109 protein-coding genes and 2 pseudogenes (2 of these 111 cut by a window edge) are annotated in these 115343 nt (G+C 59.8%); 54 read left to right on the top strand and 57 right to left on the bottom strand.

The window, feature by feature from the left end:
• Positions 1-74 carry the 3' portion of a type IV secretion system protein gene (locus tag VOM14_RS13630; protein WP_327629246.1) on the top strand. The gene continues 955 nt to the left of window position 1, outside the view, so the window shows 74 of its 1029 coding nt (coding positions 956-1029); its start codon lies off the left edge, out of view; the stop codon is at positions 72-74.
• A gap of 2 nt (positions 75-76) precedes the next feature.
• Here VOM14_RS13630 and VOM14_RS13625 read toward each other — a convergent pair whose 3' ends face one another.
• Positions 77-391, bottom strand: a complete 315-nt coding sequence (locus VOM14_RS13625; RefSeq protein WP_327629245.1) for a hypothetical protein — start codon at positions 389-391, stop codon at positions 77-79.
• A 27-nt stretch (positions 392-418) separates the two neighbouring features.
• Here VOM14_RS13625 and VOM14_RS13620 point away from each other — a divergent pair, with 27 nt between their 5' ends.
• From VOM14_RS13620 to VOM14_RS13595, 6 genes are all read left to right on the top strand, one after another.
• The gene (locus VOM14_RS13620) at positions 419-1174 is read left to right on the top strand and encodes a VirB8/TrbF family protein (RefSeq protein WP_327629244.1); all 756 of its coding nucleotides are present in this window, start codon (positions 419-421) and stop codon (positions 1172-1174) included.
• A complete protein-coding gene (locus VOM14_RS13615) occupies positions 1171-2202 on the top strand; it encodes a TrbG/VirB9 family P-type conjugative transfer protein (protein ID WP_327629243.1) in 1032 nt (343 codons plus the stop codon). Before VOM14_RS13620 ends, VOM14_RS13615 begins: the two co-directional genes overlap by 4 nt.
• A gap of 2 nt (positions 2203-2204) precedes the next feature.
• The gene (locus tag VOM14_RS13610; protein ID WP_327629242.1) at positions 2205-3536 is read left to right on the top strand and encodes a TrbI/VirB10 family protein; all 1332 of its coding nucleotides are present in this window, start codon (positions 2205-2207) and stop codon (positions 3534-3536) included.
• Positions 3533-4003 carry a TrbG/VirB9 family P-type conjugative transfer protein gene (locus tag VOM14_RS13605; protein ID WP_327629241.1) on the top strand — a complete coding sequence of 157 codons (471 nt, stop codon included), beginning with the start codon at positions 3533-3535 and terminating at the stop codon, positions 4001-4003. The genes VOM14_RS13610 and VOM14_RS13605 overlap by 4 nt, the downstream gene beginning before the upstream one ends.
• 219 nt (positions 4004-4222) lie before the next feature.
• On the top strand, positions 4223-5245 hold the full coding sequence (locus VOM14_RS13600) for a type IV toxin-antitoxin system AbiEi family antitoxin (RefSeq protein ID WP_327629240.1): 1023 nt from the start codon (positions 4223-4225) through the stop codon (positions 5243-5245).
• Positions 5246-5276: 31 nt separating this feature from the next.
• The gene (locus VOM14_RS13595) at positions 5277-6125 is read left to right on the top strand and encodes a nucleotidyl transferase AbiEii/AbiGii toxin family protein (protein ID WP_327629518.1); all 849 of its coding nucleotides are present in this window, start codon (positions 5277-5279) and stop codon (positions 6123-6125) included.
• 36 nt (positions 6126-6161) lie between these two features.
• On the opposite strand, the gene VOM14_RS13590 is transcribed toward VOM14_RS13595, so the two are convergent.
• Positions 6162-6581 (bottom strand): ACT domain-containing protein, encoded by a 420-nt coding sequence (locus VOM14_RS13590; RefSeq protein WP_327629239.1) that lies wholly within the window; start codon positions 6579-6581, stop codon positions 6162-6164.
• A 191-nt stretch (positions 6582-6772) separates the two neighbouring features.
• On the opposite strand from VOM14_RS13590, the gene VOM14_RS13585 reads away from it, so the two are divergent.
• The 15 genes and pseudogenes from VOM14_RS13585 to VOM14_RS13515 all read left to right on the top strand — a co-directional run bounded on the left by VOM14_RS13585 (position 6773) and on the right by VOM14_RS13515 (position 21297).
• Positions 6773-6997: a helix-turn-helix domain-containing protein gene (locus tag VOM14_RS13585; protein ID WP_041746185.1), complete on the top strand. Its 225-nt coding sequence runs from the start codon at positions 6773-6775 to the stop codon at positions 6995-6997.
• A 395-nt stretch (positions 6998-7392) separates the two neighbouring features.
• Entirely contained in the window at positions 7393-8064 is a 672-nt protein-coding gene (locus VOM14_RS13580) for a DUF3577 domain-containing protein (protein ID WP_327629238.1), read from the top strand.
• A 493-nt stretch (positions 8065-8557) separates the two neighbouring features.
• Positions 8558-8977 (top strand): antirestriction protein, encoded by a 420-nt coding sequence (locus tag VOM14_RS13575; RefSeq protein ID WP_327629237.1) that lies wholly within the window; start codon positions 8558-8560, stop codon positions 8975-8977.
• A gap of 74 nt (positions 8978-9051) precedes the next feature.
• Complete coding sequence (locus VOM14_RS13570) at positions 9052-9639, top strand: hypothetical protein (protein ID WP_327629236.1); 588 nt, start codon at positions 9052-9054, stop codon at positions 9637-9639.
• Between the two features lie 120 nt (positions 9640-9759).
• Entirely contained in the window at positions 9760-10296 is a 537-nt protein-coding gene (locus VOM14_RS13565) for a hypothetical protein (RefSeq protein ID WP_327629235.1), read from the top strand.
• A gap of 264 nt (positions 10297-10560) precedes the next feature.
• Positions 10561-11121, top strand: coding sequence for a DUF3275 family protein (locus tag VOM14_RS13560; RefSeq protein ID WP_327629234.1), 561 nt, complete (start codon positions 10561-10563; stop codon positions 11119-11121).
• A 68-nt stretch (positions 11122-11189) separates the two neighbouring features.
• On the top strand, positions 11190-12296 hold the full coding sequence (locus tag VOM14_RS13555; protein ID WP_442955541.1) for a DUF6094 domain-containing protein: 1107 nt from the start codon (positions 11190-11192) through the stop codon (positions 12294-12296).
• Between the two features lie 76 nt (positions 12297-12372).
• Positions 12373-12828, top strand: coding sequence for a hypothetical protein (locus VOM14_RS13550; RefSeq protein WP_327629233.1), 456 nt, complete (start codon positions 12373-12375; stop codon positions 12826-12828).
• Between the two features lie 277 nt (positions 12829-13105).
• Positions 13106-13717: a hypothetical protein gene (locus VOM14_RS13545; protein ID WP_327629232.1), complete on the top strand. Its 612-nt coding sequence runs from the start codon at positions 13106-13108 to the stop codon at positions 13715-13717.
• A gap of 111 nt (positions 13718-13828) precedes the next feature.
• Entirely contained in the window at positions 13829-14506 is a 678-nt protein-coding gene (locus tag VOM14_RS13540) for a hypothetical protein (protein WP_327629231.1), read from the top strand.
• Between the two features lie 117 nt (positions 14507-14623).
• Positions 14624-16924 (top strand): helicase, encoded by a 2301-nt coding sequence (locus VOM14_RS13535; protein WP_327629230.1) that lies wholly within the window; start codon positions 14624-14626, stop codon positions 16922-16924.
• Between the two features lie 31 nt (positions 16925-16955).
• Positions 16956-17321 (top strand): annotated as a pseudogene (locus tag VOM14_RS13530) (DUF3085 domain-containing protein).
• Between the two features lie 450 nt (positions 17322-17771).
• The gene (locus VOM14_RS13525; RefSeq protein WP_327629229.1) at positions 17772-18806 is read left to right on the top strand and encodes a Gfo/Idh/MocA family protein; all 1035 of its coding nucleotides are present in this window, start codon (positions 17772-17774) and stop codon (positions 18804-18806) included.
• A gap of 16 nt (positions 18807-18822) precedes the next feature.
• Entirely contained in the window at positions 18823-19554 is a 732-nt protein-coding gene (locus VOM14_RS13520; RefSeq protein WP_327629228.1) for an SDR family oxidoreductase, read from the top strand.
• Positions 19555-21297 (top strand): ClcB-like voltage-gated chloride channel protein, encoded by a 1743-nt coding sequence (locus VOM14_RS13515; RefSeq protein WP_327629227.1) that lies wholly within the window; start codon positions 19555-19557, stop codon positions 21295-21297. It begins immediately after the preceding gene.
• 54 nt (positions 21298-21351) lie between these two features.
• Here VOM14_RS13515 and VOM14_RS13510 read toward each other — a convergent pair whose 3' ends face one another.
• The 3 genes from VOM14_RS13510 to VOM14_RS13500 form a co-directional block, all read right to left on the bottom strand.
• A complete protein-coding gene (locus VOM14_RS13510) occupies positions 21352-22323 on the bottom strand; it encodes a LysR substrate-binding domain-containing protein (RefSeq protein WP_327629226.1) in 972 nt (323 codons plus the stop codon).
• Positions 22324-22431: 108 nt separating this feature from the next.
• A complete protein-coding gene (locus VOM14_RS13505; RefSeq protein WP_327629225.1) occupies positions 22432-23637 on the bottom strand; it encodes a porin in 1206 nt (401 codons plus the stop codon).
• Between the two features lie 82 nt (positions 23638-23719).
• The gene (locus VOM14_RS13500; RefSeq protein ID WP_327629224.1) at positions 23720-24967 is read right to left on the bottom strand and encodes an MFS transporter; all 1248 of its coding nucleotides are present in this window, start codon (positions 24965-24967) and stop codon (positions 23720-23722) included.
• A 206-nt stretch (positions 24968-25173) separates the two neighbouring features.
• Here VOM14_RS13500 and VOM14_RS13495 point away from each other — a divergent pair, with 206 nt between their 5' ends.
• Together VOM14_RS13495 and VOM14_RS13490 are read left to right on the top strand one after the other, a co-directional pair.
• Positions 25174-25341, top strand: coding sequence for a hypothetical protein (locus VOM14_RS13495; protein ID WP_327629223.1), 168 nt, complete (start codon positions 25174-25176; stop codon positions 25339-25341).
• 461 nt (positions 25342-25802) lie between these two features.
• A complete protein-coding gene (locus VOM14_RS13490) occupies positions 25803-26855 on the top strand; it encodes a conjugal transfer protein TraB (RefSeq protein WP_327629222.1) in 1053 nt (350 codons plus the stop codon).
• Positions 26856-27045: 190 nt separating this feature from the next.
• Here VOM14_RS13490 and VOM14_RS13485 read toward each other — a convergent pair whose 3' ends face one another.
• The 9 genes from VOM14_RS13485 to VOM14_RS13445 form a co-directional block, all read right to left on the bottom strand.
• The gene (locus tag VOM14_RS13485; RefSeq protein ID WP_327629221.1) at positions 27046-27327 is read right to left on the bottom strand and encodes an HU family DNA-binding protein; all 282 of its coding nucleotides are present in this window, start codon (positions 27325-27327) and stop codon (positions 27046-27048) included.
• Between the two features lie 437 nt (positions 27328-27764).
• The gene (locus VOM14_RS13480) at positions 27765-28340 is read right to left on the bottom strand and encodes a single-stranded DNA-binding protein (protein WP_327629220.1); all 576 of its coding nucleotides are present in this window, start codon (positions 28338-28340) and stop codon (positions 27765-27767) included.
• 130 nt (positions 28341-28470) lie between these two features.
• On the bottom strand, positions 28471-28959 hold the full coding sequence (locus VOM14_RS13475) for a hypothetical protein (protein ID WP_327629219.1): 489 nt from the start codon (positions 28957-28959) through the stop codon (positions 28471-28473).
• A gap of 16 nt (positions 28960-28975) precedes the next feature.
• Positions 28976-30037: a PFL_4669 family integrating conjugative element protein gene (locus VOM14_RS13470; RefSeq protein ID WP_327629218.1), complete on the bottom strand. Its 1062-nt coding sequence runs from the start codon at positions 30035-30037 to the stop codon at positions 28976-28978.
• 179 nt (positions 30038-30216) lie between these two features.
• Complete coding sequence (locus VOM14_RS13465; protein WP_327629217.1) at positions 30217-31806, bottom strand: hypothetical protein; 1590 nt, start codon at positions 31804-31806, stop codon at positions 30217-30219.
• A complete protein-coding gene (locus tag VOM14_RS13460) occupies positions 31803-32294 on the bottom strand; it encodes a hypothetical protein (protein WP_327629216.1) in 492 nt (163 codons plus the stop codon). Before VOM14_RS13460 ends, VOM14_RS13465 begins: the two co-directional genes overlap by 4 nt.
• Entirely contained in the window at positions 32275-32937 is a 663-nt protein-coding gene (locus VOM14_RS13455; RefSeq protein WP_327629215.1) for a hypothetical protein, read from the bottom strand. The genes VOM14_RS13460 and VOM14_RS13455 overlap by 20 nt, the downstream gene beginning before the upstream one ends.
• Positions 32937-34640, bottom strand: a complete 1704-nt coding sequence (locus tag VOM14_RS13450; RefSeq protein ID WP_327629214.1) for a chromosome partitioning protein ParB — start codon at positions 34638-34640, stop codon at positions 32937-32939. The genes VOM14_RS13455 and VOM14_RS13450 overlap by 1 nt, the downstream gene beginning before the upstream one ends.
• Positions 34637-35515 carry a ParA family protein gene (locus tag VOM14_RS13445; RefSeq protein ID WP_327629213.1) on the bottom strand — a complete coding sequence of 293 codons (879 nt, stop codon included), beginning with the start codon at positions 35513-35515 and terminating at the stop codon, positions 34637-34639. The genes VOM14_RS13450 and VOM14_RS13445 overlap by 4 nt, the downstream gene beginning before the upstream one ends.
• A gap of 447 nt (positions 35516-35962) precedes the next feature.
• Between VOM14_RS13445 and VOM14_RS13440 the strand changes: the two genes are divergently transcribed.
• The 4 genes from VOM14_RS13440 (at position 35963) to VOM14_RS13425 (ending at position 39348) form a co-directional block, all read left to right on the top strand.
• Positions 35963-36409: a helix-turn-helix domain-containing protein gene (locus tag VOM14_RS13440; RefSeq protein WP_327629212.1), complete on the top strand. Its 447-nt coding sequence runs from the start codon at positions 35963-35965 to the stop codon at positions 36407-36409.
• 127 nt (positions 36410-36536) lie between these two features.
• Positions 36537-36743: a hypothetical protein gene (locus tag VOM14_RS13435; protein WP_327629211.1), complete on the top strand. Its 207-nt coding sequence runs from the start codon at positions 36537-36539 to the stop codon at positions 36741-36743.
• A gap of 267 nt (positions 36744-37010) precedes the next feature.
• Complete coding sequence (locus VOM14_RS13430) at positions 37011-38123, top strand: fatty acid desaturase family protein (protein WP_327629210.1); 1113 nt, start codon at positions 37011-37013, stop codon at positions 38121-38123.
• Entirely contained in the window at positions 38110-39348 is a 1239-nt protein-coding gene (locus VOM14_RS13425) for a sodium:solute symporter (protein WP_327629209.1), read from the top strand. Before VOM14_RS13430 ends, VOM14_RS13425 begins: the two co-directional genes overlap by 14 nt.
• A gap of 64 nt (positions 39349-39412) precedes the next feature.
• Here the strand turns inward: VOM14_RS13425 and VOM14_RS13420 are convergent, their stop codons facing one another.
• The 12 genes from VOM14_RS13420 to VOM14_RS13365 form a co-directional block, all read right to left on the bottom strand.
• Entirely contained in the window at positions 39413-40333 is a 921-nt protein-coding gene (locus VOM14_RS13420) for an HTH-type transcriptional regulator ArgP (RefSeq protein ID WP_327629516.1), read from the bottom strand.
• 876 nt (positions 40334-41209) lie between these two features.
• Positions 41210-41527: a hypothetical protein gene (locus VOM14_RS13415; RefSeq protein WP_327629208.1), complete on the bottom strand. Its 318-nt coding sequence runs from the start codon at positions 41525-41527 to the stop codon at positions 41210-41212.
• 51 nt (positions 41528-41578) lie between these two features.
• A complete protein-coding gene (locus tag VOM14_RS13410) occupies positions 41579-42442 on the bottom strand; it encodes a 3-hydroxybutyryl-CoA dehydrogenase (RefSeq protein ID WP_327629207.1) in 864 nt (287 codons plus the stop codon).
• Positions 42443-42502: 60 nt separating this feature from the next.
• Entirely contained in the window at positions 42503-42823 is a 321-nt protein-coding gene (locus VOM14_RS13405) for a hypothetical protein (protein ID WP_327629206.1), read from the bottom strand.
• Positions 42808-44532: a methyl-accepting chemotaxis protein gene (locus tag VOM14_RS13400; protein ID WP_327629205.1), complete on the bottom strand. Its 1725-nt coding sequence runs from the start codon at positions 44530-44532 to the stop codon at positions 42808-42810. The genes VOM14_RS13405 and VOM14_RS13400 overlap by 16 nt, the downstream gene beginning before the upstream one ends.
• Before the next feature lie 98 nt (positions 44533-44630).
• A complete protein-coding gene (locus VOM14_RS13395; protein WP_327629204.1) occupies positions 44631-45563 on the bottom strand; it encodes a 3-keto-5-aminohexanoate cleavage protein in 933 nt (310 codons plus the stop codon).
• A 169-nt stretch (positions 45564-45732) separates the two neighbouring features.
• Positions 45733-47295, bottom strand: coding sequence for a methyl-accepting chemotaxis protein (locus VOM14_RS13390; protein ID WP_327629203.1), 1563 nt, complete (start codon positions 47293-47295; stop codon positions 45733-45735).
• Between the two features lie 71 nt (positions 47296-47366).
• Complete coding sequence (locus VOM14_RS13385; RefSeq protein ID WP_327629515.1) at positions 47367-49199, bottom strand: putative bifunctional diguanylate cyclase/phosphodiesterase; 1833 nt, start codon at positions 49197-49199, stop codon at positions 47367-47369.
• 158 nt (positions 49200-49357) lie between these two features.
• Entirely contained in the window at positions 49358-50590 is a 1233-nt protein-coding gene (locus tag VOM14_RS13380) for a CaiB/BaiF CoA transferase family protein (RefSeq protein ID WP_327629202.1), read from the bottom strand.
• Between the two features lie 2 nt (positions 50591-50592).
• Positions 50593-51351 carry an enoyl-CoA hydratase/isomerase family protein gene (locus VOM14_RS13375; protein WP_327629201.1) on the bottom strand — a complete coding sequence of 253 codons (759 nt, stop codon included), beginning with the start codon at positions 51349-51351 and terminating at the stop codon, positions 50593-50595.
• A gap of 71 nt (positions 51352-51422) precedes the next feature.
• On the bottom strand, positions 51423-52442 hold the full coding sequence (locus tag VOM14_RS13370) for a zinc-dependent alcohol dehydrogenase family protein (protein ID WP_327629200.1): 1020 nt from the start codon (positions 52440-52442) through the stop codon (positions 51423-51425).
• A 117-nt stretch (positions 52443-52559) separates the two neighbouring features.
• Positions 52560-52862: a hypothetical protein gene (locus VOM14_RS13365; RefSeq protein WP_327629199.1), complete on the bottom strand. Its 303-nt coding sequence runs from the start codon at positions 52860-52862 to the stop codon at positions 52560-52562.
• Between the two features lie 346 nt (positions 52863-53208).
• On the opposite strand from VOM14_RS13365, the gene VOM14_RS13360 reads away from it, so the two are divergent.
• Positions 53209-54285: an AraC family transcriptional regulator gene (locus VOM14_RS13360; protein ID WP_327629198.1), complete on the top strand. Its 1077-nt coding sequence runs from the start codon at positions 53209-53211 to the stop codon at positions 54283-54285.
• 41 nt (positions 54286-54326) lie between these two features.
• On the opposite strand, the gene VOM14_RS13355 is transcribed toward VOM14_RS13360, so the two are convergent.
• Positions 54327-56069 (bottom strand): AMP-binding protein, encoded by a 1743-nt coding sequence (locus VOM14_RS13355; protein WP_327629197.1) that lies wholly within the window; start codon positions 56067-56069, stop codon positions 54327-54329.
• Positions 56070-56242: 173 nt separating this feature from the next.
• Positions 56243-56392, bottom strand: a complete 150-nt coding sequence (locus tag VOM14_RS13350; protein ID WP_327629196.1) for a hypothetical protein — start codon at positions 56390-56392, stop codon at positions 56243-56245.
• 151 nt (positions 56393-56543) lie between these two features.
• Here VOM14_RS13350 and VOM14_RS13345 point away from each other — a divergent pair, with 151 nt between their 5' ends.
• The gene (locus VOM14_RS13345) at positions 56544-57563 is read left to right on the top strand and encodes an NADP-dependent oxidoreductase (RefSeq protein WP_327629195.1); all 1020 of its coding nucleotides are present in this window, start codon (positions 56544-56546) and stop codon (positions 57561-57563) included.
• Positions 57564-57825: 262 nt separating this feature from the next.
• Here the strand turns inward: VOM14_RS13345 and VOM14_RS13340 are convergent, their stop codons facing one another.
• Positions 57826-59079 (bottom strand): acyl-CoA dehydrogenase family protein, encoded by a 1254-nt coding sequence (locus VOM14_RS13340; protein ID WP_327629194.1) that lies wholly within the window; start codon positions 59077-59079, stop codon positions 57826-57828.
• Between the two features lie 98 nt (positions 59080-59177).
• Here VOM14_RS13340 and VOM14_RS13335 point away from each other — a divergent pair, with 98 nt between their 5' ends.
• The 4 genes from VOM14_RS13335 to VOM14_RS13320 all read left to right on the top strand — a co-directional run bounded on the left by VOM14_RS13335 (position 59178) and on the right by VOM14_RS13320 (position 62757).
• Positions 59178-60257 carry a GlxA family transcriptional regulator gene (locus tag VOM14_RS13335; protein ID WP_327629193.1) on the top strand — a complete coding sequence of 360 codons (1080 nt, stop codon included), beginning with the start codon at positions 59178-59180 and terminating at the stop codon, positions 60255-60257.
• 239 nt (positions 60258-60496) lie between these two features.
• Positions 60497-61222, top strand: coding sequence for an NAD(P)H-dependent oxidoreductase (locus tag VOM14_RS13330; protein ID WP_327629192.1), 726 nt, complete (start codon positions 60497-60499; stop codon positions 61220-61222).
• 52 nt (positions 61223-61274) lie between these two features.
• On the top strand, positions 61275-61520 hold the full coding sequence (locus VOM14_RS13325; RefSeq protein WP_327629191.1) for a hypothetical protein: 246 nt from the start codon (positions 61275-61277) through the stop codon (positions 61518-61520).
• Positions 61521-61572: 52 nt separating this feature from the next.
• A complete protein-coding gene (locus tag VOM14_RS13320; RefSeq protein ID WP_327629190.1) occupies positions 61573-62757 on the top strand; it encodes an acetyl-CoA C-acyltransferase family protein in 1185 nt (394 codons plus the stop codon).
• Positions 62758-63140: 383 nt separating this feature from the next.
• On the opposite strand, the gene VOM14_RS13315 is transcribed toward VOM14_RS13320, so the two are convergent.
• On the bottom strand, positions 63141-64010 hold the full coding sequence (locus tag VOM14_RS13315) for a LysR family transcriptional regulator (protein ID WP_327629189.1): 870 nt from the start codon (positions 64008-64010) through the stop codon (positions 63141-63143).
• Between the two features lie 235 nt (positions 64011-64245).
• Between VOM14_RS13315 and exaC the strand changes: the two genes are divergently transcribed.
• The 3 genes from exaC (at position 64246) to VOM14_RS13300 (ending at position 67869) form a co-directional block, all read left to right on the top strand.
• On the top strand, positions 64246-65766 hold the full coding sequence (gene exaC, locus VOM14_RS13310) for an acetaldehyde dehydrogenase ExaC (RefSeq protein WP_327629188.1): 1521 nt from the start codon (positions 64246-64248) through the stop codon (positions 65764-65766).
• Between the two features lie 103 nt (positions 65767-65869).
• Positions 65870-66259: a DUF779 domain-containing protein gene (locus VOM14_RS13305; RefSeq protein ID WP_327629187.1), complete on the top strand. Its 390-nt coding sequence runs from the start codon at positions 65870-65872 to the stop codon at positions 66257-66259.
• A 533-nt stretch (positions 66260-66792) separates the two neighbouring features.
• Positions 66793-67869 (top strand): porin, encoded by a 1077-nt coding sequence (locus VOM14_RS13300; RefSeq protein WP_327629514.1) that lies wholly within the window; start codon positions 66793-66795, stop codon positions 67867-67869.
• 105 nt (positions 67870-67974) lie between these two features.
• On the opposite strand, the gene VOM14_RS13295 is transcribed toward VOM14_RS13300, so the two are convergent.
• The 11 genes from VOM14_RS13295 to VOM14_RS13245 form a co-directional block, all read right to left on the bottom strand.
• Complete coding sequence (locus VOM14_RS13295; RefSeq protein ID WP_327629186.1) at positions 67975-69513, bottom strand: methyl-accepting chemotaxis protein; 1539 nt, start codon at positions 69511-69513, stop codon at positions 67975-67977.
• A gap of 250 nt (positions 69514-69763) precedes the next feature.
• Positions 69764-69946: a hypothetical protein gene (locus tag VOM14_RS13290; RefSeq protein WP_327629185.1), complete on the bottom strand. Its 183-nt coding sequence runs from the start codon at positions 69944-69946 to the stop codon at positions 69764-69766.
• A 65-nt stretch (positions 69947-70011) separates the two neighbouring features.
• The gene (locus VOM14_RS13285; protein WP_327629184.1) at positions 70012-70791 is read right to left on the bottom strand and encodes an enoyl-CoA hydratase; all 780 of its coding nucleotides are present in this window, start codon (positions 70789-70791) and stop codon (positions 70012-70014) included.
• Positions 70792-70818: 27 nt separating this feature from the next.
• Positions 70819-71520, bottom strand: a complete 702-nt coding sequence (locus VOM14_RS13280; protein WP_327629183.1) for an SDR family NAD(P)-dependent oxidoreductase — start codon at positions 71518-71520, stop codon at positions 70819-70821.
• Entirely contained in the window at positions 71513-72121 is a 609-nt protein-coding gene (locus tag VOM14_RS13275; RefSeq protein WP_327629182.1) for a 2-hydroxychromene-2-carboxylate isomerase, read from the bottom strand. Before VOM14_RS13275 ends, VOM14_RS13280 begins: the two co-directional genes overlap by 8 nt.
• A 38-nt stretch (positions 72122-72159) precedes the next feature.
• Positions 72160-73182, bottom strand: coding sequence for an NADP-dependent oxidoreductase (locus tag VOM14_RS13270; protein ID WP_327629181.1), 1023 nt, complete (start codon positions 73180-73182; stop codon positions 72160-72162).
• 20 nt (positions 73183-73202) lie between these two features.
• Positions 73203-74225 (bottom strand): XdhC family protein, encoded by a 1023-nt coding sequence (locus tag VOM14_RS13265; protein ID WP_327629180.1) that lies wholly within the window; start codon positions 74223-74225, stop codon positions 73203-73205.
• A 3-nt stretch (positions 74226-74228) separates the two neighbouring features.
• Positions 74229-76421: a xanthine dehydrogenase family protein molybdopterin-binding subunit gene (locus tag VOM14_RS13260; RefSeq protein ID WP_327629179.1), complete on the bottom strand. Its 2193-nt coding sequence runs from the start codon at positions 76419-76421 to the stop codon at positions 74229-74231.
• 1 nt (position 76422) lies between these two features.
• A complete protein-coding gene (locus VOM14_RS13255; RefSeq protein WP_327629178.1) occupies positions 76423-76917 on the bottom strand; it encodes a (2Fe-2S)-binding protein in 495 nt (164 codons plus the stop codon).
• A 623-nt stretch (positions 76918-77540) separates the two neighbouring features.
• On the bottom strand, positions 77541-78494 hold the full coding sequence (locus VOM14_RS13250; protein ID WP_327629177.1) for a GlxA family transcriptional regulator: 954 nt from the start codon (positions 78492-78494) through the stop codon (positions 77541-77543).
• A gap of 152 nt (positions 78495-78646) precedes the next feature.
• Complete coding sequence (locus VOM14_RS13245) at positions 78647-78772, bottom strand: hypothetical protein (RefSeq protein WP_327629176.1); 126 nt, start codon at positions 78770-78772, stop codon at positions 78647-78649.
• On the opposite strand from VOM14_RS13245, the gene VOM14_RS13240 reads away from it, so the two are divergent.
• The 4 genes from VOM14_RS13240 (at position 78771) to actP (ending at position 83103) form a co-directional block, all read left to right on the top strand.
• On the top strand, positions 78771-79979 hold the full coding sequence (locus tag VOM14_RS13240) for a CaiB/BaiF CoA transferase family protein (RefSeq protein WP_327629175.1): 1209 nt from the start codon (positions 78771-78773) through the stop codon (positions 79977-79979). The two genes, VOM14_RS13245 and VOM14_RS13240, sit on opposite strands and share 2 nt — an antisense overlap.
• Positions 79980-80010: 31 nt before the next feature.
• Positions 80011-81006, top strand: a complete 996-nt coding sequence (locus VOM14_RS13235) for an NAD(P)H-dependent flavin oxidoreductase (RefSeq protein WP_327629174.1) — start codon at positions 80011-80013, stop codon at positions 81004-81006.
• Positions 81007-81096: 90 nt separating this feature from the next.
• On the top strand, positions 81097-81414 hold the full coding sequence (locus VOM14_RS13230) for a DUF485 domain-containing protein (RefSeq protein ID WP_327629173.1): 318 nt from the start codon (positions 81097-81099) through the stop codon (positions 81412-81414).
• Positions 81415-81417: 3 nt separating this feature from the next.
• Positions 81418-83103: a cation/acetate symporter ActP gene (actP, locus tag VOM14_RS13225; RefSeq protein WP_327629172.1), complete on the top strand. Its 1686-nt coding sequence runs from the start codon at positions 81418-81420 to the stop codon at positions 83101-83103.
• A 309-nt stretch (positions 83104-83412) separates the two neighbouring features.
• Here the strand turns inward: actP and VOM14_RS13220 are convergent.
• The 8 genes and pseudogenes from VOM14_RS13220 to VOM14_RS13185 all read right to left on the bottom strand — a co-directional run.
• Positions 83413-84084 (bottom strand): annotated as a pseudogene (locus VOM14_RS13220) (alpha/beta fold hydrolase); the annotation flags it as partial.
• A 568-nt stretch (positions 84085-84652) separates the two neighbouring features.
• Positions 84653-86026: an NAD-dependent succinate-semialdehyde dehydrogenase gene (locus VOM14_RS13215; RefSeq protein WP_327629171.1), complete on the bottom strand. Its 1374-nt coding sequence runs from the start codon at positions 86024-86026 to the stop codon at positions 84653-84655.
• A gap of 208 nt (positions 86027-86234) precedes the next feature.
• Positions 86235-86885 (bottom strand): NAD(P)-dependent oxidoreductase, encoded by a 651-nt coding sequence (locus VOM14_RS13210; protein WP_327629170.1) that lies wholly within the window; start codon positions 86883-86885, stop codon positions 86235-86237.
• A gap of 82 nt (positions 86886-86967) precedes the next feature.
• The gene (locus VOM14_RS13205) at positions 86968-88077 is read right to left on the bottom strand and encodes an alkene reductase (protein WP_327629169.1); all 1110 of its coding nucleotides are present in this window, start codon (positions 88075-88077) and stop codon (positions 86968-86970) included.
• Positions 88078-88252: 175 nt separating this feature from the next.
• Positions 88253-89455, bottom strand: coding sequence for an MFS transporter (locus tag VOM14_RS13200; protein ID WP_327629168.1), 1203 nt, complete (start codon positions 89453-89455; stop codon positions 88253-88255).
• Complete coding sequence (locus VOM14_RS13195; protein ID WP_327629167.1) at positions 89452-90132, bottom strand: type 1 glutamine amidotransferase domain-containing protein; 681 nt, start codon at positions 90130-90132, stop codon at positions 89452-89454. Before VOM14_RS13195 ends, VOM14_RS13200 begins: the two co-directional genes overlap by 4 nt.
• A gap of 102 nt (positions 90133-90234) precedes the next feature.
• Complete coding sequence (locus VOM14_RS13190) at positions 90235-92166, bottom strand: FUSC family protein (protein WP_327629166.1); 1932 nt, start codon at positions 92164-92166, stop codon at positions 90235-90237.
• Positions 92166-92879, bottom strand: a complete 714-nt coding sequence (locus tag VOM14_RS13185; protein ID WP_327629165.1) for an SDR family oxidoreductase — start codon at positions 92877-92879, stop codon at positions 92166-92168. The genes VOM14_RS13190 and VOM14_RS13185 overlap by 1 nt, the downstream gene beginning before the upstream one ends.
• A 274-nt stretch (positions 92880-93153) precedes the next feature.
• Here VOM14_RS13185 and VOM14_RS13180 point away from each other — a divergent pair, with 274 nt between their 5' ends.
• The 5 genes from VOM14_RS13180 (at position 93154) to VOM14_RS13160 (ending at position 97916) form a co-directional block, all read left to right on the top strand.
• Entirely contained in the window at positions 93154-93771 is a 618-nt protein-coding gene (locus tag VOM14_RS13180; RefSeq protein ID WP_327629164.1) for a TetR/AcrR family transcriptional regulator, read from the top strand.
• A gap of 20 nt (positions 93772-93791) precedes the next feature.
• Positions 93792-94226 carry a PaaI family thioesterase gene (locus VOM14_RS13175; protein ID WP_327629163.1) on the top strand — a complete coding sequence of 145 codons (435 nt, stop codon included), beginning with the start codon at positions 93792-93794 and terminating at the stop codon, positions 94224-94226.
• A 107-nt stretch (positions 94227-94333) separates the two neighbouring features.
• The gene (locus VOM14_RS13170) at positions 94334-95401 is read left to right on the top strand and encodes an alcohol dehydrogenase (protein ID WP_327629162.1); all 1068 of its coding nucleotides are present in this window, start codon (positions 94334-94336) and stop codon (positions 95399-95401) included.
• A gap of 43 nt (positions 95402-95444) precedes the next feature.
• Positions 95445-96890 (top strand): NAD-dependent succinate-semialdehyde dehydrogenase, encoded by a 1446-nt coding sequence (locus VOM14_RS13165; protein ID WP_327629161.1) that lies wholly within the window; start codon positions 95445-95447, stop codon positions 96888-96890.
• A gap of 45 nt (positions 96891-96935) precedes the next feature.
• Positions 96936-97916 carry an alpha/beta hydrolase gene (locus VOM14_RS13160; RefSeq protein WP_327629160.1) on the top strand — a complete coding sequence of 327 codons (981 nt, stop codon included), beginning with the start codon at positions 96936-96938 and terminating at the stop codon, positions 97914-97916.
• On the opposite strand, the gene VOM14_RS13155 is transcribed toward VOM14_RS13160, so the two are convergent.
• Entirely contained in the window at positions 97882-98490 is a 609-nt protein-coding gene (locus tag VOM14_RS13155; protein ID WP_327629159.1) for a TetR/AcrR family transcriptional regulator, read from the bottom strand. The genes VOM14_RS13160 and VOM14_RS13155 overlap by 35 nt on opposite strands.
• A gap of 329 nt (positions 98491-98819) precedes the next feature.
• On the opposite strand from VOM14_RS13155, the gene VOM14_RS13150 reads away from it, so the two are divergent.
• The 6 genes from VOM14_RS13150 to VOM14_RS13125 all read left to right on the top strand — a co-directional run bounded on the left by VOM14_RS13150 (position 98820) and on the right by VOM14_RS13125 (position 106306).
• Positions 98820-99731 (top strand): SMP-30/gluconolactonase/LRE family protein, encoded by a 912-nt coding sequence (locus tag VOM14_RS13150; RefSeq protein WP_327629158.1) that lies wholly within the window; start codon positions 98820-98822, stop codon positions 99729-99731.
• Positions 99732-99871: 140 nt separating this feature from the next.
• Positions 99872-100708, top strand: coding sequence for an acetoacetate decarboxylase family protein (locus VOM14_RS13145; RefSeq protein WP_327629156.1), 837 nt, complete (start codon positions 99872-99874; stop codon positions 100706-100708).
• 97 nt (positions 100709-100805) lie between these two features.
• Entirely contained in the window at positions 100806-103292 is a 2487-nt protein-coding gene (locus VOM14_RS13140) for a CoA transferase (RefSeq protein ID WP_327629155.1), read from the top strand.
• A 151-nt stretch (positions 103293-103443) separates the two neighbouring features.
• The gene (locus VOM14_RS13135) at positions 103444-104760 is read left to right on the top strand and encodes an MFS transporter (protein ID WP_327629154.1); all 1317 of its coding nucleotides are present in this window, start codon (positions 103444-103446) and stop codon (positions 104758-104760) included.
• Positions 104761-104815: 55 nt separating this feature from the next.
• Complete coding sequence (locus VOM14_RS13130; RefSeq protein ID WP_327629153.1) at positions 104816-105130, top strand: YdhR family protein; 315 nt, start codon at positions 104816-104818, stop codon at positions 105128-105130.
• A gap of 252 nt (positions 105131-105382) precedes the next feature.
• On the top strand, positions 105383-106306 hold the full coding sequence (locus VOM14_RS13125) for a LysR substrate-binding domain-containing protein (protein ID WP_327629152.1): 924 nt from the start codon (positions 105383-105385) through the stop codon (positions 106304-106306).
• Positions 106307-106439: 133 nt separating this feature from the next.
• On the opposite strand, the gene VOM14_RS13120 is transcribed toward VOM14_RS13125, so the two are convergent.
• The 7 genes from VOM14_RS13120 to VOM14_RS13090 all read right to left on the bottom strand — a co-directional run bounded on the left by VOM14_RS13120 (position 106440) and on the right by VOM14_RS13090 (position 113375).
• Positions 106440-107156, bottom strand: coding sequence for an ABC transporter ATP-binding protein (locus VOM14_RS13120; protein ID WP_327629151.1), 717 nt, complete (start codon positions 107154-107156; stop codon positions 106440-106442).
• Positions 107156-107932, bottom strand: coding sequence for an ABC transporter ATP-binding protein (locus tag VOM14_RS13115; protein ID WP_327629150.1), 777 nt, complete (start codon positions 107930-107932; stop codon positions 107156-107158). The genes VOM14_RS13120 and VOM14_RS13115 overlap by 1 nt, the downstream gene beginning before the upstream one ends.
• Positions 107933-108073: 141 nt before the next feature.
• Positions 108074-109243, bottom strand: coding sequence for an ABC transporter permease subunit (locus VOM14_RS13110; RefSeq protein WP_327629149.1), 1170 nt, complete (start codon positions 109241-109243; stop codon positions 108074-108076).
• An 18-nt stretch (positions 109244-109261) separates the two neighbouring features.
• A complete protein-coding gene (locus VOM14_RS13105; RefSeq protein WP_327629148.1) occupies positions 109262-110212 on the bottom strand; it encodes a branched-chain amino acid ABC transporter permease in 951 nt (316 codons plus the stop codon).
• 233 nt (positions 110213-110445) lie between these two features.
• Entirely contained in the window at positions 110446-111594 is a 1149-nt protein-coding gene (locus VOM14_RS13100; RefSeq protein ID WP_327629147.1) for a branched-chain amino acid ABC transporter substrate-binding protein, read from the bottom strand.
• Between the two features lie 111 nt (positions 111595-111705).
• Positions 111706-112053, bottom strand: a complete 348-nt coding sequence (locus VOM14_RS13095; RefSeq protein WP_327629146.1) for a RidA family protein — start codon at positions 112051-112053, stop codon at positions 111706-111708.
• A 2-nt stretch (positions 112054-112055) separates the two neighbouring features.
• Positions 112056-113375: an NAD(P)/FAD-dependent oxidoreductase gene (locus tag VOM14_RS13090; protein WP_327629145.1), complete on the bottom strand. Its 1320-nt coding sequence runs from the start codon at positions 113373-113375 to the stop codon at positions 112056-112058.
• A gap of 256 nt (positions 113376-113631) precedes the next feature.
• Between VOM14_RS13090 and purU the strand changes: the two genes are divergently transcribed.
• Positions 113632-114480 (top strand): formyltetrahydrofolate deformylase, encoded by an 849-nt coding sequence (gene purU, locus VOM14_RS13085; protein ID WP_327629144.1) that lies wholly within the window; start codon positions 113632-113634, stop codon positions 114478-114480.
• Positions 114452-115343 carry the 5' portion of a bifunctional 5,10-methylenetetrahydrofolate dehydrogenase/5,10-methenyltetrahydrofolate cyclohydrolase gene (locus VOM14_RS13080; protein ID WP_327629143.1) on the top strand. The gene runs 8 nt beyond the window's last position, so 892 of the gene's 900 nt are visible here — the first part of the coding sequence; its start codon is at positions 114452-114454; the stop codon falls past the right edge of the window. Before purU ends, VOM14_RS13080 begins: the two co-directional genes overlap by 29 nt.

Here is a 115343-nt window from a genome sequence, read left to right as displayed (position 1 = left end):
GCGCTGGTGGTGGTTTGCGGGGCTTTGGCAAGGGCGTCATTGGGAACAAGTTGACGCCCAATGTGTTGAAGTGAGATCAGTGATGTCTGCTTTCGTTTTGATGACTGCTGTAGTACGCGTTCCAAGACGCGTCGGCATCTGCGAGATGTTGCTCGTCCGCCTCCCGAGACTGCTTCCTCTCTCGGGGCGTGCGACTAAGCATCGCCCACGCGAGAAACACAACTGCGCCCGCCAGCAGCATAGCAACGTCGAAATGCTGCGCGCCGACCTGGTACAGGACGAACGCCGCAAACAGGAAAAGCGGCAGCACGAAATACAGCAGGATGATTTTGAGTCTGGCCATGGCTGCACCCTTGCAGCAGGTGAACTGGGTTTCAGTGTAGCACCGCACGCGCGGAACTGCGCGGAGGCATGAACGATGGACGAACGTACACCACCATCGCTTCCACCACGCGCCGTCGCGGCCTCCGTTGCCGGCACAGATCTCTCAGCGCCGCCGAACACGGGAGAAGCTGTGGCCGCATGGTTCGCAGCCTTCCAGCGGCCCGTCTGGGAAAAGCGCCTCGCGATCAAGGTGGCCGCCGCCTTCGCGCTCATTGCCGCCGGTGAATGCGCAGCACTGATCGTGCAGAGTTCGCATAGTGGATCACGCCCCTATTTCGTCGAACATGATGAGAAGACGGGCGCAGTCTGGGTCTCGGACCATTACGCCGAAACGTATTCGGCGACTGCGGCGAACAAACGCTATTTCTTGGTGAAATGGGCCTCGCGGGTGTTCACGATTGAGGCCGACAGCCAGGACACGCTCGCCCGGCAGATACCGGCCGCGTTCGGCTGGACGTCGGGCGCCGCGACGCGGGAACTCGAAACCTATATCACGGTGACCGATCCCGTCGCGCAACGCGTTGTGCAGACGCCCGGGCTCACCCGCGAGTTTGTCGAGAACTCGACTTCATTTTCGCCCGACGGTCAGGTCGCGTACCTCATCTTCACACTGGTCGAGAGCGTAAACGGCAAGCCGTCGCGACCGAAACAGATGCTGCTCACGATCAGCTTCCTACTGGCACCCGAGACCCTGAAACCCGGCGAAGAGAAGGACAACCCGATCGGCCTGCGCATCACCCATTTCAGTCTCACGCCCTACCTCGGCGTCAATCCGGGAGTCACGCAATGAAGTTCATTGCCTCTGTCACATTCGTCGCGACGCTGCTTTGTGGCGGCATCGTGGCCGCCCACGGGCAAACAGCATCGTCGGCCCCGGTAGCGTCCTCGCCGATGCCGCAGGCCCTGCCGTCCCCGGCACAGGAGCGATCAGACAAGGCGACGTCACGTCCAGCCCCTTCGGCGGCGCGGCACCGGAGACAACCATCGCTGCAGGCAGCGATCAATGGTCCCTACCCTGCGCCCGATGACGCGTCGCTCGTCGTGTACGACTATGATCCGGACTACTCGTACCCGGTGCTCGTGCGAACCAGTCAGGAAACGCATCTCGAGTTCGCGCCGGATGAAGAAGTCGTCGGCGTCTATCTGTCCGATACTGGAAAGCGCTGGCTCGAACATACCGCTCTGACGAAGCGGGACGTATTCATCGAAGCACGTCTGCCCGGACTCGAGAATGCTGCCACCATCATCACGTCCCGCCGGCGCTACGAGCTTGAGCTGCGCTCATCGGACGGTGGAAAGGTCTATCACCGTGTCTCGTGGCACTACCTCGATGCCGACGCGCATGAAACAGCAGAAAAGGTCTCTCCGTTCGGCATCGAATACCCCAAGAACGTGCCCGAGAGCAACGCTGCCGGAGGTTCGGACAGCGCGGCGGCCGCCCAAAAAACGCACTCGGGTATCGCGAAATCAGATGGTCCTCACATTTCGCTCGATCACGCGAACTTCGACTACCGCGTCAAAGGGAATGCGCCGTTCTCCCCCGTGATCGTGTTCGACGACGGACGGTTCACTTACCTTCAGCTTCCGCATCAGGCTGAACTGCCGGCCATTCTGCTCATGGATGAAAAAGGCGAAGCGGAAATTGCGAGCTTCATTCCCCTCGGCGACGACTTCTACGAGGTCCAGCAAACCGTTCCGTACGGTCTGCTGCTCAAGCGTGGCAAGGAGGAAGTTCGGATCTTCAATGGCCGGGGCAAAGGTTGCGGGCTGTTCGGCTGCGACTCGGCGCGCGTGAAAAACGTCTATGGGAAGCCCTGAACATGCCCGCTCCGGAAAACAGCGGCTCTCCGCTCACGCCCAATCCCGAGCGCCTGACCCGCGTGCGGCGCGATCTCGCAAAAATGCTGCTGGTCGCGCTGAGCTCCGCACTGGTCGCGATTGTCCTCGTCCACGCACTGTCTCACCCACACGAGACCGCAGCCGAACGACGCGCGCGCGAGCAACTCGATGCAGAGGCCCGGCAGCCCAAGGCGTCACCGGATGCGCTGCGCAAGCGCCTGGAAGACCAGCGCAATCTCGCGATGGCGCGTGCAGGGCGAGAAACGGCCAGCGCTCCGCTCGGGGGCTCGCCGCTTGACGGTATCCCCAAGGGTGTACCCGGCGATGACGCAGGTCCACTTCCTTCCAAGGATCGCGCTTCGAGTCAGTCGGCGGCGAGCCGCGATGCCGATCGTCTTGCCCTTCAACGGCAAATCGAAGCGATGCAAAGCCAGTCGCTCGTCGCGTACGAAGACACAGCGCGCGACACCCATGGGGCATCGGGACAGACATCCAACTTCCAAGACCCCGATCAACTTGCAGGGAATCTCGCAAACGTCCCAGAACCTGCCCTCGCGTCCGGCAGAACGGCCAATAGCGCGCTTGATACAGCGTCGCCTCCATCACAGCAGGTGAGTGTCGCCAGCGCCATCGACCGGCACAACGCCAACTGGCTGAAACAGCAGGGCGATGAGGCCGATGAGGAAAAACCACTGGTACCAACCCCCATCAGGTCGCCGTATATGGTACTGGGTGGCACGCCTATTCCCACGGTCATCTTGCAGGGCGCGAAAAGCGACATGCCCGGTACATTTCGCGCGATGGTCGACCGGGATATCTATGACAGCATCGACGGCAGCTGCAAGCTCATCCCGAAGGGGACGCGCATTCTGGGCCGGACAAACAACAATGTCGCGATCGGCCAGGACCTGATGCTGATGGCCGCCACCCGAATGATCTTCCGCCATGCGACGATGCGGCTCGACGGACTGCCGGGCAACGACCCAGACGGCGAGGCCGGTGTCAGTGCCGACGTCAACAATCATTTCTTCAGGATCTTCGGCTCCACGTTCCTGATCGCCGGCGTCGCCGCGTGGATCGGCCACAGCCAGAACCAGTCGAGCGGCACGACAATCAACGTCAACGGCGGTGTGGCAACGGATCTGTCGTCGGCCGCAGCGCAATCGCTGTCGCAGACAACCCAAACCATCCTCCAGCGCAATATGAACATCCAGCCGACGCTCAGGCTGGACCCGGGTCAACGCATCACGTTCATCACGCAGCGGGACATGATGCTGCCGCCCAGTGTCACTGACGGGAGCTGCCATCGATGAAACATACGACCACCCTGCTTTTCGTGCCCGTGCTGTTCGCGAGTTGCCTGCTTCAGTCGGCCTGCGCCGAACCGCCCGTCTTGACCGGAGCGGTCTACGACTTCGACTGGCGTATGACCGGTTCCGCCGAAGTCGAGCCATACCAGATGTTCGATGACGGACAGAACATCTATCTGCAATTCGCCGATCTGAAACACGTCCCCGCCGTTTTCGCCGACACGCCAGGTGGGCTCATGCTCTTGCGCTGGCATCCCGATCCGCCCTACATCGTTGTCAACCAGATAGAAAGCGCCCTGGTGTTTCGCTCTGCAGCCGGGCAAGCCCGGGCCGTTCGCGTCGAGCGTGGCGGTCCGCCGCGGATGGCACGCTTCGGGGCAGCCAGTCCATCGGAGGAAAGCGCAGTCAGCCCACCCGAGGTCATCGACCGCGTTCGCACTGGCGTCAATCCCGGTTCGCAGCAAAAATAGCTTCCGCTCGGTCCAGTAGCCGCACGCGGCAAGACAGACATGAACAGTCTAGATTCCTCGCGAGATTCATGGATCGTCGGTGAATTCTGTCCAAAAATTACGTCTATCCACGAAACGTGGACAACGTGTTTTTTTGGACAGATGGTTGAATCTGTCCATAATTTCTATCTGTCCACGGAACGTGTACAATGAAAATAACTGGTCAACCATGGACGCGCCATGTCCTCTGCCGATCGCGATCTGCCCTCTCTCGTGCAAGCTGCAGCGACAGCGTTTGGCCAGGCGACCGGCATTCCTGTTCAAGCACGCAAGGCGCCAGCCGGGTCAGGAGCAGACGCTTCCCTGGAATTTCACGTCGGGGCGCGCCGCTTCAAACGTCCGGCGCACGTCAAGCAGACGATCGACCGCTACGGCACAGTCGCCGCATTCCGCGCGCACGCTGCGCCCCGCAACGACGAGAGGCTGTTGCTCGTCACATCTTATCTATCGCCGAACATGATCAATGCGTGCCGCGAGATGCAGGTCGATGCACTTGATCTGGCCGGCAATGCCAGTCTCATGCTCGGCGACAATATCATTCTCGTCTCTGGCCGGCCGCGCCTCGACAGTACGCCCGCGCAGAGATCGTCCTGGACCCGGTCGACGCTGCGGGTCGCCCTCGCGCTGCTCACGGACCCTTCGTTGCTGCTAAAGACCTATCGCGATATCGCACAGGTCGCTGGGGTCAGTCACGGAACAGTCCAGAACGCGATTCGCGCCATGCGGGAACGTCGCGATATCATTGAACGGCACGGTGAGCCGGGCTTGCAGTTCACCGACAAGGACAGGATGATCGATGAATGGACAACGCTGTACCCGTCGCTCCTGCGCAGCTCACTCGAGCTGCGTCGATTCCGCACCGACATGACCGACTGGTGGCGCTACGTTCCAGAAATGCCCGACCGGTGCCGATTTGGCGGAGAGCCCGCGGCGGCCATCGTCACGGAATACCTAAAACCGGCGTTCTTCACCATATACTGCATGGATGAAGTGCCGCGCGAATGGATCGCCAAGGCCCAACTGAGGCCGGATAGCAGCGGAAACGTCGAATTCCTGAAGTCTCCGATCACGTTTGCAGCGCTGCGGGATTGTCCCCCGAACGTTGTACCGCCCCTGCTCGTCTACGCCGATCTCGTCGCGAGCGGTGATTCTCGAAATCTCGAAACCTCCCGGCTACTGCGTGAACAATATCTCCCCGCTTGATGCCCGTCCCCATCGCGCCTTTCCACCGGAAATGATCGCTCTTCTGCGGGAGGTGGCAGTTGCGGCCACAGCCAGGGACATCCCGTGGTTCGTCGGAGGGGCAAGCGCGCGTGACATGCTGCTCACGCATGTACATGACATTGAACCGACACGGGCCACCGCAGATGTCGATATTGGTATTTCGATCGAAAGCTGGGCCGGCCATGAGGCGCTTAGAGCGGAACTGCTTGCGTCGGGCCACTTCGAGCAGCAGGGCAAGGCGACGCACCGCCTGCACTACCGGGTACCGGCCACCGGCGTCAGAACATGGCTCGACGTCGTCCCATTTGGACGCATCGCGGACGACAGCGGCGAAATCGCCTGGCCACCGGATCAGGCGATCCGCATGAACGTGGCTGGCTTTGAAGAAGCGCTGCGCGCGGCGGTGCTCGTGCGCATGGATGCAAATCTCGTCGTGCCCGTCGCATCGCTCCCGGCTCAGGCGATGCTCAAAGTCATTGCCTGGCAGGATCGTCACGGCGTCGATCGCAAGGATGCAAGCGATTTGCTCTTTCTGCTTGCGTGGTACGGCGAGGCGGGGAACCTCGAAAGGCTGTACGCCGACGATGACTTCGATCTGATAGAGCAGCACGACCACGACCCCGACATTGCAGGTGCAGCGCTGCTCGGTCGGGACATGGCAAACATCGTTACGCCGGAAGTGAGCGCGCAGATCCTCACGGTTCTCGCCCCAGACGACCCGTCCCCGCTGATACTCACGCACATGGTGACGAGCCGCATGCGGATTCCCGGTGGCGAGGACACCGAGCGGATCGGTCAGCTATTCGATGCGTTTCGGCAGGAATTTCTCGCGGCGGTTCAGCGCCCCAGCGGCGTGTGACTGCCAGACACTACGACAGACCTCCCCCGTGTACGGCTAACTGGCCGCGCCTTGGGCTGCCCGCGACTGCAGATCCGCTAATTGGGCAAGCGCATCCATCGCGCGCTCGACGGGCACGAAGATATGATCATGAAAGGCAGCTGCAACAACGTTGCAGCTGATGCTGGCCTTCGTCAGCGCCTCAGCTACTGCAGCAGTGAGCCCTACGGCCTGCAGGTCGGAGTGAACGGTCAATGTGATCCACGCCGCCCTGAAAAGAACCGGCAGATTCTCGCGCACGGCCGTCGGCTCATCGATGATGACGGTCAGCCCTTCCCGCTCACGAAACGTAGCCAAGGGCGCGAGTTGCGACACGTCCCTGTCCGCCTCCACGGACGAGAAGACATAGGCCCCTTCATTCAGTTCTGGCTGCATGGACGCAAGCAGCTTTGCGAGGTCTGAAACCGGTTGGCTCACTGAGTTTCCTATCGAAGAGAAATCAATCGGGCAGGACACCGGCAACGACCCATTGCGAACGATGCCCACGTCACTTCACAGCGCCATTGTGACTGACGCGAAAATTGTCACTCATAGTGCGTCCTATCATAGAGCGTGGCCTCAAACAGGTCAAATCCGTACGCTTCGATATCCTTCCGCTCGAGATCTCGATGCAGTACGACCCGCTTGCCTTGTTTGGAAAACGCCTGATTGCGCTTCGCAAGGCGCGCGGCTGGTCGCAAGAGCGGCTGGCGCTCGAAAGTGGCCTCGCCCGGTCGTACATCGGCGGCATCGAGCGGGGCCAGCGCAACATCGCCCTCTATAACATCTGTGTACTGGCCGCCACACTCGGCGTCTCACCCGCTTCAATGCTCGAATTTGACGAGCTTGCGTGACGTTTCGCAGCGGCCACGAAGCCATCGCGACCGATCGTGATGACCGTATATCGGCCACTACGGCTAAGTGCAGACCGTGAGACATCGTGATGGGTCGTGATCTCAACATTAATCCCGTTATACCGGTCTCGCACTAAAAAAATATGGTGCGGTTATCAACTTGATTTTTTGATTTCTCCGCCTATGATTCGCGCTTGAAGTCGCCCGCTGGAGCTCATCCAGCAACCTTCGCAGCATCGTCGCTCTGCGACGCCTTTCGCGGTTGTGCTTCGTCCCACTGTCTGGACCACCGCAGGTCGTTTGACCGGAAGCTTCCTTCCTTGCCTGTCTGGGGAATTGCCATTCCCCGACACGGGCTTTGGCGATTCCCCTTTTTTTCGTTCTGGAGAATCGTCATGAATCAGTCAGTCGAACCTCGCAAGTATTTCGATCTTCATCTGCGCGGCCTCGGGTATCTGTCCCGCGTACGCGACGTGACCGCCAGGGGCAATGGCCGTAGCAAGGCCAAGCCTTTCCTCGCATGTGCTATTTCCGCGTTCCATGGCGATCCGAACGTCGAGAATGGAATCGTCTACCTCCCGCTCGACCTGATCGTCGCTGGCGAAAAAGCCAGGGAAGCGGTCCGCTCTGTGATGGACGACGCCAACGATCCCGATGTGAAAGTCCTCGTTTCGTTCCGCGCCGGTGATCACTACATCCGGACGTTCGAGCGCACTGGCAACCGCGCTGGGGAAACCGGCGCCGTGCTCAAGGGGCGCTTGCTGAAGCTCTTCTGGATCAAGGTCGACGGCCAGGAGGTCTACCGCGATGAGAGCGCAGAACCCGACGACGCGAACGCCGGAAACGATCAGGCTCCGGAGCGTATCAACGGCCAAGTGCCATCGACAGACGGTCATGATCAGCACGCCCCACACAGCGTCGATGAGTCCGACAGCGGTCGAAACGCAGAGGAACCACGCAAAGCTTCGGCATTGACTGAGCGTAATGCCCCGCGTACCAACCGCTATCCGCCATTGCGCCGTCACGGCAACGCCAATTCCCATCGAGCCGCCACCAGCGCCGAGTGAACGGCATCCTCGTCCCCCGCCCCGCGCGGGGGTCTTCTCGCATGACCGGCCCGTCGGTTTTCCCGAGCGATGCATAAAGAAGCGCTCAGGAAAGCCGGTATCAGCCGCCGATTGCGTCTTGGGTTCACGGTGGCCCGACCACGCCGTGGCGTTTGTGCCGGACCGATTGCTCCGGCCCAGACCCGCGCCTGGCAGATTCAACTGCCAGGCGTCATGCGTCATTCGCTTCTCATAGGCAGCCACGGCCAAAAGGCCAATGACGCGTGACGGTTTCACTGCCGGCCTGCCAGCTTGCAGGCCCGTCCGTCGCCACGCGAGGCGACACCTTCACAGCCCACTTCCGGTGCCACTGTCTGCACGGCTGTCCCCGGGTCATATGACGCGGGTTCCGGAATCACCTTCTTTCACGCCTTCGGGCCTCACCTTGTCCAACCCCCGCGGGGATGCGCTTCCCGCCTGGGCAGCCGTTCGCCGCGTCTTTTCGGAGAACGTCATGACTCAAGCCAGCGAAACACCTGCCATCGCGGCCACCATCGTGCCGGATGAGCGCCGCATGGAAATTCTGCCGCGCTATTTCGGCAAACACATGATCCAAGCGGAAGTGGCCGTCTATACGGCGATGTCGACGCTGTGCACAACGTACCACGGTGGAATGTGGGACTACGTTGAGCTGTCCAACGGCGCCTTCTACATGGCTCCCCGCCTCAGTGATCCACTGCCCATCACCTGCGACGGCAACGGATATGACGGCGAGATGAGCAGCGATGCCGCAGGCATTGTTGCCACGCTGTTCGCCTTCAATGCCATGGCGTGGTCGACGGAAGATGCACACTTCACGGACCTGTATCACAAGCTGCTCGCCTTTGTGCCGTCTCACCCGGAAGCCCGCGAGATCTTCGCCGCGATCGACTAACCTTTCCCTTCCTCTTGCCCCATGCGGAACGCAGCCCGCCGGGGCGCGTCTCCGCGAAGCTCACGGAGACAATCATGTCAAGCTCTAGCTGCCTCGACTCCCGGCCACCTGCCAGAAAGTCCAGCGACATCGAAACGTCTTGCTGGCCGGGCGTGCAAACGAAACACTACTCGCGAATTTCAGAAGTGCACGCGCACGCCGCGAACTCACCAGTCGATGAAGACGGTCCGACGCCCCAGATGTTTGAGTGCCGTGACGGGCGAACATTACCGTGCTATGCGAACCATAGCGTCGGTCTTCCCGATGGCCTCTATCTCGGTCTCTTCAACGGGCGCGACGATCCTCTCGGCTCCCCCCTTGTCACCGGGTTTGATGGACCGTTGATCGGCCGGCTGCGTTACTGCCACACAGTCGAGGCCCGCGACCTCGAGCTGGAGTTTCTCGATCCGTACGAGGGGCGGCGCTTCTTCCCGGAAATGGACGTCGTCTTCGGACCTCATGGCGAAGTTCCTGCCGGGAAGATCGCGATGCCGATCCAGATCATGCTCAACTCGGGGGCTATCGTTTTCGATGGCCGGTACTTCGCCGACTGGACCGTGTTCATCATCAGTTCCATTCGTACCGCCATGGGACGCGATCTTCGCGCGCAGCGGCGCGTGTAACCCCGCATCACGATCGCTGTTTTCACTTTTTCCATCACTTGCACCGTATCGACGGTGCTTGCCCGCGGGGCATCGCCCCGCCATGGGGACGCCGCCTCGTCTCACCTTGCGAGGTACATCATGGGATGGCTGTTTGATCATGGACAGACGCGCGCCCAACTCATCGCTCGCCTGACACGCGACGAGACGCATGACGGACTCATACGTCGCTGCCTTCGTCACTGCACGAGTGGCAACGTCCTTTGGACCGTCTGGGAAATCGGTCGCACGGGTGAAGCGCCAAGGCGTTTTATCGGCTGCGACTTGCTCGCCTGGGACAAAGCCTGCGCAGGCTGGGGATACAAGGATATGTGCGAGCAAATGGAACCGCTGTATTACTCCTGCCCCCTCGCCTATCTTGATATGGTCCCGCCCGCGGCGCCGGCGTGGCGCGAGCAGGTTCGCGCATGGCATGCGGCACGCTCTCGCTCACTCGCGCAAGGCGATGTGCTGACTCTCATCGGTCTGTCGATAAAGGAGGCTGTCGTCGTTCGACGACACCATCGCACGTGGATCATCGAGAGCGGCGGCCGTCTGTTCGAGTTTCCCCGGCGTCTGTTCCGTCACATCGTCGAGCAGCGCGGCGCAGGCGAGTGCATCCCGCCTCACCCGGACTGATGCATCCATGCCGTCAGGCGACGCCTCACTCTTCCTAGCCGACATTCCGGAAGCTTCCGTCAATGAACGTCCGGAATGGGATGTGACTGTCGTCCGGCCGTATCGGTCACGCATCGTCATCTGCAAGACCTGCAACTTTCGCGTTCGGCGTATCGGCTTTGCCTGCGCTTACCGCACGGCGGCGGTCTGTCCGCACGCACTTTCCCAACCCGCGGGGCACTCGGCCCGCCAGGGAGGGGTCCCGCCTCACTGAGTGGAGGCATCATGATTTCGCTTTCCGGCACGCTTGACGTGCGCACCATCAAGGGCAGCAACGGGCCCTTCCAGGTCGGTGAACTCACAACGTCCGTTGGCGAGTTCAAGGTTAAGGACAAGGTGCTCGAGCAATTCGAGCCTGGCGCCTACACCGGCACATTCCTGATCGACAAAATCTATCCCCACAGCTACGTGTGGTACGGCAAGGTCACCGTCGAGATCCGGGCGAAGCTCGCTGATGTTCAACTCGACAATGATGAGCCGTTCAGCGAGAACGGACAGGCACCTTCTTCGCCTGAGCCTGATCCGGCCGATGAGGAACGCACATCGAATGCCGCAACCGCTGCGCACGCTGACGCAACGCCGGCGGCCGCGCAAACCGGCAGCGATTCCGGCGAGCTGTATCTGCCAGATCTGTTTGGTACCGAACTGGCTGACACCATCGTCGCCGGCGAGCCGGTAAAACTCGATCCGACTGTCGACCGCGGCGTATTCCGCCAGCAGCGCGATCAGCTTCGCGAATTTGGCTACACCTTCCAAGCCTCCAGCCAGACCTGGCTGAAAGACTAATTCCCATCCGTCGATGGTGTGCCAGGTCTCACAGCCACGGGCACACCCTTGAATCAAAGGAGAGTCGTATGGCCTTGATCTTTCCCCGCCTCGCCAGAAATTTTGTGAAGAACGGCTACTTCCCGACCGACGCCGTCACGCTCGCGCGCATCATGCCCGCGCTCGCGCTGTCCGATCTCGATCGCCCCTCGCGGCTCCTCGATCCCTGCTGTGGCGAAGGCGCAGCATTGCACGAGCTGAAGGCTGCGCTTGCCGAACAGTCCGCGACGCCCGATTCGGTACGCGCATTTGCCATCGAGTACGACCGCGAGCGTGCATGGCGCGCCAAGGAAGTGCTTGATACCGTCGCCCACAGTGACGTTCACGACATGTTCATCACGGCCCGTAGCATGGGTCTGCTGTTCTTGAATCCGCCATACGGCGACGTTGTCTCCGACAAAGCGCAGACGGGCGAACGTCAGCCGGACCGTCTGGAGAAGGTCTTCTACCTCAAGACGGTCCCCTGGCTCGCCTTCGGCGGCGTGCTGGTCCTTATCGTGCCGCACTACGTGATGGACCGCGAATTCGCCACGATGATCGCGCGTAACTTCACACATGTCGCAGTGTTCCTCGCGCCCGACCAGACGTTTAAACAACTCGTTCTTTTCGGCGTCAAGCGCCGGGCGGATGGGGTCGACACCGCACTGGCTGCGCGCCTGTCTCGCATTCACGAGGGCGAAATGCCGCCTGAGCTGCCGGAAAGCTGGAGGGCGGAGCCGTATCGCATCCCTTCGACGACCGGCGACCACGCTTTCATGTCAACACGGATCGATGCACCGCAGCTCGACCGCGAGTTGCAACGCCTGCAACACACGACGCTTTGGCCGCAGTTCGCTTCGATATTCGCATCGAAAGCGGTCACGCCGCGGCGTCCACTACGGGATCTATCCGACTGGCATCTTGCGCTCGCCCTTGCAGCCGGGCAGATCACTGGCGTCGTGACCGGCACTGACGGGACGCGTCTGCTGATCCGCGGCGACACCATCAAGCAGAAGGAGCAGGAAGTCCAGATCGAAGAAACCGATAAGGGTGATATTCGGACCACGATCCTGATGCGCGACCGATTCGTTCCGACGATCGCAGGCATCGACTTTACCCCCGGCCCAAATCTCGGCCGGATCATCACGATTCGCTAGCGCGGATCACTTTCATCAACCCAGCGGGGCCACACCCTGCTGGGACTGGCTTTCGCATTTCCAGGACACCTGTGTCATGAAGAGTGATACGAATCTCGCGCGGCAGCCCCTCCCCGCCTTCATGGTCGGCTACAGCCTTGACCATAGCCACCGCGTCGTCGTCGGTATTCGAGCTCCGAACGCCGACGCAGCCCGTGCCATTGCGCACGCGGCATTCAACGCCGGAACATTGTGGGACGACGTTCCAGACATGCCGCTGCTGTACGACGCCTATGAAGAGCTTGACGGGCAGGTCCTCAACTTCGATGCCACGTCCGTCTCAACCTGGCCGGCCGCCGACGTCTCCGTACGAGCCGTAAGACTGCAGGCAGCCGCGCATCGACTGCTCGCATTCGCGCAACTTGCCGACCGGCGCTTACCACTCGCAGCGTCGATCGATGCATGGCATCCCGATGCCCTGATGGCGATGACGGTCACCGTCCAAGAGGTGCGCGAACTCCGCTCCCTGCTAGGGAAGCTGAATATCTGCTAAAGCAAGGTCTCATTTTTCCGACCTCCCTGTGCGCCCCTTCAGTTGGGGCGCTTTCCCCGAAAGTTCCACGCGACGTTCGAGGAAAGCGTTTCCCGCTGATCTGCCGGCCGCAGATCCGTCGTCGCCCGTCACGCGGCACCTTTGCACCACTCGCGGCTCTCTTCCGGCGCCTTCGTCTGCGCGGCTGCGGCTTCGTTCGCGAAGCCCCGGAATTTTTCTCAACCCGCCCGGGTCCGCACCCGGTGGGTGCGCCGGACATTCAGACTGGAGCACCCCCATGTTGTATCCCATCAAGGAACTGCAGGACATCTTCGTCGACGCCTGCGTGCGAGCCCCCGATGGCGAACTCGTTTTCGTCTCCGTATTCGGACGCGATGGTGCCGTTCAGCAACTGTATGCCTCGTTGCACCTGGGCATCCAGGAAGGCGGCATACGACAGATCACGCTGCTCGATCCCGACAACGGCCAGCCTATTGCAGCTGTCCCAATCGGTGATCCGCGGAGGCTAGACAAGTACAGCGGTCGCCTGCCGAAGGACAACCTGTTCGGCAACCTCATTCACACGTGGATCTATGACGAATCACTTCTCAAACCGTCGAAGGCCGCTGGCTCAGCGTGGCTGCTAGTCGATCGCGGAACCCAAGAGCACGGCCTTGAGTCGCTCGAAGCCCGCACCTGGTTGCTGATCGAACAGCTCAGTCCGCTGCCGCTGCTGCCGCATTGGCGAGGGCGGATCCTCGGCATGCTCGGGGACCATCTGGTTAACAACCTCGAGCAGACACCCCACGCGCCCATCGGGCGTATCCACGCATCACGGATCGTGCTCCCTGACTCATTTAGTGAAGCGATCTCCGGCTTCGTTCGCAATGGCTCGCTCGGGCTCGATTGACTAGCGCGTGTCGAATCCCCGACGCCGTAACTGGTTCACCTTCATTTCCCAACCTGCGGGACGCGCGCACCCGCCCAGGGGATGCGTTGCCTGCACCTTCTGGAGCAAATCATGGCCAATTCGTATTACGACGGCACGGGTGTCCTCGTGCTGGATCATGTCACCCCGGTCATCACAGCACTGTTCGGTGCGTTCCTGCTCGACCCCGACTGGCCGGGTAACGGGCAGGCATATATCGCCCGGATCTCGGAAACGAGCGATCCGAGATGGGGAGACATTCGCGACGGCCTAATGGGGCTCGCCGCTCAGCTCGACCTTCCCTGCCCTGAGGAGGACGTCTCAATTGACGTCCTGCTCCGACTGCTGGTTGGCCATTTCCGCGTTGACAACGAGGATCGCCTGAACCTCCTGGCCAATGCCTATCAACCTGATGACATCGCCGGCCTCGAGATTCTATTCATGCTCGCGCTCTGCTTCGACGATGGGCACGGCTTGCGTGCCATCGAGTTCGAAGGTTGCTGGCACTGCAGCAAGCCCCGCCTCTTCGAGTTTGGCGGCGACGGGGCCTTCATCAGCCGGGAGGTTATCCACTACGGCAACAGCCGCGAGCCCATCGAACTCGGAATCGGCCTTCGCGAGGCACTGGTCGCTGGCAATCTCGACAGCGCCACAACGATGGTCGCAACGATGGTGAGAAAAACACTTGCCGGGATCCGCGACGACGGCGCACGAGAGACCCTCGCCACCCAACTGGCGTCATTGCTTGATCAGACCGGCGACGGCGCCTGACCAGTACCAGTCGCCACCTGCTACGCCCTTCTTTGCTTTCTCAACCTGCGCGGAGAGACGCCATCCCCGCCGGGCTACTGGTGTGTTCCCGCGCCTGTCCTTCTGATGAGGTACCTCATGGAAATCCTTCAATCACCCACTGAAACAGCCGCCGCCCCCACGGAAACCGATGATCTATTATCGGACGGAGAAACATCCATTATTAGGTTGCCGGACTTCATCTCGAACTTCGGTGCCGGCTTGCTCGATGCCGTACGTCGGCAGAATCCATCCATCTATGATGGTCAACGCCCCGCTAGTTGGGACGTCCTTCTCGACAGTCTCTCGCGCCAGCCGTTCCCGGCACAACGCGAGGTCATTCATGCGATCACGACGCTGCTCACGCAACACGCGCCCGGTGGCGTCATCAACGCCGAAATGGGGACGGGCAAAACGCTGATGGGCGTCGGCGTGTCTGTCCTGCTTCATTACTGCGGCTTTCCGCGCACGCTCATCATCGCGCCACCTCACCTCGTCTATAAGTGGAGACGCGAAATCAAAATGACGGTTCCGGGTGCACGCGTGTGGATTCTCAACGGCCCCGACACGCTCCGCAAGCTGCTCCAGTTGCGGATCATGCGTTCGAAGCCAACCGTGCCGGAGTTTTTCATTCTTGGTCGCGTGCGCATGCGCATGGGGTTCGACTGGAAGCCTGCATTCGCACGCCGTGTCGCCACGCTCGACATGGAAACCGATGCAGTCACGCGCGTCTTTGCCTGCTGCCCCTCATGCGGTGAGTTCGTCTGCGATGAGGACGGCAATCCGCTGACGCCCACCCTGGCGCGGCCGGCACTCAACGAAAAGCGTCGTGCGTGCGGGTGCGGTGAGCGACTATGGACCCTTGCGCCGAAAGGCCAAGGGACCCGATCGATGCGCGAATTGGTGAAGGGTGCGCTCTTGCAGATGCCGACTGTTGGCGAAAAGACCGCTGAGCGGCTACTCTCCCGCTTCGGCGAATCGATGCTGGCCGACATGCTGCAGGACAATCTGTACGAGTTCATCAATCTCATGGACGACAGCGGTGATCTTGTCTTCTCGGACCGACAGGCCAAGCGCATGGAGCGCGCGCTCGCCCATACCGAAATCTCGTTCGGACAGGGTGGCTATCAAGCCTCGGAGTTCATCAAGAGATACCTTCCACAAGGCTACTTCGGTTTGCTGATCGCTGACGAAGGCCACGAATACAAAAATGAAAACTCTGCCCAGGGACAGGCCATGGGTGTGCTGGCTCGCAAGGCATCGAAAACGCTGCTGCTCACCGGCACGCTGATGGGCGGCTACGCCGATGACCTTTATCACCTGCTCTATCGGCTGAATCCGTCCATGCTGATCGAGGACGGTTTCAACTACAACAGCAACGGCTCGATGGCAGCCGCAACGATGGCGTTCATGCGCGAGCATGGTGTGCTCATCGACATTCACAAGCAGGTCGACGAAGGTTCACACCGGACCGCGAAGGGCGATCGAAAGAGCGTCTCGACGGTGAAGGGCCCTGGCTTCGGCCCCAAGGGCATCATGCGGTACGTCGTACCGTACACGGCCTTTTTGAAGCTGTCGCAGATCGGCCAGAATGTCTTACCGCCCTACGACGAATCGTTGCTCCCGGTCTCAATGACCGACGATATGGCGGCCGCCTATCGTGCGCTCGAGTCGACGCTGACATCCGAACTGCGCGCCGCCTTGCGCTGCGGCGACAAGAGCCTGCTCGGTGTGGTTCTCAATGCGTTACTTGCATGGCCGGAGTGCTGTTTTAGGCCCGAGCTCGTACGTCATCCGCGCACCAAGCACATCCTCGCCAGCGTGCCTGCACTGCTACGCGACGACCAGCCGGGTCCCAAAGAAGAAGCGTTGCTGCGACTCGTTCGCGGCGAACTGCTGAATCGCCGGCGCACGCTGGTCTACACAACCTATACCGGTACGCGCGATACGTCGGTGCGGCTGAAGAATCTGTTCGACGCGGTGGGCGTCAGGGCCTCCGTACTCCGTGCGAGTGTCCCCGCCGAAAAGCGCGAAGACTGGGTCGCTGACCAACTCGAACGCGGCGCTGAAGTCATCATCACTAACCCGGAACTCGTCAAGACCGGACTCGACCTGCTCGAGTTTCCGACAATCACATTTCTTCAATCGGGCTACAACGTCTACACGTTGCAACAGGCCGCTCGCCGAAGCTGGCGTATCGGACAAACACTCGATGTCACCGTGCGCTTTCTCGGGTACGAAGGCACCGCACAAATGCGGTGTCTGAAATTGATGGGCCAGAAGATCGCCGTCTCGCAATCCACTTCCGGCGACATGCCGGAGTCGGGTCTCGACATCCTCAACCAGGGCGGCGAGAGCATCGAAGTTGCGCTCGCGCGGCAACTGGTGAGTCAGGAATAGTCGGGCACCTCCTCTCCCAACCGACTCCCACATGGAGGGATTCATCATGATTCACTTCCTCGCTTCGGATCTGCTCCCCGTCATCTCAGAAGCCCGCACACAGCAATGTGGAATCGTGCTGGTCAAGGATCACGGCGTGTACATGCTGTCAGAGAAAGGCGAAATGGAAAACGGCCGTCGTAGGATCATCGCTTGAACTGTCGAATGCAATCCTGATACGGTGCCCTTCGACAACTGGTGGGAACGCGCCCGTGCGGAATTTGGCGGCGATGATTTCGTCGAGTATCTCGATGGCGACGCGGCTGTCTTCGATCGCGTGATCGCCGAAGGCGTCGATCTCCAGATCGAAGCTGACGCCGGTTACCTTTATATCAACGCTGTCGCCACGCGCTCCTGAAGGTCTGACCCATTTCGCCCCATTCAAAGTGATGCGCCTGATCCCTCCCCGGGGCGGGCGCTTTTTTTTGGTTACTCGCAGAATTCAATGGGTGCCGCTCATCGACCCCTCCTCGGCCCTTCGACTCGGCGTGACCGACACGGCGGCTTCCAAGGTACTACGGTCGTTCACCCATTAGTGCGGGTCCACGGTTGCCCGGTCATTGCGGACGTTAGTCGGACTCCGGATCAGCGCCCGCTGCAGCAGACGTAGCCGCCGACGCGATTATTTTCGGTTCACGCGCGGCCAGCGAAATATATCCCGGTCGCGCCAGCCTCGGTGAGGGTTGAGCAATCATTCAACCATAGACGCCTTTTGTCGATTTACTCCGCAACCGATGATGCTTACTCTGGTGCAACACTCGAACTGCCGAAATTGGCGACACGAGGAGACACTTAGAGGGCGACAGTTTTGCGTATTGCGTTGATCGGCCCGAGCCACTGGCATTACTCGATGTACCAGCCGGGTCTGGCTTCTGACGGCTTCGAAATAGTCGGCGTTGCCGACTCCATCCTGCCGATCGCTCAATCGGTGGCAGCGCACTGGGCATGCCCGTATTGGACTGACTATCGCCGCATGTTGGATCAAGCCAACCCGGACTTTGTGTTTGCGTTCGGGCAGCATTCGCTCATGCCTGCGATCGCCGTTGAACTGATACAGCGTGCCATCCCGTTTTCGATCGAAAAGCCTTGCGGGACTTCGGTTGACGACGTGCGATCGGTCGCGGAAGCAGCGGAAAAGGCGAAAGCCTTCGTGTCCGTGCCATTCCATTACCGACTAAGTGCGATGCGAGCGGCTCTGTCGTCTGCTGTTGCGCTGCCGTCCTCCGGATTTCGAGAAGTAAGGTTCCGCATCATTGCCGGATCACCGCTGCGTTTCCGTGACTCTTCGGCTTGGCTTGTCGACCCACAGGCTGCCGGCGGAGGTTGCATGATGAACCTCGCGCATCATGCGATCGACTTCCTTGTGGACATCACAGGCGAAGCCATTGAAGAAGTCCAGGCAACAGTGTCGAACGCTTCCCTCAACTTACCGATCGAAGATTTCGCGACGCTAAGCGTGCGGACAAACGGTGGCACGGTTGGCGTGATCGAGACGGGCTACACCCACCCAGCTGATTCCTCGACGTATATGGAATTTGACGTCGAGCTAGTCCATCAGCGTTTCATCGTCAAGAAGGAAGGCGCATCGATGTTGGTAACGGCAGGCGCTGAACGTCGTCAAATTCCCACCAACTGGCAATTCAAGGATTATTTTTCCGACTACGCCGTTGACGCGGTGCGGCGATGCGCTACCGGTAGGTCGCCAATCGCGACTTTGCATGACCTCGAAACCACGATGACCGTCGTGCAGGCCGGCTATCGCTCAGCGCGTGAGAAGCGGCGGATTCGATTAACCGAAGACAGAGTGCAGAAGCACGATACCCTAAAACATATAGTGCCGTAACCATCAGGAGAGTTTCATGTACGAAAACAGGCCCGTCACCGTGGTAACAGGAGGCAGTGGCGCAATCGGCTCCGCGATCACCCAGAGTCTTTTGGCGCAGGGGCACCTGGTCATCGACATTTCGCTCGCGGAACCGAGTACAGAGCATAAAGACGTGCGTTTTTTTGCGGCAGACCTGACTGATAAAGAGTCGACCGGGCAGGCCTTGAAGGCGATCGCCCAGCAATATCAGGTCGATAATTTGGTCAATAACGCCGGATTTACCTACATCACTGCGCTCGGTGAGTTGTCGCTGGAGCGTATGCAGTCAATGGTCGATATTCACCTACGCGCGGCTGCTCAGTGCATTCAGGCGTTTGTTCCGGCGATGGCAGAAAATCGGCGTGGTCGCATCGTCAGCATCGGCAGTCGGATGATGTTGGGTCGGCCGGGCCGTATGGTGTACGGGATGGTTAAGGCCGGGCTCCTCGGAATGTCCCGCAGTCTGGCGCTTGAACTGGCGCCTCAGGGGATCACCGTTAACATGGTGAGTCCAGGTCCGATCGAGACCGCGCTGTTCCGCGAAAACCATCCGCCTGGAGCACCTCAGACCGAGAAGGTTCTTAGCGGTATTCCAGTCGGTCGCATCGGCGTTCCGGACGACGTGGCAAATGCCGTCGAATTCTTCCTTTCCGATAAGTCGAGCTTCGTCACGGGACAGAACCTCTTCGTCTGTGGTGGCGGCAGCGTCGGTAGTACGGTGATGTGAGTGCGCCGATACATTGCATTGATAGTGTCGCGCCTCGCTCCCGGGCGGCGCGCTGCGGAATCAGGCTTCTACTGGTCATTTGCCCTTTCAACGATTGTCGGGATCAGTGGAGCGTTAGCGACGACACTATTCAAATTTGTCATCGAGTACATCGACGCACGAATTGGACAAAGTTCTGCAGCCAGCGATCTGGTCGCGGTAGCGAAAGCATTGGCGTGGTATTGGCGGATCATCTTGCCGACGCTTGGCGGAGCCATCGCAGGCACCTTGCTGATGATCGCGCGCAATTATCGACGCCCTGACATTGCTGACGATTACATGGACGCCGTGACCCTCGGGAACGGACAGCTTGGGTTCCGGCAAAGTGCGCTTACGGCCGGTTCATCTCTTATCTCGATTGCGTCGGGAAGCTCCATCGGTCGAGAAGGACCGATGGTCCAGCTAGCGGCATTATCCGCTTCGCTTGTCAGTAAAGCGTTGAGATTGACCGTCCGAGACGCGCGGATGATCGTCTCCTGCGGTGCCGCGGCTGGTCTTACTGCGGCCTACAACGCGCCGGTCGCCGGCGCATTGTTTGTTTCAGAATTGGTTCTCGGCTCGATCGCGATGAATCGCTTCGGCCCGTTGCTCATTGCAGCGGTGGCATCCAATATGACGATGCGCACGATGGGCGATTACCATCCCACTTACGCAGTCCCAGCTTATCCGAGCACATCACCCGGCGAACTTGCCTTTTTTGCGGTCCTTGGAATCGTGAGCGGTATCGCGGCGCCGTTGTTCCTCTCAGCCGTACGGTCCGCGAAATCCTGTTTTGGCCGACTTCCCTTGCCGGTCGCGGCGAGGCTCGCGCTTGGGGGATTGATCGTTGGGGCGCTGTCCGTCGAGTGTCCGGAAGTATGGGGCAACGGTTTTAGCGTCGTGACGTCGATCCTGCACAATCCGTGGCCCTGGCAAATGCTGCTGCTTATCCTTGCGGCCAAGGTGATGGCTACGGTCGCTTCAGCTGGTTCTGGCGCGGTCGGCGGTGTATTCACACCAACCCTATTCGTAGGTGCGGTTGTCGGTTGCTTATTCGGAGCGGGCGTATCACTGGCCCCGTCTCTTGGACTTGCATCGCAGACCGCTTACGCCATTGCAGGGATGGGAGCGACACTTGCTGCGGCAACTCAAGCGCCGCTTATGGCCATCGTTATGCTGTTCGAGATGACTGGTGACTATCAGTCGGTGCTGCCGCTGATAATGTCAGCCGTCGTCGCATCTGCAGTGGCTCACGCGATCGGCGGACCGGTCATGTACGGCGTAACTGTCCGTCGAAAAATCAAGGACGAAGAGCGAAAGCGCATCGCCGTCGGCACCGTTCAAGAACTCGCTGAGGAGACGGTCACGACCATAACGACGGAAGCGAGTATCGCTGATGCGCTGAAAATGTTCGAGCGCTATCCCGTGCGGTACCTCTATATCGTTTCGCAGGAGGGCAACTTAATGGGCGTGGTCGCGCTTCGTGCGGTCGCAAAAGCGCTCCTGCTCGGCCGTGAAATTTCAAAAACCAAGGCGATCGATCTCTTGTCTGAGGAGGTCGTCACTCTACGCCCCGACGATACATTCGAGACGGCACTAAGGGCGTTCCTTACCTTCCCTGGAGAACGACTGCCCGTCGTGGCGAACTTTCCCGCACCCCGATTCATCGGCGTTGTACGAAAAACCAAATTGCTAGGCGCTTATGCCTCCGTTGCGACAGACTAGTCCGAAACTAAGCGCAACATGTTTCCCGATGCGAGGAACGTCACATCAGCTCGCTTAGCTCTGGCTGGACAGCTGTGCGGCGTGCTTTCGAATCATCGAGAGAAGCACTCTTTGCGCAGACGAGAGATCTTCACCGGGACGGGTTATGATTCCAATGGGAGCCTCCAGCATGAGCGTATCGACCTCAAGCCGGCACAAACGCCCCATCGAGACGTCTTGAGCAATCAACGTGTGCGATGCCGCCCAAACCGCATCAGACGATTCCACCAGCGCACGGCTTAGCGAAAGATAGATTGTCTCTATTCGGTTGGAATTCAGCACTTCACCGCGGGAGACGAATAAGCGATCTATTTCTTTGTACGTGACTGTCTCTCGCGGCGGCATGACCAAGGTGAAGGCTCTAATATCGGCAAGCGACACGGCCTCCTGGCCCGCTAGAGGGTGATCCGGTCGTGTCACGAAAATATACTGGTCGAGGAAAAGCTGTTCAAAGGAAAGACCGGTCATGTCCTCGACCGGCGGTAGACGGCCCAGCACGGCATCGATTGAGCCTTTGCGTAACCGCTCAAGAAGCGTCTCCTTCGAGCCGGCGACGACCTCCACCGAAACATCTGCGCTATGTGCCGTCAGTTCGTTGATGACCTGAGGCAGCAGGACTGTCGCCGGGATCGGCATCGATCCAACGCGAAGCTTGACACTGCCGCCCGACAGATTTCCACGCGCTGCATTCACGCCACTTCTGAGCATTTCAACGGCGTTTGAAGCGTAGGTGATAAAGCGCTTTCCCGCGTCAGTGACGGTCATCCCGCTCTTGGAGCGCTCAAACAGCTTCAACTTAAGTTCGTCTTCGACTTCTTTGAGCGTCTTCGACACGGCGGAATCGGTGACGAACATGGCCTCGGCCGTTCTGCGGACGCTGCCCGTCCGCGCGATTTCAAGCAGACATGTCAGGTGACGCAGTTTGAGTCGGGTGAAGTCCTCGACTCCCTGTAACTTCGCTTTCGACGGGCGCTGTCTATTGCTCATCTCTGTTCTGTTTCCGCCGCACGGTTGTTCGGGGATGATAGCAGCGAAAACGCCCGTGACGTCGGAGTTTCCTCCGAGTGACGGGCGCGCTTGAGGCGAGAGGACGGGTCAGAATCGAACGACCAGCCCGGTCGAGAACACGAACTGGTTGGCGGTTGAAGACGGCGCGGCGTTATACCCATCGCCGACCGTCGCAGTCGCATCGATGATACTCGTCGCGCCAGCCGTACCCAGCGTTTTCCCAGAGGCATGGGTATAGCCTTCGAGCGCGTAGATCGAGGTTCGCTTAGAAAGGCTGTACGACTGCGCCAGAGTAAGTTCGTGGTAACGCGCAGCGTCGTTGATGCCGTTTGCCTTGGATGCCCACGTATAACTGTACCCCGCGCCGACTTGCAGTGCAGGTGTGACCGCCCAGTGGACGACGCCGCCCGCTACGTTAAAGATCGCTGTCGATGGGAATCTAGAACCGATTCCGGGCACGTACTGCACGTTCGCATAAGATGCTGAAACGCCGACAGTCGAGGTGAATTCGTAAGAGGCACCTACAGCCACGCGCTGCTGTGCTGCTGCAGTCTGATAGCCGTTATTGACTGCAGATACACCCGGCAGCCCCGCAGAGTTGACAGTCGAGTCCGCGCCCCATGCACCGCCGCCCAAAGTCGAATTGTCGATGCGTAGAACGCCTGCACCTAACGCAGCCGGACCATTCGCGTACTGGAGCGCGACACTCCAGGTCGAGCCGCGATTGAATGCCCCCGGCACGCCGCCGAGCGCATATGTACCGCCTATCGTGAAACCATAGATGCTAGGCGATGTGTACTGAATTGCGTTGTTCACTCGGTAAGTCGTATCGAGTCCGTCGATGTCCCCCGGATGTGCTCCCACCGCGCCCGTCAGCCATTTGGTGGGCGAGAACGGCAGCATGAGCAGGTAATAGGATGAATATTGGCGGCCGGCGGTGAGGGAACCGTACCGATCGTTCGCAAGCCCTACATACGCCTGCCGGCCGAAGATTCCGCCAAACTGCTGTGCCCCGGTGTTCTCGTTGAAACCACTTTCGAGCCAGAATACCGCCTTCGTGCCGCCGCTGAGATCTTCGTTGCCTTTGAAGCCGAACCGGCTCCCGGCCCAAACGCCTGAAGTAGTCTTTGCGCTCGAATGTCCATTCGTGGTTGATCCCAACGTCGTCTGGCTGTTCTGATACGAAATCCCGCCGTCGACAATACCAAAAAGCGTCACACTGCTTTGGGCCAAAGCGGGAAGAGACATGACAAAGGCGGACACGGCTGCCGCAAGCTTGATCTTCTTCAACATAGTTTTTTATTTGTAAAAAATAGGAATACTTATCGTCTGCGATTTTGGAAAGCGATTGAGCTTTCCTCCAGGCGTCGATGGATTAGAGGCTCTTTGCTTCCCGAGCGCGCGTCATGCAGACCGCACCAATCGCAGGCCCAATGGCAAGCGTTGCGAGCGTCGCAGTGAAAGAGTTTGTTTGCGAGTACACCAACCCCGCGACTGTCGGCGAAATTACGCTGCCCAGTTGCCAGAAGGCGTTCATCGCACCGATCGTCGATCCAGTCGCCGCGGGCCCGACAAGTTCTGCTGCCATTGCCGCCATTAGCGGGGCATACACGAATGCTGCAGCGCCAAGGAACGGAGCAATACAGAGGAACAACGTTTTGCCGCTGATCTGACCGAAGACCAAAAACAAGATTGCGAATGCAGCCAGGGAGATGATGATACCGGGCCGCCTCTTTCCGCCCATCCGGTCGGTGATCCACCCGACTAACGGTTTTGCGCAAACTGCTCCGATTCCAAAGACCATCGAGATTTGGCCCGCGTCGGCCGCGCTCATGTGCTGCCCTTTGATCATCAAAGCGTTCGACCAGAATGCGAACCCCCAAGTAGCCCAGTTAGCACCAAAACCGGCAATCGAGAGTAATCTCAGATCACGGTTCGCCAAGAGCGCCCGGATGCTGGGCCTTTGCGACTTCGATTGAACAGTGACTTCGCGTGGAGCATTACGAAGGAACAGGCAACAAGCCACACCGATACAGATAGTCACGGCGCCAAGCAAGTAATACAGGTCATGCCACTGATGGGTCCGCAGAAAAGCGGGATAGACAGCGTTAGAGACCGCGATCCCGATCGATGGCCCGGTAGTCAAGATGCCTAAGGCCAGGCCTCGGCGGTTCGAATCGAACCAGCTTGCAAGAAGCTTGATGCAAGCGGCGTAGTCCGCGCCCGCAGCCAATCCCATCACACATTGCAAGATCAGCCCAGTCGTGACTGATGTCACGTTCCCGAACAGAAAGGTCGCGACGCCGAGTGGAACGAGCGCGCAAGTTAGCGTCAGTCGAGCGCCTATCCGATCCGTAACGAATCCCATCAAGAAATTCGACGCGACGTAGCCACAATAAAACGAAGTAACGAAGATTCCGAGTTGCGACAACGGCGAGCCCAACTCTTTGCTCACGTCCAAGCCGACGTTGCCCCACGCGAGGCGGTCGAGGAAGCTCATCACCCACGCAGCGAAGGCGACCAGTAAAATGACCCACCGATATCGGTTCGCGGGCGCTGCCTGTGCCGATGTCATGGCGGTTGTCTCACGAGCCGCGTCAATGGCGGCACTTGTAGTTTTCAAGCTCGTCTCCTTGATATAGCCGGGTCTGCTCACTAGGACGGTATCGGCTGTTGCAGGAAGCGTAAGCAACGATTGGGAATGGGTAAATCGACAAATTCCGGTCAAGGTTGACCATTTATTCAACTATAGGGTTTTTGCCTACATCGAAGGCGGACGTCGAGTGCGGCGTCAGAGGCCTGCGACTCGTCCGCGCTTGAAGCTACACGGTGCTGGAGCATCTGCGCAGCGGACGACGCTGGCAAATACTGACCGGCGATGTCGCGCTGGTCGATCGCAATGTTTCGCCAACCGTCCGAGCGTTTGTCGACGGGGTGGGCGATATCTTTCATGAAGCAGGCACCGGCTGGCGAGCGAAAGCTTATGACCAATTTTAGATTGAACCGGCCAGTCAATTGGCCGCTGCCTGGCGTAGTCGAGCGACCGGAATTGGCCGTACACCGGCAGTTCTCTCTGCCTGCCCCGCTATCTCGCGAAAAGCCTTCTTCTTGTTTGTGCCTTTTCCCTCCAGGCTGCTCTCTCGACGTAGCGCGAACGACAAAGCTATCCTATGCTCGACTGTGCAGCGCGCGCAACACTGGGGAAGACCGGCCGGCATCGGCCGTACCTCAAACTTCTGCCTTCCTGCGCACCCATGTTTTCGCGGCCCCCACTTCTTCCGTCCACGCGCGCAACTGTTCGGTATCGTCCACTCAGCCTGGCAAGTGCTGCCCTGATCGCCACCGGTGCGCTCCTGGCGCTGTCCGCCTGGTATCCGGGGCACCTGCAGATTCTCTTGTTGCTCCTGCCCGCCGTATGGTCGCGCGCGCGGGGACGCGCCTCGGCTTTTGCGCTCTGGATGAGCTATTACCTCGTTGGCGCACGCGATATTCCCCTCGTATGCATGCGCTTCTTTTCCGGCTATGGCGAACTGAGTCGGCCAGAAGCGTTCATGCTCGGCTTGCTGTTCTGGAGCGCGCAGGCGTGCGTGCTCGCGACACCATGGGCGCTGCTCAAGCCGCAGTCGAACGCTAGCGCCGCACGCTACGCCTTGTGCGCCGCTAGCGCGACCGTGCTCGTGACCGTACCACCGCTCGGCATCATCGGCTGGCTATCACCGGCATACGTCGCCAGCACCCTATTTCCTAGCTGGAAGGCGCCGGGCTTGATCCTGGGCTTGACCGCTATCGCGTGCGCGGCCGCCTTCTCACATTGTCGCTTTGCCCGGCAGGCCGCAATGCTGCTGCTGATCCTGTCCGCCGTCGCACACAGTGTGGAGAACGCGCGGGTTGTACCGTCCCGGTGGGTCGCGCTTGACACACGCTTCGGCCGGTTCGATCAGTCCAGCTACGCGTTGCTCTACGCCCGAACGCAACTCGTCGAGGCCACTACACAACGCGCGTTCACCGCAGGCGCAACCGTCGTCGTCCTGCCAGAAGAAATCGTAGGGTTGTGGCGCCCGGCGCTGGCCTACTGGTGGCGTAAAGACCTCCAGGCATTAGCAGCAGAGAACCGAACATTGATCATCGGCTTGGACCTGACCGTGTCCGGCAAGCCGTTCCGGTACACTGACAGCGCGCTCATCGTTGGCGCAAACCACGGGCGCCTCGACAGTCGCCAGCCGGTGCCCGCAGCGCTATGGCGCCCCGGCGCGGCCGTTAGTGCGATCCGCGGTAGCCTGATGCAGCCATACCTCACTGTCGACCGCAAGCGCCTGGCCTTCTCAATGTGCTATGAGGACCTGTTGTGGTGGCCACACTGGCGAATGCTGCTGCAATCGCCCGACGTGCTCATCAGCCTATCCAACGGCTGGTTCGATTCCGACCTTGCGCTCGCACATATCCAGCGCCAGAGTATCGCCGCCATCGCGCACCTGTCCGGCACGCCAATGCTGCGTGCGGTGAATCGGTAGCTGCAATTTCCGCGGACAGGCGTGGCATAAGCGTCCATCGTTCCGGCCCGGCCGTCCTGGTGTCGCAAGCGCCCCGCGTGCCCGCGAATTGGCGCGCTGATGCGCTACCGGGATCGAATGGTACGCGTGGTAGCCGAGGCGAGCGGCCAGCGCGCCGCCATCGAGTCGAGCCTCGAAGACGGCTGCCCGCTCAGGCGCCGCCGTTGACCGCGTCCTTAAACGCCTTGCCTGCCGTAAACTTGACGGTCTTTGCCGCGGCGATGCTGATCTCCTGTCCCGTCGCTGGATTGCGACCGATGCGCGCCGCACGCGTGCCCTGAGTGAACGAACCAAACCCAATCAGTTGCACGCTATCGCCTTTCACAACCGCGTTCGTGATCGCACCAATCACAGCATCAATCGCCTCGCCAGTAATGGATTTACTCGAACCGGTAGCCAATGCCACCGCATCAATCAGTTCCTGTTTATTCATTAACACTTTCCTCTTTCGGTGATCGACACTGGCCGACAGCTTTCCTCGTGGGGTTCGTAGACGACAGCCGTCGAAAGCCAGCCCGGCTACCGTATCGCGAAGGCGGTACGTGCGCAAGCCCTTCCGACACCGTCAACACAGATACGGTCGGGAGGTGCCGGTTTCAAGAAGCAAACTGCTGCGCCGTAGCAGTCCTCCATGGCGGCAACGAATTTCCGCGTTAACTCGCATTGTGCGACCGGCGTCGAGGGAGCGCTCACGTGAAACTCGAACGAGCCATCCACGAAAGCACGCAACGTAGGGGTCGCGGTGTGCGAGCGCCATGCCTTCAAGCACGAGAGCCCGTAACATGCGCTCTTCCTCGACGTCCGGCCGAATCGGAGAGTCGCCATCAAGGATTGGCGGCTCGTCCGTTCGCTCGCGAGCACCTTGGCAAGTCATTGGCCTTGCGCCCGCGCCGCCCGACGCGAACGCCGGCTCGAGGCTTGTCCCGGCGATGCCGCGCCACTTGGATCCTCAGCAGGTGACTCTCCCTCCGCGGTCAACTCAGACGGGTCTGATAGGTCCTCGGCCGAACCCTCCTCCTCGCCCCCGCCCTCGCTCTGTGATGAGTTGCCGGGAACGTCGCCTTCGCGCGGTTGGCGCGTCCGATACACCACCTGGTCGATGCGCACGAGGTTCAGCGAGATGGACTCGGCGTCGATATGCGCGCCGGCGTCCGGCTCGTTGTCGCGATTGATCCATGGGCTGACATAGAAGTCGCCGCGCACGACGACGCTTGCCCCGGTCCGGATATGCTGAAGCACGCGCTCGGTGAGGCGCTCATTCCAGATGGTCACGTCGACCGGGAACGTCCGTCCGTCGCGCTGCTCAAGCGTGCCATCCTCAAGGCGCCGGTAGCTGGCGGACATAACCCGCAGCTCGACAATGCGCCGCGCACCGCTGGCAGTATTGACCTGTTTCATCGTCGGCGACGCCAGCACGTTGCCGACCAGTTCTGCGTAGATGCCCATTGAGGACTCCGTTCATCGAGGGATTGCCCCTGTACATCGAACGCGCTGTCCGCTACCTGCTAGCTTGGTTGGCTGGTCTGCGTCAGCCTAATGTCTCATTGCTCACGCCATGACGATCGCCGCGGCTGTCTCAGGTGTCACCGGTCCGCCGAAGTTTCACGGTGCCGTGCTCCAGGTACATCGCGAGCTGACTCGCCGCATACCGGAAGACCGACTCGAGTGCATTGAGTTCCTTGGCGCGAACCTGGCACTGTTGCAAATACGTCCGTAGCGGTGCGGGAATACGATTGAAACAATCCTTCGCGCGCTGCCACGCGACCGCATGCGGCTCACCGCGGATGAACCAGTCGAGACGATGGCGCGTCGCGCCGCTCGCTAGTGCGATCCGTACGCAGCGCAGCGACACGTCGAGCCGGGTAGTCGCGCTTTCCAGCGCCAGCATCTGCATTTCGGTCACAGTCTCTTCCAGCCAGTGCTCATACGAACGCAGCAGCACGCGTATCCCTGCGTCGCCGGAGATTCGTGATACAGGTAGCGTCATGGCTGGCTCATGGCTACCGGCTCCCTTACCCTTAAAAGCCTTTGAACGTCGATCCAGATCGGAAGATCGGTTAGTCATTGCCGCAGTTCTCGCATCATTGGACTAGGGTATCTGTCGCAGCTTGCGTCACCGCGTCGTCCCGGGACAGCGGCACACTGTCGAGCAGCCGCAGTTCCGCATCCGACAGACGGCTCACACGCCGCCGGCTGTGACGCGGCTCACTCGCGCCGGTAAAGACGTCCCGAGGCAATACACCGAGCAGCGATCGCGCCGCTTCAACGCGTTCGTGTGCGGCAGCATCCGCATTCGGCAGGAAGTCGACGCGCGAAAGCGGCAGCAGCTCGGCGCGCGTGAGCACGCGCTGGCAATGCACGGCGAAATGAAACACGGACAGGCATCGATGCTTGGTCGAACCGATGCGCCGAAAGCCTTCGGTTGATGACATCAGGTCGCGCAACACTGCGGAACGCACGAGTCGCACGAGATAGTCCAGCTCGGCGAGCAGCATTACGATCATGTAACCGTATGGCGAGCCAAACTCGAGCGAGACCTGTGCAGGTTCGCGCGATTGCAGCACCGAATACTCCAGTCCTTTTTCGCGCGCGGCATCTAGCAACTGGCGGGTATGCTGCTGTTCGAGCTCGTTAGCGCGCCGAATACCGCCGATCCGATTCGCGATCTCGATGAGCTTCCAGTCCGCGTATGGATTGTCGTTGCCCGACAGCGCCCACAGGGCGCGCAGGGACGCGGCCACACGGCGCCCTCCTGCCATTGGATGACCCGGCTCGCCGGGCGCGATCGATCTCCCCAGAAAAAGGCGCATCGCATCCCGAGTATGCAGCCTCATGCGGTCCGCGCCATCGCTTCCCAACTGGCCGATTCGGCTGATGGCCTGCGCCTCGTGAGGCCGTACCAGCGGATCACTGGCCTGTCGCAACGCGTGCGTCTCGCGCATCCGACTCAGCGCTTCCTCGCGTTCGAGAAACAGCTGATAACGACCGAACAGCGGATCTGCCGGATCAGGATCGCCCTCGGCAATAAGGTGCGCGATGATCACTCGCTCAGCGTCGACGTCATAGCCATCGGCAAACGGCGACGACGCAGAGCGTGCAAAGGCATCAACAGATGGGTCAATAGTGCGAGGCGATATGTCCATGTCTGGCTCCTCAAAGACAAGTTCAGTGGCAACCAACCGCGTGCTCTCGTGTTACCCGGGGTAACACGCGCCTGCTATGCGGGGGAACAGGACAGGTTGCCGTTACCCCGGGGAACAGCCGTTGCAATGACAATCACGAGCTGACATGCGCCTGTGCGCGGCAGTCGCGATCGATTCGGTCACGCGTGGACGCCCACGTGACCTGTCAACTCGCCTAACAATCGACGCGCTGGCCGATGCGCCGCCTGTGTGCGAAGCGCATCGCGGATCGCCGCCAGATGCTGGCGGGCGGTCTCGTGCGTTGACGCCGACAAGTCGCTGGCCTGCTGGGAGCGTGGCGAAGCTGCGTTAGCGTCCTCGTACTGCGGTGCTCGCTTTCGCGCCGCCCGTTCGAGATGCGCCTTGGTGGCAACAAAATCTCCGGCGAGATAGCGACGCACGAGCCCCGCGATGTATGCGACGGGCAGTTGCACCGGCTGATGCCGGTGACCCGCCGCCATCTCGTCAAGAAGCGTCTGCCGATCCGCCGCAGGAATCCGGGCAAGGTGCGAGGAGATCAGGGCGCGGTCATTCTCGACCACCATCGCTGGCCAGACGAGGGCGCCGACTTGCCCCTTGGCGGGCAATTGCGAGAAAGGACAATCGATACCCACTACAACCGCTTTCGGCCGCTCGCCCGGCAAAATCGCTGGGCCGCCGGTCGTTGTAGTCCGGTATGTAATCGTTCCGTATACGCGCGCGTCTGCAACGCACGTTTCCCTCCATCGGTAGTGGATCAAACCCGCCCATCGCAAGTGCACCATGGGCGCATCAACACTCAGTCGGAGACTTCCGGTTGGGGGCTTTGGGCGTTCCGTCGTCCGCGCGTAGAACTTCGGCGCATGAACTGCAATGCCGCTAGGCCAGCCGTTACCCGGCGTTACAGCTGGCAGTGGTGCTGCCGGAGCACGCGCGCATTCATCACGCAGGCTCTGGGCAAGCAGACGCTTGCGCGTCGCCAGCCGATCGAGCATATCGCCGCGCGACACAAGTCGTTCAAGCTGGTGCTTCAGTTCACCCGCATTGAGTTGGGTGAACACTCGCCGGCCGGTGCATTGGCGCGTGAGTTCGCGAATCAGCCCTTGCCGCACAAGCCGCGCTCTCGCGTTCTCGAGCTGGCGCCGATTCAGGCCGAGCGTGCGCTGCCATTCGCCAGCCGTGAGCGTGAACCAGGTACATTGCCGATCGGCCTCACGGCGCTGCAGTTGCACCATACGCGAGAGCAGCAAGGCCGCGTTCACGTTACCGACCAAGTCTACAAAGATGCGCCGGTACGCGACAGCCGGCCCGAGCATAGTGTCACCCGCGAACGGATCTCCTCGCATCGATTCGATCGACGATGGAAGCTGCGCAACCATCGGGCATGTGGATCGAACCGCGTTCGAGATTGCTTCCACTTCCAGCCGGTAATGCATACGCGCGGGTTGGCCACCGCGCCATTCCGTCAGCAGGTTCATAGCCCGCAGGCACCGCCGCGCATTTTCCTGTTCCTCTCGCGACAGACCCGTCTCCAGCATCCAGTGTTCGCGCGTCTTGTGGACCCACCCGCCGTTGACGTCCACATCGCGCCCACGGCGCGTCCAGTACACGAGCTGCGAGAGCAGGAGCGCCTGCTTCGGATGCCCCGTGACGCGGGCGAGCCGTGTTCCAAAAGCAATGGGCCGGTACGGCCTCAGCATCGCCCACAACGATTCGAATTCAGCGATATAGGGATGGCATCCAGGCATCATGATTCAACCTCCTCCAGCCGTTCGGGGTGGTCCGGATGACATGGATGTACGGGCGGCCAGACGATGTGGGCCGTTCTTTCTACCGCCTTGCGCTGAAGTAGCGTGACGACGGCGGGCCAAAGGACGCGGAACTCGTCCGCCTGAAGGGTCTTTCGCCGTCTATGCCCAATCAGACCTTTGGACTCGAGTAAGCGCCGCGCGGCACACTGCTGCGGTTCCGTAAGCGCCAGTCTTCGTTCGAACTCATCGGCCGGGACCCGAAGCCAGGCATGCTGACGCCCTGTCTCGCTTTCAAGCGTCGACAGTTCGGTTAGCATTGCGGCTGCAGCCAGGTCGCCGCAGATTTCGACGAAACAGCGATCGATCGTGATGGGAACATCGAGCATCGATAGAATCATCTCGGCCTCGGCAGGCGGCAGTCCGGGCGAATCGTCCCAGGTCTTGCCGGGTAGCAGATTGCCTTCCGGATCAAGTCGCATGTCGTACATGGTGAGGCTCCTGATGGGAAGAAGATGAGTGGCACGCGCCCATGTCGGCGTTCAGTGCCGCAAAAAGCGTGGCTAGCGACCATTGGCCATCACATCGCCGATGTAGCGCCAGATAGCGCTCGCGCAAATCGACCATGTCGTTGAGCGCGCCCCACACGTCGAACAGCGCGTCCAACTCGGATGGTGAAAGCGCGCGCGGTTTCGTCGGCGCGGGGACGTTCAGTTCAGCCCGCAATTGAGCGATCGTTGCGCGCGTGGCCGTGCGGAAAAACGCGCGGATCATCGGGATGCTTGCCTGCCGTTCGACAAACGCGCGCAACAGATCCTGATCGCGCCACTGCCGCTCGATCAGCTCGCAGCGACGCTGCAACGCGCCCGCATCCACGAAAACACGCAATGCACCGGCTCCCAGCAAATCGCGCGCGATCGCCGACGAGCGCGCATTACCGAGCACACGCAGAATTCCATCTGGCAGTCGGCCTATTGTTGTCCTCGTGCGGATCGCCGCTGTTTCACATGGAACTTCTCGATCATCAACGCCCGTAACGGCGTGCCGATTCGCCACACAAGCGAAGGCGATGAGTTCAAGCAGCACGAAACGTTCGAGCGCCTCGCTCTCGAGACGCAGGAAAGTGGTGTCCATCACGGCCCTCCTCGCTGAAGCCGATCATCAGCACCTGGTTCTGGCCAGTGCGTCGGCGCAAAACGTTCGGGATAGGCCGCACGGAAGGCGCGCGCCGCGCTAATGAGCTCAGCCCACCACTGGCCGATCGGGTGATCCGGGTTGAGCATGACGTCGAACATCACGTCCATGCGGTCAGCCAGTAGCGGTTCGCCGACGCTTGCATCGCACGTGCGGTTCCACGCGTCGTCATCGCGAGCCATCTGGGAAAAAACACTGTCAGTAGGTACGCGCGTGAGGCCCGTTGCGGTGTTTTGCCGCGATAGACAGACGAGCCACCACCAGCCGAGATATCGTGTGAGCGCAGCTTCATCGCACTGGGCGCCAGAGTCGGGCGCGAAGCGCGGGGTGTCAGCCGGTGGCGGCTCAGTCATGAAGCCGTACGGCAATCCGGGCGCATCGCGTACGCAGCTATCGAGACCACAACTGCGTGCGAAAGCGAGCACTGTCTCCCGGAAGCTCTCGCCTTTGTATGCTGGCGGTGCGGTCTGCGGCGCCAGCCTCCCGCTAGCATCGCCAGCGATCAGTTGGGACCCGCTATCCGATGTCGGTAATACACCATCCGGTGCTGGGCCCGCTGTCACCGCCGCGCCCTCGTTTTCACCAGCGCCGCGTTCCGACGAGGCTGATGAACTGCGCGTTGTCGATGCCTCATTCGTCGCTGGAGAAGCGCCGACTGCCGAGGTTTCACGTCGCACGACGTCTATGCCACCCACTGCACGCAACTCGTCGGCTGTGGCTTCCCGCACACGCTCGAGCAGATCGCACATTCGTTCGAGTGCGCCACGGGACACGCCAAGCTCACCCGCCAAGCGCATTCGCAGTTCGTCCACCAACTGGGCAGCGTCGAATGGGGCGCTCTTTTCCGATATGTGCGGCCTCACAATGCCGTGACCGTCAAGATCGCAGCGGGCAGCAATGCCGGCCAGTTGTGGATCGATCACGCGTTCCTGCATCCAGCGGTCATCATGACCGAGTCGTCGCGCCAAGCGCAGCAATATGCCGAGGCCGGGTTGAATGACATCGACGAGTGCACGGCGGCTCAAATAGAGAGTCGCCGGTCCAAGTGCCGATAGCCGGTCGACAGCAAACTGGAAGAGCGCGAGCAGCACGTGGCTCACGGCTGTGCCCTCTTGTTCGAGGTGGCGCGAAAACTCGCGCAACGACAGTGTCTCGCCGCGTTCGGCTTCGAGATGCGCCTTGAGCGCAAGGTAACCATTGGCCTTGTCCCAAAAGCACAGATCGGCGCGTTGCTCGTTTTCGCGCAAGTGAGCGGCCAACAGCTTCGCCTCACCGGGATACGCCACGTAGAAAAAGTCGTAGTAGAGAAAGCGGTCGTCGTGTGTTTCGTCGTAAAGAGCGGTCGCCGCGGTCACGCGCGAATTACCGCCCTTCGCCACCACGTAGGTTGGCGCGCCCGGGCGGCGGGTCACCGTCACAATCTGCTCAATGCCGTTGGTGCGGATCGACTCCTTGAGCTCCACGATGCGTTCATGCGATGCGCGACGTGGATTTCGTTCATAGACCATCACATCGGTGATCTTGAGCCGGATAACCGACGTAAGTTGCGGCTCAGGCGCGCGCGCGCCCGGCGGCGGCACGTCCAGGCGCTGTGCGGCGAGGCGCTCACGTGCTGCCCTGACCGGCTCTCCCGGCGCGCTCATGCGACTGCTCCCTGTCCGCTTTCAACGGGCACCGTGCAGTCGATCGCGGGCCGCGGGGACCCCACATAGACATTCGCAAGCGACGGAAACAGTTCCCATGCGAGGCGATGCATGACGTTCCAGGCCGAGTTGCCGAACTGACGCCGGCGATCGAAGTCATGCACGGGAATACGCGCCGTCGCGGCTGCCGCATACGCGGCGGCAGATGGAATTACCGTCCCGAGTACTCTGACCTTCGGATGGCCTGTGAACCGCTGTCGCAACACAGCTGCAAGTGCTCGCGCATTGGTGGTGCGTTCATGCGCATTGATCAGCGTCAGCAAGTCGCCGGAACGGAATGATTCGCCGAAGTCGGCAAGCCGGTTCAGTTCGTCCAGCATAGCAAGCGTGCCCGTGGCGAACTCGCCAGCGCTCAGCGCATCTGGCTTGACAGGCGACACCATCACATCGGCCGCCATCGCCGCGGACTTCTGCAGTTCGCCGACCGCACCTTGCGTGTCGATCAGCACAACGTCATACGGTTCGATAAGGGGACTGCGCATCGCGCGGCGCAGGATCATCAGGCGATCCTCACGGCGATTGAGCCACGCCTGCAGGGCAGCATCCGGCGTATCGGAATAAACCAGATCGAGATTCGAGAAAATCGTGCGGCTGATACAGTCGGCCGACGGATTACCGCCCGAAGTCACGACAGCAGTTAGACCTTGCGATGAACGGTAATGGACGGGAAAGAACTTGCTTAGACTCGGCTGGACATCTGCATCGATCGCGAGAACCTTCAGGCCGAGGGCTGCGAGCAGGCCGCCCAGATTGGCGGCGACGGTCGTCTTACCGACGCCGCCTTTGGTGGAGACGAAGGAAATAACTACCGGCACGGTGGGATATCCAGGACAGCGTCATCGCTTGAGCGGAATTCAATGAATAATTTGCGTAACTACGTCGCATCGAGAGACGGTCCATGTGCACCACGGGCATCAGCGGCGTCCCCAGCGGCCTCGGCCTCTCCGGAGTGCGTCAATTGCGAGGCGATCCACTTTTCATACTCGGCCACGGGGAATAGACGACGACGTCCCACACGGATCGATGGTGGCATCGGCAGCCCGAGCGTCAGTCGGTTCCGTGCAGTGGCCGGCGCGATATGCAGCTCGCGCGCGATCTCTTCCAGCGTGTAAAACCGCCCGCTCGCCACAGTTCCTCCAACACACTTCAAAGCATCGCCCGTCCAACAACAGCTCTTTTTGTCCAGGCACGTCCAAGCTTGTCCATTACTCGACTGTACCTATAATCAAGGTACGAAATCACTCTAGGAAGGTGAGGCAGACATGTCAAGCACCGCGAATCACGGGGACTATCATCGGCGCGTTGCGCAGGTACGCGAGCGCCTCGACCTCTCGCAGGAAAAGATGGCCCGGCAGCTCGGACTGTCGCTGCGCGCCTATGCGAATTACGAGCGCGGTGAACGCACGATCCCCGTCGAACTGCTACGCGCTCTATACGAACAGTTTTCGGTAGACCCCGTATGGCTGCTCACGGGTGGCGGCCATATGATTCTCGATCGTGACGTGCGGTACCGGCTTGACCAGCAAACGCTAGACAGCGTGATGAACGCGGTCGTGCGAGTGGAGGAACATCTTCCGGTGCCCCTCGACGCAAAGAAAAAGGCGCGGCTAATTGGGCTGCTATACGAGCAGTGTCAGCTACTGGGCGAGAGCGCCGACGAAATTCTCAAGGATTCGCGGATTGGTCGCCTGACGCGGCTGTCTCGCTGACAGCGACAACGCAAAAAAGTGTTGAACAGCGAGCAACGGCTAACCGCCAGGGATTAATCTTCGGACTTACTGATTTGCCGCACGTGCTTATACCGGCAACATCGTGCATTCGTCGTGGAGGTCGGTGATGGCGCGACTGGAAGACCTGCAGGAAGAACTCGAACAGCTGGGCAGGGAGATCGAAGAAGGGATCCCCCGCGCGCGTGCTAACCGTTCGCGCACTTCGGCACCCTCGGACGAAACGGCCGTTAATATCCAACTCACCATTCCGCGGCACGTACGTCGGCTGCAAATCAGCATCTCGATGGAGCAGTTAGACGACCACGCGCAGTGATGACGCTTCGCGGTCCGCTCGCTTTTCTGTGGATATGCGCACCGACGGCATCATTGTTCTTGGCTTCATCCCTCCTCACCGCAGTCTGACAGTCTCATTCGATCCCCGGTCCGCGCAGTATCTGCATCGCATGACGCTTAGACAGCCTCATGCGCAAACCGACTTTCCATCGTCAGCAGGTACACATGGGATTCCCCGAGCACCCGGATGTCGGTCATTTCACGCCTAGACCCCATCTGATTTCAACGCGTCGGAAATCCGTTGTGCATGCTGCTGCGTCCGAGAACGCAACGTTGTGCAAATTTGTGGAACACGGCACTGCGCGACGGATCGTCTCCTAAGATCAAAGCTCCTTTTTGCTTCGCCGCCGGCTTGTCCTTTGCGCCTACGGCCAGGGGCACACGGTCATCACAGATCCGGGGGTCACCCATGAGTCATCGCGCCGTAACGAACGACCAAGATCTCATCCGCTCCTCATATCCCGAATGGAGTGAAGTGCAACAGACCATGACGTCGCCGGACGTCTTCAAGGTCGTGATCGACATTATGTTCGACTGGCTGACCGTCGCCGCGGCCATGCTGACCCTGCATCGTTTTGGATTGTGGCCGGCGCCTGCCGCTGTTGCATGGATCGGCAACCGGCAGCGTGCGCTCGGCAACCTGCTGCACGACGCCGCGCATCGCAACCTCGCACACTCGAACCTCGTCAACGACACACTGGCGCGTCTTTTCGTGGCGCCGGCGCTTTTCAACAGTCTCACCCTCTATCGCGAGCTTCACGCGCGCCATCATGCGTGGCTGGGCGACCCGACGCGCGACCCTGACTACATCGCCGTTCCGCACCATTACGGCGAAGGCTGGTGGCGACCATTCCTCCGAGTACTGCTCACGCAGGCCGCATGGCTTGGCTCAACGTTCGGGCATCTGCAGCGAGTCGGCTGGTTGCAGGGCCTCGGCATTGTCGGATGGTGGGCGGCCATACTAGGCGGCGTGACGCTTGCATGGGGCATCCATACGACGGCGCTGTTCTTCGGCATCTGGATGCTGGCGAAAATGACCGTCTTTCACGCGATTACCACGTTTCGCGAGCTGTGCGATCACTTCGGCTTGCGTCCGGGTGGGATCTTCCATTACACGCGCGACGTCTCTTCCCACAGCCTATGGCGGTGGATCATTCATCCGCGCAACAACGGCTACCACCTTACGCATCATCTGATTCCGTCGATTCCCTATCACCGCCTGGCTCGCGCGCAACGAGCGTTGCTGGCATTGCCCGCGTTCGCTGGCGCAGCCAGAGTCTGCCACGCGTATTTCCGCGGCCCTGACGCGGTCGTCCACGAATGGGTAATCTCCTCAGGAGCAAGCAATGACACAGCGTAAGCTTAGTGCCGTTGGTGTCGGTGCATTACTTGTGTCCGCGAGCTATGGCGTCGCGTTCCTGCTCGGCTCGGGCGAGATGGCCATCCATGCTGGGATGGCAGGCAGTCTCTATGCGATCGTCACCGCGCTGGGGATGCTGGCGCTTGCGCTTGCAGCGCCGGCGCTGTGGCGGACACGGGAACTCATCTGGGACGTGTTCGGCGAGCGCTACGGGGCAGTGGTCCGCAAGCTCGTCGCGCTTCTCTCGCTCGTTTGGATGTCTGGCGTCCTTGCCGCCCAGATCCACGGGGGTATCGCTGTACTTGTCGCGATGGGGCTATCGGCAACGCATGCGCTGACACTCGTTGCTGCTGGCTTGCTCGTAATGTCTTCCATTGAACTAGGCATGGCAGCGACGATTTTCGCAATCTGCCTGCTCGCGACGAATGTCGCCCTCGTGCATGCGCTCATTTCGTCAAACGGCCTCCCTGTGTATATGCATGCGTGGCCATCCTTTGCTAGTGAAATGCGCGTAGCGCCACGAGCTGCTACGCTGGTGACGATCGTCGCAGTCGGGTTTTTGGTCATCACTGGCTCGGACTATCAACAATTCGTCATCGCAGCGCGCCGACCACGAGATGCATGGCTCGGCTGTGTACTTGCTTGCCTCTTCCTCATAGCTACCGGATTTCTTCCGGCCGCAACAGTTGTCGCTGCGCTACATGCTGGAAAGCTGTTCGGCCTGACGGACGCGACGAGCGCGATACCTTGGATCCTCCTTCAGACCGGCGGGCCAATCGGACCGCTGTGTATCGGCCCTATTCTGCTTGCTGCGCTCGGTTCGGGCAGCGCCATCACACGATCGATGGCATGCGCGATGGAAGGATTAACGCGAGGCGATGGTCACCGCGCCCACTGGCGGCGCATCCTAATTATCGCAATTGGATCTTCGATTGCGGCTGACGGGCAGGCGATTGTCCCGACCATCGTTTCACTTAACGTCGTCTACGTCTCGGCCGTCGGGTTGCTGTTCATCCTTCATGAGACCGGGCAGCAGGTCACCCCTCGCTGCGCAGTCATGATGTTGCTCGCCGGTGCCGGGGTATCTCTGCTTGTTGCCGCCCTATATTGGACCGGGATCAGCGATGTCGCGGGTTGGCTGCCGCTGCCGACCGGCCTTTTTGCGTCCGCCTGCATGTTGCTTACACGGCAGATAGCACTCGGTGTCAGGCGCGTACGCTCCTAGATGCAGGACGATGCTGCCTTCCTTAGTCGGTGATCTGTGACGGAAACTGGACGGGCGCTGTGAGTCATGCGGAAGCGTCGGCTGTACTCTCCGTCACCGACGCCTGCACCAAGCTCTTGTGCGCCGCATCGATAACCAATGCACTGATTCTCGCAAGCGGCTCAGGCTCCGACTCCCAGTGATGCCAATAGAGGTCGATCATCAAGTCATGCCTGGGCGCGAGCGCAACCAGTTCTCCAGAATGAATCAGAGGCTCAGCCTGCATCGCGGGCACGAGTCCATATCCCAGGTTGCTACGGATGGCATTGAGCAGTGCCGCCGGAGACGGAAAATAATGCTTCAGGTACTTGCCTACTGACACGCCGAAGCACGACTCGAGAAACGTGTCGTGCAACATATCCTTTCTGTCGAATAAGACTGCCGTGGCCTTCAGCGCACCTGGCAACGTCATGCCGTCAGAAAAGTACTCGGAAGCAAACTGGGGTGTGGCCACGCATTGGTACCGCATCTGTCCGACCGGTTCGGCAAGAAAACCGTCGAGAGGCTTGCGTTGCGTCGATAGGCAACCCTTAACGTCACCACGCGCCAGCGCTTGGACCGTGTGATCCTGATCGTCAACGACGATCTCAAGCGCCACATGGTTGAGTGCGAGTTGCCGCGCGACAGGCTCAAACCATGTTGCAAGCGAATCGGCATTGACAGCGAGAGCAAGGGCGGTCGTCGCCACGCTGCCGGGCATGATCCGCCGAAGCAGCGCGTCCTCCAGAAGCCGTACAGACATGAAATATCGCAGAACGTCTTCGCCTGCCTTTGTCGGAGTGAGAGGCGGCTCGCGGCTCACCAGTAACGCCCCTAGACTCTCTTCAAGGACCTTCACCCGCCGTGAAGCAGCACCGCGTGAAATATTCAAGGCGGCTGCGGCGCGTGTGAAATGTCGATGCTCGACCACGGCGGCAAATGTTTCCAACTGCAGCATGTTCAACATCGTGCCCTCTTCCCGGCAGTGCGACAAGCTCGGCGCTAGCTTGTAGTCGTCGCCGACTGCCCTTCCCATCGATACCTGACGTGGGTTCGCGCAACGTGCGATCGCTTGCAATCCATTGCGGCACGAGGCGTCGCCGCCTTTCGCTCGCTTGGTCACGTTGAAGCCCGAGAGATCGTTGTTCCCGGCGACGAGTTTCTCGAGCAGCGACGCGCCCCCGGAACAGCGCGTCTTCCTTCGCGATTCGCGGATGTCAGTGAGCAACTTCGGAAGGCGCTGCCTGTCAGCCCAGTTCGTTAGGCGGCCGTGTCAGGGCAGAAAGCCGTACGGGACAGGCACGTCACCCCACTACTGGTGCGTACGTCCCACTCGAACAGGATTAGTGAGCCCAAATATCTCCAGTTGACGCCGCGTGGCGAATACAGCGACGGGCAGTTCACGTCGACGGTCGAGAAGTAGCTTTCCAGACGACTTGACCTCAATCACCAATATAATATGACCAGTCGCCTTATAAAGTCAAGGTATCGAGCGCAGGACAACGCGCACTGTACGTCATTACCTTTAGCGCGGCAAATCTCTTCTCTTATCTTTGCCAGGCTATTCAACCCTGGCCTTCACACTCAAGGGCAGTAAGCAGGATATTGATTTGTTCAAGCGACGCTGTTTGATACGTGCGAGGCACCGCGATATCGTCGGTACGCGGCATGACATCGTCGACGTCTTCCCGAAACGACCGGCTAATCTGCTTGCACTGCGCTGCGGAGAGTTGTGGCAACACTGCGCCAACAAACTTGCAAAGCACTATCATGCGGCCCCGATACGCGAAACCGCGTCGCCGCCCTCTTTCACGCGACTTTCGCAGGCGAGAACGCGCGTCGCTTAGTGGTGACGAAGGCGATTCTGTGTCTGATGCTCGTGCTCAGATGAGCCGGAGGGCAACCGCCGGCTCGGCGATGGTTCGTAACACAGCCCGAGTCCGCACAGCTCAGATGCATTCTTTGCCGCTCGTATCGCGTCGTAGAACGTCGGTTCACTGGCCACATGTGCCCGATCGACATGCACGACCCAACTACCGAACATGAAGCGCCAGCGGACGCGGCGCTCTTCGAGAAGTGCTGAAAGCCAACGCCAGACCGACGCGTCTTCCGCGTTGGCCGCAGCTGCGGCATCTAATCGCGCCCGTTGCATGGCGTCCATTTCGTTACTCCGGTTCGGGGCCTACATCTTAGCCAAGTGCAGGCTCCACGCCTATGCGGGGTTCTCGGAATAGGTGTAAAACCCTCGCCCGCTTTTCCGGCCCAGATCCCCGGCCTCGACCATCTCCCTGAGCAATGGCGCCGACCGATACTTCGGATCATTGAAATCTCGACACAGCACATCCATGATCGCTAGCACCGTATCCAAGCCGATCAGATCGGCCAACGCGAGCGGACCGATTGGATGATTCGCACCCAGCTTCATGCCGGCATCGATCTGCTCGGCACTCGCAAGCCCTTCACGCAAAGCGAAAATCGCCTCGTTGATCATCGGCATGAGAATCCGGTTGACCACGAAGCCGGGGGAGTTCTTTACGTCGATCGGAGTCTTGCCTACACGCTTGGCGAGCGCCACCACCGCATCGAACGCTGCATCGCTCGTCCGTAAGCCACGAATGACTTCGACGAGTCCCATAACCGGTACGGGATTAAAGAAGTGTAGCCCCGTGAAGCGCTCCGGGTTAGCCAGTGTCGCGCCGAGTTTCGTCACCGATACCGATGACGTATTGGTCGCGATGATGGCATCGGGACGAACGATGCCATCGAGTGTTTTAAGAATGTCTTGCTTGGTCTGTAGGCGCTCGGTCGCGGCTTCGATGACCAACTCGCATGCCGCGAGATCCCGCACTTCGACGCTTCCCCTCACTCGGGCAAACATCGAATGCGCCTCGCTTTCAGAGAGGTTTCCCTTCGACACCATGCGGTCGAGTCCAGCCCGCACACTGCCCATGCCACGTTGCACGGTCTCGTCGTCGACGTCGTTGAGTATGACGTCCAGTCCGGAAACGGCGCAGACCTGCGCAATACCCCGCCCCATCTGTCCAGCGCCAACAATGCCTATTGTCTGTGTGTTCATATCGCCTGTTTCCCACCTGATGCGTCGGTTTCCACTGATCGTTCCGAGCCGATCCGACGACTAGCGCGGCGGCTCGCGTTCGAGCGCAGTCAGCAGAATGTTGATTTGTTCAAGCAACGTCGTGTGATATGCGCGCGGCACCGCGACATCGTCCGTACGCGACAATGCGTCTTCGATACCCTCCCGGAACGACCGGCCAATCAGCTTGCACTGCGCTTCGGAAAGCTGCGGCAGCACCGCGTCGACGAACTTGCACAGCACCACCAGCCGAGCACCAATGCGCGAAAGCGCGTCACCGCTCGCTCTCAATTGATCTTCGCAAGCGTCTAGAACTTGCTCTACGTCGATAGCGTTCGCTGCCATCATTAGAACTTCTCCCATGCTTCGCTCTCCGGAGTTGAGCGTTGGGCGCGCACGGTTGAGCTCGATGACGTCATGGGTGCCTTGAAGCTTGCGCTGACCGCCGCAGATTTCAGTGCAGCAATGCCTTGTGTGCGTTCCTGCGCATAAGTTTGCAACGCAATACTGCGCGCGTTATCCGTTAGTTTGAATACGGACATTGCATCCTTTAGTTTCGTCGCCTGTTCCTCAAGCGACAGTGCGGCCGCAGCCGATTGTTCAACGAGCGCCGCGTTCTGCTGCGTCACTTCGTCCATTTGCATGACTGCCTGACTGACCTGTGCGACGCCCCTGCTCTGCTCCTCCGACGCATTTGCGATTTCGCCGACAACGTCCGACACCTGCTTGATCGCCCGTTTCACTTCGCCCATGGTCGCGCCAACAGAGCCGGCCTGCTTCGCACCGTCGTCGATCATCGCCACTGACGCATCGATCAGTTCTTTGATTTCACGAGCTGCAGCGGCCGAGCGCTGAGCCAAGCTGCGTACCTCGCTAGCCACAACGGCGAAGCCGCGCCCTTGCTCGCCAGCACGAGCTGCCTCGACCGCCGCATTCAGTGCCAGGATGTTCGTCTGAAAGGCAATGCCTTGTATGACGCCGGTGATCTCTGAAATCTTAGTTGAGCTAGCGCTGATTCGTTCAATTGTGTCCACCATGCCTTGCACGGCGTCGTTGCCCGCGTCTGCAACGTTCGTCGCTTGGACTGCCAGGGTATTGGCCTCACGTGCGTTCTCGGCGTTTTGTTTCACTGTCTCCGTCAACTGCGTCATGCTCGACGCGGTCTGCTCAAGGGACGCGGCCTGTTCTTCAGTACGCGAAGACAGATCGGAGTTTCCCGTCGCAATTTGGTTTGACGTGGCAGCTACGCTTTCGGCATTGCTCCTCACCACGCTGACCACCTCGGCCAGCGAGGCCTTCATTGCGCGAAGTGCGGCGAGCAAGGGGCTAAATTCATCATTGCTCGAATCCTCCTGAATGGCGGCGAGGTTGCCGTCTCGCACCTGTTCCGCAACCTCCTGGGACATCGCGACCCGGCGCCGCAACGTGCGGCCCGTCATCCACGAGCACCCCATAAGCGCGGCCGCGATCACCAGCACGATGCTGATCAGCAACGAGCGGGTTTCCGATGACGCCGATACCACCCGAGACACCTCGTCTGTCAAGTTCTGCTTTTGCCGCTCCTTCGCAGCGTCGAGGATCGCTTGCATGCGGCGAAGCGCGGGGACCGTGGTCGTCGTCATCAGGTTGAGTGCATCGTTCGTCCGCCCCGCCTCGATGAGTTTGAGGGTGTCGTCGACGGTCTGCCATGTCTGCTTTTGAAGCGAGATCCAACCGGGAAACGCATCTCGATCGCGGCTTGGGCCCGGCGGTAGGGCGTTCAGGAATCCGGCGTCGTTTTCAGAGATTCCCCTACGCAGCCGATCGATCTCCATCGCCGCGGCCTCGACATCCTGAGGAGTCTTAGCCAGCATCGCCTCGCCGACTTGAGCCAGAATGGCAGTGGCATATTCTCCACTGCCCGAGATGCGCATCAGTTGCTGAACCCGTACCCGTCCGCTGCTATCGGCGATATTCGCCACATTGGACAATTGCACCCATGAGGCCGCAGCCAGAGCGCCGAGTGCCGCGATCAAAACAATCGAGAACGAATACAGCCGTTTGGTTACGCCAAATCCCGAGAAAAGCCTCATTCCACTCGCCTAGTGTGTGATGTTATTGCGCCGCTTCACGCTGCGACCTGCCCGATTCAATTTCTCGATGCGCGGTCGCGGCCGACTCATCAGCGTTTTCAGAAGGCCACTTGGTCTGCTCCTTTAAGGGCGAGGATACGACGTGCATCGTCAGGTGTCGCTATCTCAAGGCCCATGCCTTCGAGCACCTGGCGGACGAGCGTCACCTGCTCCGCATTGGTTTTTGCGAGTTGCCCCTTGCGTAACCATAGCGAGTCCTCGAGGCCGACCCGGACGTGCGATCCCATCGTCGCGGCCAGCGTTGCAATCGAGATCTGATTGCGCCCCCCGCCAAGGACCGACCATTCGTAGTTCTCGCGCCCCAGCAGCCGATCGGCGGTACGACGCATATGGAGCACGTCTTCCGGATGCGCACCGATGCCGCCCAAAATACCGAACACGGACTGCACGAAAAACGGCGGCTTCACCAACTGACGCTCCGCAAAATGAGCAAGCGTGTAGAGGTGGCCGATGTCGTAACACTCGATCTCGAATCGGGTGCCGTTCTCTTGGCAGGTCTTCAGGATGTATTCGATATCGGCGAAAGTGTTTCGGAAAATTCGGTCCCGAGAGCCCTCGAGGTAGGGCACTTCCCAGTCGTACTTGAGCTTGGGGAAGCGCGTCAGCATCGGGAACAAGCCGAAGTTCATCGACCCCATGTTCAGCGAGGCGACCTCCGGCTTGAACACTGCCACCGGACGAAGGCGCTCATCGATAGACATCGTCGCGGCGCCACCGGTCGTGATATTGACCACGACGTCGCTGCGCCGCTTGATGCCCTTCAGGAATGGCTCGAATGCCTCGGGCGATTGATCCGGCAGCCCTTGGGGCCCGCGCGCGTGCAAATGGACCATGGCGGCGCCGGCCTGTGCCGCGCCAACGGCAGCTTCTTCGATCTGCTCCGCAGTCACCGGCAAATATTCCGACATGCCCGGTGTGTGAATCGATCCGGTGATCGCGCACGTGATAATGACCTTGCTTCCGTTCGACATTGTCTTCTCCTAGTCACGCCAGCGGCTGGCGAGCGATATACGTCTCCGCGCTGGCAACGGCGACGCTAACTTTATTTATGTCAGTTGCCTGTCCGTCCTGGTGCCTGCACCGACTAAGGACAGCGCGCAACATCACTGCATTGCTGGTTTCCGTGACGCGTTCATTTGTCTACCCGTCGACGTCGGCTAGCTTGAAGACGGACACCGCTTCGTTGAGCGATCGCGCCTGCTCCTGCAGCGACAGCGCCGCCGCAGCCGCCTGCTCGACCAGCGCCGCATTTTGTTGCGTCACGTGATCCATCTGCGTCACTGCGAGGTTGATCTGCTCGATCCCGGAGCTCTGCTCCTCGGAAGCCGCGCTGATCTCGCCCATGATGTCCGCTACCCGCTTGACGGCCACGACTACATCCTCGATTACGGTACCGGCTTCTTCAACCAGCACTGATCCGTCATTGACCCGGCCGACGGATTCGCCGATCAATTCTTTGATTTCCTTCGCCGCCGCGGCCGAACGCTGCGCGAGAATCCGAACCTCGCCGGCGACCACGGCAAAGCCCCGGCCTAGTTCGCCGGCGCGCGCTGCTTCTACCGCCGCATTGAGCGCGAGGATATTCGTCTGAAAAGCGATGCCCTCGATTACGCCAAGGATGTCGCCGATTCGGTTGCTGCTCGTCTTGATACCGTCCATCGTTTCGACGACACGGCCGACCACTTCGCCTCCCTTGATCGCGATGTCCGAGGCGTTACCCGCGAGCGTGCTGGCCTGGCGCGCGTTGTCGGCGTTGTGCTTCACGATGCTGGTCAACTCTTCGACACTGGAGGCGGTCTCTTGCAGCGAGGCGGCCTGCTCCTCGGTGCGCTGTGACAGGTCGGTGTTGCCGGCGGCGATCTGCTGCGTTGCGCCGGCAATCGAATCGGCCGAACTCTTGATTTGTCCGATGGTGTCAATCAGCGACTGCTGCATGCGGGCCATCGCGTGGAGCATGCTGCTGCTGTCGCCCTTCCGAGTCTGGACCTGCGTTGCGAGATCCCCACCCGCAATTCGTCCTGCAATATCGACCGCGTACGCCGGCTCGCCACCCAATTGGCCGACGAGGCTACGTGTGACGACCGTCACGGCAATGGACATCAACAAGCCCACAAACACCATCAAACCCAACGATCTCGCCAACGTCGCATGAAAATCAGCATCGATATCGTCGATGTAGGTGCCCGTCGATATACCCCAGTCCCAGGGCTGGTAATACATCTCCAAGCTCTTCTTGACCACCGGCACGTCGCTGCCGGGTTTCGGCCACAGATAGTCGACGAATCCGCTGCTGCGGCCGCTGCTTGCTATGGCGGCAACGCTCTGGAAGACGTGCATCCCGGCCGCGTCGGTGAAGCCGGACATATCCTTTCCGTCGATCTGAGGCTTCAACGGATGCATGACTACGACGGACTTGCTGTTGCTGACTACGAAATACCCGTCCTCGCCATAGCGCATTGCCTTCAATCGCGCCAGCGCTTGCGCGCGTGCTTCGTCAGCGGAAAGCTTGCCCTCTTGCGCGAGTGCCCCGTATTCCTTGACCACGCTGAACGCCGTTTCACTAACATTCTGCAAATCGCGCATACGCTCTTGCACGCGCAAACTACGCATTTCGAATGCGTCGCGCAATGTGATACCGAGCAAACACACCCAGCATAGAACCAGCGGCAACCATAGCTTTTGGCGGAACGTAAATCGATTCATTTCAATGATTCTCCTGGTCTTTTCGGGCTGCGCTCAACTCCGCCAGCCCTTCTTCTATTTATCGACGCGCACTAGGCTGCGTTCTGTCTAAGCTGCTTGAGCAGCGCGGTCATTTCTGGCTTTGGTAATGGCCTGCTGTATAGAAATCCTTGTGCGGTCGTGCAACCATTGGCGCGAAGAAATGCCTCCTGCTCGGGCGTCTCCACGCCCTCCGCGACTACCTCCAGCCCCAGGCAGCGCGCAATTGACAAGATGGCCTTGACCAGCTCTGCGTGACGTTTGTCGGTAATTACCTTATGAATGAACGACTGGTCGATCTTAAGCGTATCGATCGGAAACCGCGTCAAGTAGCTGAGTGCCGAATATCCAGTTCCAAAATCGTCGATGGCGATGGATAGCCCCATGGACTTGAGCGACGAAAGCGCGTCGAGCACGTTGTCGTCCTCTTCCAGAAACAAGCTCTCTGTGAGTTCGAGTTCCAGCCATTCGGGCCGACAGCCAGTTTCACGGAGAATCTCCTCGACCATCGCGACCAAATCGAAAAAGCGAAACTGCCGTGCTGACAAGTTGACGGCCACCTTGTGCAGGACAACACCCGGCGCGTTCCATTCGGCAGCCGCGCGGCAGGCTTCGTGCAACACCCATTTACCGAGGTCGACAATCAATCCGCTTTCTTCCGCGATCGGAATGAAATGCTGCGGTGAGACGAAGCCACCGCCGGTACGCTTCCATCTGAGCAAGGCCTCGGAGCCAATCACCTCGCCGTTCCCGGTCACCTTGGGCTGATAATGCAATGCCAGCTCGCCCCGCTCGATTGCGCGGCGCAGCTCGGAGTCCAGTTGCAGGTGCATGCTCGCATGCACAGTCAGCTCTTTCGAATAAAAGCAGAAATTCCGTCGGCCCGAGCGCTTGACGCGGTACATTGCCAAGTCCGCGTATTGCACGAGGTCTTCCGCTTTCGCGCTGTCGGTCGGATACAGAGCGATGCCGATACTGCACGAAATGAACACTTCTCTGCCCTGCAAAGAGAAGCCCTCGTCAAGTCGGGCGACCATCGCTCTCGCAATGTCCTCCAGAGCCCCTTTGTCATGAACCGCGGGAAGCAGGACCGCGAATTCATCTCCCCCGATACGTGCCACCGTGTCGCGTGACCGGACACAATCTTGTAGGCGCTCGGCTGCCTGGCGCAGCAGTTCGTCGCCGATCGCATGCCCCATCGTATCGTTGACGCTCTTCAACCTATCCAAATCGACCATCATCACGCCGATCAATCCACGTCGAGCGTTCCCTCCAGCAGCGATCGTCTGTTCCAAACGTTCCTTGAACAACGCACGGTTCGGCAAGGCGGTCACCGGGTCGTGAAAAGCCAACCATTGGATCTTCTGACGCGAGGCAGTGAGCTCTCTGATGTCTCGCCCCACCGACATTACGGTTTCCACCGCCCCATCCGCATCGAATTCCGGTACGAGCCTGACCAGGTAACTACACTGGTTGTCGCTCAAATCGCGCCATCCTGGAACTTCGAATTCGAGCCCCATTCCAGTGGCGAAAACTTGAGCCAGTTTCTGTTCGAATGTGGCAGCGTATTGCCAACTGGAGCGCTCTGACGGCTTCTTGCCGATTAAAGACGCCGCCCCACCCTCGGCAAACGCCGCAAAGGCCGGATTGACATAAGTGCGGCGCAAATCCCTGTCGTAGTGGACGACCAGATCCGGCATGCGCTCGACAAGACTCCGAAATTCCGGTTCGCGACTGGCTTCGGGGTGTCCACGCTCAGGTATATCGCGCGAACCGCATACGGCAGTGCCCGAGGCCAGGTCCTCTTTCAAACTTCGGATTTCCTGGGCGAGCGCTTGAAGATGCATTGCGGCGTTTCTCAAACTGCCCAGAGCTTGTAGTTCCATCACGATGCTGTCGATACGATTTACGATGTTCAGACACTGTTCTACTCGCTGCCCAAGGTCACATATCACGAAGCCTCCCGCGATTCGTCCACCCGGCGCTCACGCACGAGCCGCGGATCCGGTGAGCTTTTTGAATCGCTGCGCCTGACCCGCTACCGTCAATCGAACGCACCGACCGGATTGCGTCGGCTCAGCAACACTCGTTGGCGGCGCAATTCCTCCAGTTGCTCAGCGGTCCTGCCAAGCTCAGTTAGCACCTCGCCATTGCATTCGCCTTGGAAATAAGGCACGCCCGGCGCCGGCAAATCTGAGCGGCTGAAGCGCCACGGCGGTCCCGGCATACGCAATGTGCCGCCTTCACGATCGTCGACCTCGACGATTGCGCCCCAGTCCTCGGCCCACTCGGACGACGCAATGCCGTCAATGCTGCGAACGACTCCGATCGCGAGCCCCACCTCGCTCACCTGCGCCTGAAGTTGGTCGAGATCTGTGAACGTCAGCACCCACGAGCGAACTTCACTCATTAAGCTGGCGAGGTTCTCGCGCCGCAGCGTGGCCGATGCATAGCGGGGATCGCGCAGCAGATCGAACCGCCGCATCATTGAACAGTAGCGAGCGAAGATCGGCGAGAAGATCGGACTGCCGGCGATGGTCAAGCGCCGGCCATCTGGGAGCTCGATAATCGGCGATTCGTTCGCGCTCAGCGCATACGGCTCGTCGTTGACGTCCATCCCAGAAAGCAACGCCCCGGCGCGCTCGTTGACCGAGAGCATCGTCGCCGCCATCGAGACGTCTACGTGCTGCCCTTCCCCGGTACGTGAACGGTGCTGCAGCGCGGCCAGCACAGCGATGACCGCTTGCAAGCCGGTATACACGTCCGCGTGGCTGCACGCGTCATTGCGCAATTCGCTCATCGAGCCCGCATAGTGCTGCTCGAGGATGTGCGTCAACCCTGACTCGGCATGGACCGTGGGCGCGAATGCGGGGCGGTTTCGCCAGGGACCGGTTTGTCCGTACCCTGTGATCGACACATAAACCACGGAGGGATTGAACTTGATGACGTCCTCGTACGCAAATCCGAACCGCGCCAATGTTCCGGGGCGGAAGTTTTCGACGATGATGTCGGCGTCGCTACACAGTTCGGCAACGATCTCGCGCGCCTCCGGCCAGTTGAGGTCGAGGCTGACGTTGCGCTTACCGGCGTTGAGCTGCGCATAGTAGAGCGACATCGCGCCGACATGCGGTACGCCTGCGCGCCCGAGGTCGCCTGAAGGCGGCTCGATCTTAATGACGTCGGCGCCAAGGTCACGCAGGGCTTTGGTGCAACCGGGGCCGGCAAGGACGCGAGTAAAGTCAATGACTTTCAGGCCCGCGAGCGGTGCGCTACTCATGATCAGTTCCCCTCGAAGGTGGCGGTGCCTGGCCCGGTTGCGGCGAACGCCGCGAGCCCGCGTGCGCGATCCTGGCTACCCCACATGACGTCATTGACCTGCGCCTGTTGCTCATCGGCAGCCTTGACTCCGGCACGCGCGGAAAGGTTTGCCAGACGCTTAATCCCGCTCAGTGCCACGGTCGCCCCGGCCGCGAGCTGGCGCGCCCATGAAAGCGAGGCATTGCCCAGTTCGCTTTCGTCCACCACGAGGTTGATCACGCCCCAGCGCTCGAGCGCACGCGGATCATGGCGACGTGCGAACATCGCGATCTCCTTGCCTCGCGCCACACCGGCACGCTGCACCACGCGCTGCACGCCGCCCAGAAGCGGCAGCAAGCCGAGGGTCGCTTCCGCCAAACCGAACGATGCCGTATCCGCGGCGACGATCATGTCGCATAACAAGGCGAGTTCGAATCCGCCACCTAGTGCGGCTCCGTGAACCGCTGCCACGGTAGGAATGGTGATGTCCTCCAGCGCGGACCAGAGCTCTTCGAAACGCTGCTGGTCGCCACGCTCTGCGTAGATGACGTTCAAATCGGCGCCGGCACAGAAGTGCCGCATCGAACTGCGCAACAGGATCGCTCTACAGCCCTCTGTCTGCGCGCGCTCGTATGCTGTCATCAGGTCTGACAGCATTGCGTTGTCGATTAAATTGTGCGGTGGTTTGGCAAGCGTCACGACACCGACGTTGCCATCTTTGTGGTACTCCACTGTTGCCATGATTGTCTCCGAGGTAGCGCGAGTGGCAGCCGTTGTGACGACCGCCCTTGTTTTAGTGGTCAGCCGTGCGATCAGGGTTGCGCGAAAGCCAGTAACGGCTTAGCGTCGTGAGCGGTACGTTCCGTATCCGAAAATGCTTCGAAAGCACGATCGAGTGGATAGCGGCGCGCTGCTGAAGGTTTCAATCGGCCGGCAGCCATCTGTTCGAGCAGACTGCGCAGCACTTCCCCGCTTTCAAGCACGGTCTTACGTTGCAGCCAGAAGTAGAGGAACCAGCCGCGCACCTCTGCGCCGGAATAGACAAGCGCCGGAGCAAAAATCGGCATCTCGAACGCAGCCGGATCCGTCTGGCGGTGCGACGACAGCGCCCCGTAGACCAGCATGCGCCCGCCGGGGGCCAACTGACGAGCCAGCGTGGCGCCCGTACGGCCGGCGACGCAGTCGATCGCCTTCTCGATGCCTTCGCCGCCAGCGGCCTTCTTGAGTTGTTCAGGCCAATCCTCTTGTGCCGTGCATATCACGACGTCACCACCCAATTCACGGATCTCGGCGACCTGCTCGGGACGGCGTACGAGATTGATCGTATGGAATCCCTGAGCTTTTGCGATCTGCAGCACGAGGCGCCCGACCGCTGATCCCGCCGCGCTCTGAACTAACCAGTCGCCGCGGGCTAGCGAATGCTCCACCATCGTCATCGTCCATGCCGTCATGGGATTGACGAGCGCTTGAGCGGCGTCTTCGTCAGAGATCGCCGCCGGTACCGGGATCGCACGCTCGGACGGGCAGATGACCTGTTCTCTCCAAGTGCCCTGCACGTTCAGCAAAACGACGCGCTCTCCGAGGCGTGCTTGCGGTACGTCGCTGCCTACGGCATCGATGATTCCAACGCCTTCGGAGCCGGGCGAAGCGGGCAACTCGGGCTGACGCTGGCGGGCGAAGCGCCCTCGGATGACATGCAAATCCGACGGATGCACAGGCGACAGCAGCATCTTCACGCGAACCTCAGTTGGCCCGGGCGTGGGTTCGGGCAAATCGCGCAAGCTGACGACCGCCGATGGCTCGCCGTGTTTTTCGATTATCAGGGCTCTCATGTGCTTCCTCCTTCACTCGCGCTGAATGGATCATGGTCACGACCAGGTCGATTGCCAAGGTCGCTTTCTGCCGTGTTTGGGGTGTTTTCGTGACAGTGCGGTCGGTGCGCGCCCATCCTACGAGTGTCGAGCGACGGCAAGCGCATGCATTGTGATGAACTGCTGAATGGCGAGCTGATCGTCCCACGTCAGTGCATCAGGATGAAATCGAAGAAGCTCGCACAAGGTCGCATGCAGTCGCGTTCTTGCTAAGCGGTCACGCATGTTTATCGGCCATGCATATAACAGATAAATAAGTGGCAAGACCTTCCTTTGCTCGCACCAGCGAGCAAAGATTTGAAGGCACAGTTGCTCCAATTCTTCTACTTGATCGGCGGAATTTGCGTGGGCCGGGGTACCGTCGTGAAATTTGCGATCCATGTGATAACTGGTCCTTTGCGTACTGGGCCTTGATCTACGGAACTCTCGAGATGGGCTGCCCCAGTCGCGTGAATGGTGCAGTGCTCAACGCAACCAGTGTCGCAGGCCCACCCTTGCACAACTAGTTCATTTTCTGCCACTATCAGGTGATTTTGTGCCAATGATGTATCGCCGGTCATTGTATGAACGACTTTGGTTAATGGGCGGCTATGCCCGGTCAGCTTTCATGGGGGGCACGACACGCGCTGCCTGCTGTCCGGTAACGGCGTTCGCCACGGGGTAACCCGCATTTAACAAGGGGTGTTTTTGTGCCAACATAGAGTCATTGAATGACTTGGAGAAACGTATGACGTCCACGTCGAAGGCCGGGAACAACGACGTGTTCGTGGGTCACGCTGGCGGCCCTCATGCGCTGACGATGATGCTCTTCGGCCTGGACGCGCTTTTTGCCGAGTTGGCCGACCAAGGTGTTTCTGCGCGGGACATACTGTCCGGAACCGGGGTCCGAATTAAGCAATTCGACGATCCGCGGACGTTGATTTCGCGCCATCAACGGCTCGCTATCTACCGCAACGCCTATCGGCTAGCCAAGCGCCCCGATACCGGACTGCTCGCGGGTGCGAGGCAACGTATCAGCGACTTCGGCGTGTACGGCTACGCCATTGCCAGCAGCCCAACGTTGGGCGCAGCGCTCGACCTGTGCATGAAGCACCTGCGTCATGCGGGCCCCGTCCTGCCGATCAGTTCGCGTATCGACGGCAATACCGGAATCTTGCGCAGCCATGATCCTTGGTCCATGGGAGACCTGCTTCCGTTCGTGGCGGAATTCTGGCGGGCTTCAATTAATTCGCTGCTTAGTCGCATCCTCGAAGCGCCCTTTCCTTCGACCCGAATGTTGCTCCCCTACCCGGCTCCCGCACATTGGAGAGCCTACACGCGGATGTTTAGGTGTCCCGTGGAGTTCGACGCGGAAGTGATGGAGTGGCATTACGACGCGAGCGCACGCGAGCGCAAATTGCCGAACGCGAACCCGATGACCGCGCTGGTTTGCGAGGACTTCTGCGAACAGGTCCTAGCCGACGTGGAGACCGACTCCGAGCTCGTTTCCGCGATCCACGGCTTTCTGCTCAGGCAGCCTGGCCGGTTCGAGAACGTCGATGTCCTTGCCGAAAGTTTCGGCATGTCGGTGCGCACACTGCACCGCAGACTGGCAGCCGAGGGCACGTCATACCAAGCGATTTTGGATGAGGTGCGGTTGGGACTGGCCCGACAGTATCTCGACCAGACGTCGTTGACGATCGAGCAGATTGCAGAACGGCTGGGATTCTCCGACGCATCCAATTTCCGCAAGGCATTCAAGAAGTGGACGGGCACCGCACCCAGCCAAGAGCGATCCGCGCACCCGGTCACGCCACTGGGGTAGACGTCCGTCGGAGAGGCCCCAAGGCGATAACGAATGGCTTCTCAGGAAACGTTCGGCCTCGATGCTCGCAACTCGTCAATCATCAGTTCCCGCAGGGCGAATTTTTGTACCTTGCCGGTTACTGTCATGGGCATCTCGCTGACGAACCGGATATAGCGCGGGACCTTGTTGTGGGCGATTTGGTTGCGACAGAAATCGCTAATCTCTTCGGGAGTTGCCTGCTCGCCCGGGCGCAGAATGATCCACGCACATACTTCCTCGCCATACTTCTCGTCCGGCACACCGAAGACCTGGACCGACTGCACCTTGGGATGACGGAATAGAAATTCCTCGATTTCTCGCGGGTACACATTCTCACCGCCGCGAATCAGCATGTCCTTGAGTCTTCCGACGATCTTGCAGTACCCGTCAGAATCAATAGTCGCGAGGTCGCCTGTACGGAACCATCCATCGACAATCGATTCACGAGTCTTCGCATCGTCTCCCCAATACCCCTTCATAACGGCGTAGCCTTTCGCGCATAGCTCGCCTGTCTCCCCCACTCGTACCGTATCTCCTGAAGAATCGACGATCTTCACTTCCAGGTGCGGGAGCACACGGCCCACAGTCGATGTTCGCAGTACGAGCGGATCGCTCGGAGGACACTGGAACGATGCTGGGCTGGTCTCGGTCATCCCGTACGCGGTGGTGAGCTCTCGCAGATTCATCTGCGAGACGACGCGTTTCATTGTCTCGACCGGACACGGCGAACCGGCCATGACGCCTGTGCGAAGCTGGCTCAAGTCGTACTTGGACAAGTCGGGATGGTCGAGTTCGGCGATGAACATGGTCGGTACGCCATGGAGCGCCGTACAACGTTCCTCATGAATAGCAGCAAGCGTATCGCCCGCGTCGAAGGCCTCTCCAGGGAACACCATCGTGCTGCCGGATTCCACGCATGCAAGCACGCCAGCCACCATACCAAAGCAGTGGTAAAGCGGCAATGGAATACAGAGCGAATCCCTTTCTGTCAGCCGCAACCCCATCGAAAAAAAGCGAGCGTTGTTCACGATGTTGTGGTGTGTCAGCGTCGCGCCCTTCGGACTGCCGGTTGTTCCGCTCGTGAACTGAATATTGATGGGATCGTCGGAATTGAGCGTCATATTCACTGCCGCTAGCTTCTCGGGATCAAACAGTCGTTGACCATATGACACGACTTCAGGGAAGTTGAGCATTCCCGGGGTCTTTGCATCGCCCATGCGAACGATTATTCGGAGCTCGGGCAACCTCTGCGCGCGCAGTTCATTTGGCTTCGAGCTTTCAAGCTCGGGCGCCAATTCCCGCAGCATCTCGAGGTATCGTGATGCCCTGAATGCCTCCGCCACCACCAGCGCCTTGCACCCAACTTTGCGCAGCGCATACTCCACTTCCGCGAGGCGATAGGCGGGGTTTATATTGACGAGGATCGCTCCGATGCGCGCGGTCGCAAACTGCGTCAGGACCCACTCGAAGCGATTGGGCGACCAGATGCCAACGCGATCTCCCTTGCCGATTCCGAGCGCATGCAGTCCTGAAGCAACCGCGTCAACCTCTTGCGCGAGTTCTCGCCAAGTGCGCCGGATCCCCTGTTCTCGGAACACGACGGCGCACCGATCGGCATACCGATCGGCTGTATCAAGCAGAAATTCCCCGACCGTTGCATTGGACAACGGTACATCCGTCTGCCCGTGAACGTGTGCAAAATCGTCCCGCGGTACAAGTGATGCGCTTGTCAGCAAATCACTAGTCACGACCTGACTGCTCATGCCTGTCTCCTCTCAAACGAAATATTTTCTTGACTCGAAATCCATCTCATAATCCGCCAATGTTATCGTTATCTTTTTGAGGCTTTTTCAGATTATTTTACAGCTCGATAAACTCAAAACTCTTGGCGCATTGCGATGCCACCGGCTTGTAGGGCCTATTGACGTGCGGACGCTTACAGCAATTCCCGCTTCTTTTCTCTAGAGGCGTGCGGTTGCGAGTAGTGTCCCTGCGCGTCAGCGCGCTGTCCATCGTCGAAAGTGACATATTCGATGCGAAATACGACACCGAGAGCCACTACCAATCCGATCGCGATGGCGATCATAGAGTTCCGAGGCAGGCTATGTCCTTGCGTACGGCACGAAATGACCGGCTTTTTGGCAGAAAGTAACCCGAAATAACCGGCGTTGCATCGGCACCATCTCTCTGTGACTATTTAGATCTATCCAATCCCACTCTTGATGAGGCAGCATCCTATGGTCTTAGCAAAGAATCGGCAGGTTGTCCTCATCAGCCGCCCTGATGGAATCCCGCAGGCGGAACACTTCAACATCGTTGAAGCGACGGTGCCGCCCCCAAGTGCGGGTCAGGTGGTGGTCCGAAATGAGTGGCTATCGGTCGAGCCGGCAATGCGCGGTTGGGTCAGTGCCGTCGCTAACTACTCGGAGCCCGTAGCGTTGGGCAGCGTGATGCGCTCATTCGCCGCGGGACGCATCGTGGCATCGCAGCATCCTGACTGGCCGGTCGGCACCGCTGTGACAGGTATGTTCGGGTGGCAGGAGTTCGCACTCGTCGATGCTGCGCAAATTGAGCATCGTATCGACGAGGCCGACCTGCCGCTTTCCACGGCACTCGGCGTGTTGGGCCTCAATGGTGTCACGGCGCACTATGGATTGCTGCAAGTCGGTCAACCTAAACCCGGCGAAACGGTCGTGGTCTCGACGGCTGCTGGTGCAGTCGGTTCGTGCGTCGGACAGATCGCGCGCCTTCACGGATGCCGGACGGTGGGGATCGCCGGTGGTGAGGCGAAGCGAGCGCTGTGCCTCGAGCGCTTTGGTTTTGATGCAGCCGTCGACTACAAAGCCGCGGATTTTCACGAACGCTTGGCCGAAGCGTGTTCCGACGGCGCGGACGTTTACTTCGACAATACCGCCGGCCCGATAAGCGACGCCGTCATGGCGCATCTAAACGTCGGCGCGCGCATCGTTGTCTGCGGTACTGCTTCGGTGCCGAGCTGGAACCCACCGCCGCTAGGGCCCCGCGCTGAGCGTAACATTCTGGTCAAGCGCGCTCGCATGCAAGGATTCGTCATCTTCGATCATCTGGACTGCTACACGCAAGCCCATGCCGACTTGGCCGAATGGGTACGAGGGGGGAAATTGAAGTATATGGAGGATGTGCTTCATGGCATCGAAGCTGCGCCGGATGCAATTGCTGGCCTATACCGAGGTGAGAATCTTGGTAAGCGTCTGATTCGCCTTGATGAAAGCGCCTAAATCTTGAGGTCCTCGGTGCGTCGGTTCAACACTTGTCGACGCCTGAGTTATCGTCGCGGGGGTGGATTCGATAATTCGGCCTTGCCTAGGTGAATGATCTGAGCCGGAACATCCGATCTTCGAAGTCACCACGCTAGCGGGGCCGATGAAGTCTAGGCTTGGTCTTGCCGGCCGTCTGCCGGCAGTGCATCGAGCAGACGGTCCGTATTGCACTAGTTATCGATTGGAATGCCCGAGGCATTGCCGGACTTCACCATCGGGCTCATCCTGTCACGCCTTTGCCGAAGATAGCGCGTGCGATCACCAGCTTCTGAATCTCGTTCGTGCCCTCGTAGATTTCGGAGATCTTGCAATCACGATAGATTTCCTCGACTCGGTAGTGAGAGCGATCCGCTGCGAGTTCTTGCATGAAGCCGTAGCCGCCGAAGATCTGTACGCCATCGCGGGCAAACTCGCCGGCCAACTGTGTCGCATACCACTTGGCCATTGCGGCCTCGGGTTCAGGGAATGCCTGCCCTGAGTCCATCCGCAGAGCGGCCTTCAAGTATAGGTTGCGCGCGTTTTCGATCTCAGTGGCGCGTTCAGCGAGTTTGAATTGCCAGTGTTGGAACTGAGCCAGGTGCTTGCCGAATGCTTTGCGACTATTTAAGCGATCGACGCTGTGGTCGAAAATCGCCTGGGCCATGCCGACGCCACTGGCGGCGATGCCGATACGACCGTAAGTTAGCGTCTGCAGGGCGATTTTCAGCCCCGCTCCGCGCGAGCCGACGACGTTACTGGCCGGGACGCGGACGTTTTCGAAATAGATGTCCGCGGTCAGTTGCCCATGGTTTCCCAGTTTTCGATCAGGGGGCCCCACACGCACGCCCGGCGCATCAAGGTCAACGACAATCTCAGTCATGCGGCCGTTGTCGGTACACAAGAGCACAACGAAGTCGGCCACGGGCGAGTTGGTAATGAAGCGCTTGCGACCGTTGATGACGAAATCAGCATCACCGCCGACCGCATGGGTCTGCATGACATTGATGCTAAGGTCGGTGCTCGCCTCTGGCTCCGTCGTCGCGAAGCTTCCGATGCGTTCGCCTGCCAGCAGCGGCTCGAGATAGCGTTGTTGCAATTCCGGCGTTGCATGCTCGAGCGCATGGCCTGCCAGGATGCAGTGAACATCCACGATCGCCGCTACTGAATTGGAGTAGTAGGCTAGCTCTTCGATCAACACTGCCGTGGCAGTGGCAGGATGCTTGAGCCCGCGACCACCGACCTGCGCGGCAAATGGGATCCGGTACAAGCCGGCATCCGCCATCTTTTTGAACAGGTCGCGCGGGAAGTTCTCGACCAGCTCTTCGCGATGCCCGATCGACCACGCGGCGGGCTGTACGTGCTCGTCGGCAAAGCGTCTCACCTCCTCACGGATCGCCAGCGTCTCCTGCGGCGTGATCAGGTCATGGTAGAGATCCGGTTGACGCCGCTTGACGGCGGCATGCCCGCGGCCGATCGAATCGTGGTTGTCGTTCATGGTGAGCCTCTTAGATTTTCATATGCACGCCCCAGAGGGCGATTGGTCAGGATCTTGATGGGCACCTCCCGTTCCAGGGGGTAGATGTCCACGAAACCATGACCGACAGTTTTCCCGCACTGCGAATTGCTGTACATTGGCCAAACCGACATATCCTGTGCCATTTTCGACATGCCATGCATCGCGCTGCCATCCTCGCTTATGACGATTGCTACGCTCACAGCCTGGGCGGCTTCGCTGACATTCTTCAGGTAGCGAATTCGCACTTGCGGCGACAGTTGGGAGACGGAAATTCCCAGTTCCAGTGGCAATTCGTCTCGCCGACGGGGAAGCCCATCACGACGAGCAACGGGCTGCAACTGAATACACAGCCACTCCGACCACGGGAGAAGTTCGACCTGGTATTTGTCCCTAGCGCGCATTACGCGAGCAGCAAGGCCTTTGACCAGTTGTTGGCGCGGCAGTCTGCTGCATGCGACTGGCTCGTCTCTCAATGGGGCTCGGGGGCCTACCTTGCGGCAAACTGCACCGGCACATTTGTTCTTGCAAAAACCGGCCTCTTGGACTGCCGGCCGGCAACGACTACGTGGTGGCTAGCAGACCAATTTCGCAGTCGATTTCCCCGCGTCGACCTACAGCTTGAACCCGTTATCACTGAGGCAGACCGCCTCATCTGTGCGGGAGCTTCGGCGTCTTATCTTCTACAAACAATCCGGATCATCGAGTGTTTTTCCGGGGCCGTCATCGCTTCGCAGTGCGCCAAGACGATGCTGATCGATGTCAGCCAGACCAAGCAAACACCCTATCTCCCGCTACTAACTATCAAATCGCACGCAGACTCCGTGGTCCACCGCGCTCAACACTGGCTGCACAAACACATGGCGAAGGATGTGAAGATCTCGGCGATGGCGCATGACCTTGGCGTTAGTGAACGTACCCTCATCCGCCGATTTCAGGCAGCGCTGAATCAGCCGCCGCTGCGGTACCTGCAAAGTCTACGCATCGAGGCAGCGCGGGGTTTGCTGGAGGCTGGGGACCTCGGCCTCGAGGCAATCGCGATCCAAGTGGGATATAACGACACAAGTTCATTCTGTCGCCTATTCAAGGATAAGGTCGGCCTCAGCCCCGGTGCGTATCGAACTCGCTTTCGCCCCACCGCAGACTCGCAACAACACTGAATCCCCGCGGATCTGGAATCGTGGGCTTCTAGGTGGGGCGCGAAGCGGTACTTGCGGCGCCCCTCGAGCCAGCGCAGCCACGTTGGCCTGACAGCACCACCGACTATACCGGCGGTGGCGCCAGATCACCTCCGTATTGACCGAAAAAGACCTTTCTAGGGTTGAGCGTTGTCAGCAACATATGGACATGTCTTTTTGTTGCCGCCGATGTCGTATGTTTCTCGGCTGAAACCTCTGCCATGAAAGTCCTGATCATTCACGCTCACCCGGAGCCTCAGTCGTTCAGCTCTGCCTTGAAAACTCTCGCGGTGGACACGTTCACCGAAGATGGACACGAGGTTCAAGTCTCCGATCTCTACGCAATGGGTTTCAACCCAGTCGCGTCTACCGCCGACTTTGGCGAACGAGCGAATCCGGACTACTGCGTTTATGCGCTCGAGCAGCGCCACGGCGTAAAGACCGGGACGATGAGCGCAGACATTCAGCTGGAACTGGAAAAGCTTGTTCAATGCGACCTACTGATCCTCAATTTCCCGCTCTTTTGGTGCTCTACGCCGGCCATTATGAAAGGCTGGATTGACCGCGTGTTCGTATCTGGCGCGGTGTACGGCGGCACGCGCTTCTATGATCGCGGGGGCCTAAAGGGCAAGCGCGCTTTGGTCAGCGTAACGTTAGGCGGTCAGCCACACATGTTCGGAAAGCAGGGGATACACGGCCCGTTCGAATCGATGCTGCGGCATTTGTTGCAGGGAACCCTGGCTTACGCGGGGTTGGAGGTACTCGAGCCGTTCATTGCGTGGCATGTGCCTTATATCCAACACGAGGCCAGAGTCGAGATATTGGACAAGTGGCGTGATCGGATTCGATCGCTGGAAGGGGAAATTCCGCTTTCGTTCCCGAGTCTCGACGACTTTGATGAACGACTTTACCCGCTTGAAAGCACGGTGCGGCAAACAACCGAATGACCGCGTCTGACGCGGGCACGGCAGCCCGGGGCGTTTAGTGGAGGGATGAGCAATGAGTAGTCGCGAAGTAGACTTGTTGCAGGGAACCCTGGCCTACACGGGGCTGGAGGTGCTGGAGCCATTCATCGCGTGGCATGTGCCCTATATCGAGCACGAGGCAAGGGTCGAAATATCGGATAAGTGGCGCGATCCAAGTCAATCGCTGGAAGGGGAAATTCCGCTTTCGTTCCCAAGTCTCGACGACTTTTATGAACGGCTATACGCGCTCAAAAGCGCGGTATGGCAAACAACCGAATGACCGACGCTGACGCGGGCATGGCAGCCCGGGGCGTTTGGTGGAGGGATTAGCAATGAGTATTCGCGAAGTAGTCGTGGTCGGAGCCGCCCGGACGGCGATTGGTGCTTTTGGCGGGGCGTTGAGGGATGTCGCGTTGACCGAACTGGGCACGACGGTCGTGCGAGCCGCGCTGCAGCGCTCCGGCGCGCAAGGAAGCGACATCGGGCAAGTCGTCATGGGCAACGTTATCCCGACGGAGCCGAGGGATGGCTACCTGAGTCGCGTTGCCGCAATGGATGCGGGGATTCCGAAGGAGACTCCCGCATACAACGTCAATCGACTTTGCGGATCGGGCCTGCAGGCGATTATCTGTGCGGCGCAGTCCATTTTGCTGGGCGATGTGGACTTGGCCGTCGGCGGCGGTGCTGAATCCATGAGTCGCGGCCCATACATCGCCGAGGGTATCCGCTGGGGGCGGCGCATGGGCGACACCCAGATGACCGACTACATGAACGGCATTCTTCATGATCCGTGGCAGCGCATTCACATGGGAGTGACCGCCGAAAACGTGGCAGAGCGTTATGGCATTTCCCGCCAAGAGCAGGACGAACTGGCAATGGAAAGCCAGCGTCGTGCTGTTGCCGCAATCGATGACGGCCGCTTTAAGAGTCAGATCGTGCCCGTCACAGTTAAGAGCCGCATGGGTGTCGTCGAATTCGATACGGACGAGCACGTCCGCCGAGGCGTGACGGCCGACGCCCTATCCAAGATGAAGCCAGTATTCAAGGAGTCAGGATCGGTGACGGCGGGCAATTCATCCGGTATCAATGATGGCGCCGCCGCACTCGTTCTCGCCGAAGCCGCCAAAGCAGCCGCGATGGGACTCAAGCCGTTGGCCCGGCTGGTGGGGTATGCGCATGCGGGCGTGGAGCCCGAGTATATGGGAATCGGGCCGGTGCCGGCCACGCGCCTCGTCATGCAGCGAACGGGCCTTCAGATTTCCGACATGGACGTGATTGAGGCGAATGAAGCGTTTGCCGCCCAGACGTGTGCTGTCGCGAAGGAGCTGGGCTTCGATTCCCGTCAGCTCAACCCAAATGGCTCCGGCATTTCACTTGGCCATCCGCTCGGTGCCACCGGCGCCATCCTCTCGGTAAAAGCCATCTATGAACTGCATCGGACTGCAGGGCGCTATGCGCTCGTCACTATGTGCATAGGCGGCGGCCAAGGCGTTGCAGCGATCTACGAGCGCGTCTGACGTCTCGTAGATCGCTGCTCCCCCCGCGACATACGCACCGCGCCCAGGCGGAAATGACGGAGACGGAGATGTCCAGTGCTGGAAAGTCGCTACGGCTGATGGTCGAGCACTGGCTCGCGCCAGAGCCCGATAGCCGCCTGCACGTCACGGCGTTTAGAAACAGGCGGTCCCCACGCGAATGCTATGTATGCATTGAAAAAGTCGCGGCGATGGGATCGCTTTCAATGTACTTCTACCGTCACCATGACGGAATGTGGCGCGTGTTTCCGCCTGCTCGACAACGACTGACTATGCGCGCGGCGTAGATCGGCGCACGGGCAGGCAATCCGCTCGACCTCCATGACGCGCACAGGAACGTTCCGATAGACACCGATCAGCACCGGTCAATATTGCGCCGTCCAGCGGTGACTCCTCGCGAACGAAATGAAAACGTCGGTAGCCGGATCGGGTGAGTCCGCACCCCACCGCACGCCTATGGTCCGCCGACTCGGAAAATCGGCCACGGGCACGGCGACAACGTCTCCGTTGCAGAAATTCGCGGGCATAAGCGTAATGCCGATGCCGGCGGCGACGAGACCGAGCGCGCGATCGTCCTGATCCGTGCGGTACACGACGCGCGATTTGATGTTATGCGACCGCAAGGCCTTCGCGGCGACTTCAAACGTCTCACAGCTCGTGCGCACGACAAAGGGTTCGTCTTGCAGGTCGGCCAGGGTCACTGTCGAGAGCCGGGCGAAGCGATGTGTCTTGCTGACGATCACGACGTACGGTTCGTCGAACAACGCCAAGCTCCGCTCCATTTCCTCACCCTCCCGGAGGATCGTCAAACAGACGTCGAGCTCCTTACGTTTGAGATGACCGGCAAGTTCCGACGCGGGAGCGTCGGTCAGTTCCACCATTACTTCCGGATGTGCCTGCTTGAACGCCTTCAAGAGCTCGCCCAGTTGCGGCGTGGGCAACGTCCTCACGATACCCACGCGCAACACACGCGGTGCTCCGATGGCACGGATGTCGGCTTTGAGGACATTGCAGGTCTGAAGCATTGAAGAGCCGACCTGATAAAGCCGCTTACCGGCGGCGGTCGGTGTCACTGCGTTGCGCTTGCGCTCGAGCAAAGCGACGCCGAGTTCGTCCTCGAGCTTCGCGATGGTCGCCGAGAGTGCCGGCTGCGATACCGCCACCCGCGAGGCGCCCCGCGTGAAGCTCCCTGTGTCCACGACGGCGACGAACTGACTGATCTGATAAAGCTCCATGGCAGCATCACTTATTTTGATTCAATGAATAGCAACAAACGATTTTACTTATGCTACATCACTTCGTATAGTCCATGCAAAGACGATCTTGCAAACGTCACAGGCACACGTCAAAGCGGACGACGGAGTCGCACGGCACGTGTCGAGTGAGTTGGCTATCGCGGTCGTCTCCGAAATGTTCGCGCCGTTCTCCCGAACAGAAGTACCGCTCCCTCAACACCAACCGAGAGATTCCATGATTTATGCAGGCCCAGGCGCCCCAGGCGCCAAGATCGACTACAAACCCCGTTACGACAACTTCATTGGTGGCAAGTGGGTTCCACCGATCAAGGGTCAATATTTCGACGTCGTTACGCCGATCACCGGCGCGGTCTACACGAGCGCGGCGCGCTCAGGCGCGGAAGATATCGAATTCGCGCTGGACGCCGCGCATGCGGCGGCAGACAAGTGGGGCAAGACTTCTGCAGCCGAGCGCGCAGGCGTACTGCTCAAGATTGCGGACCGTCTCGAGGCCAATCTCGAACTGCTCGCCTATGCCGAGTGCGTGGACAAGGGCAAACCTATCCGCGAAGCCCTGATCGCCGATATCCCGCTCGCCATCGACCACTTCCGATATTTTGCGGGAGCTGTGCGTGCTCAAGAGAGCGGCGTGAGCGAAATCGACGAGACCACGGTCGCCTATCACTTCCATGAACCGCTCGGCGTGGTGGGCCAGATCATTCCCTGGAACTACCCCATTCTGATGGCTGCATGGAAGCTGGCGCCCGCCTTGGGCGCAGGCAACTGCGTCGTGCTGAAGCCGGCTGAATCGACGCCCATCAGCATCCTCGTCCTGATGGAATTGATCGCCGATTTGCTGCCCCCGGGCGTGGTCAATATCGTCAACGGTTTTGGCCGTGAAGCGGGCATGCCGTTGGCGACCAGCCGCCGCATCGCGAAAATCGCCTTCACGGGCAGCACCAGCACCGGCCGAGTCATTGCGCAGGCCGCCGCCAACAATCTGATCCCGGCCACGCTCGAGTTGGGTGGGAAGTCGCCGAACATCTTCTTTGCCGACGTCGCGGATAAGGATGACGCATTCTTCGACAAGGCGATCGAAGGTTTGGTGCTGTTCGCATTCAATCAGGGCGAGGTCTGCACGTCTCCGACGCGGGCGCTGATCCATGAATCGATCTACGACAAGTTCATGGGACGGGCGCTCGAGCGAGTCGCCGCTATCAAGCAGGGCAACCCGCTCGACACCGACACCATGATTGGCGCCCAGGCGAGCAAGGAACAATTGGCGAAGATCCTGTCCTACCTCGACATTGGGAAGCAAGAAGGCGCCGAAGTACTGGCTGGCGGCGCACAGGCACATCTGGGCGGCGACTTGGCCGGCGGCTACTACGTGCAGCCGACGCTCTTCAAAGGCCACAACAAGATGCGCATCTTCCAAGAGGAAATCTTTGGCCCGGTATTGGCGGTCACCACTTTCAAGGATGAAGCCGACGCACTGGCGATTGCGAACGACACCCTATACGGTCTGGGCGCCGGAGTCTGGAGCCGCAACGGCAACGTCGCCTATCGCATGGGCCGCGGTATCAAGGCGGGCCGCGTGTGGACCAACTGCTATCACGTTTATCCGGCACATGCGGCATTCGGCGGCTACAAGGAATCGGGCTACGGCCGGGAAAACCATAAGATGATGCTCGCGCACTACCAGCAGACGAAGAACCTGCTTGTGAGTTACAGCGAGAACAAGCTGGGCGTTTTCTGATCCGGCTTGGTCCCATGACTCGATGTGCCCTGCTGTCGTGGCGGCAGGGCACTGACGGATGCTTTCAGACTGCATTCGATTCGTCAATCAGCAAAGGACTTGCATGGTCGAGAAAATTCTGGCGACTTCGGCAGCACTAACGTTGATCGATGAGCTCAAGAAGCAGTATGGTGCGTTCTTCTTTCATCAATCCGGTGGTTGCTGCGACAACAGCGCGATCAACGCATATCTTCCCGGTGAACTCACGATAGGCGCGGGCGATGTCCACCTCGGTGAGATCGGCGGCGTGCCCGTGTACATCAGCCTGAACCAATACCAGTACTGGAAACACACGCAACTCATCATCGACGTTATCGAGGGAACCGGAGGCACCTTCTCTTTAGAAGGCGGAAGCGGCAAAGCCTTTCATACCCGGTCCCGAGTTTTCACCGATGAGGAGGCGAAAGAACTCGGATTGACCGGCACACGCTACCGTTGCGGGCCCGGTTCATAATGCTGACGTTCCATACTCCGCTTGCCTTTTTTGCTGACGCTCGTCTTGGTCCCGACGCACGTCGGGCCAGCGCAAGGGTGCCCAAGAGCGCCCCCCGTCTCTCCCAACAGTTCCCGGCGTGTAAGCGGGACACGCAGCACCGCATCCATCTTGCTGGTCCCCACGTCGATCGCTAGCGGAGTCTCCGTTTTTTTCAACGCATGCCGTCTTTTTTTAGAACGAGCTTCATGAGTCTATGAAGTCGGCATGGGATGTGGGTGATAACCGCATAGATCTCGCTCGGGACTTTCACTAGTTGATCACGTGCGCCTCGCGAGCGGACGTTCGATGCGATGTTCGGAGGAATTCCGGCGGCATCTCTTGTCAGGAATTCACCCTCTCGATGGCAGAAAGAAACCTTGGCTCGTGAACCGTGCTTCGCAATGATCTCTCCGTGGCGTATATGGGCGAATGAGCTTGAAGGACTTGGCTGCCCCCCCCGCCCCTATAAGTCGCGATAACAACTACACTCGGAGACGTCTGCAATGAGTTTGATGACCCAACGTCCTGGCGCCCTTGCGGCGACCATCGGGATCCTCGTAGGATGCACTGGATCCATCGCACATGCACAAAGCAGCGTGACGCTTTACGGAATTATCGATACCGCGGTTCTTTACACTAGCAAGACACTGAACTCGGCCACTGGAAATAACGCTGGTCATCAATACGCGGCGATCACCGGTGGTGCGATACCCTCTTTCTTTGGCCTGCGAGGTACCGAAGACTTAGGCGGTGGAATGAGCGCGATCTTCGACTTGGAAAGTGGCTACAACGCCGTCAATGGTGGGTTTGCCAATTCCAACGGAAACTTCTTTGGGCGCCGGGCATGGGTCGGGGTGTCTGCAGGCATCGGTACGGTCAGGGTCGGCGTGCAGGAGTCGCCGTTTGTGCGTTCGCTCATCATCATCGATCCACGCGGCGCGTCTTATTTTGGCAGCCTCGCGCCAATCACCATCGCCAATGTTCTCGCAACGGGCGTTTTCAACCCCAACGCCATTTCATATACGTCCCCGACAATTGCTGGTCTGCGGGGTAGCGCGATGTTTGCTCTCGGGGGGGCGGCCGGCGACTTTCAGGCCGGCCGGCAGTATTCGGCTAGCCTCGAGTACAAAACGGGGCCGCTCTTGGTCAATGCGTCGATGTACGACGGCAATGGCGGTGGGACGGCGGCGACGCCTGTGCAGAGTAATGTTCCGTTCTTCGGGCGTGAAATCGGTGCAAGCTACCGACTGAACAATCTGACGCTCAAAGTCCTATATTTCGGCATGAAGGTCGCAGGCAAGTTCGACAGCCGGATCTTCGGGGGCGGCTTCAATTATCTGATGGCGCCCGAGACTAACATCAACGCGGGCGTGTATTACACAACGGATGGAAATGATTCCAACAACCATTCCATCATGGTGGCTACGGGGCTCACGTACTTCCTTTCGAAATCCACCTCGCTATACGGTCAGTTCGCGTTCGTCGACAATCACGGGCGGATGAATACCGGGATGTCGATAAACGGTGCGCTCCGCGGCGTTTCCGGCGCGACGTTCGGCGCCGACGTCGGGATACGTCACACGTTCTGAGCAGGGTCCGCTGCCACGCGGTTCATCGGACCGCGTGGCGTCACGATCGTAAAGCTGCGTCCGAAGGCCTGTCGCAGCCCATGTGCCGAACAGACGGCCCAATCTTCATGCCAGCCTGAACAAAGCCACCGACGATCGCAGCTCCCCCGCCTGCTCTTCGAGCGCGCGCGCCGCCGCGGCGGCCTCCTCGACCAACGCTGCGTTTTGCTGTGTCACTTGATCCATCTGGCTGACGGCGGCGTGAACCTGTTCGATGCCTGTCGACTGCTGCCCAGAGGCCGTCGCGATTTCCGCTACTGTCGTTGAGACGTCATCGACTGCCTGCTTGATGCGTTCGACCGTTGCACCCACGTCGCGCGCTTGTCGAGAACTGTCCTCGATCAATCCTACCGATGCTTCGATCAGTTCCTTGATCTCCTTCGCCGCCGCCGCCGATCGTTGCGCGAGCAACCGCACTTCCGCTGCCACCACCGCGAAACCCCGGCCCTGCTCGCCCGCGCGGGCCGCTTCGACCGCCGCGTTCAGCGCGAGGATGTTCGTTTGAAATGCTATGCCCTCGATCAATCCCGTGATTTCCGAAATTTTCGTTGCGCTCTCGTTGACTGAATCGATTGTGCGAAGCATGGTCTGAACGGCTGCGTGACCGCTGACGGCGATATCGCTGGCGTTCGTGGCGAGCAAGCTCGCCTGATGAGCGTGGTCCGTGTTCTGCTTCACGGTTTCGGTCAACTGTGTCATGCTCGCCGCCGTCTGTTCGAGCGAAGCCGCCTGCTCTTCGGTGCGGCCGGCGAGAGCCGTGTTCTCGGACGCGATCTGTTCCGCGGCGGCGCTGATCGCCTCAACGCTATCGCGCACGTAACCAATTACGCGCACGAGGCTTGCGTTCATCGCTTGCAACGCACGCATCAGCTGTCCCATTTCGTCATTCGTTTTTGCTTCGATGTGCGAGGTCAGGTCCCCGTTTGCGACACGATGCGCCGAATCGACCGCCGCTCGCGCCGGAACTGCAACGGAGCGCGTAATCGACCAGGCGCCGACCGCGGCGAGTGCGATCGCCGCTACAGCCAGTGTCGCGATCGTTATGGCTGCAGTGCGCGCGGCCGTCGCGGCCTCTTCACCAGTTCGAGTCATCAGCGAGCCCTGAAAACTGACCATTTTGTCGAGCGCGTCGAAATAGGCGCCCTGATCCGTGGCCAGCTGACCGAACATCGCGTCGCGGGCCTCGTCTTTTCGTCCCTGTTCTATGAGCTCAATCAACTTTGCGCGGGTAGCGACATAGCGAGCCTGCTGTGCTTTGATATCGCCAAGGAGCCGTCGCCCCTCATCATAGCGAATGAGTGCGGTCAGTTTCTCCATGGCGAGCGGATTGTCGCGACGGACTTGCGCGATTGCATCGAGATATCGCTTCGTTTCATCGGCGCCGCCGGCAAGCACGGCATCGCGCAAATTCCGGGCAGACAAATAGGCATTTTCTTTGATCCGGTGGGCGAGTTCAGACTTCTCGTACACCTCGTGGACAAGGTCTTGCGCGCGCCGATTGGCGGCTCCGAACTCGATCACAGCAAGCGCTGAAATTGCAAGCAGCAATACGATCACAAAGCCAAAAGCTGCGCCAAGCCGGCCGCCAATCTTCAGATTCCCCATTTCCCGTTTCAGTCTTAGATCAGTTGTTATTTCGAGTATTTTTTTCGTGCGGCTCGCGTCACGCGCGCCGGTCGATCATGCCAGTGTTACAGCCAAACATTGCGTCCATCTCGACCATCATCGTCAAATCGGCCGGTCGCCCCGCGCGGCACGGTCGGCTGATGCGATCGCGTCACGCGCTGCCCGGCCATCGAGCACATGAGTTCCGCGTTTCGCTGAGCCGGTGCCTCTATTTCCCAGCGTGATGCGGTCAATGTTTTACAGTGATCTCCATGGCCGTGGATTTGAACGCATCAACCCGGCCTGCCCTAACATCCAATATCGATTGCTTGAGCGCACCGATACGCTGGCGAATTTCCGTGCGCGCGGAGTCCGCCTTCACCTCCTCGTACTCCCGCACGAGACGCTCCACCTGAGCAACGAGATAGGTCATGGCGCCCCGTCTAGACGTGAAATGGTGCTCCATTCCGTTTCGTGAAATACTGGTTCCGGCGTTTCTTACTTGCGCTCACGAATCCTGCTGAAATCTGGCTTTCTTTTTTCGCTAAAGGCAGCGAACGCTTCTCTGGCTTCATCGCTTTGAAGCCGCTTTGCGAACACGTCAAGTTCGACGTCGATCTGCGACACGAGCTGCTCGCTATCGCGCATGAGCCGCTTCATAGCGATCATCGCGCCAGAAGGTTTCGACGCGATCCGTTCCGCCGCCCGTCTCGCCTCGCTTTGCACGTCCGCATTTGGTACAACCTTGTTCGCAAGACCCCATGCCAACGCGGTCGCGGCTGGCAGCGGTGCGCCAAATGCAAACATTTCGAAGGCGCGTGCATAGCCGATGCGCAATGGTAGGAGTATGGACGAGGCGGCCTCCGGGACCAACGCGAGATCGATGAAGGGCGTAATCAACTGCGCGTTCTCGGCCAAAATCACGTGATCGCAATGTAAGAGCATGGTCGCCCCTACTCCAATCGCCTTGCCTTGTACGGCTGCTACGAGCGGAATGGAGGTGCTCGCCAGAGCGCGCAGAAACCGATCGACATGGCGCTCTTTCAGTTCATGGCCTGAAGCTCGAGCCGCAAATTCTCCGATGTCGTTCCCCGCCGAGAACAAATCGCCCTCGCTTTGGATAACGATCACACGGGTCTCCGAATCGGACGACGCGCTGTCGATGGCATCCGCCAATGCGCCGTACATCGCATTAGTCAATGCATTTTTCTTGTCCGGTCTAGCAATCGTGAGGATCAATACGCCCGCGCGATGTTCGATTTTGATTTCAGACGTCATTGCTGCTTTCTCCTATCACCTCGCTTCCTACCACGTTTCCTTAAACGGACGAAGCTCGACATTGAACGACCACGCACTTTTTGGCTGGTGGGCGACGTGCCACAACTCGCCCGCGATATCGGCAGGCTGGATGAAGAAGTCGTCAGGTGCGTCCGGACGCGCGGCCCGTGTCCATTCGACATCGATCACCGCGTCGATCACGAGATAGGAGACGTGAATCCCCTTGGGCCCTAGTTCGCGCGCGATCGCCTCCGCGAGTATTCGCTGCGCGGCTTTGGTCGGAGCGAAGCCTGCAAAATTGCTCTTTCCTCTGAGCGACGAAGTGTTGCCCGTGGCTATGATTGCGCCCGCGCCAGCCTCCACCATGGCCGGCGCGACGCGTCGCGCCAGGTTCAGAAACGCCATGACGTTGACATGGAAATTGCGTTCCAAAATAGCCGGATCGATCTGCAGGAAATTCCCGAACGCTCCCCCGACTGCGTTATGGATCACAACATCGGGCGTACCGAAATCATCGAAGATGCGATCCAGCGCTTCGTCGAAGCTAGCGGTGTCCGTTACGTCAGCCGGATACGCCTTCGCGCCGGACATCTCGGCCTCGATTTTCTTCAGGCGTTGTTCGTTCCGAGCAACCATGGCCACGTCGTAGCCGCCGTCGGCGAACCGCCGAACAATCGCTGCCCCCGTGCCGGGGCCTACACCGGTTATCAACAAGCGCTTGTTATTCACCTGGTATCCTCGCCAATTCATTCAACTTGTCTTTGACGAAAGAAAGTCGATCGTTTCCGAAGAACATGTCCTGATCGACAAAGAATGTCGGTACGCCGAACACACCATTTTCAATCGCACGCTCGTTATTTGCGTTCAATTGAGCGACGACTTCAGGCGAGTCCGCAACCTCCCACAGAGCCGCGGGTAGGTGATGGTTCGCCGCAAACTTCAAACGAGCCTCACTCGTGGACAGGTCTTCCGCTCCCGTCCAGACGACGTTGAACAACGCCTCGTTGACCCTATCGAAGACTCCCATTTGCTGAGCAGCAAGACCGGCCCGCGATAGCAGCGCGTTCGGGAGATGTCCCTCCTTCATGGCGTTCAGCAGCGCCTTGTTCGGAGCCAGAGGAAGATCGTATCTCTGCGCCCAACGGCCCGCGTCGATTCGTGAGTACCTAAGTTTCGGCGGACACAGCGGCGACGGCTGGTTATTGACTTCTTTCATCACCGCGACGATGTCAACCAGCTCGTAGTCGATGGTCGCGCCGAGCGTTTTGACTTGCGAATTGGCCAAGTATGAATAGATGCTACGGTAGTCGAGTACAAACTGAACGTGCATGGATGTTGCTCTCCGATTGCTATTTGCGACGGTTGGGGTCAGTCCTCATCGATTTCGACGATCAGCTTTCCGAAATTCCTACCGTCCAGCATGCCAATAAATGCTTCCGGCGCGTTGGCAAAACCTTTAACTATGTCCTCTCGAAAGCGAACGCGGCCATCGGAGATCCAAGCACTGACCTCATCGACAAATGCCGGTCGCTGGTCCCAGAACTCTCTAACGATGAACCCGCGCATAGTTAAGCTGCGCGACAGGACCTCTCGCATGGTTGCGGGGAGCCGATCTGGGCCCTCCGGCTGCCCGGAGTTGTTGTACTGAGCGATGAGACCACATACCGGCACCCTAGCGAACTGGTTCAGGAGCGGCATCACCGCTTGCCAGACCCCGCCGCCGACGAGCTCGAAGTAGACGTCGATGCCGTTCGGACAAGCAGCGGCGAGCTCATCGGCGAAATCAGGGGATCGATGATCGACGACAGCATCGAATCCCAACTCGCCCTTAACAAAAGCACACTTTTGTGCGCCGCCGGCAATACCGACCGCCCTCGCCCCCTTGATCTTCGCAATTTGACCCACCATTGAGCCGACTGGGCCGCTCGCAGCGGCAACCACGACGGTCTGGTTCGGTTGCGGCTTGCCGATCGTCAATAAGCCTGTGTATGCAGTCATGCCCGGCATGCCGAGCACCCCGAGCGCCGTCGTAACCGGGCTGAACCGGCTATCGAGCTTGGTCAGTTCCGTGCCGTCGCAAACTGCATGTGTGCGCCATCCCAGCCGCGCCAACACCCGTTCCCCGATCCCATAGTCGGGATGACGGGAGCGAACGACCTCCGCAACGACCTCCCCTTCCATCACACCGCCCACCGGTGTCGGAGCCGCGTAGGACTTCCGATCGTCCATGCGTCCACGCATGTAAGGATCCAGCGATAAGTATCGGGTTGCCAGCAGAACTTCACCATCGCCAGGCTCAGGTACCGCGACTTCCTCTAAGCGGAAGTCGGTGGACTTGGGTGTGCCTGTTGGCCTGGCGGCCAGGACGATCTGACGTCCGGTCGTGTGCATCGTTTGTCTCCGTCGGGGTATTAAGGACCGGTGCAATAGCTGAGCGCGTCAGGCTCGACCTCGAGAGCATGCTTCGCCGCGCGCACATCGAGCCAAGCGCTCGCCGGTACCGCATTCTTCATCGCTATCAGTTCGGCTGCGATCGATACGGCGATCTCCATCGGCGTACGGCTGCCAATGTAGATGCCAGCCGGGCCCCGCAGCTTCGAGATCTCGGTATCGGTCAAATCGAATTCGCGCAACCGCATACGTCGTACGTCGTTGTTTCGCCGCGAACCCAGCGCCGCAACGTAGAAGGCGGGTGTCTTCAACGCTTCCATCAGCGCGAGATCATCGAGCTTGGGATCATGCGTGAGCGCGATCACGGCCATGCGTGCGTCGGGGTGCATGCCCATGACGACATCGTCGGGCATGTCGCGGGTGAGAACGGTTCCTGGAACAGCCCACTCTTCGCTATGTTCCTCTCGCGGGTCGCACACGGTCACTGCGAAATCGAGTGCGACGGCAATTCGGGCAAGACTTGCGGATAGCTGTCCAGCACCGATTAAAAGTAAGCGGAAGCGCGGCCCAAAGATGCTTGCCAACGTATTTCCGTCGAAAGAAATATCGTCCGCGGGACGCGCAGCGGATAGACGCACGGCGCCAGTTGAGAGCTGGAGTTCGCGCGCGACCAGTTCGCCTCGTGCGATGCGCTCGAGGAGCACATCAACTTGAGAAGCGGGGCTCAACGGCTCGATGACAAGCTCGAGCGTTCCGCCGCATGGCAGGCCAAAGCGGCGCGCGTCCTCGGCACTCACGCCGTAAATCAAGCTGCGAGCGCCGCGCGGCATTCCCTCGCGACGCAGCCGGTCGATCAGGTCATCTTCGATGCAACCGCCCGAGACGGAACCGACGGCCCGGCCGTCCCCACGCAACGCCAACAATGCGCCCGGCGGTCGTGGCGACGAACCCCAAGTCCGCACGACGGTGGCAAGCATGACTTCATGCCCCTGCGCCATCCACTCGCAGGCCTTGTGCAGCACCTCCTGATCGAGCGTGTCCATACGTCACGCTGTTCTAAGTTGCCCGCCCACCGGCAGCTTGCGGATACGCTTGCCCGTTGCAGCGAAGACCGCGTTGGTCAATGCCGGCATCACGCACGAGGTTCCCGGCTCGCCCACCCCGCCCGGCGCCTCGGTGCTGGAAATCAAATGCACGCGGATGAGCGGCGTCTCGTTGATGCGCAGAACACGGTAATCGCCGAAATTGCTCTGCTCCACCCGGCCGTCCTTCAACGTAATTTCGCCGAAGAGCACGCCCGAGAGCCCGAAAATAATTCCGCTCTCCATTTGAGCGCGTATGCCGTCGGGGTTGACGGCCTGACCGCAATCGATGGCGCAGTCGATTCGAATAGGTTTGACTGTCCCGTCCTTGCTCACTTCGACCTCGGCGACCTGGGCGACAAAACTACCGAAGCCAGTACAAAGCGCGATGCCGCGCGCGCGCCCCGATGCAAGCGGCTTGCCCCAGCCGGCCTCATCGGCCGCCCTCTGCAAAACCGCTCGTGCGCGTGGGCTTTTATCAAGAAGGGATAGTCGATACTCGAGCGGATCCTTCTTGGCGGTTTCCGCCAATTCGTCGATAAAGCTTTCGACCACGAAAGTGCTGCGGGTCGCGCCTACCCCACGCCAGAATGCGGTGGGAATTCCTGGCGGTTCCTGTCGCACCCACTCCACCAGCATGTTGGGAAACGAATACGCTGGGTCAGCAGCGCAATCCACTGCATCGATGTCGACACCATTCTTGATCGCAGCGGGCAGGAAGCGCGCCACGATCGATGAGCCTGCAATGCGATGCGACCAGCCGATCGGCCGGCCCGTTGCATCGAGACCCGCGCTGATTCGGTCGTAGTAGTAAGGCCGATACATATCGTGCTGGACATCTTCCTCGCGGGTCCAAATCACCTGTACAGGCCCTTTGACCTGTTTGCCGATTTGCACCGCACGCACGATGCCGTCGACCTCCAGCCGTCGTCCAAAGCCGCCGCCGAGTAGGTGATTGTGGATGCGCACCTGCTCGGGCTTGAAGCCGAGCACTTGGGCGACGACAGGCTGCGCGATACCCATGACCTGCGTACCGACCCAGATGTCACAAGAGTCCGCGGTCACTTCGACGGTGCAGTTCATCGGCTCCATAGCCGCGTGGGCCAGGAACGGCTGTTCATAGACAGCCCCGAGCCTCATCGATGCGTTGGTGATAGCTTTCTGCGCATCGCCCTCTTGGCGCGCAACGGCACCCGGGCTCGCAGATGCAGCCGCCAACTGCATGACTACCTCGGCGGTGGACAGCTTCGCGTTCGGCCCCGCATCCCACTGCGGATCAGCCGCGGCCAGCCCTTGCTTCGCCGCCCAGGTATGCTGGGCAACGATCGCCACTGCGTCGTCCATACGCACCACTTGACTGACGCCCGGCACGCGCTTAGCTCTTTCCTCGTCAAACGAAACGAGCTTCCCGCCGAACGTCGGCGAAATCGCCACGACAGCGAAGCGTTGCCCCGGCTGCCGAGTATCGATGCCGAACTTAGCGCTGCCATTGACCTTGCCGGCGATGTCTAGGCGTCGGTGAGGCTTCCCGATGAGTTTGAAATCGGCCGGCTTCTTGAGCTCGACCTTGTTCGGGACCGGGAGTTTAGCCGCTGCGTCGGCTAGCTCGCCATAGCGTAATGTTCGTCCACTCGTTGCATGCGTAACGACACCACGCTCGGCGCGGCACGTCTCGGGTGCAACCTTCCAGCGTTGCGCCGCCGCGCTCACAAGCATCGAGCGCGCAGCGGCCCCGGCTTGCCGCATTTGGTTAAAGCTTCCGCGAATCGATGTCGACCCGCCCGTCATTTGAACGCCGAATATCGGGTTCGCGTAGAGCTTGTTGTCCGCCGGAGCATGCTCGATCACGACTTGGCCGAGGTCCACCTCAAGCTCCTCGGCGATGAGCATCGGAATCGAAGTGTACGTCCCCTGCCCCATTTCGATGTACGGCATCACAAGCGCGACGTTGCCGCTTCGGTCGATACGCAAGAACGCATTGGGCGCAAAAGACGCACCACTGACGTTGTCATCCCTAATGGCTGCCCCAACCGGCAAGCCGAAGCTCAAGAGCAAGCCGCCGCCGACGGCTGCTGCCGCACTGAACTTGAGAAACTCCCGGCGTGAGGTAACGATTCCGTCAGCAGTGCGTGCTTTCGATGCCTTCGCAAACGTCATCTCAAACCTCCGCGCCGTTGGCGTGCGCCGAGTGTTCGGCCACCTTCTCGCCCGCCGCCTGCTTAATCGCTGCGCGGATTCGAGGATAGGTTCCACATCGACAGATATTGCCGGACATAGCCGCATCGATATCCGCATCGGTCGGGTGAGGATTGCTCGCCAGTAACGCGCTCGCGGACATGATTTGCCCTGATTGGCAATAACCACATTGCGGGACATCGAGCGTTGTCCAGGCCATTTGGACCTTGCGGCCCGTTTCCGTCTGACCGACCGCTTCGATCGTCGTAATCCTCTTGCCCGCCGCTGCGCTCACCGGCGTGACGCACGAGCGTTCGGGCGTACCGTCGATGTGGATCGTGCATGCGCCGCAAAGGGCGGCCCCACAGCCGAACTTGGTGCCCGTCATCCCCAGGACATCACGCAACACCCACAGCAACGGCATATCGTCGGGTACATCCGCGGTGTGCGTCTGTCCGTTCACGTTTAAGGTTTTCATCGTTACCATTCCGCCCAAGCAACCAGAAAATGTAGGCCAACACGCGGTGATGTGCGCAGGCACGCTCGCAGTCCGCGACCAATCAACCAAGACGAGCTTTCACTTAAGCTGCAATCACTTTATAAGACGACCAGTCGTATATTAATCATGCCTTGACCGCTATGCAATCGGGAGATTGCTGAGGCAGAGAGGGGCCGCTCTCCGCAGCTGGACTTGACGACATCCCTTCGAGGTGAGAGCAAACCATCGGCGCTTTCGTCAGGACAGCACACCGCTCGACATCAGGAGAACGCACGCGAAAGCCGCAATTAACGCAGCACCCATCCCACCTGCAACGTACCCGTAGTAGAAGTCCATCACCCTAGCTCCTCCGACGATATGAACTCTTCGTTTGTGGCCGCCTGAATCCACTGTCTCGCTCTTCGTTGACCGTCTTTCGACACGTCGTAACTCCGGTAGCGTCAAGCTTGTCGGCGGTTTTTGATGATACATTCTGCGCTGGACGGGGATGGCGAAAATGACGTAAACCGGACGAATTCCGGACATTTGCACCGCCTGGCCCCCCAGCCAAGTCGACTTCGAGGGCTCGACCGCACCGCCGCATGCCTTTACCGTCCTTGCTCCTAGACGAGCTCTTCGTCGCGCATTTCGCGCCGTACCGCCTGCGGCGTCACGCCAAAGCCCCGTATGAAAGCTCCGCGCATGTGGCGACGGTCGGTGAAGCCGGTCTCTCTAGCGATGACGTCCAGAGGATGCCGCGTTTGCTCGATCATCGAGCGTGCCGCCTCGAGTCGAAGCCCTTCGATGGCTTTCGCTGGCGACCTGCCCGTTTCCTGCGTGAATACCCGGCTAAATTGGCGTGGGCTTAAGTGGACCGTTTCCGCCAGCTCCTCGATGGTCAGCGGCCGGCTCAAATTTTTGCGTGCATAGTTCAGGGCCTTTTGGATGCGGTCTGATTTATCCGCGAGGTCAAGCATTTCGGAGTGCTGCGATTGCCCTCCGGAGCGTCGCTGGTGCATGACGAGCTTACGCGCGACAGACCGGGCCACCGCGGCGCCCAAGTCCATCTGGACCATTGCCAGCGCCATGTCCAAGCCAGCAGTCATACCGGCCGATGTCCAGATAGCACCGTCTACCACATAGATACGGTCCTCTTCCACCAGAATGTCCGGAAAACGCCTCTGCATCTCGCGCGCGAACGCCCAGTGCGTTGTAGCTCGACGCCGCGCAAGCAATCCGGCTTCTGCGAGTAAGAACGCACCAGTGCATACTCCCGCGATGCGTTGTGCGTGCCCGACCTCCTCGCGCAGAAATTCGGGCTCACGGAATGACACTCGTGACGCGAGCGGATCGTTGACGCCCACCACGATCCAAGTGTGAACTTCACCGCACCCTTGCACCGAGCTCGTGCCAACGGTCATACCGAGCGACGTGCGTACCGTGCCGCCTTCGATCGAAAAATTGTCGACATCATAGAAGCAATCGCTTACGACCACATTCGCATACTCGAAGACGCACTGCGAAGCAAGCGTCATGAGCTGGAAGTCATTGCTCAACAGAAACCCGATGCGGCGCATCGCTCGCCCTCCAAACAGCCACTTGTCGAGTCTTAACCATGCACGGCTCGTGCGGTGGAACCCTCGGCTTCCACCGATCGCCGTGAGCCGAGGACGCAGCCGCCGCGTCAGGGTAAGTCCCATTGAAGTATACAAGACGACCAGTCATATTATCAAAATGATCCAACACTCATGCCAACGTTCCCCATAGGGAACTTCACGGATGCGGCCAGCTCCGTCAGGCTGGCATGACAGAACGCTCCTTCAACATAACCACTAGATAACCAGAACTTTTTCATGTCGAATCCGAAAACATCGCTCCCGCTCGCGGGCGTTCGTGTGCTCGATCTTTCCCGTGTCATGGCCGGCCCATGGTGCAGCATGGTGCTTGGCGATCTTGGCGCCGAGATCATCAAGGTCGAGCATCCGCAGCGCGGTGACGACACCCGCGATTGGGGCCTACCCGTCGGCTCAACGGAGACGGCCTACTTCAATAGCGTCAATCGCAACAAGCGTTCGGTGACGATCGATCTGCAAACTCCTGAAGGTCAGCAGCTCGCCCGCGAGCTGGCCCGCACGAGCGACGTCGTCATACAGAACTTCAAGTTCGGCGGTGCAGAGAAACTCGGCCTTGGCTATGAGCAGCTGACACAGGAGCACGAAGATCTGATCTACTGCTCGATATCCGGCTACGATCGCGCGGGGCCGGAAGCGGCGCGTCCCGGATACGACATAGTGGTACAGGGCGAGGCGGGGCTAATGGCAATGAACGGGGAGTCCACGCAACCGCCGTTGAAGTTCGGCGTGGCCGCCGTCGACATCATGACGGGGATGTACTCAGCCCAAGCGATTCTTGCGGCGCTGTTCGAACGTACGAGCACCGGCAACGGACGCCACATCGAGATGGCGCTCTACGATTGCGGCTTGACGATTACCTCCTATTACGGGCTCGAAGCGCTGATCATGGGTGAAGACCCGCCGCGATGCGGCAATGCGCATCCGTCCGTCGTTCCGTACGGCGTGTTTAATGCGGAGGATGGACCGCTTGTCGTGGCAGTCGGTAATAACGCACAGTTTGCGCGCTTGTGCCGCGAGGTGATCGAGCGCCCGGATCTGGCGGATGACGAGCGTTTCAAGACGAACATCAACCGTGCGACTCATCGCGCCGCGCTACTGCCGGAGCTCACTGGCGAACTTGCCCGGCGCAAGCGGCGCGACCTTCTGCAACGCATGACGCAGGCCGGCATTCCGTGCGGGGAAGTGTTGGGCCTTCATGAAGCGTTGAGTTCTACGCGGGCCATCGATGCTGGGATCGTCACTACGCAAACGCACCCCGAAGCAGGCGACATGCATGTGCTGGCGCCGCCATTTCGCTTCGATGGCGCGCGCCTGCCGGTTCGGCACATACCGCCGCAACTCGGCGAAGGCACTCAGCATGTGCTGCAGGGGCTGCTCGGGTTATCCGACGCGCGACTGTCGCAGTTGAAGGCTGCCGGTGTCGTTTGATGCCGCATTGAACCGCACTTCCCCGCTCATCATGGCTTTTCAATCATTTTCCAACCGCGTGACCGATCTCTTTCGCACGCGCTTGCCGATCGTCGCCGGCGGCCTGATGTGGCTTGCGGATGCCGACTATGTCGCGGCCGCGTCACGAGCCGGCATCATCGGATTCATCACCGCGGCGAGCTTTCCCGAGCCGGAAGCGTTGCGAGCGGAAATCAGGCGATGCCGCGAGCTATGCGACGGCGGCCCGTTCGGCGTCAACGTGTCGATGCTGCCCAAACTCTTGCCGGGCGATAAAACGCGTGACGTTTTTCAAATCGTAGTGGATGAGGGCGTGGAGTTCGTTGAAACATCCGGCCGCAATCCCGAGGAGTTTTTGCCGCTTTTGAAGCAAGCCGGCGTGAAGGTATTGCACAAAGTGCCGGCCGTACGTTATGCGGTTAAGGCCGCGGAGATCGGTGTGGACGCGGTCGCGATCGTAGGAGCCGAGTGCGGCGGACATCCAGGACTCGATATGGTCGGTTCGTTTGTCAACGCGGCATGGGCCGAGGCCCACCTGGACATTCCATACCTGATTGGTGGCGGTATAGGTCGCGGCTCACAAATCGCCGCAGCGCTAGCAATGGGCGCGTCGGGCGTGGTGGTCGGGACGCGCTTCACCGTCGCCGAGGAGATCTGGGCTCACGACGACTATAAGCGTCGTCTGATCGAAGCGCAGCCGACCGATACTGAGCTTTGTATGAGTTCCGTGCGCAATACTATCCGCGCACTGCGCAACGAAACGACTGCCGCCGTGAAGGCGATGGAGATGGCGAATCCAGGCGTGACGATCCAAGAGTTGATGCCGATGGTAGCGGGCAAAATCGGCCGCGAGGCTTATCTCAGCGGCGATTGGACGAAAGGATTGCTCTCAGCCGGGCATGCGCTCGCGTTCGTCGACGAAATCGAGCCGCTTGCCAGTATCGTCGCACGCTTCGAAGACGACATGCTGCGCGCGCTTACGCGTCTACGGGCCATCACGGCCGAGTGATCCTGACACTCATCGATTTTCCGGGCCAACTAGACCCAACCCCTTCGCCATCGCAGCGAATCCGACAAGCATCATTAAGGAGACAAGTCCGTGCAACAAACGCTTATCGAATCAATCAAGCGGAGTGACGAGTATAAAACGCTCGTCTCGTCCCGCCGCCGTTTCAGTTTCACCCTCACGGCGCTCATGGTCCTTACCTTCTACGGTTTCATTCTCTTCGTCGCCTTCGCGCCGGGGGCGCTCGCACGGCCGCTTTATGAGGGCGCCACGACTAGTATCGGCATCGTCGCGGGTGTCAGCATCATGTTGATCGGGTTCGGCCTGACGGCCTGGTATGTACGGCGCTCGAACGTAACGTTTGATCCGCTAGTGAGCACACTGCTTGCAAAAGCCCAGCAGGGAGACTGATCGATGAAGCGCGTTTCCACCCTCCTCTGTACGGGTCTCTTTACCGCATCCACGCTCGCGCATGCCACTGCAGCCGAGGGGGCGGCTCCCACGCATACCGCGATCAACCCGGCTGCGATCGGCATGTTCGCACTCTTTGTACTCGTTACACTCGGCATCACGCGTTGGGCGGCAAGCAAGACCCGTACTGCCAAGGACTTTTATAGCGCGGGAGGCGGCATTACCGGCTTGCAGAACGGTTTCGCCATCGCGGGCGACTATATGTCCGCGGCTTCGTTCCTCGGACTTTCCGGCATGGTGTTCGTCTTCGGTTTCGACGGCTTGCTCTATTCGATCGGCTTTCTAATCGCGTGGCCGTTCGTGATGTTTCTGCTCGCCGAGCCGTTGCGCAACCTCGGCAAGTACACATTCGTCGATGTGGTGGCATATCGCTTCGAGCAAGCGCCCATCAGGCTGGTCACCTCGTTCACGTCACTTGTCGTCGTGATCTTCTATCTCGTCATCCAGATGGTTGGCGCGGGGAAGCTGATCCAGTTGCTCTTTGGGCTGCAGTACTGGGTGGCGGAGGTCATCATCGGGGTGTTGATGGTCATCTACGTATTCTTCGGTGGCATGAAGGCAACGACCTGGGTGCAGATCATCAAGGCGGTTCTGCTACTTTTCGGTGCGACGTTCATTGCCATTATCGCGCTTCGGCAATTCAATTTCAGCCCCGAGGAAATGTTCCGGCGTGCTGTTGCGGTTCATCCTGGAACACTGAGCATCATGGGTCCCGGGAAGCTGGTCAAAGATCCAATCAATGCCCTTTCGCTCGGCATCACACTGATGTTCGGTGCGGCTGGCTTGCCGCATGTTTTGATGCGCTTTTTCACCGTGCCCAATGCAAAGGAGGCGCGGAAGTCGGTGCTCGTCGCGACCGGGCTCGTCGGGTATTTCTACCTTCTGACGTTCATCATCGGCTTTTCCGCGATTGCACTGCTCGTGCAACATCCGGAGTTCTTCAAGATCTCGGCCGGGGGACACTTCAATCTCACGCACGACTTGATCGGCGGCTCCAACATGGTCGCGGTGAAGCTCGCACAAGCGACCGGCGGCAATTTGTTCTACGGTTTTATCGCCGCCGTCACTTTCTCGACAATCCTGGCGGTTGTCGCGGGTCTCATTCTGTCCGGTGCGACAACCGTATCGCATGACTTGTACGCTTGCTGGCTTGCTCGCGGGAAGGCGGACGAACGCCGGGAGATGCGCATCTCGCGAGGCTCTACCGTGGTTCTAAGCCTGGTCGCTATCGGGCTCGGCATTCTGTTCGAGCACAGTAACGTTGCGTTTCTCGCAGGATTGGTGGCCGCCATTGCGGCGAGTGCGAATTTCCCGGTACTGGTATCGTCGATTTTTTGGCGCGGAATGACGACGCGCGGCGCAGTGGCGGGTGGAGTCCTCGGTCTGTCTTCGTCGTTACTGCTCACGCTGTTTTCCAAGGCGGTATGGGTCGAGGTACTGGGCCACGCTCATGCGCCGGTGTTCCTCGATAGCCCTTCACTGGTTTCCGTGCCGCTTGCATTCATCGGCATCTACGTTGTTTCAATGCTGGACCGCAGTGCCCGCGCACGGCGAGAGCGGGACGCATTCGGGATGCAGGAGTTCTACGCGCAAACTGGCCTCTTGCCGATCAAGGCAGCGGACCATTGAACCGCTAGGTCGCCGGGAAGCAACGGTGAGGCCACCGTTGCTTCCCGGCGCCGCCTTCTCCTGCCTCCTCCGTACACCGCGCACACCACTTCCGACGATAACTCGACGCAGTCACGTGGGGCCTACAGTGCGCAGGAACGCCACGAGTTTGTCATTGACCACGTCGGGTGATTCGTGATGTACCCAGTGCCCCACATCGTCTAGTTCGAGCCCGCCAATAAGCCCGGGAATGTTCGCGTGAATCTGGTCGAACGTGAGCGGATAAAGTTCTTTGATACCGTCAACCTTGCCCCAGATAAAAAAGGAAGGCTAGGTTACCCTTGCGCCTTTCCACGGTGCGGATAAATGGAAATACGGTTCAGCCGCTCGATAATAATTCAACCCGCCGCGAAAGCCGGTCCGCTGAAATTCCGCAACGTTGTGAGCGACGTAGTCTCGCGCTGCCCATACCGGCAACTGCTCCGGCGCTGCTCGATGAAGGCTCCGTGTGGGATCCATCGGATTCCAGCGCTTCTCCGCCGGAGCGGCCCCCGATGCCCAGTATAGAATTCCCGGGATGGTAACGGCGGCGTCGGCCCAGATTCGCTCAGCATCGGAACGCATATGCTCGAACATGTAGAATTCATCTTGGCGCCCGGCCTCGCGCATCCTATCGAAGACACTCGAATCCCCGCGCGGAACGTAGGGTACGCTGAGATTGAAGACTGCGGTAAACCGATCGGGGCGCATCAGTGCCGCCTGCCACACATGTGACGCTCCCCAGTCATGCCCCACCAGAACGGCCGTGGAGACATTTAACGCATCAAGCAGTCCGATCAGATCGCCGGCTGTGTGCAGAGCCGTGTACGTGGCCGGGTCTGCTGGCGCGGAACTGCGCCCATATCCCCGCATATCAGGAGCAATCGCCCGATATCCGGCTCCCGATACGGCTTGCATCTGTCTGCGCCAGGTATAGGACGTGTCAGCAAAGCCGTGACAGAAAAGAACGACTGGTCCGTTACGTGCATGGAGATGCCGTTGGTGTCGATGTCATACTGTTTCATGGCAGATTCGGTTCGTTTTCGGTGAATCGATTTTGAGTCTGGCGAGAGTCCGATCTGACCCGGCGTAGGCCGATTGCCACGGCTGACATTCCCCTTTGGAGAACTATTCAGCAATGGACCCGAGGTAGGCGGTCGCGCGTTGCGGACTGGGTCCGGGAGATCCCACTAACGCGCCTACTGACGCAAGAGTCTCCCTCCTCGCTCCGTTATTCGATACGACGGTCCATTGGCACGAACGCGCGTTATGATCATCGTGCAATATCGATTTCTGAAGCACTTCATGGATGCGGTCCAACCGCGGCCGATGAACCATGAAGCCCTGGCCTGCCAGCGCGGCCGTATCGATCTGCAGAGACGCGCATATTGACGCTACGGCCGTAGACATACGCGAGGAACGCCGCCCCTCCAAGCGCTGGGAATGACGGGGCGCTGGCCTCCACGGCCCCTGCTGCCCGTTGAGGAGCTCGGACGCGGAAAGGCGCCGAGCGGATCTGTGCTCCGAAGGCTCAGCCCTTGCTCACCACCACGAGCTTCCGGTTAGCAAACTCTTTGAGACCGACGTCTCCGAGTTCTCGGCCGTAGCCCGATCGCTTGATCCCGCCGAAGGGTAGCTCGGCGCGAGAAGTCGTCGGCGTGTTGATGAACACCATCCCGGTTTCGATCCGCGATGCCAGAGAGCGAGCGCGCTTAATGTCGGATGAGAAGATCGATCCCCCCAAGCCGAACGGCGAATCGTTCGCAAGATCCACAACCGCATCATCGTCATCGACGACAAAGATCTGCGCAACGGGGCCGAAGAACTCCTGGTAGTACGCCGGGTTTTCCTTCGTGATACCTGCCAGCACCGTGGGTTCGTAAAAGAAGCCTGTGCGTTCTGCTCGTTTGCCACCGGCCAATACTTGAGCGCCACTCTTCACCGCGGCTTCGACCTGGCGATCGAGATCGATCAGTGCCGCCTCCGACGACATCGGCCCCAACACAGTCTCCGGCGCCATCGGGTCGCCCATTGCCGCGTTCTTCATGCCGCTGACAAACGCGTCGACAAATTTTTCCGCGACTGCGCGCTGCACGACGAAGCGCTTCGCGCCGATACAAACCTGGCCGGCGTTGGCGAGGCGGGCGGAAATGCCCGCCTGCACGGCCTTCGCGATGTCGGCGTCATCCAGCACGACGAACACGTCACTACCACCGAGTTCGAGCGTGGATTTCTTGAGCATTTCCGATGCTCGCGCACCCACTTTGCTACCGGCGCCTTCGGAGCCGGTAAGGGCAACGCCTTGGATGCGCGGGTCCGCCAGCAGTTCGGCGATCTTCGTGGAAGACACGTAGAGGTTGGTGACTGCGCCGCTCGGTGCGCCAGCCTGCCGGACGAGGTTCTCAAACAGCGCCGCACATTGCGGAACGATACTCGCGTGTTTAAAGACAATCGGGTTTCCGATAGCGATCGCCGGCGCAACGACCCGTGTGAGTTGATAGATAGGGAAGTTCCATGGCTCTACTGCGAGCAGGACGCCGATCGGATGATATTCGACCCACGCCTCCCCAACATCGCTGGCAATGAGTTGCGGCTCGAGAAGCTCGGCCGACTTCGCCGCATAGAAGCGCGCAATCGATGCGCAAAGAGCGACTTCCTTCTGGCCTTGAGAGACAGGCTTGCCCATTTCGAGCGCCATTGTTCGCGCAAGCTTGTCGCTATTATTGGTCAAGAGCGACGCCAGCTTGTCTAGCACGGCGAGCCGCGGCGCGATGTCGCCCTTGGACCAACTCAAGTGATAGAGAGCGTTCGCTTTCGCAAGAGCTGCTTCGACCTCACCATCCGTGTGGTCGGCAAACTCTTGGATCGTTTTCTCTGTGTAAGGGTTGAGGGTTCTGTACGCCATAGTCGTTCCTGATCCAGTGCGATCGCGAGCGTGGCCGATCGCCAACAGAAGGTGGTAAAGGGATTTCGGGCACTGTCGAGTGGTTGTCGAGCGATCGAACTGGTCGATGCCAGTTCGCGTTCCACATCAGTGCTTTCGGTAGGGGGAATGCTCTCGTGCTGGCGGCCGGGCAAGAACTTCGCTGCTCCGCCGCCAGCACGCCCATCGATCAGTAGCCGATGGTGAAGCGTGCGCGCTCGTGCGCCGGTTTCTCGAGCTCGTCGACGAGAGCAACCGCGTAGTCCTCGAAGGAAACCCAGCTTTTGCCCTGATCGTCCTTGATCAAATCATCGCCACCGAGGCGGAACTTGCCCGTGCGCACGCCCGGGTCGATCTGCATCGGCGGGCTGAAGTACGTCCAGTTGATATCCGACGCCCTGAGCGCCGCGAAAGCTTTCACGTGAGATGTTGCGATCGGAATCAGCTTCTCCGGCCAGTAACCGGATTCGAGTACCGTGACGCCGGGCGAGTACCAGAGCGAGCCGCATCCGCCTGCCATGATGAGGCGCGGAGCGCCAGCCTTGCGAACGGCGGCGATCGCGCGCTCGATCATTTGAGGCAGTTGGTCCGTGTAGCTCACATCGCTGAAGAATCGCTCATCCTGCTTCGCGGGCCCGAAGGCGCTGACAACGGCATCCGCGCCAGCGATAATCTCCGCAAGGCGATCTGCGCTACTCAGGTCATCGCGCACGGTCGGAATGCTCTTGGGAAGCTTGTCCGGATTGCGCGCAACCGCCGTGACTTGATGCCCGCGGCTGATCAGTTCGCTGAGTAGCGTGCGGCCAACCTGGCCGGTGGCGGCGAGAACGACGACTTTCATATTCAATGTCCCTTTAGAATTGGCACTTCGTTGGGGAATGGCCGAGAAGCTCGCGACGTCAATGCCGCCGCGAACCTCCTCGTCACTCCGTTTGGCCCGCCGTCTCGAGCGCGGGATAATCGACATAGCCAGCTGCTCCGCCGCCATAGAAGGTCGCGCGGTCATGGCGGTTGAGCGGCGCACCGCGCTTGAGTCGAACAGGCAAGTCAGGGTTGGCGATGAACTGCCTGCCGAACGCGATAGCATCGGCTTGGCCCGATCGAATCGCCTCTTCCGCCGATTCGGCCGTGAACCCACCCGCAACGAGCAGTGTGCCGGGCCAGAACGGACGCAGCGCACCGACTTCCTGCGGCGTACCGATCTCCATGCCGCCGCTGGTGCGCGCCTCGATCAGGCTTACGTACGCGATACCGAGTTCGCTCAGCCGCTGCAGCACGTAACCATAAAGGCCAATCGGATCGGAATCGCCCACATCGTTGTAAGTGCCGAACGGCGAGAGGCGAACGCCGACACGATCGGCGCCCCAGATTTCGATCAACGCTTGCGTCACCTCGATCAGCAAGCGTGCGCGGTTCTCGATCGATCCGCCGTAAATGTCCGTGCGCTTGTTCGAGCAATCGTCCAGAAACTGCTGCAGCAGATAGCCATTTGCGCCGTGGATCTCCACACCGTCGAAGCCGGCGGCCATCGCGTTGCGCGCGCCTTCGCGATAGCCCTCGATGATCCCGGGAATCTCGTCCAGCTCGAGCGCACGCGGCGTCTCATAAGGCACCGGCTTCCACTCCGGGGTCAACGCAGTTTGACCGGTAATCGCGATCGCCGATGGCGCAACGGGCAGCTCGCCATTCGGCTGGAAGCTCGAATGCGACGAGCGACCGGTGTGCCACAGCTGCAGAAAAATAATGCCTCCCTTGGCATGCACCGATTCTGTGACCTTTCTCCATCCATCCACCTGTTCGGCTGAATGGATGCCGGGCGTTGCGGGGTACCCTTGCCCGCCGGGCGAGACCTGCGTGGCTTCCGCGATGATCAACCCGCCAGCAGATGCGCGCTGACCGTAATAGTCTGGGGCCAGAGCATTCGGCACATTGCCAGCACCGGCGCGCATGCGGGTCAGCGGCGGCATCACGACCCGATGGGCCAGCTCATAGCGGCCGAGTTGAAGCGGCGAGAAAAGGGAGGTCGAGGACATGGGCGAATCCTTTACACGTGAGTACAGCGCCACTGGCGCGAAAGTTAGGGACCGACTGCCGACAAGCCGAACAGATTTTCGTCAGATCGCTCCGGTCATGAAATTAATTATGACCGGTCGTCTTTAATTAGTCAACATGCCCAGCCCGGGGATCATCAGCCGTTAAGAGGAGCCCTCATGCCGGTCTGTTTGCATACTCCGAGTTCGCCCTTGTGTACGCCAACAGGCCAACCGCGAGCGCCATTGCCGACAGGACTACGCCAACTATCGCGAGCCCCCTCCAGCCGCCTTGATTGGCGCCGTAGCCGCCGAGCGCGGCGCCCGCAGCACCGCCGAGGAAGTAAGACACCATGAAGACGGTATTCAGACGGCTACGCGCGTCCAGGCGCAGCCCGTAGATGCGCGCGAGATTGGCGACAAACCCGGCGCGGTTGCCCAGGTCCAGTAGCACCATGCTGGCTAAGAGGCAGGACAAGTTGCGGGCGCCGGGCGTGACCAGCGCGAAAGACAGAATGACGAGCACAGTGCTGACGGATGCCACCGTCCGTGCACCGGTCCGGTCCACGAGTTCTCCCATGCGCGGAGACAGGACGAGACCCAGTAATCCGACGAGTCCAAATGCTCCGACCGTAGCGGCGCCGAATTCATAGGGTGGGCGCGCCAGCAACGCCGCAAGCGTGGCCCAGAATGCGCTGAAGGCTGCGAACGTCAGGCAGCCCATAGCAGCGGAGATGCGCAGCAGACGCTCTTCGCGGATCAGTGCAACGAGAGAATGCATGAGTTCGCGATAGCGAATCGCCGTCAGGCCACTTGAGGCGGGCAACCGGCTGACGACGGCAAGAAGCACCAGATCGACGCCCGATGCGAGCCCGAACATCCACCGCCATCCGAAGTGCGCACCGATGAGTCCGCTCAACGTACGGGCGAGAAGGACCCCGGTAGAGAGGCCACCGAGCAAGGTACCCACCACTTTTCCCCGGCTTGCCGGCGGCGCCATGCCGGATGCGGCGGGAATGATGATCTGCCCGGTGACCGCCGTCGCCCCAACGAGAAAGCTGGCTGCCCCGAGCAGGGCGAATGTCGGCGCTATTGCGCACGACATCAACGCTGCTGCGTTGGCAATGATGACAAGCGACGCGAGCTTGCGTGGCTGCACGCCATCAGCGAGTGGCACGAAGAGCAGCAAGCCTGCCGCATAGCCGAGTTGTGTCACCGTGGCGATCAGGTTTCCGTGCGTTGGCGTCACACCAAACGTCGCCGCGATTAACGGCAGCAGCGGCTGGTGATAGTAGATGGCCGATACCGCAAGCGCGCAGCATAGTGCCATCAGGAATATCTCGCGCTGCGTGATCACACGCGCTGATTGCGAGGGATTCATGCCACAAGACCAAGCATTGCCCGGGCCGAGGCGTTGGAGGAAGCGGGGTTTTGGCCCGTAACGAGCAGCCCGTCTACCACCACGTGGGATTGCCAATCGATGGCCTTGGTATAGCGCCCCCCGTTGACCTTGAGCATGTCCTCCACCAGAAACGGCACAACATTGGTCAGGCCGATGGCCTCTTCCTCGGTGTTGCTGAATCCCGTGACGGCCTTGGCGGAAACCAGCGGCTTGCCGTCGGTGCCCTTCACATGACGCAATACCGCAGGTGCGTGGCAGACGGCGCCGACGGGCTTGCCCGCCTGGATAGCCTGTTCGATAAGTGCGATCGACACGGGATCTTCAGCCAAGTCCCACAGCGGCCCATGACCGCCGGGGTAGAACACGGCGTCGAAGCCAACCAGTGACACATCCGCGAGGCGCGTCGTGTCGGCCAGTGCTTTCGTCGCGGCCGCATCGGCCGTAAAGCGCCTGGTCGCCTCGGTCTGGAAGCCGGGATCGCTACTTTTCGGGTCCAGCGGCGGCTGGCCACCCTTGGGTGAAGCCAAGGTCACTGCCACGCCAGCATCCAAGAACGCGTAGTACGGAGCGGCCAGTTCCTCGAGCCAGAAACCGGTCCGCTCTCCGGTGTTGCCGAGTTGGTCATGCGAAGTCAGAATCACGAGAATCTTTTTCATGGATAAAGCCATTTTTTGTGAATGGTGGGTAGTACACACTGCCCTGAATCGCTCCGGCGCATCAGTTCGTCGCAACCGACAACGTGACAGGCCAGCCGTCGTTCAGCGCGTATTCGTCAAAAAAACAGCATTGGCGGAAAGCAGTCGCGCCGCACTGGCCAAGTCCCTCGCCTCTTGCATGCCAAGACGGGAGAGCCTCGCCGAAGCGACAGACAGTGCGTCCGAGGCTTTATGAGGTTCGTTGGCCACGCGTCTCAATCGGCCGAGGGCAGCGCGAATGCTGCGCGAGCCTCCAGCACTCAGGCCGCCTTTTGCTAAGAGTTCATGCATCGCAAAGGTCGCGGAACCGACGGCCAGCACCGTCAAACCACCGTCAATGGCGGCATCCGGTACGCTCCCTCCTCTGCCCGCCAGGGAGACCAGTCGCAGGAGCCTGTGGTGAAAGCGGGCTTTCCATTCAAAGCGATGACCAGTCTTTCCGCGCGGGTCCGCCAGCTTTTGGAGTTCACGGACCATCATGCCGACCAACATGCGCAACCTGTTGCCGGCGCCGAGGGGAAACACGACGCGATAGGCGATCATGGCGATCAGCGGGGCGGCGACAAGGAAAACGTAGTCGACAAACATCTCCACAAAAGTCCCTTTCGGCGGAAAGCCCGGGTGCAGAAACAGCAGCGACACGATGGCATAGTCGAACCCGAATATCATCGTGGCCCGATGCGAGTAAAACAGAGCGGCAATCAAGATGACCGGCACGGTCATCAGCACGATGGCCAGTTCGCTCGTAGCGAGCGGCCAGGCGAGGAACTGGCAAGACAGAGCCGCAATTGCTCCGCAGATCTGGCCGGTGAAGATGAAACGCATCATGCCGGCAGGGTTCTCGAACATCGAGATCATCGAGACCATGATTGAAACGCCAAGTAGGAGCAGCGTGGCGGCGCTCCAACCGGTGGCAGCCCAGATGAGGCCGACCGCCAGCATCGTGATGCCCGCGCGGGCGAAAGCTCTCCACGCACCGGCCCAGTCCCGATGCAAGACGACACGATGGCTGGGTGGCCGAACTCTGCCCGCTGCTTGCCTCCGAGCCGACGCAATGTAGGCTTGGCCTGCATGCAACATCACAGAGAAAAGTTCGTGTAGCTGTCGATCGAACTCGGCCGCACGGACGAGCCGTTCCATGGCTGCCACCGTTTTCTCATACCTCATTCCGCCTTCGAGACATGTGGAAACCTCTTCAAGTGGCCCAACGAGATCGCTATCGCTAGGCGTTACCTGCCGGTGCGCAAGAAGAAGCAATGACATTTCGGTCATCATCAGCTTCCTGATGGCATGTACCATGCGGCGCGAGCGAAGGGAGCCGGCGCCGTGCGGCTCAAGCAGTTCCTCTATGGCGGCCATCTCGGCAAGGATCTCGCGCTGCGCTTCCGTAAGAGGCCCAACGCAATCCCGCCCGATCCCAGCAGCCAGATCGCGCAAAATTCGAGCTGTCAGCTGTCTTAAGCGGCCGGTCAGGGCGTCCTCTTGAGCATGCGGCGTGAAGATGAGGCCGACGACGAGCGCAAGCAGCACCCCCACCAGAATGGTCGCGAGTCGGTCAAGACCGACTTCCAGTATTCGATCAGGGTGAGCACTATCGGCCAGCGCAACGATCGATGCGGAATATCCGGCAAGGATGGTGCCGTAGGCGACGAACCCTCGCTGGGCGTTAGCGATCCCGGAGCACAATGCGATCCACACTGACAGCCCGGCTACGAGCAACACTGGCTCGCCCCCGGAGCCGAGCATCAAGAGAATTCCGGCGAGCGTACCGGTTAGCGTTCCGGCGATACGAAACACACTCTTCTCCAATACCTGGCCGCGCGTGGGTTGTGCCGCCACCCAGATTGTCATGGCGGACCATTGCGGATGCTCTAGCCCGAGCAACCACGCGATCACAAACGCCGCGCAGGCTACAACGGCGGTGCGCAGTGAAAAGCGTAATTTCGGCAGGTCGAAGCCGAAGCTCGCGATGGGCTTCGAAATGCTCGACAGCATCAGAGTTGCAGGTCTGGGATGAGATAGATAGGCTCGGCGCTTGAGAGAGACTGTTTGATCTGCCGCGGGCCCTCATCGACAAGAACTTCCTTCTGCTCGGCTTCAATGCCTTGAAGAATCGCGCGTGCAACGTCCTCGGGAGCCGTCTTCACTGCGTCGACGTCGCTGGCCATATCGGTGTCGATGTAGCCCGGATGAACGTTCAAGACGAACGTGCCTTGGCTGTACAGTTCCTGCCGGAGACCGTTTGAAATTCCCCATGCTGCGGACTTCGATGCGCTATAGGCAGATTTGCCGGGCAAGCTGAACCATGTCACACCGGACAGAATGTTGACGATCCCCCCGCCCCCGTTGAGCTTGAGCACGGGCGCGAATGCCTTCGATACGGCGAGCAAGCCCAGCACGTTGACTTCAAGATGACGGCGCAAGACGTCGACGGAATCGCTTGATGTCAACGAACCCGCCACAAGTACGGCTGCATTGTTGATAACCAAATCGACGTCACGGCACTGAGCCGCAGCAATTTCGACCCCTTCGAAATTCGTCACATCGAGTTCGATCCATTGCACACGATGATCGACTTCTTCGGGGCGCCGTCGACTCGCTGCGTACACTTTCTCGACGCCCGCGTCGAGGAGCAATCGCGTCAGCACCTGGCCAAGTCCACGATTGGCCCCGGTCACGAATACCACCTTACCCTTGAGCTGCATCATCCACTCCGTTATCACAGCACGATATGTTCGTGCACTTTCCCATTGTCGGTGTCCGACATCCGAGACATTTCTCGGATTCGTCGTAGGCATCCGGGCCGGACGAACGCTGCCGATCCGATGCGCAGGATCGGTTAGAGACGCGATCCTTAAATATAATATGACCGGTCATACGCAAGGTCAACATGATGAAGCCGGCGTGGGCGCGCTTGACAATTCGCATGTCCTCCCTTAAATTCAATACGACCGGTCATCTATTACAACTGGACCCTGAAAGATGGAATCGCAAGCGACTGTCGCGCGCCGCGGACCGAAGCCGAAGGCAAATACGCGTGACGCACTCCTGCGCGCTGGAGTGCAAATGTTTCACGAGAGAGGCTATACGGCGACTGGCGTCAAGGACATCGTCGAGGCGGCGGAGGTACCCAAAGGGTCGTTCTACACCCACTTCGATAGCAAGGAATCGTTCGGACGGGACGTGGTCGATAGCTATTTCGATAGCGGCCTCGAAGATCTGCATGCGCTTCTAACCAATGAGCGCGTTCCGCCAATCGAACGTTTGCGCGCCTATTTCGAAGACAGAATCCGCGGCTATCGAGCAACAGGCTACGTGCGGGGCTGCTTGATGGGTAACTTGAGCCTCGAAATTGCCGATCACAGCGCGCCCATCCGGAGCCGGATCGCGGTGCATTTCAGGACTTGGAGCGGTTTCTTCGAGAACTGCATTGCCGAGGCGCAACGCTCGGGCGCCATTCGAAATCAGCTGCCTGCTTCAGTGCTCGCAGAGTTCGTGTTGAACTGTTGGGAAGGCGCACTGTTGCGAATGCGCGCTGAAAAGAACGGACGTCCTTTGATTGATTTTACGGAAGTCGTCTTCGGGGCGATTCTAGTGTGAACAGAGTTCAAGAGGAACAAATGGATCGCCTTGAAATGACGGGCCTTGAACTGCTGCGCGCAGTAGCGGCCGGGCACTTGCCGCCCTCGCCGATGGCCTCGACAGTGCCAATGTCGTTTATAGAAGTCGAAGCCGGATACGTCAAGCTGACCGCACGCGCCGGCGGTCAGCATCTGAACCCGCAAGGTGGCGTTCACGGCGGATTTGCCGCAACGGTACTCGATTCCGTGACCGGCTGTGCGGTCCATTCCATGCTAGAGGCCGGCGTCGGTTACGGCACGATCGACCTGCACGTGAAGATGCTGCGGCCGGTACCGCGCGATCAGGAATTGCTCGCCGAGGCCCGCCTGGTGCACCTCTCACGCAATATCGCGACGTCGGAGGGGACGTTGAAATCCGCCGAAGGAAAACTGCTCGCGACTGCAACGGCGACTTGCTTCGTAAAGAGAGGCTAAAGCGGTAGACCCACAAAATTCAGCATCCGCAGCACAAGCATTTGAAAAGCGCATCGACTCCGTAGCGACATACGGCATCCGCTGATACATACACAAGGAGACAACAAATGCTGGGTTATGACGTGGTGGAACATGGTAAGCCGCTGCAGGCTCGCCTGCGCGAAACGCCTGTGCCGAAAGGGCGCGAAGCCGTATTGCGCGTTACGCATGCGGGCTTGTGTCATTCCGACATTCATCTATGGAAGGGCTACTACGATCTCGGCGGGGGCAAGCGCGCGTCGTTGAGTGATCGAGGGCTGTTCCCACCGTTCACACTGGGTCACGAATCGCTTGGGATTGTGGTTGCCGTTGGCGAGGACGTATCGGACGTCACAGTCGGCGAGCGCCGCCTCGTGTTTCCCTGGCTCGCATGCGGTGCATGTTGGGCCTGCGACCGGGGGCGCACCGATTTGTGCGCGAAGCAACGCACGATCGGTCTGGCAACGCCAGGCGGATTCGCTACACATATCCTCGTGCCGGACGCACGCTATCTCGTGGACGTTGAAGGAATCGACGACGCATTTGCCGCTACCCTCGCCTGCTCGGGTGTTTCTTCGTACGCGGCTGTCAATAAACTGCCGGCGCTCGAAGCGACCGACTATGTCGCGGTGATCGGGTGCGGGGGCGTGGGGCTGACTGCAATCTCTATCCTGCGTGCCCGAGGCATCGAGAGAATCATCGCGTGCGACGTCGCTGACGATAAGCTGAAAGCTGCGAGCGCTCAGGGTGCGATGCTGACCTTACGCACCGACCGCGACCATGCCGCCCAGGCATTGAGCGAATTAGCGCAAGGCATGGTCGGAGGCGTGCTCGACTTCGTCGGCATTCCCTCGACGCTCCAGCTGGCATACGGCGCGTTGCGCAAGGGCGGGACCTACGTGTTGTGCGGCCTGCACGGCGGCGAGGCGGCGATCGCGCTTCCACCGATGGTGCAACGTTCGCTATCGCTCGTCGGCTCATTCGTCGGAACGCTGGCTGAACTCGAAGAAACCGTTGCGCTCGCCAAAGCTCGAAAACTGGCCGCATTGCCGATTCGCACGTGCGCAGCCGATCAGATCAACAACGCCTTGACCGACCTCGACGAGGGGCATGTGGTCGGGCGAACCGTGCTCGACTTTACTGGAGTCGCGGCGTGATGAGCCCTGCCCGATCACCCAAATCGCTACAACGAGGTTTTTCATGAATACGACGAAGTATCAAAACACACGCCTTTATATCAACGGCGAGTGGTGCGACGCGCAGAGCGGCGCTACGCTCGATGTAGTCAATCCCGCCACCGGGGATAAGATCGGCACAGTCGCGCGCGCCGGCATCGTCGACTTGGAGCGCGCCGTCGCGGCAGCGCAAGCTGGTTTTTCTGCTTGGCGCAAGATCTCCGCTTTCGACCGCGCGACGTTGATGCGTAAGGCTGCTGCGCTGGTGCGTGAGCGTGCGGACACCATAGCGGCCCTGATGACGCTCGAGCAAGGCAAGCCCCTTGCCGAGGCACGCACCGAGGTCAATTCCGCTGCAGATACCATCGAATGGTTCGCAGATGAGGGGCGTCGCGTCTATGGTCGCATCGTGCCGCCGCGCAATCTCAACGCGCAGCAAACGGTCGTTAAGGAGCCCGTCGGACCGGTTGCCGCCTTTACTCCGTGGAATTTCCCCGTCAATCAGGTCGTGCGTAAGTTGTCGGCCGCACTGACGACTGGCTGCTCGTTCATCGTCAAGGCCCCGGAAGAGACGCCGGCGTCGCCGGCTGAACTGATCCGCGCTTTCGCCGATGCCGGCGTGCCCAACGGCGTGCTCGGGCTCGTGTTCGGCGATCCCCCGGAAATCTCGCGCTTCCTGATCGAGCATCCTGCAATCCGCAAAGTCACGTTCACGGGCTCGACGGCGATCGGCAAACAACTTGCTGCGCTAGCCGGTCAGCACATGAAGCGCGCGACCATGGAATTGGGTGGTCATGCACCGGTGATCGTCGCAGCGGATGCCGATATCGAACTCGCCGTCAAAGCATCGGGAGCCGCGAAATTCCGCAATGCTGGCCAGGTTTGCATTTCGCCGACGCGGTTTCTCGTGCATAACAGCGTCATCGACGAATTCTCCCAAGCGCTCGTCAAACATGCGGAAAATCTTTCGGTAGGCAACGGCCTTGCGCAGGGCACGACGCTTGGGCCCCTTGCCAACGCGCGCCGGGTGACGGCCATGACGAATGTCATCGAGGACGCCCGAAAATCTGGAGCGACCGTAGCGACAGGCGGGGAGCGTATCGGCACCGCAGGCAACTTTTTCGCGCCGACGATATTAACCAACGTACCGCTTCATGCGGACGTGTTCAACAACGAGCCCTTCGGGCCAGTGGCGGCCATTCGCGGGTTCGATTCGCTCGAAGATGCGATCGCCGAGGCCAACCGCTTGCCGTATGGTCTCGCCGGATACGCCTTCACGCGCTCGTTCAAGAACGTTCATCTGCTCACGAACGCCTTGGAAGTCGGCATGCTTTGGATCAACCAACCCGCCACGCCATGGCCGGAGATGCCGTTCGGCGGCGTCAAGGATTCAGGATACGGCTCGGAAGGCGGCCCCGAAGCACTCGAGCCGTATCTCGTCACGAAGGCGGTGGCGGTAACGGCCGTCTAAATCAGCGGAATTCGCTTCCTTTCCCCCAAAAAAATCAAAAACTCCATGCCCCTCGATCCACACCTTGGTGCAGTGCTTGCGCAGATGGCCGCGTCCGGCCGCAAGCCGATGCATGAATGCTCGGTGCAAGAAGGCCGGGACCTATATCTTGCGCTCACCTACGGCTCGCGCACGCCCGAGCAAGTGGTGCCGGTCGGCAGCGTCGAAGATGCTTTCGTCGACGGTGGCGCCGGTCCGCTAAGGGCACGCATCTATCGCCCCAACGGCTCGGGCCCCTTCCCTACGGTCGCATTCTTCCATGGCGGGGGCTTTGTCATCGGCGACCTCGATACGCATGACAACATGTGTCGCGAGCTTTGTCGCGGCAGCCAGGCCGTGGTGGTTTCCGTCGACTACCGGCTGGCGCCTGAGCATCCGTTTCCAGCTGCGGTGGACGACGCGATCGCAGCAACGCGGTGGGTCGTGGCGCATGCAAAACAACTCGGGGGCGAGGACGTCGTCGCTGTCGCCGGTGATAGCGCAGGCGGCAATCTAGCAGCGGTCGTCGCGCAGCAATTGGCCGCTCTCGGAACACTGCTGGCGGCGCAGTTCTTGATCTACCCGGCAGTAGATAACACCTGGGTGGGTTATCCGTCCATAGAAAAGCATGGGCGCGGGTATTTCCTAGAGCAGGAAACCCTCGGGTGGTTCTTCGATCACTACACGGGCGCTTCGATGGATCTGAAGGACGCTCGGCTAGCGCCGATTAAGGCATCCAGCCTCTCGGGTCTTCCACCGGCGGTGATCGTCACCGCCGAATTCGATCCGTTGCGGGACCAGGGTGAAGCATATGGGATCGAGCTCCACGCAGCGGGCAGCAAGGCCGACATGTTCCGTTGCGAAGGCATGATCCACGGCTTCTTCGATATGGGCCGCTGGTCACCGGTGGCTCAACGATTCATTCGGGCGAGCATCGAGCGCTTCGGACTGGTGGTGCACGGCACCTACGGACTCAGACGAGAACTGAGTGGAAAATCACTTCCCTAAACTCTTTGAGCGGCACGTCGCTTTTTTCCACGCGCATGCGTAGAAGCGCGCCTTCCCAGCTGTTCAGAAGAAACTGGGCCAACATCGTTGCAGGCAGCTGATTCCTGATCTCTCCGGTGCTCTGAGCGGCAGCAATGCATTCCTCCAAGAGACCGGTCCACGTCTTGAAGTTGGCGGCGATACGCTCGCGAATCGCCGCGCTGTGGTCGGCGACCTCGAGGCTGAGGTTGCCCATCAGGCATCCCCGCACATAGCCGGCCGCCTTGAGCGAGCGGATTCTCTTATCGAAGTAGGCTTGCAGCCGTTCGAGCGGCGACAGCGTGTTGTCGCGGAACAGCGGCTGTAGCTCGGAGAGGCTGCGGTTGAAATAGCAGTCGACCACCTCCGCCCCGAATGCTTCCTTGCTGTCGAAGTGGTTATAGAAGGACCCTTTAGGAACGCTCGCCTTGTCGACGATCTCCTGAATCCCCGTTGCGGAATACCCTCCCGCGTGGAGCATCCGCAATCCTGCGCTGAGCAATTCGTCCCGCGTGTGCGGATTCGGCTTTGGCCCGCGACGGGCGGCAGTATTCATTTGAACCCCTCAACCAATAAAAAGCGACCGGTCAGCGTCGTACGAATAGTCATCTTACATTCTTTTTGAGAACGGTGAAGTTTGCTGCAACCGGCGGGGATAAAACCGGCAGCTTGCCGACGCTACACGCAGTCGCCCGAGCGCCTCCTCGTACCACGTTGCCCTCAGCCTAAGCATCCAGACGCGGACGCATCGCCCCGTCAGGGTTAGCGCGGATTGATAAATATAAGACGACCAGTCATATTATGGTCATGACGGCAGCGTCTTGGAGGTCCCTGATGGCTGGAACGGAACTGCCGCAATTCAATTTTGCTTAACCGAGGAAAGTGATGCAGTTCGAGCTCGTTGCCGAAGGTTTGCAGTTTCCCGAGGGGCCTGTCGCTCTGAATGACGGCTCCGTCGTGCTGGTAGAAATCGAGGCGAAACGCGTCATCAGAGTGGAGCCTTCGGGCCGTGTCTCGACCGTCGCAGAATTCGATGGCGGCCCCAACGGGGCAGCGCTGGGTCCGGACGGATGGCTTTACGTCTGCAATAACGGTGGATGTTTCACCTTCACAACAGAAGCGGGATTCAATGCGCCCGCTCGCGTGCCCTCCACCCACCGCACCGGCAGTCTGCAGCGGGTGAACCTTGCGACGGGACGTATCGAAACGCTTTACGAGACGGCGGGAGGGCGCCGCCTGGAAGCGCCCAACGATCTCGTCTTCGATCGACATGGCGGAATCTGGTTCACCGACTACGGCTCCGCGACTGAGCTGGGACGCAACTTTGGATCGATCTGCTACGCCTTGCCCGACGGATCGCACATTGAACGCGTGAAGGAAGGTCTCATCTCCCCGAACGGGATCGGCTTGTCGCCGGATGAGAGCGTCGTCTACGTGGCAGACACGGCACTAGGCAGGCTGTGGGCGTTTGACGTTGAGGAGCCGGGGCGCCTCGTGCCAGAGCAGCGGCGCCAGTCCGGACGCGTGATCAGCAATGCCCAGGGGGCGAATCGCGTGGACTCTCTTGCAGTCGAGGCGGACGGCAGGGTTTGCGTCGCGACCATCGGTGACGGCGGAATCACTGTTTTCGAACTCGATGGAACGACCACCCATGTCAAGGTTCCCGATCCGTTCGTGACGAACCTTTGCTTCGGCGGTCAGGACATGCAGGATGCCTGGGTGACCGCATCGGGAACAGGCAAGCTTTACAAGACACGTTGGCCGCGGCCCGGCTTGAAACTGAACTTCGCGCAATGAATTGAAGTTGGCGAATCTTCGGCAGAAATCGCCCTCCCCGCTATGAAGCCACCAACAGTAAACGAGAGACAGAAAATTTGCCTCACGACCTCCATCAAATCGCTTCATCCGAATCATCATTGCCTTGGAGTTCATAGAACATGTCCGATTTGAAGAACGACGGTGTCATGTACCGGATGCCTTATGGTTTTGGCCCAACGGCCGGGCCCCGGCAAGGACCGGATCTGAAGCCGTTCGATTGGAGCACGTCGCCACATCGCCGCAGTGTCACGGTCAGTTTTCTGACCGATGCCGCGCTTCTCGGCGAACTCCTTCCGCCGGGGTTCCGTCTCGCGGGTGAGCCGGTCGTCACGGTCGAGTTGACCGAACTGGCCGAACTCGAATGGTTGGCCGGCCGCGGCTATTCCATGCTCGCGGTGCGCTTTCCCGCGCGCTTCGAGGGCAAGACAGACGATGTCACAGGGAGCTTTCTGAGCGTTCTTTGGGAGAACCTTGCAGACCCGATCCTGAGTGGCCGGGAAGAGCTGGGGTACGCCAAGATCTGGTGCGAATTGCCGCCGGTCCGTGTATTTCGGAACAAGGTTGTCTGCTCGGCCTCCTGGCTCGGCCATCAGTTCGCTCAGATTTCGGTCGACGACCTGACAGATGCCGAACTCGTTGCGCCCGCCTACCCCGGGCTCGGCAGTCAGCGGAGCGATGGAACGTTGCACTACAAGTACTTTCCGGACACCCAGAACTGGGGCAAGGCGGCGCTTGCGCACGCTTGTCTGTCGCCCGCCGGCGGAAGCGCGTCGGTGGAGCGCGTGAGGCGCGGCCGGGGAAGCGTCAGCTTTTTCCCGACCGCTTGGGAAGACATGCCGACTCAGTTCCATATCGTCACGAAGCTGCTGCAACTGCCGCAACTGGAAAGCAGAGGCGCTTGGGTGGCCGAAATGCGCGGTGCGTCGGATTTGTCGAATCAGCGCAAGCTCGCCTAACTCAGTTGGCGTCTCATCAAACGCCGGATGATCGAAACGGCTTTCGCCCCGGTGCCGACTACGCACCGAGAGAGTTGGCCGAAACAAAGGAAGAATGATGAATAAGGTTTATCCGTTGCAAGGTGTGCGCGTTTTGAATCTAGGTGGTGTCTGGGCCGGACGCGTGGCCTCGATGTTGCTTGCCGATCAAGGCGCGGAGGTCATTGAAATTAATCATCCGGATCGAGAAGACAAACTCGAAGACGCCGCGCTGGGCCGAGGAAAGGTTGCGGTGAGCCTCGACCTCAAGACGTCCGACGATCGGCATGCCGCCCTGAGCTTGGCGGATGGCGCCGACATCATCATCGACAACCTCGGGCCTGGGCGTGCCTCCCGCTTCGGATTGGACTACGAGAGCATTCGGCAACGCAACGAGTCGATTGTCTACGTATCGATACCCGGTTTCGCCGAAGGCAGCGAATGGGATGGTGTCCCGGCGTTCGAAGGCACCGTCGCCGCATCGGTGGGCGCGTACACCGATATTCATGCGCTCGGCCCAATCCTGGGCGGTCGCCCCATCTTTTCGTCGCTTCCCATGGCATCGGCCTATGGCGGCGTGCATGCTGCGATCGCCGCGACGATGGCTTACCTAAGGCGCCTGCAAACCGATGCCGGCTGCCGCGTGGAGGTACCGCTGGCCGATGCGCTTATGTCCGCCATGGCGGTGTTGGTCATGAAGGTAGACGGGCAGCCGCAACGGTTCGATTTGCCGCCGATCGACAAAGCAATGAGCGAGGTTGCGTTTCCCATCTTCCGCGAAATGTCGGACGAGATGAGCGATGCCGGTCGCGCTGCCGTCAACGCCTATCTCGCGAAGTTCGGACGCCCCCAATTCGGAAACTATCTGTGCAGCGATGGCAAGATGGTTTTCATCAATGCGGTCGATCACGTCCATCACGCCCAGGCTTGTCTCGAAGTCCTCGGCATTCTTAATGACCTCATTGCAGAGGGCATGATCGTCGGCAGCCCTTACGAGGAAGGGGGAGATGGGAACAACATCAGCTATTCCGCTGGTTTGAGTCCGCATTGGACTCAACGGTTGCGGACCTTGATGAGTCAACGCTTTCTGACGAAGCCGGCTGAAGTTTGGGAGCAGTTGCTACGCGATGCGAGTGTCCCTGTGACCGTGGTCCGAACGACGCAAGAGTGGCTCGACCTCCCCGACGCTCAAGCAGGCGGAAATGTTAGTGAGGTTGAAGATGTGAAGTTCGGTGCAGTTCGGCAGCCCGGGCGCTATATCTCGATCGAGGGTCCCGATGTGCAGTCGCGCGACCTCCAGCCACGTGAAATCGGTCAAACAAAAATTGGATGGAAGTCTGGCCGGCCCACCGTCGGCCCCCTGGTTCCGAATGAGCCGCCGCCGAAAATTCTTTCCGGGGTGCGGGTCCTTGATCTCTCTAACGTGATCGCCGGTCCGGCCGCCTGCCGAATCCTTGCCGAGTTCGGAGCGGATGTCACCAGAATCGATCCGCCCGCCCCTCAGGCGGGGCCGCGCATGACGATGTGGTTTGGCATCGATGTTAATCAGGGCAAGCGTTCGATCATTCTCGATCTGAAAACGACCGAAGGACGCGCAGTCTTCGAAACGATGGTCAAGAATGCCGACGTCGTGGTTCACAACTTCCTTGATGCGACGGCGGCAAGACTGGGGCTCTCCGACGAGGCGCTCAGACGCATCAATCCGGACATCATCAGTTGCCAGGTCAGCGCGTGGGGAGGACCGCTCGGTGGCCCCCTCAAGGGATATCCGTCGTTCGATCCGGTCTTGCAGGCTGCAACCGGTGTGACGGCGCGCTACGGCACGCCTGAAGCACCCGTGCTGCATGGAATGGCCTCGTGCGTGGACTACATCACCGGCTTCACCGCTGCCCTCGGTGTGGCGCAGGCGCTCGTTGCCAGGAAGCTTGGACGAGGCGGCTCGTACGTGCGGACGTCGCTATCGATGGGGGCGCAGCTCGTTCAGTTCCCCTTCGTTGTCTCAGCCAAAGGCGCCCCCACGGGGTCCGAGCCTTCGACGCAACTCGCGCCCGGCTACGGTCCGCATTACCGGCTCTACAAGGCCAAGGACCGCTGGGCATTCCTCGCCTGCCGCCCCAACGAACTCACGGCAATCGCTGAATTGCTTGGCGCGAGCGAACCGACAGAATCGTCCATGGCTGCTGCAATCGCCACGCGGACCTGCGTCGAGATCGCTCAGTTACTGAAGGATTGCCGATCGGGATCGTTCGTTCCCGTCATGAGGCTGGACCAAGTGCGCGAGGCATGTACGGTACCGGACGTGCCAAACCTCGAACTAAGCGGTAGGTCACTCGCTATGCGGGAAGCCAATCACCCGAGCGGGCATCGAGTCAATTTGCCCCTTTCAACCTGGTACAGGTTCGGCGCGCAAATCGTAGAGCCGCTCGCACCGGCCCCTGAACCTGGCCTTCATACCCATCGGGTTCTGCGTGAGCTAGGCAAAACGGAATCGGAAATTCGTGAACTGTTTGCGAAAAGCGTTGCCCGCGAGAACTGGGCTGTATTGAAACACTATCTGCCCCTTTAGGACCTGCCCTTGCCGGTCTGGTAAGCCATTTTTTTAAAGTCGATTCCAAAAGGAAGTCGTCGAGCTCACCGTTCTAGGAAGACGAGCAGCGCTGCCCCGCTGCTCGCGACCTGCCACAAGCTGTACGGCCAATGCGCCGGGAGGAGACATCATGTCAATTGAAACGCTCGCAGGCAGCGAAGCCTCGCAACCAGGCCGCCGCACCACTTCGAACAAGGCCCTCAAGTCGCTCACAGCTGCCGTCGTCGGCAATCTGCTCGAATGGTTCGACTGGACGATTTACAGCACGTTTGCCGTCTATCTCGCCTCCAGCTTCTTTGAAAAATCAGCCGCACTTTCAGCACTGCTTTCAACGCTCGCCGTCTTCGCAGTAGGTTTCCTCGCCCGCCCGGTCGGGGGTTTGATTTTCGGGCGCCTCGGCGATCGAATTGGTCGCAAGAATACGCTTGTCATTACGATGTCGACTATGGCTGCAGCCAGCCTGATGATCGCGTTGATACCCTCTTACTCGCACATCGGAGTCTGGGCGTCAGTGCTGCTACTGATTGCACGCCTGCTTCAAGGTTTGGCGCACGGCGGCGAGTCGGGCGTTTCTTATGTCTACGTTGCAGAGATCGCCCCGGCCAAACGCCGAGGGCTGTGGTCCAGCAGCACGATGTTCAGCGCGACACTCGGTGTGATGGGCGCTACTGCTCTCGGTATCGTGCTGACGTCGGTGTTCTCACGAGCAGAGATGGTCGTCTACGGGTGGCGCGTCGGCTTCGCCGTCGGCGGCATTCTCGGTCTTTTCGCGCTCTACTTGCGTAAGGCGGCGCACGAGTCCCCGATTTACGACGCCGAATCGAAGGTTGAGCCTGCCCCGATGACCGGCCGCGAAAAGCTGCGGATTTTTCTGAAAATCGTGTTTTTCTCGGCTGGCGCGCAAGTCGCCTACTACACGTGGGTCGCATTCGCGCCCACCTTCGCGATCGCCAGCCGTGGTATGGACCCGCACGGCGCTTTCGTCGCGAGCATTTTCGCCCAAGTCGTCGCACTTTGCCTGCTGCCGTTCTACGGCCACCTGTCGGATCGGCTGGGCCGGAAGAAGATGGTTTTCGTCTACGGACTGGGCCTCATCGTCGCGCCGATCCCGTTGGCCGCGCTTTTGACGCACGAGCCTTGGACGCTCTTCACATCCCAAGGACTCGGCCTCGCCGTATGGACGATCATCGGCTCGCAATATGCCGCACTGATCGCAGAACAGATCCCTACGCAACACCGGGGATTTGGCGTTGGCTTCTTGTCGTCGCTCATGTCTTCCATCTTTGGAGGAACGGCGCCCTTCCTCAATACCTGGTTGGCCGCTCACCACATGTCTTGGATGTATTCCCTCTACATCATGGTGCTAGGGGCGCTGACACTCGTCGCCGCCGTGATGATCCGCGAAACCCGCGGCGTGCCGCTCAGCCATATCCGTAACGATGATTGATAAACGGCGCGGAACCATACCACTTGCTCGTTCGACTTGATAGGAGTTGCAGACCATGGTCATCGTAATAACACACTATCGCCGGCCCGATATGCCTGCGGAGGAATGGAATGCTCGATATACCGACGATATGGCTAAACGCTTCGTCGATATGCGTGGCCTGATGTGGAAGATCTGGCTCGACGAGCCGGTGGAGCAACTGTCAGGGGCCATCTACCTGTTCGAGACGAAGGCTGACGCCGAAGCTTATATCCAAGGGCCGGCCATCACTCGTATGAAGGCGAATCCGGACCTGATCGACGTATCGGTGAGGATCTACGATATTCGGGAACGCATGAGTGAGTTCACGCGAGCGCCGCTGGGCCAATGAGCTTTTCGGGCGAATTCGGGTGATAGTTGCTCGCATTGATGGGCGAGAACTACAGCCGCGGATGGAACGGTGTCCGCGGCGATCCGATCAGGCCTCCGGGTTTGGTCGGACTTCGACCTCCGTATCGGAGCTGCATATCACATGCACGACCTCGGGCGATAGCGGTTGGTGTATGTATTGATCGACTGCATGAGGCAATCTATGCCATGATGGAATGACCCAGTTCCTTTCAGCAGTACACTACGGCATACGATGAAGACCACGTTCCGCCACCTGCCCCCGTTGAATGCACTGATTTTTTTCGAGGCGGCGGCGCGGCATCGAAACTTCACAAGCGCGGCTGCCGAGCTATGTATTACACAGAGCGCGGTTAGCAAGCAAATCCGGTTGCTCGAAGAGAGCCTCGGCTTCGAACTGTTTCGGCGCGACACTCGCCACCTACAGTTAACCGATGCCGGTAAGGAATTCCACAGCGACGTAACAGCCGTGCTGCAGCAGTTGGCCGGCAGCGTCGACAGGATACGCAACCGATCAGATGGCGTAAGTGTGACCATCACCTGCACGCAAGCGGTCTCGCATTACTGGCTGTTTCCTCGTATAGCGCGATTCAATACCGAATACCCAGACATCACGGTCAACATTTACGCGACCAACGATATCTCGGAGTCCTCATGTCAGCGATTCGATCTTGGCATCCTGAATGGCGACGAGAGCTGGCGCTCGCCACTGCACAGTCATCTGCTGTTTGAAGAGCGCATCTATGCAGTGTGCCGAAAGGACTATCCGATAGACGGCACGCTTAAGCCGAGCGAACTGCTCACACAGCGCTTGATTCACCTTGACCCATCCGCGTGGCGATGGCCGACATGGATCAATTGGTTTGCACATTTCGGCATCTCGTACGCGATCCCCAAGAATGCTCAGTTGTTCAACCAAGTGACGCTCGCGCTGGATGCCACGGTGCGCGGCATGGGTGTCGGGCTTGGATGGGAATTCATGACGCAGGAACTATTGCAAAGCGGAGTCATTCGCAAAGCCAGCGACGACTACTACTCGCCAGGGCTCGCGGACTACCTCGTCTATAGCTCGATGCGGCCACTACCACCAGCAGCCACGGCGTTCCGAGATTGGTTGCTCAGCGATGTCCGACGAGGCTTGCAGCAGCCGGGGCTGTGAACGCGAAGGTGCCAAATGCGCTCCCCCGGGCGACGTGACGATCACACCGGGTACGCTTACATTCGGCTCATCTAGAACGCAAGCCAAGCAGCTGCGCTCTCTCCATTGGGCGCGCGGATATCGCGTCGCATCTTCACTCGCCGAGATACGCAGCACGCACCTTCGGATCGTCGAGCATTTGCTTCGCATCGCCCGACATCGTGACCATGCCGGAATCCATCACATAGCCGCGGTTAGCCGCCTGCAACGCGAGACGCGCGTTCTGCTCCACGAGCAGCACGGTGAGACCTTCCTTCGAGATGTCGCGCACGACTTCGAAGATCTTCTCGACCATGATCGGCGACAGGCCCATCGACGGCTCGTCCAGCAACAACAGCTTCGGACGGCTGATGATCGCGCGTGCCATCGCCAGCATCTGCTGCTCGCCGCCCGACAGCGTGCCGGCCAGCTGCTTCGCCCGCTCTTTCAGACGTGGGAAATAGCCGAACATGCGCTCGACGTCCTTCTCGATGCCTTCGTTGTCGTTACGCAGATAGGCGCCCATCTGCATGTTTTCCAGAATCGACATGCGCGCGAAAATGCCGCGGCCTTCCGGCACCATCGCCAGGCCGCGCTTGAGCAGCTCGTGCGCCGGCACGCCCTTGATCGACTCGCCCATGTACTCGATGTCGCCCGCCAAGTAGGGCTTCAGGCCCGTGATGGCCTTCATCGTCGTCGTCTTGCCGGCGCCGTTCGCGCCGATCAGCGTGACCAGCTCGCCCTGTTCGACTTCCATGTCGACACCCTTCACTGCCTGGATGCCGCCGTAATTGACCTGCAGGCCCTTGATTTTCAACATTGCCGTAGCCATCAGTGGACCCCCGCGCCCAGATATGCCTCAATCACCTTCGGATTCTTCTGCACGTCTTGCGGCAGACCTTCAGCGATCACCTTGCCGTAATCGAGCACCGTCATGCGGTTGCACAGGTGCATCACGAGCTTCACGTCGTGTTCGATCAGCAAAATCGTCTTGCCGTCGTCGCGGATCTTCTCCAGAAGACGCGTGAGTTCGACCTTTTCCGTCGCGTTCATACCGGCCGCCGGCTCGTCCAGTGCCAGGAGCTTCGGATCGGTAGCCAACGCGCGCGCGATCTCCAAGCGGCGCTGGTGGCCGTAAGAAAGATTGCGCGCCGTGTAATCGGCGTATTGCAGCACGCCCACGTATTCGAGCAGTTCGAGCGCGCGCTCCTTGATCTCGCGCTCTTCCTTACGCTCGGCCGGTGTCTGAAACACCGCGCCGAGCAGCCCGTGCTTGGTGCGCACGTGACGGCCCACCATCACGTTCTCGAGCGCGGTCATGCCGCCGAACAAGCGAATGTTCTGGAACGTACGCGCGATACCGGCCTGCGCCACCTGGTGGACGGCCGTCGGCGTGTAGTCCAGACCATCGAGCTTGAAATCGCCCGAATCGGGCGTATACAAGCCCGTGATCACGTTGAAGAACGTGGTTTTGCCGGCGCCGTTCGGGCCGATCAAGCCGTAGATCGTACCTTCCTCGATCTTCAGGCCCACGTCCGAGAGCGCTTGCAGGCCGCCGAAGCGCTTATTCACGCCGCTGACGGACAAACGAATGCTTTTGTTGCTCATATGAAGTTCTCCTGTCGACCAGAGTTAGCGCTTTAGCGCTTACTCTGGTCCCATGCACAGCTGTCGATCGGAGTTTGCGCTTTAGCTGTCGACCGGAGTTAGTGCTTTAGCACTTACTCCGGTCCCCACGCAGGGCGCCTGTTAAGCGCGTACCGGCTTCTTGGCGTTGCGCTTGGCCAATTTCGCGATCTTGTCCTCATGCTTCGGCGCCGGCCACAAGCCCTCCGAGCGGTACAGCATGATGAGAACCATCGCCAGGCCGTACAGCAGCTGACGGATCACTTCCGTGTCGATGATCTGATGACCGAACATCCAGTGCTGCAGCGGGCCCATCGTCGAACGCAGGAATTCCGGGAAGATGGCGAGCAGCACGGCGCCCAGGATCACGCCAGGGATGTGGCCCATGCCACCGAGCACGACGCAGGCGAGCACCACGACCGATTCCCAGAACGTGAACGACTCGGGCGACACGAACCCTTGGAAGCCGCCGAACATGGCGCCCGACAGGCCGCCGAACGACGCGCCCATCGCGAACGCGAGCAGCTTCACGTTACGCGTATTGATGCCCATGGCCTTCGCGGCGATTTCGTCTTCGCGGATCGCGGCCCAGGCACGGCCGATACGCGAGTGCTGCAGGCGCGTACACACCCAGATCACGAACAGCGAGCAGAGCACGAACAGGTAGTAGTACGAGTAGACCGACGGCAGATCGAAACCAAACAACGAGTGCGTTTTCGCGAGGCTGAAGCCGGCGACGTGCACCGGGTCGACACCCGTGATCCCCTGCGGCCCGTTCGTGATGTTCACCGGACGGTCCAGGTTGTTCATGAAGATCCGGACGATTTCACCGAAGCCGAGCGTCACGATCGCCAGGTAATCGCCGCGCAAGCGAAGCGTCGGCGCACCGAGCAGCACGCCGAAGAGCGCGGCCAGGCCCATCGCGCTCGGCACGATGATGAAATACGACAGATGCAGACCGTTCGGCCAGATGTGGCCGATCCACGCGAACTGCGTGGACAGCTGCGGCGAAGTCAGCAGCGCAGCCACGTAGGCCCCCACCGCGTAGAACGCGATGTAGCCCAGGTCGAGCAGGCCGGCGAAGCCGACCACCACATTGAGGCCCAGCGCCAGCATGACGTAGAGCATCGCGAAGTCGAGCACGCGCACCCAGTAGTTGCCGCCGGCCGCGCCGATGATGAGCGGCGCCGCGATGACGAAGATAGCCGTCAGCACACCCACGACGAGCGACTTCGTGGCATTTTTCTCGGGGATGAGCGTCGTGGACGGCTCGATCGGTTGAATTGAAGTCATTTTGCTTTGCTCCTTGCCTTACGCGCGATCCGCGACACGTTCGCCCAGTAGGCCCGACGGACGGAAAACCAGCACGACGATCAGCACGACGAATGCGAACACGTCCTGGTAGTTACTGCCGAACACGCCACCGGTCAGATTGCCGATGTAGCCTGCGCCCAGCTGTTCGATCAAGCCCAGCACCACGCCGCCGACCATCGCGCCGCCGAGGTTGCCGATCCCGCCAAGCACGGCCGCGGTAAACGCTTTCATGCCGGGGATGAAGCCCATGTAGAAGTGGACGTTGCCGTATTCGGACGCGATCATCACGCCAGCCAGGGCGGCGAGCGCCGAGCCGATCATGAACGTGGCCGAAATCACGAAGTTCGGGTTCACGCCCATCAGGCTCGCGACGTTCGGGTTCTCGGCGATCGCGCGCATCGCGCGGCCCAGCTTCGTCTTGTGAACGAGCAGCAGCAGGCCGGCCATGACGAGGAACGCCACGACGATGATCGTGATTTCAGTCATCGAGATGACGGCGCCGACGGTCGTGTCGGTCGCCTTGATGACGTTGAGCGGATCGGTGGAGATCAATTGCGGGAACGGGAGCGGATTACGCGACCAGATCATCATGGCCAGCGTTTCCAGCAGAATCGATACGCCAATGGCGGTGATCAGGGGGGCCAGACGCGGGGCGCGACGCAGCGGCCGATAGGCGGTCCGCTCGATCACGTAGCCGACGATCGCACACACGATAGCGGCGACGATGAGCCCGATGACGAGCGTCGGTATGTTGCCTAGCCCCGGAAAGTGGTTGTGCAGCACGTTGATGGTCGACAGCGCGACCATCGCACCCACCATCAGCACGTCACCGTGAGCAAAGTTGATGATGCCCAAGATGCCGTACACCATCGTATAGCCGAGTGCGATGATGGCGTAAACGCTACCAAGCACCAGCCCGTTAAGGATCTGCTGGAGGAAAATATCCATTTTTGTCTCAGAAGTCAGAAAGCGGCAGAAGCCCAGTTCGTTCGCAGCGCCCACGACATACGCAACAGCACGACCTCATTTGTGCGCAAGGAACGCGGTTCGCATCTGAAGCGATATCAACCGTGTGATCGTGGGACCGGCTGGGCCCACGCGCTCAACGCATCTTCAGCCCGGTCGATCTGATGCACCGCGCCGGCACGAAACGCCGGTCCGCGCGGTGCAAATCGCGGACCTCAGTGAGCGCTCGTCGTCGTAACGGGCTGCCAGTCCCCATTCTTGACTTGATAGAGCGTCGAACTCGGATTCTTCAAGTCACCATGGGCGTCGAATGCGATATTGCCCGTGATGCCCGCATAGTTCGTGCTATCGAGGCCCGCGACAAGTGCGGCGGGTTTTGCCGAACCGGCCTTCTTCATCGCCTCGATGGCGAGCCAAGTTGCATCATAGGCGAACGGCGAATAAGTGAGGTTGGCAATGCCGAACTTGTTCTTGTATTTGTCGGCAAACTCAGCGCCGTGCGGAAGCTCGGTAAGAGGACGACCGTACTCCCAAGCCATCGCCCCTTCCGCCGAAGCGCCAGCCACTTTTGTGAAGACCGTGTCCGCGACAGCTCCGCCGCCGAGGAATTGTGTACGCATCCCAAGCTGTTTCATCTGCTTCACGACTAATCCTGCCTGATCGTCGAGCCCGCCGAAGAATACCAGGTCGGCATTTGCAGACTTAATATTCGTCAGCTGCGCTCGGAAATCGACGGCCTTGTCATTCGTGTATTCTTGATCAACGATTTGGCCACCGGCCGCCTTAACGGCCTTAACAAATTCTTCCGCTTCGCCCTGCCCGAACGCTGTCCGATCATCCAGTACGGCGATGCGCTTTGCCTTGGTCACCGTGACCGCATACTTTCCAGCGATACCCGCGTTTTGCGCATCGGTCGGGATGATTCGAAACACCGTTTTCAGACCTCGCAGCGTAATCTGAGGGTTCGTGGCAGCAGGCGTGATGAGCGGAACCCCGGCCGAAGCAAGCACTTGAGATGCCGGAAGACAAACACCTGAGTTATAGGGACCGACAACCATGGAGACGCCGTCGTCGACGAGCTTCTGTGCAACCTGTACCCCGACACGCGGGTCGCCTTGGTCATCGACCGAATCAATGACAAACTTGACCGCTTCCTTGCCGAACATCGGATGTTGCGCATTGGCTTCGTCGATCGCCAAGCGGACGCCGTTCTCGATGTCCTTTCCGCTTGCGGCGCTTCCACCGGTAAGCGGCCCCGATACACCGATCTTAACGATCTCCTCCGCATGAACTGCTGGATGGACGATCAACGTCAAAGCGGCGATGGCCAAAACTTTATTCGCAGTGGCACCAAGATTTTTCATTTAAACGTCTCCTAACAATATAAAGATTATTCGAATAAAAATCCAACACACCGTAACTTCGCCCCCCTGCCCTCCACGCAAGGATATTTCTCAATCAAAGTGAACCAATCGCTAACCCAAAAATCCGAATGCCTGCATTTCTATGAGATACGCTGGGTCCGCTAGACGACTTTCCACGCAGGCTCGCACCGGCTTAGCGTGGCCGCTTAGCCACTTCTCGTAAACCACGTTCATTTCGTCAAAGTGACTCATGTCTGACAACCAGACTTGCACGCGGGTCAGCTCATCCTTGGTGGCGCCTAGTTTTTTCAGAAGGCCGTCGATTGCATCCAGTACGTCATGCGTCTGCTCAACGATGCCGCGTGACGTGTCGCGCGCTACTTGGCCGGCTGTCTCGAACGAATCGCCATATCTAACTGCCTGCGACATTCGATCGTTTGAGTCAAATCGCGTGATCATGTTTAAACCTCTCCTTTTGCGTGGCCGGCTTCTCTTCCGAGCCGAAACCGTGCGCCGACGGTTCTTAACGGATCCGGCGGAACCCAGGACGGCCCAGAGTTCTTCAAAATGAAATCAAGATTTTTGCTTTTTATGCCGGATATATAGTCGGCCATGTAATAGCCAAGGTATGTCCCCTTCACTACCCCGACACCATTGCAGCCCGCCATCACATAAACACCATCGCCGGGCGACGAAAACACCGGTGCATGGTTCAACGTCATCGCTAACATCCCGCCCCATGTGTACTCGAAGTCGACGGTTGTGAGCTGCGGGAAGCGGGCCTCGAAGGAGCGTCGATGCTGTTGCCATGCCTCTTCCAGACGTTGGGGTGATGCGTTCAATTCAGGAAGGAAGTGAAGCGTGTTCCGAACGAACAGGCGCCGATCGACCGTAAAGCGAACCGTGCTGCCGGCCGGATGCGCAGACGTGACTCCCCACGGTGCAACATTTTTGAAATGGTCCCGAATCTCGTCGTCGGAAAGCCGGCGGGTCAAACTCGCATAGGTGAACACTGGCGCCAAGCGATTCGACAGCTTGCCGAACTCTTCGGAGAAGGAGTTCGTCGCTTGGATCACCGTGCGAGCGGAGAGGCTGCCGCCGACAAATCGGAGCCTATGCGGAGGGCCGTATTCGATACCTGTCACCGGGCTTTTCTCAAACAGCACGACCGACTTCGGCAGCGCTTTGACGAGGCCCCGAACGAGGGCAGCCGGATTGACTAGAACGTTCCCAGGGGTGTAGACCGCGGACAAATAGTAGTCCGTACCCAGCCTGCGTCGGAGGCCCTCCCCCGCAAGCACCTCGTGGTCGAACCCGGCCGTGCCGAGCATGTCCGCAAACTCTTTCAACGCGCTCAGGTTTTCAGACTCATGCGCCGCTAAATACTTTCCCGACTCACACCAGTACGGAATGTCGAGGCGGTCTTTGTATTCCCGTAGCCGCTGTATCGCGAAGGTGTTCAGCCCGTAGAGAAGACGAGCTTCGTCAGCGTCGGTCTTCCCACCGTCGAGATTGTGTGGAACATCGATCAAAAAGCCGGCATTGCGCCCGGACGTCCCTTCCCCCACGCGTAGTGCGTCGATCAGCGCGATGCGCGCGGATGGGTTCAGTTCGGCGAACCGCAGCGCCGTCGAGATACCCGTGAACCCCGCTCCGATGATTGCAACGTCAAATTCATGCTGTCCCCGTATCTGCTCCCCGAGTGGGTCCCGCGAGGACGGCGCCGTCTCAAGCCAGCCAAGGGTTCCATCGACGCGGGGAAACTTTTCTACCCGTACCATTTGATTCTCCGAAATGCATGCCTGCACGACGGAGCATGGTCAAAACAAGCGTTTCCGACAAACGAATCCTTGGAACGACGCCATTCCATGATGGAATCCAACAGGGTGAACCACCGCACCATTCCATCCCGACATACCCCCATGCCGTGATTTCGTTTGCAACAGACATGCTGGCTTCGTAGTCTTGCGTCCAACTTAGCGATGCAACGTTGCGGCAACCGCGGGTGCGGTCATTACCTGAAGGAATGAAACGTAAATGAAGAAAATCGTCCTGAAACTTTCGTGCGTCGACAAACGCGGGATTGTCGGAGCGGTCGGCGAATGCATTGCGAAACAAGGCGGCAACATCGTCGAAAGCGGTCAGTTCGTCGATGCCGAGCATGGTCGCTTCTTCATGCGTGTATGTTTTCAGACACCGCCGGAGATGACGATTTCATCGTTTCGCCAGGCGTTTGCCGAGGTCGCAACGCGGTATGAAATGGAGTGGGACCTATTCGACCTGGCGGTGAAGCCGCGCGTGCTAATTATGGTTTCGCAATTGGGGCATTGCCTGAACGATCTGTTGTACCGACACAGTACCGAGCAGCTTCCGATGGAACTGGTCGGGATCGTGTCCAACCACGAAACGTTTCGGCGCCGCGTCGAACATGAGGGCATTGCGTTCCATCACCTGCCCATCACCCCGGAGACCAAAGTCCAGCAAGAGGCCCGACTTCTCGATCTCGTCTCTGAGCAAGCCGTCGATCTGGTCATCCTTGCCCGCTACATGCAGGTCTTGACCGACGAGCTGTCGACTCGGCTCGCCGGCCGCGTGATCAACATTCATCATTCGTTCCTCCCGAGCTTCAAAGGTGCCCGCCCCTATCACCAGGCCCATGACCGCGGCGTGAAATTGATCGGCGCCACCGCGCACTACGTCACCGCGGAACTGGACGAAGGACCGATCATCGAGCAAGGCATTTGCCGCGTCGATCACACAGCAACTGCAAGCGACATGGTAGCGATCGGTCGCGACACGGAATGCCAGGTACTGGCGAAAGCGGTCAAATTACATCTTGAACATCGAGTGCTTCTCAATGGACATCGTACGATTGTCTTCTCCTAAGCCCTTAATCCTCAACGGACAAAAGATCGCCGCCGACATCGTAGCGGAAGTGCGTAACAGCGTTGAGCATGAAGGAATAACGCCCGGCCTCGCCGTCGTCTTGGTCGGGAGCGACCCGGCTAGCGCCGTCTACGTGCGAAACAAAAGCACCAGGGCCCGAGAATGCGGCTTCTTGTCTCGCCAGATAGATTTGAGCGCAGACGTATCGGAAGCGGAACTTCTGCGCATTATCGCGGAGTTGAATGCGGATCCCGTGGTCCATGGCGTTCTCGTTCAGTTGCCTCTTCCGCGGCATATCGACGCCAAAAGAGTCATCGAATCCATCGATCCCGTAAAGGATGTCGACGGGTTCCACTATGCGAACGCCGGGCGGCTTTCGACGGGGGCGATCGAAACCGCGCTGGTGCCGTGCACCCCACTGGGCGTGATGAGGCTCATCAAAGAAGCGATCGGCCCCGATCTCTCGGGCAAGCATGCGGTAGTCGTCGGGCGTTCGAACATTGTCGGAAAACCGCTAGCACAGCTCCTGATCAACGCGAACTGTACCGTATCGATCGTTCATAGCAGGACAGCTGAACCAGAGGCTTTGACCAGACAGGCCGATATCCTGATCGCCGCCGTTGGCGTTCCAAAGCTCGTGAACGCTTCGTGGGTCAAGAAAGGCGCGGTGGTCATCGATGTCGGTATCAATCGCGAGTTGGATGCCGCCGGGAAGGCGACGCTCGTGGGTGACGTCGACTATGGTCAAGTCAGCCCGCTCACCTCTGCCATCACTCCCGTGCCCGGCGGCGTTGGCCCGATGACCATTGCGATGCTTCTGCAAAACACACTTTTGGCGGCGCGTCGCGCGCAACAGGGCGCTA

The organism is Paraburkholderia sp. MPAMCS5, assembly GCF_036016995.1.
In the GTDB taxonomy this organism is placed as follows: domain Bacteria; phylum Pseudomonadota; class Gammaproteobacteria; order Burkholderiales; family Burkholderiaceae; genus Paraburkholderia.
The sequence above is the reverse complement of the archived record's forward strand: the minus strand, read 5'-3'. Positions and strand labels throughout refer to the sequence as shown.

Excerpts from the sequence above, each read along its gene's own strand:
- VOM14_RS13620 (WP_327629244.1), top strand. The coding sequence starts at position 419 with ATGGACGAACGTACACCACCATCGCTTCCACCACGCGCCGTCGCGGCC.
- VOM14_RS13615 (WP_327629243.1), top strand. The coding sequence starts at position 1,171 with ATGAAGTTCATTGCCTCTGTCACATTCGTCGCGACGCTGCTTTGTGGC.
- VOM14_RS13610 (WP_327629242.1), top strand. The coding sequence starts at position 2,205 with ATGCCCGCTCCGGAAAACAGCGGCTCTCCGCTCACGCCCAATCCCGAG.
- VOM14_RS13605 (WP_327629241.1), top strand. The coding sequence starts at position 3,533 with ATGAAACATACGACCACCCTGCTTTTCGTGCCCGTGCTGTTCGCGAGT.
- VOM14_RS13600 (WP_327629240.1), top strand. The coding sequence starts at position 4,223 with ATGTCCTCTGCCGATCGCGATCTGCCCTCTCTCGTGCAAGCTGCAGCG.
- VOM14_RS13595 (WP_327629518.1), top strand. The coding sequence starts at position 5,277 with ATGATCGCTCTTCTGCGGGAGGTGGCAGTTGCGGCCACAGCCAGGGAC.
- VOM14_RS13585 (WP_041746185.1), top strand. The coding sequence starts at position 6,773 with ATGCAGTACGACCCGCTTGCCTTGTTTGGAAAACGCCTGATTGCGCTT.
- VOM14_RS13580 (WP_327629238.1), top strand. The coding sequence starts at position 7,393 with ATGAATCAGTCAGTCGAACCTCGCAAGTATTTCGATCTTCATCTGCGC.
- VOM14_RS13575 (WP_327629237.1), top strand. The coding sequence starts at position 8,558 with ATGACTCAAGCCAGCGAAACACCTGCCATCGCGGCCACCATCGTGCCG.
- VOM14_RS13570 (WP_327629236.1), top strand. The coding sequence starts at position 9,052 with ATGTCAAGCTCTAGCTGCCTCGACTCCCGGCCACCTGCCAGAAAGTCC.
- VOM14_RS13565 (WP_327629235.1), top strand. The coding sequence starts at position 9,760 with ATGGGATGGCTGTTTGATCATGGACAGACGCGCGCCCAACTCATCGCT.
- VOM14_RS13560 (WP_327629234.1), top strand. The coding sequence starts at position 10,561 with ATGATTTCGCTTTCCGGCACGCTTGACGTGCGCACCATCAAGGGCAGC.
- VOM14_RS13555 (WP_442955541.1), top strand. The coding sequence starts at position 11,190 with ATGGCCTTGATCTTTCCCCGCCTCGCCAGAAATTTTGTGAAGAACGGC.
- VOM14_RS13550 (WP_327629233.1), top strand. The coding sequence starts at position 12,373 with ATGAAGAGTGATACGAATCTCGCGCGGCAGCCCCTCCCCGCCTTCATG.
- VOM14_RS13545 (WP_327629232.1), top strand. The coding sequence starts at position 13,106 with ATGTTGTATCCCATCAAGGAACTGCAGGACATCTTCGTCGACGCCTGC.
- VOM14_RS13540 (WP_327629231.1), top strand. The coding sequence starts at position 13,829 with ATGGCCAATTCGTATTACGACGGCACGGGTGTCCTCGTGCTGGATCAT.
- VOM14_RS13535 (WP_327629230.1), top strand. The coding sequence starts at position 14,624 with ATGGAAATCCTTCAATCACCCACTGAAACAGCCGCCGCCCCCACGGAA.
- VOM14_RS13520 (WP_327629228.1), top strand. The coding sequence starts at position 18,823 with ATGTACGAAAACAGGCCCGTCACCGTGGTAACAGGAGGCAGTGGCGCA.
- VOM14_RS13510 (WP_327629226.1), bottom strand. The coding sequence starts at position 22,323 with ATGAGCAATAGACAGCGCCCGTCGAAAGCGAAGTTACAGGGAGTCGAG.
- VOM14_RS13505 (WP_327629225.1), bottom strand. The coding sequence starts at position 23,637 with ATGTTGAAGAAGATCAAGCTTGCGGCAGCCGTGTCCGCCTTTGTCATG.
- VOM14_RS13490 (WP_327629222.1), top strand. The coding sequence starts at position 25,803 with ATGAGCTATTACCTCGTTGGCGCACGCGATATTCCCCTCGTATGCATG.
- VOM14_RS13485 (WP_327629221.1), bottom strand. The coding sequence starts at position 27,327 with ATGAATAAACAGGAACTGATTGATGCGGTGGCATTGGCTACCGGTTCG.
- VOM14_RS13480 (WP_327629220.1), bottom strand. The coding sequence starts at position 28,340 with ATGGGCATCTACGCAGAACTGGTCGGCAACGTGCTGGCGTCGCCGACG.
- VOM14_RS13475 (WP_327629219.1), bottom strand. The coding sequence starts at position 28,959 with ATGACTAACCGATCTTCCGATCTGGATCGACGTTCAAAGGCTTTTAAG.
- VOM14_RS13470 (WP_327629218.1), bottom strand. The coding sequence starts at position 30,037 with ATGGACATATCGCCTCGCACTATTGACCCATCTGTTGATGCCTTTGCA.
- VOM14_RS13465 (WP_327629217.1), bottom strand. The coding sequence starts at position 31,806 with ATGATGCCTGGATGCCATCCCTATATCGCTGAATTCGAATCGTTGTGG.
- VOM14_RS13460 (WP_327629216.1), bottom strand. The coding sequence starts at position 32,294 with ATGTACGACATGCGACTTGATCCGGAAGGCAATCTGCTACCCGGCAAG.
- VOM14_RS13455 (WP_327629215.1), bottom strand. The coding sequence starts at position 32,937 with ATGGACACCACTTTCCTGCGTCTCGAGAGCGAGGCGCTCGAACGTTTC.
- VOM14_RS13450 (WP_327629214.1), bottom strand. The coding sequence starts at position 34,640 with ATGAGCGCGCCGGGAGAGCCGGTCAGGGCAGCACGTGAGCGCCTCGCC.
- VOM14_RS13440 (WP_327629212.1), top strand. The coding sequence starts at position 35,963 with ATGTCAAGCACCGCGAATCACGGGGACTATCATCGGCGCGTTGCGCAG.
- VOM14_RS13435 (WP_327629211.1), top strand. The coding sequence starts at position 36,537 with ATGGCGCGACTGGAAGACCTGCAGGAAGAACTCGAACAGCTGGGCAGG.
- VOM14_RS13430 (WP_327629210.1), top strand. The coding sequence starts at position 37,011 with ATGCTGCTGCGTCCGAGAACGCAACGTTGTGCAAATTTGTGGAACACG.
- VOM14_RS13425 (WP_327629209.1), top strand. The coding sequence starts at position 38,110 with ATGACACAGCGTAAGCTTAGTGCCGTTGGTGTCGGTGCATTACTTGTG.
- VOM14_RS13420 (WP_327629516.1), bottom strand. The coding sequence starts at position 40,333 with ATGTTGAACATGCTGCAGTTGGAAACATTTGCCGCCGTGGTCGAGCAT.
- VOM14_RS13415 (WP_327629208.1), bottom strand. The coding sequence starts at position 41,527 with ATGGACGCCATGCAACGGGCGCGATTAGATGCCGCAGCTGCGGCCAAC.
- VOM14_RS13410 (WP_327629207.1), bottom strand. The coding sequence starts at position 42,442 with ATGAACACACAGACAATAGGCATTGTTGGCGCTGGACAGATGGGGCGG.
- VOM14_RS13405 (WP_327629206.1), bottom strand. The coding sequence starts at position 42,823 with ATGGGAGAAGTTCTAATGATGGCAGCGAACGCTATCGACGTAGAGCAA.
- VOM14_RS13400 (WP_327629205.1), bottom strand. The coding sequence starts at position 44,532 with ATGAGGCTTTTCTCGGGATTTGGCGTAACCAAACGGCTGTATTCGTTC.
- VOM14_RS13395 (WP_327629204.1), bottom strand. The coding sequence starts at position 45,563 with ATGTCGAACGGAAGCAAGGTCATTATCACGTGCGCGATCACCGGATCG.
- VOM14_RS13390 (WP_327629203.1), bottom strand. The coding sequence starts at position 47,295 with ATGAATCGATTTACGTTCCGCCAAAAGCTATGGTTGCCGCTGGTTCTA.
- VOM14_RS13385 (WP_327629515.1), bottom strand. The coding sequence starts at position 49,199 with ATGGAACTACAAGCTCTGGGCAGTTTGAGAAACGCCGCAATGCATCTT.
- VOM14_RS13380 (WP_327629202.1), bottom strand. The coding sequence starts at position 50,590 with ATGAGTAGCGCACCGCTCGCGGGCCTGAAAGTCATTGACTTTACTCGC.
- VOM14_RS13375 (WP_327629201.1), bottom strand. The coding sequence starts at position 51,351 with ATGGCAACAGTGGAGTACCACAAAGATGGCAACGTCGGTGTCGTGACG.
- VOM14_RS13370 (WP_327629200.1), bottom strand. The coding sequence starts at position 52,442 with ATGAGAGCCCTGATAATCGAAAAACACGGCGAGCCATCGGCGGTCGTC.
- VOM14_RS13365 (WP_327629199.1), bottom strand. The coding sequence starts at position 52,862 with ATGGATCGCAAATTTCACGACGGTACCCCGGCCCACGCAAATTCCGCC.
- VOM14_RS13360 (WP_327629198.1), top strand. The coding sequence starts at position 53,209 with ATGACGTCCACGTCGAAGGCCGGGAACAACGACGTGTTCGTGGGTCAC.
- VOM14_RS13355 (WP_327629197.1), bottom strand. The coding sequence starts at position 56,069 with ATGAGCAGTCAGGTCGTGACTAGTGATTTGCTGACAAGCGCATCACTT.
- VOM14_RS13350 (WP_327629196.1), bottom strand. The coding sequence starts at position 56,392 with ATGATCGCCATCGCGATCGGATTGGTAGTGGCTCTCGGTGTCGTATTT.
- VOM14_RS13345 (WP_327629195.1), top strand. The coding sequence starts at position 56,544 with ATGGTCTTAGCAAAGAATCGGCAGGTTGTCCTCATCAGCCGCCCTGAT.
- VOM14_RS13340 (WP_327629194.1), bottom strand. The coding sequence starts at position 59,079 with ATGAACGACAACCACGATTCGATCGGCCGCGGGCATGCCGCCGTCAAG.
- VOM14_RS13335 (WP_327629193.1), top strand. The coding sequence starts at position 59,178 with ATGACCGACAGTTTTCCCGCACTGCGAATTGCTGTACATTGGCCAAAC.
- VOM14_RS13330 (WP_327629192.1), top strand. The coding sequence starts at position 60,497 with ATGAAAGTCCTGATCATTCACGCTCACCCGGAGCCTCAGTCGTTCAGC.
- VOM14_RS13325 (WP_327629191.1), top strand. The coding sequence starts at position 61,275 with ATGAGTAGTCGCGAAGTAGACTTGTTGCAGGGAACCCTGGCCTACACG.
- VOM14_RS13320 (WP_327629190.1), top strand. The coding sequence starts at position 61,573 with ATGAGTATTCGCGAAGTAGTCGTGGTCGGAGCCGCCCGGACGGCGATT.
- VOM14_RS13315 (WP_327629189.1), bottom strand. The coding sequence starts at position 64,010 with ATGGAGCTTTATCAGATCAGTCAGTTCGTCGCCGTCGTGGACACAGGG.
- exaC (WP_327629188.1), top strand. The coding sequence starts at position 64,246 with ATGATTTATGCAGGCCCAGGCGCCCCAGGCGCCAAGATCGACTACAAA.
- VOM14_RS13305 (WP_327629187.1), top strand. The coding sequence starts at position 65,870 with ATGGTCGAGAAAATTCTGGCGACTTCGGCAGCACTAACGTTGATCGAT.
- VOM14_RS13300 (WP_327629514.1), top strand. The coding sequence starts at position 66,793 with ATGACCCAACGTCCTGGCGCCCTTGCGGCGACCATCGGGATCCTCGTA.
- VOM14_RS13295 (WP_327629186.1), bottom strand. The coding sequence starts at position 69,513 with ATGGGGAATCTGAAGATTGGCGGCCGGCTTGGCGCAGCTTTTGGCTTT.
- VOM14_RS13290 (WP_327629185.1), bottom strand. The coding sequence starts at position 69,946 with ATGACCTATCTCGTTGCTCAGGTGGAGCGTCTCGTGCGGGAGTACGAG.
- VOM14_RS13285 (WP_327629184.1), bottom strand. The coding sequence starts at position 70,791 with ATGACGTCTGAAATCAAAATCGAACATCGCGCGGGCGTATTGATCCTC.
- VOM14_RS13275 (WP_327629182.1), bottom strand. The coding sequence starts at position 72,121 with ATGCACGTTCAGTTTGTACTCGACTACCGTAGCATCTATTCATACTTG.
- VOM14_RS13270 (WP_327629181.1), bottom strand. The coding sequence starts at position 73,182 with ATGCACACGACCGGACGTCAGATCGTCCTGGCCGCCAGGCCAACAGGC.
- VOM14_RS13265 (WP_327629180.1), bottom strand. The coding sequence starts at position 74,225 with ATGGACACGCTCGATCAGGAGGTGCTGCACAAGGCCTGCGAGTGGATG.
- VOM14_RS13260 (WP_327629179.1), bottom strand. The coding sequence starts at position 76,421 with ATGACGTTTGCGAAGGCATCGAAAGCACGCACTGCTGACGGAATCGTT.
- VOM14_RS13255 (WP_327629178.1), bottom strand. The coding sequence starts at position 76,917 with ATGAAAACCTTAAACGTGAACGGACAGACGCACACCGCGGATGTACCC.
- VOM14_RS13250 (WP_327629177.1), bottom strand. The coding sequence starts at position 78,494 with ATGCGCCGCATCGGGTTTCTGTTGAGCAATGACTTCCAGCTCATGACG.
- VOM14_RS13240 (WP_327629175.1), top strand. The coding sequence starts at position 78,771 with ATGTCGAATCCGAAAACATCGCTCCCGCTCGCGGGCGTTCGTGTGCTC.
- VOM14_RS13245 (WP_327629176.1), bottom strand. The coding sequence starts at position 78,772 with ATGAAAAAGTTCTGGTTATCTAGTGGTTATGTTGAAGGAGCGTTCTGT.
- VOM14_RS13235 (WP_327629174.1), top strand. The coding sequence starts at position 80,011 with ATGGCTTTTCAATCATTTTCCAACCGCGTGACCGATCTCTTTCGCACG.
- actP (WP_327629172.1), top strand. The coding sequence starts at position 81,418 with ATGAAGCGCGTTTCCACCCTCCTCTGTACGGGTCTCTTTACCGCATCC.
- VOM14_RS13215 (WP_327629171.1), bottom strand. The coding sequence starts at position 86,026 with ATGGCGTACAGAACCCTCAACCCTTACACAGAGAAAACGATCCAAGAG.
- VOM14_RS13210 (WP_327629170.1), bottom strand. The coding sequence starts at position 86,885 with ATGAAAGTCGTCGTTCTCGCCGCCACCGGCCAGGTTGGCCGCACGCTA.
- VOM14_RS13205 (WP_327629169.1), bottom strand. The coding sequence starts at position 88,077 with ATGTCCTCGACCTCCCTTTTCTCGCCGCTTCAACTCGGCCGCTATGAG.
- VOM14_RS13200 (WP_327629168.1), bottom strand. The coding sequence starts at position 89,455 with ATGAATCCCTCGCAATCAGCGCGTGTGATCACGCAGCGCGAGATATTC.
- VOM14_RS13195 (WP_327629167.1), bottom strand. The coding sequence starts at position 90,132 with ATGAAAAAGATTCTCGTGATTCTGACTTCGCATGACCAACTCGGCAAC.
- VOM14_RS13190 (WP_327629166.1), bottom strand. The coding sequence starts at position 92,166 with ATGCTGTCGAGCATTTCGAAGCCCATCGCGAGCTTCGGCTTCGACCTG.
- VOM14_RS13185 (WP_327629165.1), bottom strand. The coding sequence starts at position 92,879 with ATGATGCAGCTCAAGGGTAAGGTGGTATTCGTGACCGGGGCCAATCGT.
- VOM14_RS13180 (WP_327629164.1), top strand. The coding sequence starts at position 93,154 with ATGGAATCGCAAGCGACTGTCGCGCGCCGCGGACCGAAGCCGAAGGCA.
- VOM14_RS13175 (WP_327629163.1), top strand. The coding sequence starts at position 93,792 with ATGGATCGCCTTGAAATGACGGGCCTTGAACTGCTGCGCGCAGTAGCG.
- VOM14_RS13170 (WP_327629162.1), top strand. The coding sequence starts at position 94,334 with ATGCTGGGTTATGACGTGGTGGAACATGGTAAGCCGCTGCAGGCTCGC.
- VOM14_RS13165 (WP_327629161.1), top strand. The coding sequence starts at position 95,445 with ATGAATACGACGAAGTATCAAAACACACGCCTTTATATCAACGGCGAG.
- VOM14_RS13160 (WP_327629160.1), top strand. The coding sequence starts at position 96,936 with ATGCCCCTCGATCCACACCTTGGTGCAGTGCTTGCGCAGATGGCCGCG.
- VOM14_RS13155 (WP_327629159.1), bottom strand. The coding sequence starts at position 98,490 with ATGAATACTGCCGCCCGTCGCGGGCCAAAGCCGAATCCGCACACGCGG.
- VOM14_RS13150 (WP_327629158.1), top strand. The coding sequence starts at position 98,820 with ATGCAGTTCGAGCTCGTTGCCGAAGGTTTGCAGTTTCCCGAGGGGCCT.
- VOM14_RS13145 (WP_327629156.1), top strand. The coding sequence starts at position 99,872 with ATGTCCGATTTGAAGAACGACGGTGTCATGTACCGGATGCCTTATGGT.
- VOM14_RS13140 (WP_327629155.1), top strand. The coding sequence starts at position 100,806 with ATGAATAAGGTTTATCCGTTGCAAGGTGTGCGCGTTTTGAATCTAGGT.
- VOM14_RS13135 (WP_327629154.1), top strand. The coding sequence starts at position 103,444 with ATGTCAATTGAAACGCTCGCAGGCAGCGAAGCCTCGCAACCAGGCCGC.
- VOM14_RS13130 (WP_327629153.1), top strand. The coding sequence starts at position 104,816 with ATGGTCATCGTAATAACACACTATCGCCGGCCCGATATGCCTGCGGAG.
- VOM14_RS13125 (WP_327629152.1), top strand. The coding sequence starts at position 105,383 with ATGAAGACCACGTTCCGCCACCTGCCCCCGTTGAATGCACTGATTTTT.
- VOM14_RS13120 (WP_327629151.1), bottom strand. The coding sequence starts at position 107,156 with ATGGCTACGGCAATGTTGAAAATCAAGGGCCTGCAGGTCAATTACGGC.
- VOM14_RS13115 (WP_327629150.1), bottom strand. The coding sequence starts at position 107,932 with ATGAGCAACAAAAGCATTCGTTTGTCCGTCAGCGGCGTGAATAAGCGC.
- VOM14_RS13110 (WP_327629149.1), bottom strand. The coding sequence starts at position 109,243 with ATGACTTCAATTCAACCGATCGAGCCGTCCACGACGCTCATCCCCGAG.
- VOM14_RS13105 (WP_327629148.1), bottom strand. The coding sequence starts at position 110,212 with ATGGATATTTTCCTCCAGCAGATCCTTAACGGGCTGGTGCTTGGTAGC.
- VOM14_RS13100 (WP_327629147.1), bottom strand. The coding sequence starts at position 111,594 with ATGAAAAATCTTGGTGCCACTGCGAATAAAGTTTTGGCCATCGCCGCT.
- VOM14_RS13095 (WP_327629146.1), bottom strand. The coding sequence starts at position 112,053 with ATGATCACGCGATTTGACTCAAACGATCGAATGTCGCAGGCAGTTAGA.
- VOM14_RS13090 (WP_327629145.1), bottom strand. The coding sequence starts at position 113,375 with ATGGTACGGGTAGAAAAGTTTCCCCGCGTCGATGGAACCCTTGGCTGG.
- purU (WP_327629144.1), top strand. The coding sequence starts at position 113,632 with ATGAAGAAAATCGTCCTGAAACTTTCGTGCGTCGACAAACGCGGGATT.